Genomic DNA, 110994 nt, shown 5'->3' on the forward strand with positions numbered 1-110994 from the left:
GCCGGTGTTGGTGCTCGACGACGTCTTCGCCGAGCTGGACGCCGGTCGGCGGGAGCGGCTGGCGGAGCTGGTGGGCGGGGCCGGTCAGCTCCTGGTCACCTGCGCCGTCGACGACGACGTGCCGGCGGCCCTGCGCGGGGCCCGGTACGCGGTGGGCGAGGGGACGGTACGCCGTGTCGACTGAACCGGGGCGCGACAGCGCGGGGGACACACCGGCCCGCCGGACCGGTCGAGCGGGTGCCGAGGGCGGCGCACCTGCCGGCGCGGCGGATTCGGGCCGCGTGGCCGGGGGTGGCCGGCGCGGTGCGCGTACTTCCGGGGGAGCCGGCGGCGGCGACCGGGCCGGCGCGGCGCGACCGGCCGAGGGTGGCGCGGACGCCGCGCGGGACGCCACGGCCGGGCCGGTGGGCGACGGACCGGCCGCGGGTGAGGCGTCGGGGCCGCAGCTCGCGCGGGCGGTGCTGGACGCGGCGAGGTCGCGCCGGGAGGCCGCCGCGAAGACCCGCCGCCGCAGCGCCGTCTCCGGTGACGGCGGCGAGCGGCGGCTGCGCGGCTACTCCGGACCCGGCCCGGACCCGCGTGACCCGCAGCCGCTCGGCGTGGTGCTGGAGCGGCTGATGAAGGCGCGCGGCTGGCAGCAGCCGGCCGCCGAGGCGACCGTCTTCGGCGCCTGGGAAAAGGTCGTCGGGTCGGAGATCGCCCAGCACAGCCGCCCGGTCAAGCTGGAGGACGGCGAGCTGACCGTGGAGGCCCGCTCCACGGCGTGGGCCACCCAGCTGCGGCTGCTCGCCGGTTCGCTGCTCAAGCGGATCGCCGGCGAGGTGGGCCACAACGTGGTGCGCAAGCTGCACATCCACGGTCCGGCCGCGCCGAGCTGGTCGCGGGGACCCCGCCGGGTACGCGGCCGCGGCCCCCGCGACACCTACGGCTGACGGTCAGCGAGCGGCGCGTCGGGCCTCCCGTTCGGCCCGCTTGCGCTCCCGCTGCTCGCGGCTCCACTGCTTGCGCCGTTCCAGGTCCTGCTTCCACGCCTCGCGGGCCTGACGCGAGCCGCCCTGTACCGCTCCCGTCGCCTGCGAAGGGCCAGCGAGGTTACGGAACACCCAGTCCATGAGCCGACCCCCCTTGCCCGCCGCGTCACCGATCTGCTCCTCGCCGCTCATCCGCCTGGCCCTTCCGTGACTCACCCAGCCACACTTGGTGTGCAAACGATTGGTACACCAACTGTCGGTAGAATCGCAACGAGCACAAGGAGGCGGGGCGTGGCCGACGAGTTCGAGACAGATCCCCTGGCGTTGGAGCAGCAGGTGTGCTTCGCGCTCTCGGTGGCGGCGCGCGGCGTCGTGGCGGTCTACCGTCCGCTGCTGGAGCCGATGGGGCTGACCCACCCGCAATACCTGGTCATGCTGGCCCTGTGGCAGCACGCACCGCTCTCGGTGCGGGATCTCAGCAGACTGCTCCAACTCGACCCAGGCACCCTGTCACCCCTGCTCAAACGGCTGGAAGCGGCGGGCTACGTGCGGCGCGAGAGGGATGCGTCCGACGAGCGCAGCCTCGCCGTACAGCTCACCCCCGGCGGCTTGGCCCTCCGGGCACAGGCCGAGCGGATTCCGCCGGCGATCGTCGAGCGGCTCGGGCTGCCGCTGGCGGACCTGCGGCACCTGCACGCGGTGCTGACCCGGGTGATTGCCGCCGCGAACCGGGCGACCGGGGTCGACCCCGACGCGCGACCCGCTCAGACGTCGGCGTAGACGGCGAAGCCGCGGTCGGCGCAGCGCCGGTAGAAGGCGGCGAGGACGCCGAGTTCGGCGCAGGTGAAGTCCCACTGCGGCGGGTCGCCGCTCTCGTCGCGCAGCCGGTCGAGCCGGCTGTCCAGCCAGCGCAGCTGCTGCTCGGCCAGCCGGCCGTCGGACAGCAGCGAGCGGAGCACCTCGCTGACCGACTCGAAGGTGACCACCTCGCCGTACTGCCGGTGCTGGGCGACGAACCGCTCCACCCCGCCGGCGATCCAGGAGCAGCCGTCCGGGTCGATCACCGGATCCTCGTCCTCGGCGGCGGCCTCTGTGGCGTAGAGCACATTCTCCAGGCCGAGGATCAAATCCACCAGTTCGGTGTACGCGGTGGCCCGGACCGTGCCGGTCTTGGCGATGTGTTCGGCGAGCGCGGCGGTGGGCGCGGAGATCCTGGGAACGTCCACGATCTCGCCGAAGTCCACGAACTCGGCCGGCGCGACCGGATCGTAGAAGCGGCCGGTCCGCGGCCAGTGCACCGCGACGTTGTCCAGCCCCATCTGGCGTCACCCCTTGTGAGCACGTGTCGGATCGATCGGGTCGATCGTCCCGGTTGTGGACGGTAAAGATCAAGACAAGCACCGCTGGCGCCGCAAAGGTACGGTACGGCCGCGCTGCGCGCGACCCCCGGCCGACCGGCCGGCGCACCCGATTCCCGGGCGACGCCGCCGGGGATCGGACCCTGGCACGTAGGGGGAGTCGCGGACAGCACGGTTCGGGCCGCTACGGACGTCTCAGACGCCGCGCAGAGGGTGCCGAGTGGCGTCTTCGTCGGTTGCGCACAGTAGGATTGGGGGCGAGACGAAGACCCGACGCGGAGCGACGGACAGGGGCCCGGTTGGCCCTTGATCAAAGTCCTGTGTCGGGTCGAGCCGATCGCGATCCGCGGGCAACCGCGGCGACCGGCGCACACGATCCGCGACCTGGCGATCCCCGGAGGCCGGTCCGTGCGCCGACGTCGCGTGCTGTCCGCCGAACCCGCGCTGGCGCGCCCCTGGCGCGGCGGTGCGAGAAAGTGGCCGAGGGTGGCAGCGCAGGACAAGCAGGAGTACGGCGCCGAGTCGATCACCGTCCTCGAGGGGCTCGAGGCGGTCCGCAAGCGGCCCGGTATGTACATCGGGTCGACCGGTGAGCGCGGTCTGCACCACCTCGTGTGGGAGGTCGTGGACAACGCCGTGGACGAGGCGCTCGCCGGCCACTGCGACACCATCGACGTGGTGCTGCTGGCCGACGGCGGCGTCCGGGTCACCGACAACGGCCGTGGCTTCCCGGTCGACCTGCACCCGAAGCTCAAGAAGCCGGGTGTCGAGGTCGCGCTGACGGTGCTGCACGCGGGCGGCAAGTTCGACGGCAAGGCGTACGCGGTCTCCGGCGGTCTGCACGGCGTCGGCGTCTCCGTGGTGAACGCCCTCTCCACGAAGATGGCGGTGGAGATCCACAAGTCCGGCTTCGTCTGGCGGCAGCAGTACACCAACTCCAAGCCGACCCCGCTGGAGAAGGGCGAGACGACAAACACCACCGGCTCGGCGGTCTCCTTCTGGCCCGACCCGGACGTCTTCGAGACCGTCGACTTCGACTTCCAGACCATCTACCGCCGCCTCCAGGAGATGGCCTTCCTCAACCGGGGCCTCACCATCCACCTGCTCGACGAGCGGGTCCCGGAGGGCGAGGAGGGCAAGCTCCGCGAGGTCACCTTCTGCTACAAGGGCGGCATCGCCGACTTCGTCCGGCACCTCAACGCCTCGAAGAACCCGATCCACAAGACGGTGGTCGAGTTCGGCGCCGAGGAGGAGGGCATGTCGGTCGAGATCGCCATGCAGTGGAACGAGTCGTACGGCGAGTCGGTCTACACCTTCGCCAACACGATCAACACGCACGAGGGCGGCACCCACGAGGAGGGCTTCCGGGCCGCGCTGACCAGCGTCGTCAACCGCTACGGCGCGGACAAGAAGCTGCTCAAGGGCGACGAGAAGCTCTCCGGCGAGGACATCCGCGAGGGCCTGGCCGCGATCATCTCGGTCAAGCTGGCCAACCCGCAGTTCGAGGGCCAGACCAAGACCAAGCTGGGCAACACCCCGGTGAAGAGCTTCGTGCAGCGGGTCTGCAACGAGTGGCTGGTCGACTGGTTCGACCGGAACCCGGCCGAGGCGAAGATCATCATCCAGAAGGCGTCCCAGGCGGCCCGGGCCCGGATCGCCGCGCAGCAGGCCCGCAAGCTGGCCCGCCGCAAGTCGCTGCTGGAGTCCGGCTCGATGCCGGGCAAGCTGGCCGACTGCCAGTCCACCGACCCGCGCGAGTCGGAGGTCTTCATCGTCGAGGGCGACTCGGCCGGCGGCTCGGCCAAGCAGGGTCGGGACCCGCGTACCCAGGCCATCCTGCCGATCCGCGGCAAGATCCTGAACGTGGAGAAGGCCCGGATCGACCGGGTGCTGAAGAACAACGAGGTCCAGGCGCTGATCACCGCGCTGGGCACCGGCATCCACGACGACTTCGACATCGAGAAGCTGCGGTACCACAAGATCGTGCTGATGGCCGACGCGGACGTCGACGGCCAGCACATCCAGACGCTGCTGCTGACCCTGCTCTTCCGCTTCATGCGACCGCTGGTCGAACTGGGCCACGTCTACCTGGCCGCCCCGCCGCTGTACAAGATCAAGTGGAACAAGAAGGGCGACGACGCCCAGTACGCGTACTCGGACCGGGAGCGGGACGGGCTGATCGCGCTGCGCCAGCAGAAGAAGCCCAACGCCAAGCCGGACGACATCCAGCGGTTCAAGGGTCTCGGCGAGATGAACTACCCCGAGCTGTGGGAGACCACGATGAACCCGGCCACCCGTACGCTGCGCCAGGTCACGCTCGACGACGCCGCCACCGCCGACGAGCTCTTCAGCGTGCTGATGGGCGAGGACGTCGAGGCGCGCCGCTCGTTCATCCAGCGCAACGCCAAGGACGTGCGCTTCCTCGACATCTGACGGCTCGGACGGGTCGGCCGGTGTCCACCGGTCGGCCCGTCGGTCCACAGAGTTATCCACAGCTTGGCCGGTTTCCACAGCCGTTATCCACAGCACGAAAACGACTCTGAGTCTGATAAGGGTTAACAGTGACCGATACTCCCGAGTCCACCCCGAACGAGCCGGAGACCCCGGAACCCGCCGCGATCGTGGCGCAGCACGACCGGATCGAGCCGGTCGGCCTCGAGGTCGAGATGCAGCGCTCGTACCTCGACTACGCGATGAGCGTCATCGTCGGGCGGGCGCTGCCGGACGTCCGGGACGGGCTCAAGCCGGTCCACCGCAAGATCCTCTACGCCATGTTCGACTCCGGCTACCGGCCGGACCGCGGCTACGTGAAGTGCTCCCGCGTCGTCGGTGACGTGATGGGTCAGTTCCACCCGCACGGCGACTCGGCGATCTACGACGCGCTGGTCCGGATGGCGCAGCCCTGGTCGCTGCGCTACCCGCTGGTCGACGGCAACGGCAACTTCGGCTCCCCGGGCAACGACCCGGCGGCCGCCATGCGGTACACCGAGTGCAAGCTCGACCCGCTGGCGATGGAGATGCTGCGGGACATCGACGAGGACACCGTCGACCTGCAGGACAACTACGACGGCCGGGCCAAGGAGCCCACCATCCTGCCGTCGCGCATCCCCAACCTGCTGATCAACGGGTCCGAGGGCATCGCGGTCGGCATGGCCACCAAGATCCCGCCGCACAACCTGCGCGAGATCGGCGCGGCCGTGCAGTGGTGCCTGGAGCACCCGGAGGCCGACGAGGTGACCACCCTCGAAGCGCTGCTGGAGATCGTCAAGGGCCCCGACTTCCCGACCTACGGCTTGATCGTCGGCCAGTCCGGCATCCAGGACGCGTACCGGACCGGGCGTGGCTCGATCCGGATGCGGGCCGTGGTGGAGGTCGAGGAGGACAAGCGCGGTCGCCCCGCGCTGGTGGTCAGCGAGCTGCCGTACCAGGTCAACCCGGACAACCTCGCCGAGCGGATCGCCGAGCTGATCAAGGAGGGCAAGCTCGCCGGCATCGCCGACATCCGGGACGAGTCCTCCGGGCGTACCGGCATGCGGATCGTGCTCGTGCTCAAGCGCGACGCGGTCGCCAAGGTGGTGCTGAACAACCTCTACAAGCACACCCAGCTCCAGGAGACCTTCGGCGCCAACATGCTGGCGCTGGTCGACGGCGTGCCGCGCACGCTCAACCTGGCCCAGTTCATCCGCTACTACGTCGAGCACCAGATCGAGGTCATCCGCCGGCGGACCGCGTTCCGGCTGCGCAAGGCCGAGGAGCGGGCGCACATCCTGCGCGGTCTGGCCAAGGCGCTCGACGCCCTCGACGAGGTGATCGCCCTGATCCGGCGCTCGCCCACGGTGGACGACGCCCGGCAGGGCCTGATCCGGCTGCTGGAGATCGACGAGATCCAGGCGACCGCGATCCTGGACATGCAGCTGCGCCGCCTGGCCGCCCTGGAGCGGCAGCGGATCCTCGACGACCTGACCAAGCTCGAACTGGAGATCGCCGACCTCAAGGACATCCTCGCCAAGCCGGAGCGGCAGCGGCGGATCGTCTCCGAGGAACTCGGCGAGATCGTCGCGAAGTGGGGCGACGACCGGCGCACGAAGATCATCCCGTTCGACGGCGAGGTCTCGATGGAGGACCTCATCGCCCGCGAGGACGTGGTGGTCACCATCACCCGCACCGGGTACGCCAAGCGCACCAAGGTGGACCTGTACCGCTCCCAGCGGCGCGGCGGCAAGGGCGTCAGCGGCGCGACCCTGCGGCAGGACGACATCGTCAGCCACTTCTTCGTCTGCTCCACGCACGACTGGATCCTGTTCTTCACCAACAAGGGACGGGTCTACCGGGCCAAGGCGTACGAGTTGCCGGAAGCCAGTAGGGTGGCCAAGGGCCAGCACGTGGCCAACCTGCTCGCCTTCCAGCCGGACGAGCAGATCGCGCAGATCATCGAAATCCCGAACTACCAGGTGGCGCCCTACCTGGTCCTTGCCACGAAGAACGGCCTGGTGAAGAAGACCCGTCTCGAGGAGTTCGACTCCAACCGGTCCGGCGGCATCATCGCGATCAACCTGCGCGATGAGGACGAGCTGGTCGGCGCGGCCCTCGTGGCACCCACCGACGACCTGCTGATGGTCTCGAAGAACGCGCAGGCGATCCGGTTCAACGCCACCGACGAGGCGCTGCGTCCGATGGGGCGGGCCACCACGGGCGTCATCGGCATGCGATTCTCCGACGACGACGTCCTCCTCGCCATGGAGGTGGTTCGGGAGGGGTTGGACGTTCTGGTGGCCACGAACGGGGGATACGCGAAGCGCACCCCGATCGAGGAATACCCGGTCCAGGGCCGGGGAGGTAAGGGCGTGCTGACTGCGAAGATCACCGAGCGCCGCGGTGGTCTGGTCGGCGCGGTCGTGATCGACCCGGAGGACGAGCTGTTCGCCATCACCAGCAATGGTGGCGTCATCCGGACTCCGGTGAAGCCTGTACGCCGTACGCGTGACCGGAACACAATGGGGGTCAAGCTGATGGACCTCCCGGACGGCGTGACTATCGTGGCGATTGCTCGCAATGCCGACGAGCCTGACGAACAGGACTAGTTGATGACGGAGACACAGGCGAAGTCGGGGAACAAGGGGACCTCGGCCACCCCGGTCGACGAGGAGGCCGCCAAGAGCGGCACAACCGCGGCCGGCCGCGCTGCCGTGGGTCGGGCGACCGTCCCCGCCGACGCGCCTGCCCCGAAGTTCACCCGGGCCCCGGGCATGGCCCCGCCGCCGGACAAGCCCGGGGACGACGCGGCCGCGAGCGAGAAGACCGAGACATCGGCCGTCGAGGCGCCCACGTCCGCCGCCACGCCGGTGGCGACCTCGGCCAAGTCGAGCACCACCACCCAGCCGATCAAGGCCGGCGCCGCCACGTCGCCGTCCAGCACCGGCACCCAACCGAAGGTGGGGGGCGTCGCCAAGCCGTCGCCGGACGGCGCCCGTCCGGCCGGCACGGCCCGCCCCGCCAACGGGGGCGGCCTGCCGCCGGGGATCGGCAACGCGGCCGCCGTCGGCGCCGCCCGGGTGGGTGACGCGGTACGCGCGGCGCGTACCTCGGTCAGCTCGGCCGCGTCGCGCGGCCCGCGTCGGGCCCGGCTGAACCTCAAGCGGATCGACCCGTGGTCCGTGATGAAGTTCGCCTTCGCCGTCTCGGTGGTGCTCTTCATCGTGGTGGTCGTCGCCACCTCGGTGCTCTACCTCGCCCTGGACGCCATGGGTGTGTTCCAGAGCGTCAACGACAGCCTGACCGACCTGGTCAACGCCGGCGGCCAGAGCGGCGGTGGCTTCCAGATCACCGCGAAGGGCGTGATCCTCAGTTCGGCGCTGATCGGCCTGGTCAACGTCGTCCTGTTCACCGCGCTCGCCACGCTCGGCGCGTTCGTCTACAACGTCTGCGCCGACCTGGTCGGCGGGATCGAGCTGACGCTCGCCGAGCGCGACTGATCTCCGTACGTCCTGCGCCGGGGCACCGCGAAAGCGGTCGCCCCGGCGTTCGGTATCCGGGTACGGTCGAGGTGGCACGAGCGCCACGACGACCCCGATTTGGGGCCGGACGCGGCGATGGGTTAACCTTGCTCGTCGCCACGCGGGGCTATAGCTCAGTCGGTTAGAGCGCAGAGCTGATAACTCTGAGGTCGCTGGTTCGATTCCAGCTAGCCCCACCGCACACCCGTTCCGACGGCAGTCGAGCGCGAAGGGGCGCCCCATGTTCAAGAAGCTTCTGATCCTGGCCGGCGTCGTCGCCGTGGCTGCCGTCGTCGCTCAGAAGGTCAGGGCTTCCAACGACGAGCGGGCTCTCTGGCACGAGGCCACCACCTCGCCCGACCTGCGCTGACCTCCTCGTCACTGCCAGCACCAGGCGGCTCCGACCGCCCTCGGGGCCCTAGCTCAACTGGCAGAGCACTGCCTTTGCAAGGCAGGGGTTAGGGGTTCAAGTCCCCTGGGCTCCACCAGCACTTTCCTCGGTCGATCTCCGTCCCGAGAAACAGCCGAGCGGTCACGCCGTCTCCCTCTCGCTCCGCACGCGATCGGCGGCCGAGGCGGCGTCGGTTGACGATCCGCGACTCCACCGCCGTGCCGATGCTGCCGGTGGAGAACGGGTGCAGATCCGAGCGCTGCCCCGGTGCGTCAGACGCGGGGCAGGGTCCGGCCGTCGGGCAGCGCGCGACCGCTCAACAGTGCCAGCAGCGAGCCGCTGTCGGTGCGAACGGGCCGGCCGCTTCCCCAGCTCCAGTCGGTGTCGGTGGCATCGAGCCGGACGCCGGTCAGGTCGACCCCGAACCAGGTGCCGTTCGCGGCGGTGAGCCGGTCGAGGACGGCGATCACCGACTCTGTCGGTGCGACCGCGGGCCGGTCGAGCGCGATCGTCACGTCCAGGGAGTGGATGACGGCGTGGCTGAGGGCACCGGCTGCGCCGCCGCCCGGCGGCTGCCACGCGTGCAGTGTCGGCGATCGGAGCTGGTCGAGGAGGTTGACGACCGGCAGCGAAGCGTCGCGGGTGGCCACGGTGTCGGAGAGTACGGCGAAGTCGCCGCCGGCCGCCGCCATCTCTGCCCCGAACTGCTCGGGAGTCAGCCGCGCCGGCATCGTCACGTGGGCGATCACGTGGCGCACGAGCCACTTCTCGCACAACGACGGGGCATCCCAGGTCTCGACGGTCGCGGCGGCGAGAAGGTCGGCGAGTCGGTCGTAGGTCGGTGCCACCCAGGACTGCAGGTCGGTCATGGTCGGTCTCCGTACACGAGGTGGGCGAGGTGGTCTTCGAGCTTGTCGAGGGAGGTGAGGAAGCCGGCCCGGGCCGCGGGCAGGCGCATCGCCTCGGGCACGTACCGCTGGTGGATGACGACTTCGGTCGTGTCGTCGCCGAGGTCGTCGAGCGTGCTGGTGGTGTGCATCCCGCTCGCCGGCTCGACCCAGGCGAGGCGCTCGGGCGGGACGACCTCGGTGAAGGTGGCGACCATCCGGTGGCTGCCGTGCTCGCCGGACATCAGGGTCTCGAAGCGGCCGCCGGGGTGGAGTTCGACGATGATGCCGTCGATCGGGGTGGTCATACCGCGCGGGCCCCAGAACTGTGCAAGCTCTGCGGGCTCGGTGAGGCACCGCCACACCAGCTCGCGCGGCGCGCGGAAGATCCGTCGGTGGACGAGTTCGTCGTCATTCACGGGTTCTCCCGCTTCTGCAAGCCGGCGAGGTGTGTCTCCAGCCGGTCCATTCGCTCCGACCACGTGCGCCTGCTCTCCTCGATCCACGAGACTGCGGCATCGAGCGCCGCCGGTTCGAGCCGACAGGGCCGGGTCTGCCGGTGCCGCCCCCGGCTGATCAGGCCGGACTGCTCGAGCACCCGGATGTGCTGCGACACCGCCTGCATGCTCATGGCGTACGGCTCCGCCAGTTCCTTGACCGTCGCCTCGCCCGCGCTCAGCCGGGCCACGATGTCGCGCCGGGTGGGGTCGCTGAGCGCCGTGAACAGGGCATCGAGCCGCCGATCCTCCAGCGTGTTTCCCATGGACATTAATCAAGCACCTGCTTTATCAAGTGTCAACTAGAGGACTGCCCCGGACCAGCGGCCGGTCGACCCGGCGGCGGCTCTGCGCCACGCGGCGACGCCTGCTCGCGCCGGGTGGTCGTTCCGAGTCGCCACCTGGCACGATCGGCGGGAGGCGAGGTGAGCGGGATGAGGCCGCGACGGGTGACTCGAACGTCGGTGGTGTGCGCGGCACTGCTGACCGCCGTGGTCACCGTGTTCCTCTGGGTCGGTGCGGCCGGGGCCTACCGCAAGGCGGTCGACCTGCGCGACCACGGTGCGGTCACGACGGCCGACGTGCTCCAGGTGCAGCGGCTCGGCGACGACAGCTACGTCCGGGTGCGGTTCACGACGGCGGACGGCGCGGTCGTGGAGGCCGACGTACACGACTTCCGGGTCGATCCGGAGCCCGTCGAGGGCGCGACGATGCAGGTGCGGTACGCCCCCGCCGAACCGGTGCGCCACATCCAGGACGCCCGCCTGGGCCCCGACTTCGTGGACGTCTGGGTGCGGGCGCTCGGTGGGCTGGCCCTACTGGCCTTCGGGACCTTCGTGGTGCTCGGCTCGTGGGGGCTGGTCGGCGAGAGGTGGCCCTGAGCACGCCGGGCGCGACGGCAGTCGGGGTGCCCGGGTACGGCGTCGCCGACGGCGAACCGGACGACCGTCCACGGGCCAGCACCGGGGCGGGATCGCCCGGCCGGCGATCGGGGGACGGCGGAGGCAGGTTAGCGTCGGGGCGTGAGCACCGGATCCCCACGCGTCCTGCCCGCCGAGAGCGGCATCGCCGAGGCCGCCGCCGTCCTGCGCGACGGCGGGCTGGTGGCGTTCCCCACCGAGACCGTCTACGGGCTCGGCGCGAACGCGCTCGACGCGCGGGCCGCCGCGCGGATCTTCGAGGCGAAGGCCCGGCCCAGCTTCGACCCGCTGATCACCCACCTGGCCGACGCCGCCGACCTGGAGAAGCTGGTCGGGCCGGTGCCGCCGGCGGTCGCCGCGCTGGCCGAGCGGTTCTGGCCGGGGCCGCTGACGCTGATCGTGGACCGGCCGGCGGAGATCCCGCCGATCGTCACCTCGGGGCTGGACACCATGGCGGTGCGGGTGCCGGACGAGCCGTCCGCGCGGGCGCTGATCCGGGCCGCCGGGGTGCCGGTGGCCGCGCCCAGCGCCAACCGGTTCGGGCAGCTCAGCCCCACCCGGGCCGAGCACGTGGTGAAGGGGCTCGGCGGGGCGGTCGACGTGGTCCTCGACGGTGGGCCCACCCGGTGCGGCATCGAGTCGACCATCGTGGACGCGCGCGGTCCGCAGCCGGTGGTGCTGCGCCTCGGCGCGCTCGCCCTGGAGGAGCTGGTCGAGGCGGTGGGGCCGGTGACCGTACGCCCGGGCAGTTCGGGGCAGCCGGTCGCGCCGGGCACGCTGGCGGCGCACTACGCGCCGCGTACCCCGTTGCGGGTGGTGGCGGGCGCGGAGCCGGCGGCCGGCGACGGTGTCCGGCGCGGCTTCCTGGCCTTCCGGGAGCCGCCGGCCGACGGGTACGCGGCGGTGGAGGTGCTCTCCCCCACCGGGGACGTGACGGAGGCCGCGGCCCGGCTCTTCGACGCCCTGCACCGGCTCGACGCGGCCGGGGTGACCGAGATCCTCGCCGAGGCGACCCCGGAGGAGGGCGTCGGGCGGGCGATCAACGACCGGCTGCGCCGTGCCGCCGCCACCTGGGACGCCGCCGGCTGACGGTCGCGTGCATGGGCCGGCGGCCCGGGGGTACGGACTCAGACAACGACCCCCCGGAAAGTGAGGTGTGATCATGCCGACCGCACGCGACATCATGACCGCCGACGTGACCTGCGTCCGCGAACAGGACGACCTGCGTGCCGCCGCCAAGCGGATGGCCGAACTCGGGGTGGGTGCGCTGCCGATCTGCGGCGACGACAACCGCCTCAAGGGCATGCTGACCGACCGCGACATCGTGGTGAAGGTGCTGGCCCAGGGGAAGGACCCGGCCAACGTGACCGCCGGTGAGCTGGCCCAGGGCGAGGCCGTGACCATCGGCGCGGACGACGACGCCGCCGAGATCCTGCGCACCATGGGCCAGCACCAGGTACGCCGGCTGCCGGTGATCGACGGGCACGAGCTCGTCGGGATCGTGGCGGTGGCCGACGTGGCCCGGTCGCTGCCGGAGCGTCCGGTGGGTGACCTGATCGAGGCCATCTCCGAGCGGTCCTGAGCCCCGTCGTACCGTCGATCGCCGCCCTCCCGGTCCCGTGACCGGAGGGCGGCGATGTCGTGCGGGCGGCCCTGCGCCACCCGGTGTCGGACGCCCGGGCGGCGGGCCGGATCAGGCGGGCGGGGTCAGCGGCACCGTCTCGCCGCGCGCGATGGTGCGTACCGCCCGGACGAAGCCGCGCCGCCGCGCCTCGTCGACGAAGTGCCGCAGCGGTGAGCGGAACACCGGGTAGTCGTCGTAGTGGATCGGCGCGGTCAGTTTCGGCCGGACCAGCTCGACCAGGTCGGCGCCCTGCCGCGCGTCCATGGTGAGCAGGATCCCGGCGATCCGGGTGCCGCCCAGGTGGATCAGCATCGCGTCGACGTCCGGGAAGCGCTGCGGGATCTCGGCGAGCTGCGGACGGTGCAGGGTGTCCCCGGTGACGTAGAGCCGGAACCGGCGGACGCCGTCGTGCTCCAGGTCGACCATCGTGCCCATCACGTCGGGCAGGAGCCGGTCCAGCGCCCCCGGCCCGTGCTGGCCGGGCAGCGCGGTCAACCGCAGCGTGTGGCCCTCGCGGCGCAGCTCGCGGGACTGCCAGGTGGGCAGCCCTTCGGCCGCCCGGAACCCCCAGCGGCGCAGCTTCCGCCCGGCCGCCGGGGTGGTCACGATCGGCAGCTCCCGGTCGAGTTCCCGGCGGGCCACCCGGTCGAAGTGGTCGCCGTGCAGGTGGGACAGGACCACCGCGTCGAGGGCGGGGAGCTGCGCGACGGTCAGCGCCGGGTCCGTGCTCCGCTTCGACCACAACCCTTTGCCCAGGTACGCCCGCTGCCCCCGGTGCAGGAAGTTCGGATCGGTGAGCAGGGTGAACCCACCGATCCGGAGCACCGTCGTGGCGGTGCCGACGAAGGTCACCTCAGCCTGTTCCGTCTCCATCCTCCGTCCGTACCCGCGAGGTGGCCGGCGAATCGGACGGGGCGTCCCGGTGGCCGACCCCCGGCGGTGGGGGCAGGCGGTCGACGAGCCGGGTCAGCGCGCCGTTGGCGAAGGTCGCGCCGAGCGCCGAGCCGGTGGCGATGCCCCAGCCGACCGGGCCGAGCGGGGTGCAACCGAAGAACTGGCTCACCCCGGGGGTCTGCACCACGGCGGCGAGCACGCCGAGCGACACGGCGGTCGAGGCGAGCACCGCCGGGCTGGTCCCGCCGGCCAGCACCGTCTGGCCGAGCTGGGTGCCGACCAGCGACACCAGCGCCACCGTGCCGGCCCGGCGCTCCCGGCAACCGGTGTAGCGGGACAGCGTCCAACCGGCCGTCGCGCCGAGCGTGGTGGCCGCCGCGCGCAGGCCGATCTCCCTGGTCATGGTCCCGCCGAGCGAGGTGTCCGGCCCTTCCCGGAGCAGCCCGTCGGCGTGGTCGCCGCCGGGTGCCCGCACCGCGATGGCCAGCGCCGGCGCCAGGTCGGTGAGCAGGTTGACCAGGAGCAGCTGTCGGCCGTTCAGTGCGGAACGGCCGGTCGACGCGGCGGTCAGCACGCTGAACGCGATCTCGCCCAGGTTGCCGCCGACCAGGATGCTCAGCGCGTGGCGTACCGAGGACCACATCGCCCGCCCCTCGACCAGGGTGGCGATGATGGTCTCCAGCCGGTCGTCGGTGACCACCAGGTCGGCGGCGGCCCGCGCGGCGGGGGTGCCCCGTTGACCGAGGGCGATGCCGACGTCGGCCAGCCGGATCGCCGGCGCGTCGTTGGCGCCGTCCCCGGTCATCGCCACCGTCCGGCCGCACTTCTGCAACGCCTGGATGATCCGGACCTTGTGCGCCGGGGTGCAGCGGGCCACCACGTCGGTGCGGGCCAGCCGGTCGGCCAGCGCGTCGTCGTCGAGCTGCTCCAACTCGGCGGCGGTGACCACGCGCTGTCCCTCGTGGTCGGGACTGATGATGGAGGCGATCGCCTCGGCGGTGGCGGGATGGTCGCCGGTGATCATGATGGTGTGCACGCCGGCCTGCCGGATCCGACGCACCGCGGGGGCGGCGGACTCGCGTACCCCGTCGGCGAGCGCGACGAAGCCGACGAAGACCAGCCCGTGCACCTCCTCGTCGGTCACCTGCTCGGCGTCGACCCGGCACTCGGCGACGGCGAGGATCCGGTGTCCCGCCCCGGCCCGGTCGGCGAGCATGGCGTGCAGCCCGTCCCGGCCCTCGTCGTCGAGCGCCTCGTCCGGCCCGTCCGGCGTACGCCAGGCGGTGCACCGGGGCAGCACCGTCTCCGGCGCCCCCTTCACGCTCAGCAGCAGCCGGTCCCCGGCCCGCCCGATGGTCGCGAGGTAACCCCGGGACGGCTCGAACGGCAGCCCACCGACCGCCTGCCAGCCGTCCGCGCCGGTCTGCTCGGTCACCCCGGCGTCCCGCGCGCCGTACCGGACGGCCCGGTCGGTGTGCTGCGGCAGCTCCTCCGGGTCCTCCGCGTACGGGGTGGCCCGCAACGCGACCGCCAGGATGCGGCGCAGCCCGTCGTCGAGCTGGTCCACCGGGGCGTACCGGTCGTCGTCGCCCACCCCGGCCAGCATCAGCTTGCCCTCGGTGAGGGTGCCGGTCTTGTCGAAGCAGAGCACGTCCACCCGGCCCAGCGCCTCGATGGTGCGCGGGTTGCGGACCAGCGCGCCGTGTTCGGCGAGCCGCCGGGCCGCCGCCAGTTGGGCGGCGCTGACCAGGAACGGCAAGCCTTCCGGCACCGACGCCACGGCCAGGTTCGCGGCGGTCGCCGCCGTCTCCGCCAGCGGTACGCCCCGCAGCAGCCCCGCCCCGGCGACCGCGATCGCCGAGCCCGCCGCCAGCGGCACCGCCGCGTCGGTCAGCCGGCCGAGCCGCGCCTCCACCCCGCTGGCCGGGGGCGCCTGCCGGGCCAGGGCCAGGCTGCGGCCGGACTCGGTGTCCGCGCCGACCGCCACCACCACGGCGGTGCCGTGGCCGGCCGCGACCGTGGTGCCCTCGTAGAGCATCGAGTGCCGGTCGGCGACGGCGGCGGCGACCACCGGCTCGGCGGACTTCGCCACCGGCAGCGACTCCCCGGTCAGCGACGACTCGTCGGTCTCCAGCCCGTCGGCGGTCAGCACCCGGCAGTCGGCGGGCACCGCGTCACCCGGCCCGAGGACGATCACGTCGCCGGGCACCAGCTCCTCGGCGGCGATCACCTGCTCGCCACCGTCCCGGCGTACCTGGGCGGTGACCGCCGAGCGGGACAGCAGTTCGGCCAGGGACCGTTCGGTGCTGCGCTGGTGCACCGCCCCGGCCAGCGCCGACCCGCCCACCACCCCGCCGACCAGGGCGGCGTCGACCAGCGAGCCGAAGGCGGCGGAGAGCACCGCCCCGGCGGCCAGCACCGGGGTGAGCGGGTTGGCCAGCTCGTCGACGAAGGCGCGCAGCAGACCGCCGGTGCCGGGGGTGTTGCGGACGTCGTCGCCCCGCCGCCGGCGCGCCTCGGCGTCGGTCAGCCCCTCCGGGGCGCTGCCGAGCTGGCGCAGCACGGTCTCCACCGGCATCAGGTGCCAGGCGGTGCTGGTCGGCGCGGGGGTGCCGGTCGGGTCGGGCAGCCGGTGCGCCCGCCACACGCCGTGCGCGAAGGCCAGTGCCGCCGCGCCGTTCACCGCGCCGAGGGCACGGGCGGGAAGCTGTTCGGGATCGGCGGTGAACGCGCCGAGCGCGCCGAGGCCGGTGCCGGCCATGGCGATGCGGATGTTCTGCCGGGTCATCCGCCGGGCCGTGCCGACCGCCTCGATCATCAGCGCCGGGATCCGCAGGTCGGTGCCGACCAGCAGATGGGCGCCCCAGGGCGGCAGATCCTCCGGGGCGGCCATGCCGAGGCCGCAGTCGGACGCGGCCAGCGCCGCACGGTCTCCGGACACCAGCATCACCACCGCGCCGTCCCGTTGCAGGGCGCGTACCGAGTCGGCCAGCCGTGCCCCGCCGGGCAGGACGGCGTCGGCGAAGCCGTACCGCTGCGGGTCGTCGTCGGCGACCACCAGCCGCAGGCCGGCCTGCCGGGTGGCGGTGGGCAGCGCGTCGACGCCGGGTGCGGGCTCCGGCTCCACCCGGACCACCGCGGCCAGGATGCCATGGCGGGCGAGGCCGAGGAGCAGACCGCCGCCGTCCCGCAACCGGCGGCTGTCCGGAGTGTCACCGGGGTCGTCGGCGTCGAGGCCGGGCAGCGGCCCGAGCCGCCAACCGTCGGCGGCCCGGGTGCCGTCCGGCTGGTCCGGGTCGAAGAGCGCGAACGCCCGGGCCGCCACCTCGCCGGTGTCCTGATCGGCCAGCGGGGCGAGGTCCGCCAGGACGCCCCGCTGCGAGCCGAGCACCGCGGCGTCCAGCACCACCGTGTCGATCCGGTCGAGTTCCCGCAGCACACTGCGGTCCATCGCGATCACGCCGCGCCGGGCCAGGATCCGGCCGAGCTGCGCGGCGTACCCCTCCCGGCCGCTGCCGGGGGCCTTGGGCAGCGAGGACAGGCCGAGCGCGGCGGCCCGCTTGCGTCCGACGACCGGGAGTGCCGCCGCGGCGGCGGCCGCGCCGGTGCCCAGCGCCGAGGTGACGTACCGCTCGGCCGGGCCGTCCGGCTTGGGGCGGGGCCGTTCGGTCGTGGGCGAGCGCGCGGCGGCCCGCTCCGGGTCCCCGGTCAGCCTCGGCTCGGCCTTGTTCCAGGTGGAGAGCTGGGCCCGGGCCTCGCCCCACTGGACGATCCGCTGCGCGCCGTCCAGGGCGATCCCCGCCCAACCGCCGGTGAGGCCCTGCACGACCGCCTCGGCGAGCGGGAAGATCACGTCGGCGCGCGGGTCGGCGCGCAGCCCCCGGTCGGCGAGGGCGTGCAGCTTCGGGTGCAGGTCGATGGCGGCGAGCAGGCCGGACACCTCGCCGGGGACCGGGGTGAAGGGCAGGATCCGGGTGGCCGCCGAGATGGTCAGGCCCAACGCGTCGGAGACGAGCGCGCCGAGGGTGCGGGGGGTGCGCGGGCCCTCCTCGGGCGGGTGCGGTGGCGGGACGTCCGGGTCCGGCTCGTGCGGGCAGATCCGTTCGGTACGGGCCACCGTGGCGATCAGGTCGCGCAGCTTCGGCCGTGGCTCCTCGACGGCCACCACCACCCGGCCGGACGGGGCGTTCACCCGGGCCCAGGCCACCCCGGGCATCCGTTCCAGCGCCTGCTCGACCTGGTAGGCCAGCCGGTCGCCGCCGTCCTGGCAGACGCCGTGGACCTCGATGTGGTGCCGTCCGTCGCGGGACCACACCCGGCGCTTGGTCAGACCGGCCGCGCGGACCAGTCGGGAGGCGGCCGCGCCGACGGTACGGGACGCGTCGCCGACCAGCGGCGGCATCGGCGGCACCGGCACCGGCGGGAGCACCCGGCCGGCGAGCCGGCCCAGCGTCGTCATCGAGCGGTACGGCCGAGTCGCCGGCCCCGCTCCTCGCCGTCCACGCCGCCGCTCCTGCCGTACGCCATCTCGCCTCCCGCGCTCGTCAGGCGACCTGGCTTCCCGCCTCTACGCCCGTTATGCCGCCGGTACAAGGGAAGTTCCCGCCGCTGGTGGGGCATGGACGCCGGTGGCCGTGGAATCCGGGTGGGCGTCCGGAGGAACCTCAGGGGAGGTCGGCATGAGCACGATCACGCGACACCTCAGCGGCGGGCACGAGACGGTTCGCGCGTACACCCGTCGGGTGGAGATCCCGATGCTGGGCGAGGTGGCGGTGCCGCCACCGGACAAGGTCGCCTACTACGCCGGGTTGGGTGTGCTCGCCGCCCTCCAGGTCATCGAGTGGCCGCTCGCCCTGGTGATCACCGCCGGACATCTCCTGGCCGACCAGCACCTCTCCGGGCTGGCCAAGGGGGTGGGCGAGGCGCTCGAGTCGGCCTGAGCCACCCGGGTGCCCCCGGCCCTCGGTTCCCTGCCCGCAGCTTCCGGGCCCTGGCTCCCAGCCCTCGCCCGCCCCGGCCTTCGACCGGACTGGTGCAGGGCACAGGATGGATCCAGGTGGTCGGGGTCCGCTCGCGCGACCACTCACGGCAGTCAGCCCAGTCCGTTCACTGTCGGTGACTGGTGAGGCGTGGGGGCGGTGGCCGGGTCACCTCGCGGATTGACCTCAACCCGGGTTGAGGTCGCAGGCTGAGTCCATGCTGATCGACCTGCTCCGGTCCCCGGCTGGCCGGGCCACGACGCCCCGGCGCGAGGCGGACGGGACCATGCCGCCCCGCCGACGGCGCGAGGTGGACGGGGCCAAGCCGCCGCGCCACCCGTACCGGCCGGCACGACCGTTGTCGCGCACCCGTACCGGCCGGTGGTGCGCCCCGGCGGTGGGTCGATGACGGCGACGGCCGAGGCGAGCGTCCCGGCCGCCCGCCTGTACGACCCGCGGCTGCGCGCGATGACCGTGGGCGTCGTCGCCCTGGTGTCCCTGCTGGCCTTCGAGGCGCTGGCGGTGGGCACCGCGATGCCGACGGTCGCCCGGGCGCTCGACGGCCTCTCCCTCTACGCGCTCGCCTTCGGCGGCCCGTTCGCCGCCGGGGTGCTCGCCATGGTGCTCTCCGGCATCTGGTGCGACGTCCGGGGGCCGCGCGCACCGATGTGGACGGGCGTCGGGCTGTTCGTGGCCGGGCTGCTGCTGGCCGGCAGCGCCACCGCGATGGGGCAGCTCGTCGTCGGGCGGGCGGTCCAGGGTCTCGGCTCGGGGCTGCTCTCGGTCGCGCTCTACGTCGTGGTGGGCCAGGCGTACCCGGAGGAACTGCGCCGGAAGGTGTTCGCCGCGTTCGCCGCCGCGTGGGTCGTACCGTCACTGGTCGGTCCGGCGGTGGCCGGGCTGATCGTCGAGCACCTGGGCTGGCGGTGGGTCTTCCTCGCCGTGCCGGCGGTGGCGGTGCCGGCGGCGCTGCTGGTCCAGCCCGGCCTGCGGTCGCTGCGTGCGCCGGGGGTTGCCGGGCTGCCCGCCGGGGCACTGGCCCGGATCGGCTGGGCGGCCGGGGCGGGGGTGAGCGCCGCACTGCTGCACCACGGGGGGCAGCAGCGCGGCGCGTCCGCCGTACCGCTGGTGGTGGTCGCGTTGGTCGGCCTGGCCGTCTGCGCGCCCCGGCTGCTGCCGACCGGGTTCCTGCGCGCGGCCCGCGGCCTGCCCACCGTGATCGGGCTGCGCGGGCTCGCCTCGGCGGCGTTCGTCGGGGCCGAGGTGGTGATCCCGCTGATGCTCTCCCGGGAGCGCGGCTTCACACCGACCGCCGCCGGTCTGGTGCTCACCGTCGGCGCGCTGGCCTGGTCGGCGGGCTCCTGGTTGCAGGGGCGGCTGCCCGCGCCGCGCTCGTCGGCGACGTTGCCCCGCGCCGGGCTGGCCTGCATCACCGTCGGCACGGCCACGGTCGCCCTGACGGTGTGGCCGGCGGTGCCGGTGGCGGTCGGGGTGCTCGGCTGGGCAGTGGCCGGCGCCGGGATGGGCCTGCTCTACCCGTCGTTGTCGGTGCTGACCCTGGAGCTGTCCGCCCCCGACGAGCAGGGACGCAACAGCTCGTCGCTGCAGTTGAGCGACTCGCTCTTCGCCGCCACCGTGCTGGCGCTCACCGGCGCGGTGCTCGCCGCCGGCGCCGCCCCCGGGCCGATGGACTACGCGGGGACCCTCGGCGTCGCCGCGGCCTGCGCGCTGCTCGGCCTCGTCCTGGCCCACCGGGTCGTTCGCACCTCCTGACGGGACGACCCGACCCGCCCGTCGACGGCGGGATCGCGGGAACGTGCCTGGCCGGGTGGGGTGGGCGGCCAGGATGGGAAGGCGATGAGCTTCCTGACGATCCTGCCGATGGCGGTGGTCATGGTGGCCGGCACGCAACTCGTGGCGGCGGTCTTCCTGGCCTCCGGCGACCGGCCGCGCTCCGCCTCGCTCGGCTACCTGGCCGGGGCCGCGTTCGTGGTGGTCCCCGGGACCACGGCCGCCTGGCTGGTCACCCGGGGAGTGAAGACCTCCGTCGGTGGCGGTGACGGAGGTGGGCGCAGCCCGGTCGAGACGACCATCGACTGGATCGTGCTGGTGCTGCTGGTCGTCCTCGCGGTGGTGGTGTTCGTCCGGCGGCGACGGGCGGGCCAGCCGGGGTGGATGGGCAAGCTGCGGCACGCCACGGCCGGGTACGCGTTCCGGCTGGCGCTGCTGCTCTTCGTGGCGATGCCCGCCGACGACATCACCATGGTCACCGTCGGGGCGAGCGCCGCGCGGCACGACCTGCCGTGGTGGCACCTGCTCCCGTTCATGCTGCTCACGCTGCTGCTCCTCGCCCTGCCCCTGCTGGCCCTGGTGCTGCTGGGACAGCGTGCCGAGCGGGTGCTGCCCCGGATCCGGGACTGGGCCGACCACCACTCCTGGATCGTCAGCGAGGTGGTCGTCGTCTTCTTCATCCTGGTCACCGTGGCCGACCTGCTGACGTGACGTCACGATCCGGTCGGCCGCCCCGTCGACACGGCGACAGGGAGGAGTCGAGATGAAGGTTCTGGTCACCGGAGCGGGTGGCACGCTGGGGCGGGCGGTGCTGCCCCGGCTGCGCGCCGACGGGTTCGAGGTGCGGGCGACGAGCCGGCGTCCCCGGCACGACCCGGGAGCGGACTGGGCGGTGGTCGACCTGGCCACCGGGGCCGGGCTGGACGAGGCGGTGACCGGCGTGGACGCCGTGCTGCACCTGGCGTCGTCGCCGAACAGCCGGCACACCCACCGGGTGGACGTGCTCGGCACCCGCCGGCTGGCACTCGCCGCCGGCCGGGCCGGCGTCGGCCACCTGGTGTACGTCTCGATCGTCGGCGTCGACCGGGTTCCGCTGCCCTACTACCGGCACAAGTTGGCGGCCGAGCGGGTGGTGAGCGCCGGCCCGGTGCCGTGGACGGTGCTGCGGGCCACCCAGTTCCCGCCGTTCCTGGACTCGCTGCTGCGGGCGTCGAGCCGGCTCGGCCCGGTGATCGGCGACCCGGCGGTGCTCGCCCAGCCCGTCGACCAGCACGAGGTGGCCGGCCGGCTCGCCGAACGGCTCACCGCCGGCCCGTCGCACGGCATCGAGGAGTACGCCGGTCCGCAGGTGCTCCGCTTCGACGAGGCGGTACGCGCCTGGCAGGCGGCGCGCGGCTCGCACCGTCCGCTGCTGCCGATCCGGTTCCCCGGCCGGCTCGGCCGGGCGCTGCGCGACGGCGGCCTCACCACCACCGCCACCCCGACCGGTACGCGCACCTGGGCGGACCACCTCGACCACACGTACGGGCGAATCGGCGCAAGATGAGGCCCGTACTCGTTCACGTTCGCCCTACCGTGACGGCATGTTCACCCTCGTCGCCACCGTGATCCTGTACGTCTTCGGCTTCGTCTTCCTCTACGGCGTGATCCGGCTCGCCGTCCGGCACGGCATGGAGGACCTGGAGGCGCGCCGCCCGCAGGTCCTGCGGACCGCGCAGAGCGCCACCGCCGACGACGCCGCCTTCATGCGGCAGAACGCCTTCCTCGGCGGCAACTGACCGCGTCACCGCCGTCGCCGGGCTGCCGTCCATCGTCCGGCCGCTGTCGGGTCGTCGTCCGCATCGGCCGTCGTCCGCGTCGGGTCGTCGGCGTCCGTCGTCGGCCTGGGTGCCGCCCACGACGTGCGGTGGGCGCGGTCCGACGGGCGGATCGGGGGGACGGGTGCGAGGATCGCACCCGTGATGGGGACGCTGAAGACCGAACCTGCCCGGGCCCGCCTCGACCTGCTGGCACCGCCGGTCGCCGCCGCGTTGGAGCAGTGGCCGGCCGACGCGCCGATCGACGTGGACGACGTGCTGGTCGCCCCGATCGACCCCGGCCTCGCCGACACGGCCGCCTTCTGCGAGGCGTACGAGGTGGGGTTGGAGGTGTCGGCGAACTGTGTGGTGATCGCCGGCAAGCGGGAGGGCGGGATCCGCTACGCCGCCTGCATCGTGCTCGCCACCACCAGGGCCGACGTCAACGGGGTGGTCCGCAGGACGCTGGACGTGCGCAAGGCGAGCTTCGCGCCGATGGACGACGCGGTCGAGCTGACCGGGATGGAGTACGGCGGGATCACCCCGATCGGGCTGCCGGAGTCCTGGCCGATCCTGGTCGACTCCCGGGTGATCGCCGCCCCGCACGTGATCGTCGGATCCGGCGTACGGCACAGCAAGATCGCGATCCCCGGGCCGGCGCTCGGCGCCCTGCCCGGGGCCACGGTGATCGAGGGACTGGCCCGGCCGGTCCAGTGACTCACCGGCGTCGATCTCGTTTCATGTGAAACAGTCCCGACGTCGGTCCTTACCGCCAAGGGTCAGCCCGCCTCGCGGCTACCCGACCCGTCAGGACACCTCGCGGCGGTCGACCTCCCGGAGCGCGGCGAGCAGCGTCTCCGGCTCCTGCGCGCCGGTCACCGCGTACCTGCCGGCCAGCACGAAGGTCGGCACGCTGCTCACGCCGAGCTGGTGGGCGGCGGTCAGGTCGGCGGCCACCTCGCGCCGGCCGAGGTTCGACTCCAGGTGCTCCCGGGTCTCGGTCTCGTCGAGGCCGACGGAGACGGCGAGCGCGACCAGGGCGTCCCGCGAGCCGACGTCCACGCCGTCGGAGAAGTGCGCTCGGTAGAGCGCCTCCACGACCTCCCCGGACCGGCCGCGCTCGGCGGCGAACCGGACCAGGCGGTGCGCCTCGAACGTGTTGACCTGCACCGCGCGGTCGAAGCGCATCTCCAGCCCCACGCCGGCCGCGACCTGCGTCACCTGGGCGGCCATCGCCTCGGCCCGCTCCCGGCCGCCGAACTTGTCGGCCAGCGCGTCGACCAGCGGACGCGGCTCGGTGACCGGCGTCGGGTCGAGCTGGAACGGCCGGTACGTGACGGTCACGTCGCCGTCGTACGACTCCAGCGCCTGCTCCAGCCGGCGCTTGCCGATCCAGCACCAGGGGCAGACCACGTCGGCGTAGATCTCGATCTCCATGATCGAGGTGAACGCCCAGCTCAGGACGCTTGTTCCCGGACCTGGCGCTTGAGTCGGGCGAGGATCGCGGTGCCACCGCGTACGCGCAGCGGGCTGATCGCCTGGGCCAGCCCCATCCGCTGGTAGAGGTCGTCCGGCACGGCCAGCACCTCGTCGGCGCTCGCCCCGGCCAGCCCTTCGGCCAGGATGCCGGCGAAGGCCCGGGTGGTCGGCGCCTCCGGCGGGCAGTCGAAGACCGTGCTGACCGTGCGGTCGGGCTCGACGGTCGCGCGGAGGAAGAAGGCGGTCTGGCACTCGGGGACCTGCTCCAGATCCTCCCGGTCCGTCCCGGCCGGCAGCGGCGGGATGACGTCGGCGTACTCCAGCAGCAGTTCGAGCACCAGGTCCTTCGGCGCGGCGGCGAACTCCTCGACGATCTCGGCCAGCTTGGTCGGCATCTCGGGCATCCCGCCAGGCTACCGCCGCCCGCGCCGTCCGCCGGCCCGGTCCGACGCCGTCCGCCGCCCCGGTCCGACGCCGTCCGCCGCCCCGGTCCGACGCCGCCCGTCGCCCCGGTCCGACGCCGTCCGCCGGCCCGGACCGCCGGCAGAGTCCGCCCCACCGGCCGAAACGCCGCCCCCGGACCGGCGACCCCGCCGGCGCACGCGACGAGTCGGCCCGGCGACCCCACCGAGGAGGGGTACCGGGCCGTCGTCGTGGTGCCCCACCGGATCGGCGGGGGTGGCGCAGGTCTCAGGTGCTCGGCGACGCCTCGCTGATGTCGGCGAGCGCCGAGGTCGGATCGAGCTGCATGGCCAGGTCGCCCAGGGAGACGATGCCGACCAGCTTGCGGTCGCTGTCGCAGACCAGCACCCGCCGGATGTTGCGCTCCCGCATCAGCGAGGCGGCCTCGGCGGCGGTGCAGTGCTGCTCGATCATGACCACCTCACGGGTGATGATCGAGCCGATGGTGGTGGTGCCCGGGTCGCTCCGCTCGGCCACCGCGCGGACGACGATGTCCCGGTCGGTCAGCATGCCGGCGAGGGTGGCGCCGTCGGTGACCACCACGTCGCCGATGTCCGCCTCCTTCATCACCCGGGCCGCCTCGTCCAGGGTCGTCTCCGCCGGCAGGTAGACCACCTGCTTCGTCATCACGTCGCTGACCCGATACATGAGAGCCTCCACAACACCTCGGTCGATCCCGCTGCGGTACCCCGTGGCGCGATCGCTACACCCCGGCGCGGCGTGCCGCGCGTACCTCTGTGACCAGTCGCTCGACCAGCCCGTCGAGCGGCAGTTCCGTGCGCTCGCCGGTGGCCCGGTCGCGCAGTTCGACGTACCCGTCGGCGAGCCGGCGGCCGACCACGACGGCGCGTGGGATGCCGATCAGCTCGGCGTCGGTGAACTTCACCCCGGCGGAGACGTTCACCCGGTCGTCGACCAGCACCCGCAGGCCCGCGTCGGCCAGGCGTCCGCCGAGGTCGAGCGCCGCGTCGAGCTGCGGCCCCTTCCCGGCGGCGACCACGTGTACGTCGCACGGCGCGACCGCCGCCGGCCACACCAGACCCCGCTCGTCGTGGTGCTGCTCGGCGATCGCGGCGACCGCCCGGGAGACCCCGATGCCGTAGCAGCCCATGGTGGGCCGGACCGGCTTGCCCTGCGCGCCGAGCACGTCGAGCGTGAAGGCGTCGGTGAACCGGCGGCCGAGCTGGAAGATGTGCCCGATCTCGATGCCCCGCCGCATGGTCAGCTCGCCGTCGGCACAGGCCGGGCAGGGGTCGCCGGGGCGCACCTCGGCCGCCTCGATCGTGCCGTCCGGGGTGAAGTCCCGGCCGCAGACCACGTTCGTGGCGTGCCGGCCCGGCTCGTTCGCCCCGGTCAGCCACGCGGTGCCGGGGACCACCCGCGGGTCGACCAGGTAGCGCACGCCGAACTTGCCGAGGATCTGCGGGCCGAGGTAGCCGCGGACCAGCTCCGGGTGGGCGTCCCAGTCCTCGAAGATCGCCACGGTGGCCGGGTGCAGCGCCGCCCCGATCCGCTTGAGGTCGACCTCCCGGTCGCCCGGCAGCCCGATCACCAGCAGCTCGGCCGTCTCCGCGCCCGGCCGGCGGACGGTCAGCACCACGTTCTTCAGGGTGTCGGCGGCGGTCCAGTCGTCGCGGCCGGCGAGGCGGCGCGTGGTGGCCAACTCGACCAGGGAGGCGATGGTCGGCGTCTCCGGGGTGTCGTACACCTCGGCGGCGGGCTGCGCGTCCGGGTCGCCGGTGGCCGGCGCGCGGGTGGTCACCGCCTCGGTGTTCGCCGCGTAGTCGCAGGCGGTGCAGGCGACGAAGGTGTCCTCGCCGACCGGCGTGGCGGCCAGGAACTCCTCCGACGCCGAGCCGCCCATCGCCCCGGACATCGCCCGTACCGTCGTGTGGTCCAGCCCCAGCCGGTCGAAGATCCGCCGGTACGCGGCCCGGTGCCGGTCGTACGACGCCTGGAGCCCGGACTCGTCCAGGTCGAACGAGTAGGCGTCCTTCATCAGGAACTCGCGCCCGCGCAGCAGCCCGGCGCGGGGACGGGCCTCGTCGCGGAACTTCGTCTGGATCTGGAACAGCGTCACCGGGAAGTCCCGGTACGACGAGAAGAGGTCCTTGACCAGCAGGGCGGCCATCTCCTCGTGGGTCGGGGCGAGCAGGTGCTCCGCGCCCTTGCGGTCGGCGAGGGTGAAGATGTCGTCGCCGTACTCCGTCCACCGGCCGCTGGTCCGGTACGGCTCCGCCGGCAGCAGCGCCGGGAAGTGCACCTCCTGGTCCCCGATGGCGGTCATCTCCCGCCGGACGATCTCGGTCACCCGGTCCAGCACCAGCTTGCCCAGCGGCAGCCAGGTGTACCCGCCGGGCGCGGCGCGACGGATGTAGCCGGCGCGGACGAGGAGCCGGTGGCTCGGCACCTCCGCGTCCGCCGGGTCCTCCCGCAGGGTCCGCAGCAGCGCAGTCGACGTACGAAGCAACATCCGCGCAGCGTACGACCGGCACGGCCGGGCGGACGACCCGTTTCGGTCGATGCCGGGCCGGATACCGTCGGCCCGGCGGCAACCCCGCAGCCCTCGACTGACGTCTGGAGGGTCGTCGACGACCAACAGCAAAGGAACCGACCCGGTGTGGACCCCCTCCTGACTGAGTTCGACTCGTTCGTCCGTGCCCGCACGCCGGCGCTGCTGCGTTCGGCGTACCTGTTGACCGGGGACCAGCACCTGGCCGAGGACCTGGTGCAGTCGGCGCTGGCCCGTACCCACCGCTCGTGGGGCCGGCTGCACGACACGGGCAACGCCGAGGCGTACACCCGCAGGACCATGTACCACCTCCAGGTCTCCTGGTGGCGACGCCGACGGGTGCGTGAGTCGGTGACCAGCGAACTGCCCGAGCCTCGGCGGGACGGCGCCTCCGACCACGCCAGCCAGACCAGCCTGCGGATCACCCTTCGGGGCGCGCTGGCCCGGCTCTCCGCGAAGCAGCGCGCCGTGCTGGTGCTGCGCTTCTTCGAGGACCGCAGTGAAGCCGAGGCCGCCGAACTGCTCGGCGTCACCGTCGGCACCGTCAAGAGCCAGACCTCCAAGGCGCTGGCCAAGTTGCGCGTCGTCGCACCCGAACTCGCCGAGCTGTACGTCCTGGAGGGAAGCGCCCGATGAACGACCAGCGTCTCCGGCTCGACCTGGCCGATCTGGCCGAGGAGGTCACCCCGGTCGACCTGCGGGACCGCGCCCTGCGGACCTCCCGCCGGCTCGGCATCCGGCGGGCGGTGGCCAGCTCGGCGGCGGTGGTGGTGCTGCTCGGCGCGGCCACCGGCACCGCCGTCGCGATCCGTCCGGACGCCGGCCCGGCTCCGATGCTGCCCGGCGGCACCCCGTGGGCCACCGCCGGCTCCTCCGCGCCGACGCCCCATCCGACCCCTCCCGCCCCGCACCCGGTGCCGATCGGGCGGGTGCTCTACGCCCCCGGGCCGGACAGCCAGTCGTCCACCGCGCTGACGGCGTGGCAACCCGGAGCCGCCCCCGTACCGCTGATCGACCTGCCCGGCGCCGTGTCCGGGGCCGACGTGGCGGTCTCACCCGACGGCGCACGGGTGGCCTGGCTCCAGGACGCCGGTCTCTGGGTCGCCGGGGTCGACGGCACGGGCCGGCGCAAGCTCCGGGACAGGGTGATGACGGACTGCTGGGGCCCGGCCTGGGTGCCCTCGGTCGACGCGCTCAGCGTCGGCGTGCCACCCGCGCCCGGCGACCCGTCCGCCGTCCGTCGTGGCCTGGTCGACCTGCTGACCGGCGAGGTCGCGACCCTTCAGGTGGAGGGTCGCGCCTGCCACCCGGTCTGGTCGGCCGACGGCCGGGTCCTCGTGTACGCGGATGCCGACGGCGCGGTGGTGGTGGCGAGCCCGATCGGGGAACGGCTCCGCCAGGTGCCGGGGCTGGGCGGGAGCGCCGGCTGGAACAGCTACGACGTGGCCAGCCTGTCGCCGGACGGCTCCCGGGTCGCGCTGCTGCGCGTCGGCGCGGGGCAGGACGCCGGGGACCCGGCCCGGGACCTGACCGCGAACGTGGTGCTGGACACCCGGACCGGTGAGGTCGTCGACCTGCCGTTGGACGGCCGGCGGCTGCTCCAGGCCTACTTCCGGTCCGACGGCTCGCTGGTGGCCCGGGTCGAGGCGGCGGAAGCCACCCACCTCGTGCTGGTCGGGACCGACGGGCATCGGATCACCGAGGTCGTCGAGCCGGCGGCGTTGCGGCGGCAGCAGATCCTCGCCGTGGTCGGGTGATCCGAGTCCGGGTCCGCCCGCCGATGTCGGACAGTGGTCGCCGTCGGCGGCAACCTCCCGGCCGTGGAACCCGTCAGGAGGGGTGACAACCATGTCGGATCCCGGAGGCGAAGACCATGACCATCGAGCTGACCGACCGGGCCGCCCGCCCCGCCCCGCCCCGCCGGGGTCGGCACGCGATGACGGGTACGGTCGCGCTGCTGGTGCTCGCCGTCGGTCTGTCCGACCTGTCCGGGGTACGCCGACCCGCCGCCACCCCCACCGCCGGCGTCGGCACGGGTGCCCCGAGCAGCACCGCCCCACCGCCGCCGGCCCCCGCCCCGTCCGTTCCCTCCCCACCCCGGGTGACCACGTCGGCCGTCACCCCGGTCGGTCCACCGGCGGCGCTCGGCCGGCTCTTCTACGTGCCCTCCGAGCAGGTCGCCGGCCGGGAGCGGGTCCGGTTGCGGTCCTGGCGGCCCGGCGAGCGACCGCGCACGCTGACCGAACTGCCGCAGGTCGCCGCGCTCGCCAACGCCAGCGTCTCCCCGGACGGCCGCCGGATCGCCTGGGTGGACCCGGGACGGGCGGCCACCCTCTTCGTCGCGGACGTGGACGGATCGCGCAGGCGCACGCTGGCCCGACACGTGGACGCGTACTGCGTGACCCCGACCTGGGCGCCGGACTCCCGGCGGCTGCTGTTCCGGGAGGCCGACCCGCTCGGCACCCCCGGCCGGTTCGGGGTGCTGGACACCGCCGGCCGTCGTACCCGGGTGACCTGGTGGGACGCCGAGCCGCAGGGCTGCCACGCGCTCTGGTCCGCCGACGGCCGGACGGTCGCCATGAACAGCGCCACCGGGGTGACCCTGTACTCGGCCGACGGCCATCGCCCGCGTCCGGTGCCGCACCTGTCGGGGCCGTCGGTGTGGCGCAGCGCGCACGTCGCCAGCCTCTCCCCGGACGGCTCCCGGATCGCGCTGACCCGGACCCGCCCGCACGAGCAGACGGGCGATGTCGGCCGGCTGCTCACGGCCAACGCGGTGCTCTGGACCCGGGACGGGCGGGAGGTGTCGCTGCCGACCGGCGGCCGCGAGCTGCGGCAGGTGTTCTTCCGGCCGGACGGGTCGGCGGTGGTGCGGGTCCGCGCGGGCGCCGGGCACGCGCTGCTGGTGGTCGGGCGGGACGGCCGGAAGGTCAGCGAGGTGGCGGAGCCGGCGGAACTGCGCGGCATGCAGATCGTGTCGGCCTGACCCGAATTCGTTCGACAGGGCGACCATCGAGGACGATCGTCGGCGGTATGCAGGACAACGTCTGGGACGCCGACACCGCCCGCCGTTACGACACCCCGGGCATCGGCATGTTCGCGCCCGAGGTGGTGGACCCGGCCGTGGACCGCCTCGCCGCGCTGGCGGGTGACGGACGGGCTCTCGAATTCGCCGTCGGGACCGGCCGGGTGGCCGTCCCGCTCGCCGCGCGGGGGGTGCCCGTCACGGGCATCGAGCTGTCCCGTCCGATGGTCGACCAGCTCCGGACGAAGGTGGACGAGGCCACCGTGCCGGTGGTCGTCGGCGACATGGCGACGGCCACGGCGCCGGGGACGTACTCGCTGGTCTACCTCGTCTACAACACGATCTCGAACCTGCTCACCCAGGCGCAGCAGGTGGCCTGCTTCCGTAACGCCGCCCGTCACCTCACCCCGGGCGGCCGGTTCGTGATCGAACTGTGGGTGCCGGAGCTGCGCAAGCTCCCACCGGGCCAGCAGGCCACCGTGTGGCTCTCCGAGTCCGGTTACATCGGCCTCGACACCTACGACGTGCTGCACCAGCACGTCGTCTCCCACCACTTCCACTTCGACGACAGCAATCAGGCCCAGTTGTTCCGCAGCCCGCACCGCTACATCTGGCCGGCTGAGCTGGACCTGATGGGTCAGCTCGCCGGGTTCGAGCTGGAGAGCCGGCACGCGGACTGGGCGGGCGCGGACTTCACCGCCGACTCGCGTTCCCACGTGTCGGTCTACCGCCTCCCCTCCTGACCGACCCCCCCCGTTTGCGGCGAGTTGCGGTGTCACGAGTTCCGGGACCCCGCGACACGCCGCAAACGGGGGATCGGTCGGGCGGCCGAGCAGGCCCGGCCCTGCGACGAGCGGGGGCGTCAGCGGCAGCCGGTCACGATCACCTTGTTGCCCGAGGTGTTCGCACCGTGCACGGTGTTGGCCGCGGTGCTGCGCATCACGGAACAGACGCCGCCCTCGATCCGGATGGTCTTGTTCTTCACTCCGTCCTTGAACACGTAGAGCGGGCCTGCCTTCATGCCCGGGTTGACCTTGCGGGTGAACCCGTCGCCGACGATCCGGATGGTCCGACTGTCCGCCTCGGTGCCGCCCGCCCAGGAGAAGACGCCCTGGTTGTAGTGGTTGGGCGAGTTCGAGATGACGGTCAAACCGTCGAGGGTGGCGGTGCCACGGCCGTAGTCCCCCCAGGCCATCTGGATCGGCGCGCCGTTGCCGTTGTGCAGGATCGTGGTGTCCCGGATGGTCAGGTCACCACCGTAGAGCTTCACCGAGTCGTCCCAGGTGTCGATGAAAGAGTTCTCGATGGTCGAGTCGGCACCGCCGCTGAATCCGTCCGAGTTGTTGTGGTACCCGTCCCGGTCGTCGATGTAGCGCATACCGGTCATCACCACCTGGGCCCTCCTGGCCCACATGTGGTAGAAGCGCGGATTGATCGAGGTGTAGTTGCGCAGCGTCAGCTTGAACGTCGCGTCGGTCGAGACGCCGGCCCGGCTGAAGTCCTTGACGTGCGGGCCGTTGCCGGTGAGCCGGGAGGTCTCCGCGTTCTTCCCGGAGATGGTCAGCGCCGCGGTGCGGTTCTCCGGAATGACGAAGTTGCCCTTCAGGGTCACCCCGGCGTTGATGACGATCTGCGACCAGGAGTTCGGCACGGTGAACTTGTCGATCGTCCGGCTCGCCGTGAACGTCGCGACTCCGTTGCTGACCGACGGGTTGGCCGCGTTGCCGGCGGGTGCCGCAGCCGACACCGACGGGCTCGGCGCCGGCGGCCTCGGCTGGTCACCGCCGGGCTCGGCGGCGACCTGCCGGACGGTGAAGTTCACCGTACGCTCGACCGCACCCGCCGGACCCACGGCGCGTACGGCGAGGGTGTAGGCACCCTCCTTCGCCTGAGCCGCGTCCCAGCCCGGCACGGTCGCGCCGGTGTTGCCCATGAAGTGGTACGGCGCCTGCCGTTCCGTCCAGCGCACCGAGTCCGGACCGGCCAACGCGAACTCCACCCGGTCGACCTGGCCACTGGTCTGCGCCTCGATCCGCACCGTCCCACTCAGCGTCGCGCCCTCGGCGACACCTGTCACTGCGGTGATCGTGGGTGCGTCGGCGGCGGAGGCGGACGGCACGACCGCCCATGCGCCGCCGGCCGCGACGGCCAACACGCCCGCCAACCCCAGCCGGCGTCGCATTCGGGACATGACCCTCATTCGCTGTCTCCCAACTGCCTGCTCCCCGTGACTCTCGCGGGAAGGTTCGCCGGGAGACACTCCACGGTCACCGGTGGGGTTTCACCGTCGTGCGCGATCTCCGGCGGGCTGCGGGACGTCACGACGGCACCGGCGATCACCCCGGGCCGTCAGGCCATCGTCAGAGCCAGTGGCGCTTGGTGCGGGCGACGAACGCTCGCCAGGTCCGGGGGGTGAAGGTGAGGACCGGGCCGGTGGGGTCCTTGCTGTCGCGTACGCCGACGACGCCGGGCAGGTTGTCGGCCACCTCGACACAGTCGCCCTGGGTGCCGCTGCGGGTGGACTTGCGCCAGGTGGCTCCGGTCAGGTCCATGACGTCACCGCCTTCTTCATCAACCCGGTCGACTGCCGGTGGGACAGCGCCTCACTACGCACGCTCTCCCATCTGGACAGCAGGATAGCCACCTCGTCATCGGTGTCGACCACTACGCCGCCGAGCTGGTGTTCGAGATGACCGACCCATCCGCCGTCTCCTGCGCGTGCCAGGGCGAAGGGGCCGACCAGTCCGACGTGCATCGACACGTCGGTCGGGATGATGTGGATGCTGATGTGCGGACATTCGCTGCACTCGATGAGGCGGGTGATCTGTTCGGCCATGAGGCCGTGAAACCCTTCCTCGGCGCGGCGGAGGACGGCTTCCTCGATGACCGCCACGTACACGGGCGGGTTCTCGCCGGTCAGGATCGACTGGCGGTCCATCCGGACTGCGAGCCGCTTCTCGACCTCTTCGTCACTGATGGTGTTGTCGGTGCGGATCACCGCTCGGGCGTAGTTCTCGGTCTGCAGCAGGCCCGGAATCAGCGTGGGCTGATAGCACCGCATCTGCTGTGCCTGGCGCTCGGCTTCCAGCCAGGGCCGGAACCAGCTCGGCTGCCCGTCCCGTTCCGCCAGCTTGAGCAGGGACGTCAGCAACCCGCCCGTCCCCAGCACCTCGTCGGCCCGCTTGAGGAAGAACCGGTCGAGCGGCCGTTGCCCCAGCTCGACGGCCGACACCTGGGAGCCGGAGAAGTGCACCAGCTTCCCGAACTCCTCCTGACTCAGCTCGGCGTGCAGCCGTAGCCGCCGGAGTTGCGCGCGGATCAGCTCCGCGGTCGGCTCACCTTCCACCCGTCCTCCACGATGTCCCCGGCGTCTCCCCGGTGCCGCCACACGGCCGCCACGGCTGGCCCGGTGCCGCCCTGAGCGGTGTCGATGCCTTCCGACAGTAGTGCCGTTCTCAGCAGACTGTCACGCAGCGGCCACGAGTGGTCGCGGTGGGGCCGCCCGCGAATCCCCGGATGCAGGGGCGGCGCCCTTCCCGTCCGAAGGAGGTCGACGATGCGCAATCCGCTCCGGCGTGCGGACGGAGGCCGCGGATGAGCCTGCCGGTGCCCCGCCTCGGCCCGTACCCCGACCGGCCGCGCGCGTACCCGCCGGGGCAGCGACCGCACCTGCCGATCCGGCCGCTGTGGGTGTGCCGGGCCTGCGGGTCGCCGTGGCCGTGCGCCGAGGCGCGGCTGCTGCTGCGGATCGAGTACGACGACGAGCCGGTCGACCTGGCCGTCTACCTGTCCGGGCTGTACCACGAGGCGTGCCACGACCTGTTCCGGCTCAACCCGTACGACGGTCCGACCCCGCGTGAGCTGTTCGAGCGCTTCGTGGCCTGGGGTCCGTACCGGCGGTCGATCGCGGATCGATGACCTCCGCCACGTTCGGCCGCCGGGTGGCAGCGCGCGGCACCCGGCCGGTGACAGACTGGTCGCCGCAGGCAACGACTGAGGGAGGCGGCGTGCGCTGGCGCAGCTTCGTGGCGGTGGGGGACAGCTTCACCGAGGGCATGGACGACGCGTACCCGGACGGCACCTACCGCGGGTGGGCCGATCTGGTCGCGACCCGGCTGGCCGCCGACGCCGGCCCCACCTTCGGGTACGCGAACCTGGCGATCCGGGGTCGCCTCTTCCCGGCCGTGGCGGCCGAGCAGGTGCCCGCCGCGCTGGAGATGAAGCCCGACCTGATCAGCTTCGCGGCCGGCGGCAACGACGTGCTGCGCCGCAACTTCGACCCGGACGCGCTGGTCAGCCGCTTCGACGAGGTGGTCGGTGAGCTGCGCTCCGGCGGCGCGGACGTGATCCTGTTCCGGTTCGCCGACGTGATGGCCCGGCTGCCCGGCCAGCGCCTGGTCGCCCCCCGCATCGAACTGCTCAACCGGGCCGTCGGCGAGACCGCCGAGCGGCACGGCGCGATCCTGGTCGACCTGTACGCCGACGACACCTTCCTCAACCCGATGCTGTGGAGCACCGACCGGCTGCACCTGTCGGCCGCCGGTCACCGGCGGGTCGCCGCGCAGGTGCTGACCGCGCTCGGCGTCGGCTGCGACGAGGAGTGGCTGCTGGTCCCCGAGAACCCGGCCCCTACGCCGTGGCTCGCCGCCCGCGCCGCCGACCTGCGCTGGGCCGGCCGGCACCTCGCCCCGTGGGTCAAGCGGCGGCTGACCGGCCGATCGTCCGGCGACACGGTCACCGCGAAGCGGCCGATGCTCAGCCCGATCGCCGACTGACGTGCGGACCATCCACGCGGCCACCCTGCTCCGGCGCGCTCCCGACGACGAGCCGGTGGCGGGCCTGGCCGTCCTGGTCACCGACGACCGGATCGAGGCGTGCGGTCCGCTGAACGAGCTGACGCAGGCGTACCCGCAGGTGCGGGTGCGGCGGTGGGCCGGCACCCTCGGGCCGGCGCTGCTGCACGACGGGCCGCTGCCGGCCGCGCCCAGCCCGCGCGAGCGGGTGCACGCGCTGTTCCGGGCCGGGGTCGGCGCGGTGCCGGCGGCGGAGGTGGCCGATCCGGAGCTGTACGCCGCCGCCGTTCGCAACCATGTCGCGGTGCTCGACGTGCCGCGCCCGCCGGTGCTGACGCCGGGCGGGCGCGCGGACCTGGCCGTCTTCGCCGGGGACGGCTCCTGTCTGGCCACGGTGGTCGCCGGCCGGCTGGTGCACCGCCGCGCCTGACGTCGCCGGGCCGACACCGGATGCGGCCGGCGGCACCTCGACGGGCGGCCGGAGTGCTCCTCTGTGGCCGGCGGGATCCGCTGCGGTGCCCGATTTCCGATGACCGGCCGCCGGCCGGCGATCCGGCGTACCTTGGGGATCATGCCTGTGCCGAGCGATCCGAATCCCCGCCTCCAGTCGTACGCCGATCCGCAGCGCCTGGTCACCACCGAGTGGCTGGCCGAGCACCTGGGCGACGAGGGCCTCGTCGTGGTGGAGTCCGACGAGGACGTGCTGCTCTACGACACCGGTCACATCCCGGGCGCCGTCAAGGTGGACTGGCACACCGAGCTGAACGACCAGGTCACCCGGGACTACCTCGACGCGGCGAGCTTCGCCGAGCTGTGCGCCGCGAAGGGCATCGGCCGGGACGACACGGTCGTCTTCTACGGCGACAACTTCAACTGGTGGGCCGCGTACGCCCTCTGGGTCTTCTCCCTCTTCGGCCACGCCGACGTGCGGCTGCTCGACGGCGGCCGGCAGAAGTGGGTGGCCGAGGGACGCGAGCTGACCCGGGAGAAGGTGACCCGCCCGCGCGCCGAGTACCCGGTGCCGCAGCGCGACGACGCGCCGATCCGGGCGTACCGGGAGCAGGTGATGGCGCACGTGGCCGCCGGCCGGCCGCTGGTCGACGTGCGCTCACCGGGCGAGTACACCGGCGAGATGCTGCACATGCCGGACTACCCGCAGGAGGGCGCGCTGCGGGGCGGGCACATCCCGGGTGCGGTGAGCAAGCCGTGGAAGTCCGCCGCGAACGACGACGGCACGTTCAAGTCGGCCGACGAGCTGCGCGCCATCTACGCCGACCAGCTCGGGCTGAGCCCGTCGGACGACGTGGTGGCGTACTGCCGGATCGGGGAGCGGTCCAGCCACACCTGGTTCGTGCTCCGGCACCTGCTGGGCTACCCGCAGGTGCGCAACTACGACGGCTCGTGGACCGAGTGGGGCAACCTGGTCCGGGCCCCCGTCGTCAAGGGCGACCAGCCGGGCGGCCTCGCCGCCTGACCCACCCGTCGCACGCGACCCCTCGCCGGGATCGCCGCCCCCACCCCCTTCGAGCCTGCACTTTCAGAGAAAGAGTGGCTATTCCGCGCGGAATAGCCACTCTTTCTCTGAAAGTGCGCGGGCTGAGGGGTGGGGTGGGGTGCGCGGGGGTGGGGGTCAGGGGGTGATGGTGTCTGGGGTGGGGCCGGTGAGGTAGCGCTGGACGGTGGGGGCGACCCAGGCGACCAGTTGCGCCGGGGTCAGCTCGACCACGGGCGGCAGGCCGACGATCCAGCGGGTGAACGCGATGCCGAGGATCTGGCTGGCGACCAGGCCGGCGCGTCGGGCCGCGGCGGCCGGGTCGGGGTCGAGCCGGGCCACCGCCGCGCCGAGCTGGCCGGCGAAGACGGCCCGCATCCGCTCCGCCGCGCCGGGGTTGGTGCTCGCGGTCCGCAGCAGCGCGACCAGCCGGTCGTCGGACTCCCAGCGGTCGACGAAGTGTCGGACCAGCGTCTCGCCGAGCTGGTCCTCGGGCACCTCGTGCAGGTCGGGCAGGCGCAGGTCGAACTCGGCCGCCGCGGCGAACAGCCCCTCCTTGCTGCCGTAGTAGCGCATCACCATCGACGGGTCGATCCGGGCGTCGGCGGCGATGGCCCGGATGGTGGCCCGCTCGTACCCGTCCGCGGCGAAGCGTTCCCGGGCGGCGCGCAGGATCGCGGCGCGGGTGGCGTCGGAACGGCGCGCAGTCATGTGCACGACTGTAGGCCAACAGGTGTTGACACCCGTCGGGGGTCGACCTACGTTTATGCCAACGCATGTTGGCAAACACTTGTTGGCATTGGAGGTGGTCGTCATGATGCCGCAGCGCACCGACGTCCTCGTGGTGGGAGCCGGGCCGACCGGGCTGGCCGCCGCCGTCACCCTCGCCCGGCGCGGTGTCGAGGTGACCGTCGTCGACCGGGCGGCCCGACCCCCGGTCACCTCCCGGGCGGCGGTCGTGCACGCGTACACGCTGGAGGTGCTGGACCGGATCGGCGCCGCCGCGCCGCTGGTCGATCGGGGGATCGCCTCCCCGCGGTTCACCGTGCGCGACCGCGACCGGATGCTGCTCAGCGTCGGCTTCGGCGACCTGCCGAGCCGCCACCCGTACGCGCTGCTGGTCTCCCAGTCGGTCACCGAGGCCGTGCTCACCGACCGGCTCACCGCGCTCGGCGGGCAGGTGCTCCGGCCGTACGAGATGACCGGGCTGGACCACGACGCGGCCGGCGCGGTGGTCCGCTTCGCCGACGGCGCGACGGTCCGGGCCCGCTGGGTGATCGGCGCGGACGGCATGCGCAGCACGGTGCGGGAGTCCGCCGGGATCCGCTTCGGCGGCCCGGACGACCCCGGGGAGTCCTTCGTCCTCGCCGACGTACGGACGCGCAGCGCGCTGCCCCGCGACGAGGTGTCGCTCTTCCTGGCCCGGTCGGGTCCGATGGTCTGGGCGCCGCTGCCCGACGGTGTGGTCCGGCTGGTCGCCTCGGTGGCCGAGGCCCCCCGCGAGCCGGACGCCGGCTACCTCCAGGCCCTGCTCGACGAACGCGGCCCCGCCCGGCGACCGGACCGGCTCACCGACGTGCTCTGGACCTCCCGGTTCCGGATCCACCACCGGATCGCCGAGCGGTACCGGCTCGGACCGGTGCTGCTCGCCGGAGACGCCGCGCACGTGCACAGCCCGGCCGGCGGGCAGGGGATGAACCTCGGCATCCAGGACGCCGTCGTCCTCGGCGACACCCTCGCCGACGTGCTCGCCGGCCGGCCGGACACGCTGCTCGACGAGTACTCCGCCGCCCGCCGCCCGCTCGCCGAGGAGGTGGTCGGCTTCGCCGGCCGGCTGACCCGGCTCGCCACCGTGCCGCCGGCCGGTCGGCCGCTGCGCGACCTGCTGCTGCGGGCCCTCTCCCGGACGCCCTCGGCACGTCGACGGCTCGCGCTGCGCCTCTCCGGGCTGACGAACCGGCCCGGCTAGGCTGCCCCGATGGGGCAGGTGTGGCGGGACTGGGGCGACGTGCTACTCGCCACGCTGGTCGCGGTGCCGGTGACGGTGCTGCTCACCGCGCTGCTGGCCCGCCGCAGGCGGGACGCGCCGACCCGCGAGGAGGCGTGGTGGCGCAGCGCCGCCGAGATCGGCATGGTCGCCGGGACGCTGCCGTGGGTCTGGATGATCCTCACCCCGCGCGACGCTCCCGGCGAGGTCAAGCTGGTCCCGCTGGTCGACATCGTCGACCTGGCCGACGACGGCGCGAGCACCTTCGTGGTCCAGGTCGTCGGCAACCTGCTGGTCTTCGCCGCGCTGGGCTTCCTCGCCCCGGTACGCGCCGCCGCCCTCGCCGGCGTCGGCCGGCTCTTCCTGCTCGGGGCCGCCGGCTCCGTGCTGGTCGAGTCGTTGCAGTACGCGCTCGACCTCGGCCGGGTCACCTCGGTCGACGACGTGCTGCTCAACGCGAGCGGCGCGGCCCTGGCCGGGCTGCTGTCGCGACGCTGGTGGGCGGGACGTCGACCGGCGCCCCAGCCGCCGGTGACAGTCCCCGCCACGAGTCGCGCGGAGACGGTGGCCGACCAGAGCAGCCGGTAGTCGCGGCCGAGACGCGGGGTGGTCATGCCCGCCGACCCTGCCCCCTCGACCCGGTCGAGGGTCGAAACGGGGCGGACGGCGTCGGCCCCCGCCGGTACGGTGAGCGCCGGAATCGGACCGGGGAGATCGCGTGGACCGCACCTTCCAGGTCGACCTGCGTGGCGTGGTCGACCTGCTCAGTCATCATCTCTACGGCAGCCCCCGGGTCTACGTCCGGGAGCTGCTCCAGAACGCCGTCGACGCGATCACCGCCCGGCGCGCGGCCGAACCGGACGCGCCGGCCCGGGTGCTGGTCGAGCCGCCCGAGCTGACCGGCGACGGCACGCTGCGGGTGCACGACACCGGCATCGGCCTCACCGAGGCGCAGGTGCACGAGCTGCTGGCCACCATCGGCCGCAGCTCCAAGCGCGACGAGCTGGGCTTCTCCCGGCACGAGTTCCTCGGCCAGTTCGGCATCGGCCTGCTCTCCTGCTTCCTGGTCGCCGACGAGATCCGGGTGGTCACCCGGCACGGCGACCAGCCCACCGTGCTCTGGACCGGCTGGTCCGACGGCCGGTACGCGGTCGCGCCGGCCCCGCCCGGCCAGGAGCGCGCCGAGCCCGGCACCACGGTGACCCTGGTGCCCCGGCGCGACGCCGACCAGTGGTTCGGCACGCCGACCGTCACCGAGCTGGCCCGCCTCTACGGCAGCCTGCTGCCGGTCGACGTCCGGGTCGGCGACACCCCCACCACCGCCGGCCCGCCGCCCTGGCCGACCCGCCCCGGCGCGCCGCTCGACCGGGCCGCCCTGATCCGGTACGCCCAGCAGACCCTCGGCTTCACCCCGTTCGACGTGGTGCCGCTGGCGGTCCCCGAGGCCGGGCTGACCGGGGTGGCCTACATCCTGCCCACCCCGGTGAACCCGGCGGCCCGCGCCGGCCACCGGGTGCACCTCAAGCGGATGCTGCTCACCGAGCACGCCGACGGCCTGCTGCCGGAGTGGGCGTTCTTCGCCCGCTGCGTGGTGGACGCCACCGAGCTGCGTCCCACCGCCAGCCGCGAGTCGCTCTACGAGGACACCCTGCTCGCCGCCACCCGGGACGCCCTCGGCGACCAGGTGCGCGGGTGGCTGGTCCGGCTCGCCCGGCACGACGCCCACCGGCTCGCCGAGTTCCTCCAGATCCACCACCTCGGGGTCAAGGCGCTGGCCCTGCACGACGACGAGATGCTGCGCCTGGTCGACCAGTGGTGGCCGATGGACACCAACGTCGGCACGCTCACCCTCGCCGAGTTCCGCCGCCGGCACGGCCTGATCCGGTACGCGGCCGGGCTGGACGAGTTCCGCCAGCTCGCCGCCGTCGCCGCCGCGCAGGACCTGGCCGTGGTCAACGGCGGCTACACGTACGACACCGAGCTGATCGAGCGACTGCCCACCGTGGACCGGTCGGTGCTCGTCGAACGGCTGGAGCCGAGCGACCTGACCACCCGCTTCGACAGCCTCGACCCGCAGGTCGAGCTGGCCCTGCGGCCGTTCCTGACCGGGGCGCAGCGGGCCCTGGAACGGCTCGGCTGCGAGGTGGTGGTCCGGGCGTACGACCCGGTGTCGCTGCCCGCGCTCTACCTGGTCAGCCGCTCGGCGGCGTTCAACGACCAGCTCGCCGCGAGCCGTGACAAGGCCGACGAGCTGTGGGGCGGGGTGCTGGACGCGCTGGCCGCCTCCGCGCCCCCGGACCGCCCGCAACTGGTGCTCAACCACCGCAACCCGCTGGTCCGCCGGGTCACCACGCTGACCGACCCGGAGCTGGTCGGCCTCGCCGTCGAGGCGCTGTACGGGCAGGCGCTGCTGCTCGGGCACCACCCCATCCGCGCGGCCGACGCCGCGCTGCTGAACAGTTCCTTCCTCGGCCTTCTCGGCCGGGCCGTACCCGGACGGAGTGAGCCGTGAGCGACGACGACCTGTGGCGCGTGCTGCGCGACATCCACAACATGCCGTACGGCGCGGGGCAGGTCGCCGCGCTGGAACAGCTGCTCCGGCGGGCCGACGCGGGCGACGACCGTAACCTCGCCTTCGCCGCCCGGATGCAGGCCACCACCGCGTACGTCTACGGCGGCGAGCCGGCGAAGTCCTTCGTGACCTTCTCCTGGTGCCTGGCCGAGTTCGACCGTGACCCGCAGCCGTACCACCAGCGCTTCACCCACCAGCTGCTCTGGCATTTCAAGTACATGGTCAACGCCATGCTGAAGTTCCCCGAGCTGCCGCTGGACCGCACCTACGCCGTGCTCGACGACATGGAACGGCGCTACCGCGACAGCGGGCACACCCTCCAGGCCGTCCACAAGCACCGCTACCTGGTCGCCTCGCACGTCGGCGCGCACGACGAGGCCGCCGAGTGGTACCGCAAGTGGCTGACCACGCCGCGGGACGCGCTCTCCGACTGCGCCGGCTGCGACCCCACCACCCAGGTGCAGCACCTCACCGAGGCGGGCCGGGCCGACGAGGCGGTGGCGCTGGCCGAGCCGGTCCTCGCCGGGCGGCTGACCTGCAACGAGCAGCCGCAGGCGATCCTCACCGCGCTGCTGCCGGCGTACCTGGGCACCGGCCGGCGCGACGCCGCGCGGGACGCGCACCGGGAGGCGTACCGCCGGCTGCGGTCCAACCTCTCCGACCTGTGGGACATCGCCGACCACGTCGAGTTCTGCACGGTGACCGGCAACGGGGCACGCGCCCTGGAACTGGTCGAGCGGCACCTGGACTGGCTGGACCGGGCGCCCACCCCGGCCGCCGGGATGCACTTCGCCGCCGCCGCGTCCGCCGCGTTGCGGCAGGCGCCGGGCGGGCTGACCGTGCACCGCCGGGCCTCCGGCGACCGGCCGGCCGGCGAGGTGCCGGTGGGCGCGCTCGCCGACGAGCTGGCCGGCACGGCGACCGCGCTGGCCGCCCGCTTCGACGCGCGCAACGGGACGTCGTACCAGTCCGAGCGGATCGCCCGGCGGCTCGCGGCCCGGCCCGAGGGCGAGCACCTGCCGCTCTCGGCCAGCCTGCGCCGCCGCCCGGCGGACGCCACCACGTCGGCTCCGGCCGGCGGGGTGGCGGCCGAGCCGGTGCGGGTGCCGGCCGACGCGAGCCCCGAGGAGCTGCTCGCCCTCGCCGAGGAGTGCGTGCGGACCCACCGGCTGGACGGGATGCGGGCCGCGCTGCGGGCGTACGACGAGCGGTTCGATGGCACCGAGCAGCCGGCGGCCGTCCTCGCGCACCGGCTGGAGCTGCACGCGGCCGAGGTGTACGAGTCGGCCGACGGCGGCGCCGGGACGGAGGCGGTCGAGGCGAACCGGCGGGCGCTCGCGGCCTGGCGGGAGGTGCCCGACCCGCTGCGCGCGCAGGTGGTGGCCGGGCGGCTCGGTGCGCTGCTCTGCATGTCCGACGAGGACGCCGAGGAGGGCCTGGCGCTGGTCCGCGCGTCGGTCGGGTACCTCGACGAGCACGGCGACCAGCGGGAACGCGCCGCCGCCCACGACCGGCTCGCGCTGGCGTACGTGCACCGGGAGCGCTGGACGGAGGCGCTGGCGGCGGTCGAGCGGGCCGCCGCCGAGGCGGACGTCGACCCCTGGCTGGCGAGCCGGGTGGCAATGCACCGGGTGCACGTGCTCGAACGGCTGGAGCGCGGCGAGGAGGCCCGGAAGGCGGCCGAGGAGGCCCGCCGGCTCGCCCGGGAGGTCGGCGCGAACGACCTGCTGACCTTCGCCTGCCTGGCGTACGCCCGCTGGGTGGACGACCCGGCGGACGCGGTGACCGCCTGCGACGAGGCGCTGCGCGTGGCCCCGGCCGACGCCCGGCTGCCCGTCCGGGTGACCCGGGGGCGGGCGTTGCTCGGCGCCGACCGGGCGTCCGAGGCGGTCGACGACCTCGCCGAGGCGGTGACGCTCTGCGTGGAGCAGGGCGCGGACGGCGACGCCTTCCTGCGCTGGGAACTGGCGAACGCGTACCGGATGGCCGGCCGGCTCGGTGAGGCCGCCGAGGTGGCCGAGGAGGCGGTGATCGGGCTGGACCGGCTCGGCGCGCAGGCCGAGGCCGACCGGTGCCGGCACCTGCTGGCCGGGGTGTACGAAGGGCTGGGCGAGATCGACTCGGCGCTCGGGCTGCTCGACCAGCTCGCCGTCAACCTCGACGGCCCGGACAACCTCCCGCACCGCGGGCAGGTGCTGGAGGAGGCCGGCGGGATCCTCTACCAGGCCGACCGGGACGCGGTCGCCGCGCAGCGGTTCGACGCGGCGGCGGCGGCGTACCGGCTGGCCGAGCTGCCGCTCGACGAGCTGCGGGCGCGGCGTCGGCAGCTGCTCGCCCTCTTCTGGGCCGGTGACCTGCCGGCCGCGTCCGCCCTGATCGACGTGGTCGACCAGGCCGACGCGGCGCTCACCGGCCTGCCGGAGGAGCCGGTGGTGACGTACGAGCGGGCGCTGGCGGCCGAGGCGGTGGCGCGGGTGCTGACCGGTGAGGAGCGGCTGGTCGCCGCGTTGGACCGGCTGGACGGGGTGGCCGGGCGGCTACGGTCGATCGAGGCGTTCGGCGAGGCCGCCCAGGTGGAGCTGCTCACCGGCGAGCTGCTGCTGCGCTCGGACCGTCCGGCGGAGGCGGAACGGCTGCTCCGGGAGGTGCTGGGTGGCCTGCCGTCCGGCAGCCGACCGGCCAGCCAGGCGGCCTGGCTGCTGGCGAAGGCGCTGGACGAGTTGGGCCGCGCCAGCGAGGCGACCGCCCTCCGCGCGGAGCACGGCCTCACCGACTCCTGAACCCGGGGCGGGTGGTGCGGCGCCCGGACGGGCCGACATGTGAGGCAACCGGTGGGTAACCGAGCCTCCACCACGGTGCGGACGCGGTCTAGGCTTGCCCGGTGGCGGTGGAACAGCAGGGGCGGATCGGGGCGAACGGCGTGGCGGGTGCGGGTCGACGGCGGTCCCGCCGGGACGAGATCCTGGAGATCGCGGTCGGCCTCTTCGCCGCGCGCGGCTACCACGGCGTGTCGATGGACGACATCGGCGCCGCGGCCGGGGTGACCGGACCGGCCCTGTACCACCACTTCGCCGGCAAGGAGGCCATGCTGGTCGCCGCGCTGATCCCGGTCAGCGAGGGGCTGCTCGACGGCGGCCGGGACCGGGCCGCCGGCCGCCCCGGCGACCCGCGCGGCGCGCTGGAGTCGCTGATCGACTTCCACGTCGAGTTCGCCCTGGCCAACCCGGCCGTCATCGCGCTGCACCTGCACGAGCTGGACCGGCTCCCCGACGAGCCGCGCCGCCGCATCCGCCGGCTCCAGCGGCTCTACGTCGAGGAGTGGGTGACGGTGCTGACCGCGCTGCACCCGGACCTGCCCGACGGTGAGGCACGGGTGCTCGCCCACGCCGCGTTCGGCCTGATGAACTCGACGCCGTTCCTCGGTGGCGAGGTGGACCGCCGCCGCCGTGCCGAACTGCTCCGCGCCGCCACCCTGGCCGCCCTCATCGCCCCCACCGCCCCCGCCTGATCCACCCCCACCGCCCGGCCCGACGCCGCCGACCGACTTCTTCAGGGGTGCGTCGGAGTGGGTGGGGTGGTGACTCGTGAGTAACGGCGGGTTGTGGTTACCTGGCAGCCGTCCCCACCCCTGGACGTCGGGAGGAAACATGATCGAGTCGCTGCTGGTCGCCAACCGGGGCGAGATCGCCCGCCGGATCATCCGTACCGCCAAGCGGCTCGGCGTCCGTGCGATCGCGGTGCACTCGGAGGCCGACGCCGGCCTGCCGTTCGTCACCGAGGCCGACGAGGCCGTCTGTGTGGGCCCGGCCAACCCGGCGCAGAGCTACCGGAACGTGGAGGCGATCCTCGCCGCCGCCAAGTCCACCGGCGCGCAGGCGATCCACCCCGGCTACGGCTTCCTCTCCGAGAATGCGGACTTCGCCCGTACCGTCGAGGCCAGCGGGCTGATCTGGGTCGGGCCCGGCGCGGACGCGATCTCCGCGATGGGCGACAAGATCAACGCGCGGAACCTGATGGCGGCGGCCGGGGTCCCGGTCGCGCCCGGCACCACCGACCCGGCGGCCGACCTGGCCGCGGCGGTCGCGGCGGCGACCGAGATCGGCTACCCGGTGATGGTCAAGGCCGCGGCCGGTGGCGGCGGCATGGGCATGGCCGTGGCCGCCGACGAGGCCGCGCTGGCCACCGAGTACGACAAGGTGCGCGCCTTCGCCGAGCGGATGTTCGGCGACGGCTCGGTGCTGATCGAGCGGTACTTCCCCCGGGTGCGCCACGTCGAGGTGCAGATCCTCGGCCTGGCCGACGGCCGGGTGGTGGCGCTCGGCGAGCGGGAGTGCTCGGTGCAGCGCCGCAACCAGAAGCTGGTGGAGGAGTCGCCGTCCCCGGCGGTCTCGCCCGAGCTGCGCGAGCGGTTCCTGGCCGCGGCCGTACGCGCCGGCGAGGCGGTCGGCTACCGCAACGCCGGCACCGTGGAGTGCCTGCTCGATCCTGCCACGCAGGAGTTCTTCTTCCTGGAGATGAACACCCGCCTCCAGGTGGAGCACCCGGTGACCGAGTACGTCTACGGCGTCGATCTGGTCGAGGAGCAGCTGCGGGTGGCCGCCGGCCTCGCGCCGACCTTCGACCCGGACGCGCTCGCCCCGCGCGGGCACGCCATCGAGCTGCGGATCAACGCCGAGGACCCGAAGCGCTTCCTGCCCGGACCCGGCGCGATCAAGACCTGGGTGGAGCCGACCGGCGAGGGTGTCCGGGTCGACTCGGGCTACGTCGAGGGCAACACCGTCACCCCGTTCTACGACAGCCTGATGGCCAAGCTCATCGTCAGCGGCAACGACCGGGCCGAGGTGATCGAGCGGGCGAAGGCGGCCGTGGCCGGCTTCGAGATCGCCGGCCCGAAGTGCAACCTCCCCTTCTTCGCCGAGCTGCTGGAGAACGCCGAGTTCCGCTCCGGCGACTACGACACCGGCATCGTCTCCCGCATGCGCTGACCCCTCCCACCCCCTGCCCGCCCCGCCGTCCGTGCGGCCGCGCCGCCCGTGCGGCCGCGCTGTCGATCATGAAGTTGTTGCGCTGCGACACGCCGACACGGCGGGCGACAACTTCATGATCGACGCAGCGGGGAGGGCGGGGGTGGGGTGGTGGGTGCGCGGGGGTGGGGCGGGGTGGGAGGGTGGAGGTACCCAACACGTAACCCCGTCACAGTGAGGTGACCCCTTATGGCGGAACTGCCGGACTTCGTCTCCATCCGGGAGGTCGGACCTCGGGACGGGCTCCAGAACGAGGAGCCGATCCCCACCGACTCCAAGGTGCGACTGCTCGACGCCCTGTCCCGCACCGGCGTACGGCGGATCGAGGCGGTGTCGTTCGTCCACCGGAAGGCGATCCCGCAGATGGCCGACGCCGACGAGGTGTGGCAGCGGGCCACGAAGGCGGACGGGGTGCGGTACTCCGCCCTGGTGCCGAACACCCGGGGGGCGCAGCGCGCGCTGGCCGCCGGCTTCACCGAGATCGAGGTCGTCGTCTCGGCGAGCGACACCCACAACAAGCGCAACGTCAACCGGTCCACGGCCGAGTCGCTGGACGACATCGCCGAGCTGATCGACCTGCTGCACGGCGCGGGAGCCCGGGCCGAGGTGATCGTGGCGACCAGCTTCGGCTGCCCGTACGAGGGGGACGTGGACCCGCAGCGGGTCGCCGGCATCGTCGACCGGGTGGTCCGTGACGGCGCCGACCGGGTGGCGTTCGGCGACACCACCGGCATGGGTACGCCCCGTCGGGTCCGTGAGCTGCTCACCGCCGTACGCGACCGCAACGCGCACGTCCCGGTGCTGCTGCACTTCCACAACACCCGGGGCACCGCGCTGGCGAACCTGCTCACCGCCCTGGAACTCGGCGTGACTGAGTTCGACGCCAGCGTCGGCGGCCTGGGCGGCTGCCCGTACGCGCCCGGAGCCAGCGGCAACCTGGCCACCGAGGAGGCGGTGCACATGCTGCACGACATGGGCATCGACACCGGCATCGACCTGGACGCGCTGATCGAGGCGGCCGAACTGGCCGAGGAGCTGACCGGCAAGCGGCTGCCCTCCGGCGTCCTGCGCGCCGGCCCCCGCACCCGCCTCACACCGCTCCCCACCTGACCACCCCACCCCACCCCACCCACACCACGCCGGGTTGATCGAGAGGTTCGGGTACGAATCGGCGGCGGAGCCGTACCCGAACTTCTCGATCACCGCAGTGGGGTGGCCGGGTGGAGCCGGCGGGGGGGGGGTGGGTGTGTGGGCTCGCCGGAGGAGGCGTCGATGCGCTAGCCTAACGATCGTTCAGGTCAGGCGGGTCCGCTCACGAGGCGGGGCCGGCGCAGGGGGCGAGGGAGTCGGCGTGACGCTCGACGGTGAGGCACTGGAGCAGCTGCGCAAGCGCGCCCGGGCCGGCGGTGCGGACAAGTACCACGCGGCGAACGCCGCCAAGGGCAAGCTCTTCGCCCGGGAGCGGGTCGCGCTCCTGGTGGACGAGGGATCGTTCGTCGAGGACGGCCTCTACGCCAACGCGCTGGCCGAGGGGCTGCCCGCCGACGGGGTGGTCACCGGCACCGCCACCATCGACGGCCGGCAGGTCTGCCTGATGGCGAACGACTCGACGGTCAAGGCCGGCAGTTGGGGCGCGCGTACCGTCGAGAAGATCATCCGGATCATCGAGCGGGCGTACGCGACCGGCGTGCCGATGGTCTACCTGGTCGACTCGGCCGGCGCCCGGATCACCGACCAGGTCGAGCTGTTCCCGGGCCGGCGGGGCGCCGGGAAGATCTTCTGGAACCAGGTCCGCGCCTCCGGCTCGATCCCGCAGGTCTGCGCGCTCTTCGGGCCGAGCGCGGCGGGCGGGGCGTACATCCCGGCGTTCTGCGACGTGGTGGCCATGGTGGACGGCAACGCCAGCATGTACCTCGGCTCGGACCGCATGGTCGAGATGGTGACCGGTGAGAAGACCACGCTGGAGGCGATGGGCGGGGCCAAGGTGCACTGCGCCGAGTCCGGCGTGGGGCACTTCCTCTGCAAGACCGAGGCCGACGCGCTCGACGTGGTGAAGCGGTACCTGTCGTACCTGCCGGCGAACTGGACGCAGCAGCCGCCGGCCGTCGAGCCGGCGCCGGCGTCGGAGAAGGTCGACCTGGCCGCGCTGGTGCCGGCCAGCGAGCGGCAGGCGTTCGACATGCGCCGGTACGTCAAGGGCCTGCTCGACGACGGCAGCTTCTTCGAGATCCAGGCGCTCTGGGCCAAGGAGCTGACCATCGGCTTCGGCCGGCTCAACGGCGAGGTCGTCGGCGTGGTCGGCAACAACTCGATGTTCAAGGGCGGGGTGCTCTTCGTCGACTCGGCCGACAAGGCGACCCGGTTCGTGCAGCTCTGCGACGCGTTCAACGTGCCGCTGCTGTTCCTGAGCGACGTGCCCGGGTTCATGGTCGGCAGCGCGGTGGAGAAGCAGGGCATCATCCGGCACGGCGCCAAGATGATCACCGCGATCTCCGAGGCGACCGTACCGAAGATCTGCGTGGTGGTCCGCAAGGCGTACGGCGCGGGCCTCTACGCGATGGCCGGCCCCGGGTTCGAGCCGGACGCCACGATCGCGCTGCCCACCGCCAAGATCGCGGTGATGGGCGCGGAGGCCGCGGTCAACGCCGTCTACGCCAACAAGATCGCCGCGATCTCCGACGAGGCCGAGCGGGCCGCCTTCGTCGCCGCGAAGCGCGAGGAGTACGAGCGGGACATCGACATCGTCCGGCTCGCCAGCGAGCTGGTGGTCGACGCGATCGTCGAGCCGCACGAGTTGCGCGCCGAGCTGGTCCGCCGGTTCGCCGCCGCTCGTACGAAGGAGCGGCACTTCTCCCGGCGTCGGCACGGCGTCACCCCGGTCTGACCCGCACCGGCGGCCCGGCCACCGTGCCGGCGCCGCCGGTCGCCCTGACCGCGCAGACCGCCGTTCGTTCCGCAACACCCGACACGCAACACCCGATCGGCAAGGCCCGGACCGCACCGGCCAGCACGACCCGTCCCGGCGTCACGAGCGCCCGGCGGCCCGTCCACACAGGAGGATGAGATGGACTTCCGGCTCAGCGAGGAACAAGAGGCGCTGCGGTCCAGCGTGCGGGAGTTCGCCCGCGAGGTGATCGCGCCGGTGATCGGGGAGCACTACGAGAAGCACACCTTCCCGTACGAGATCATCCGGCAGATGGGCAAGATGGGCCTGTTCGGCCTGCCCTTCGGCGAGGAGCACGGCGGCATGGGCGGCGACTACTTCGCGCTCTGCCTGGCCCTGGAGGAGCTGGCCCGGGTCGACTCCAGCGTGGCGATCACCCTGGAGGCGGCGGTCTCGCTCGGCGCCATGCCGATCTACCGGTTCGGCACTCCGGAGCAGCAGGCGCAGTGGCTGCCGAAGCTGCTCAGCGGCGAGGCCCTGGCGGCCTTCGGGCTGACCGAGCCGGGCACCGGCTCCGACGCCGGTGGCACCCAGACCCGGGCGGTGCTGGACGAGGCGACGAACGAGTGGGTGATCAACGGGTCGAAGGCGTTCATCACCAACTCGGGCACCGACATCACCGCGCTGGTCACCGTCACCGCGGTCACCGGCACCCGGCCGGACGGCGCCAAGGAGCTGTCCACCATCATCGTGCCGTCGGGGACGCCGGGCTTCACCGTCGCGCCGGGCTACTCCAAGGTCGGCTGGACCGCCTCGGACACCCACGAGCTGACCTTCGACGACTGCCGGGTGCCGGCGGCCAACCTGCTCGGCGAGCGGGGCCGGGGCTTCGCCCAGTTCCTGCGCATCCTCGACGAGGGCCGGATCGCCATCGCCGCGCTCGCCGTCGGCCTGGCCCAGGGCTGCGTCGACGAGTCGATCAAGTACGCGAAGGAGCGCCACGCGTTCGGCCAGCCGATCGGCAACTACCAGGCGATCCAGTTCAAGATCGCCGACATGGAGATGAAGGCGCACACCGCCCGGCTCGCGTACTACGACGCCGCCGCCCGGATGCTGGCCGGCGAGCCGTTCAAGCGGCAGGCCGCGATCGCCAAGCTGCACGCCAGCACCGTGGCCGTCGACAACGCCCGCGAGGCCACCCAGATCCACGGCGGCTACGGCTTCATGAACGAGTACCCGGTGGCGCGCTTCTGGCGGGACTCCAAGATCCTGGAGATCGGCGAGGGCACCTCCGAGGTGCAGCGGATGATCATCGCCCGCGACCTGGGCGTCTGAGGCGTCGACCGATCCCCGCCGCCCCGACCGGGTGGCGGGGATCTGTCGTATTCCGGGGCGTCGGCGATACGACGTACCGGTGTCGGCCGTCGTATCCCCTCCGTACCCTTCCTGCCCATGACTCCGGCTCATGATCACCAGTTGGGTCCGGGTGGTCGTACCCCCCTCGGGGAGCTGTTGCGGGGGCACCGGACGGCCGCCGGCCTGACCCAGGCCGAGCTGGCCCAGCGGGCCGGGATCGGCGTGCGGACGGTCCGTGACCTGGAACGCGGCCGGGCCAGCCGGCCGCAGCGCAGCACCGTCGAACTGCTCGCCGACGCGCTCGGCCTCGCCGACGGTCCCCGGGCCGCCTTCCTCTCCGCCGCCCGGGGCCGGACCGCGGACCGGGCCGCCGAGGGCGGGGTCCCCGCGCTCACCGCCGCCACCCCGGCCACCTCCCCGGGTACGCCGTTCGCGCTGCCGCCCCCGGTCGAGCTGATCGGCCGGGAGCAGGACCGGGCCGACCTCGCCGCGCTGCTCACCGACGAGGCGGGGCCGCCGGTGGTGAGCCTGGTCGGGCTCGCCGGGGTCGGCAAGACCGCGCTGGCCCTGGCGGTGGCGCACGAGGTCGTCGACGCGCACCCGGGCGGGGTGGCCGGGGTGCTGGTCGGCGAGGGCTCCGACCCGGCCGACGTGCTCGCCGCGATCGGTGCGGTCCTCGGCGCGTCCCGCCTGCCCGACCTCGCGGTACGGCTGCGGGGCCGGCCGGCGCTGATCCTGGTGGACGCGGTGGAACGGGCGCCGGATCCGGTCGCCGAGGCGCTGCGGCGGCTCACCGACGCGGTGCCCACCCTGCGGGTGCTGGTGACCGGCCGGCACCCGGTGGGCGTACCGGGGGAACTGGTCCGGCCGGTCGCCCCGCTGGACGTCCCCCCGCCGGACGTGGTCGACGCCGCCGAGCTGGCCCGCTACCCGGCGGCGGCGCTCTTCACGGCCCGGCTCGCCCGGGTCCGGCGGGAGCCGCCCGATCGGCGGGAGCTGCCCGCGCTGGCCGCGCTCGTGCGCCGCCTCGGCGGGCTGCCGTTGGCCATCGAGCTGATGGCGGCCCGGGGCCGGATCCTGGACCTCGGCGAACTGCTCGACCGGTACGGCGACCGCGTCCTCGACCTGGCCACCGCCGACCTGGGCCGGCGCGGGTGGGAGCCGGCCGGCTCCGCCGTCCGGGCCGCCGTGGCGGTGACCCTGCGGGAGGCCGTGGCGACCAGCTACCGCCTGCTCGCCCGCCCCGAGCGCGCGGCGCTGCGCCGGCTCTCGGTCTTCGCCAACCGGTGGTCGGTGGAACTGGCCGAGGAACTGCTCGCCGACGGGGGTGGAGCCGTCACCGACCCCGTGCCGCTGTTGGACCGGCTGGTGGAGTTGGGCCTGCTCAGCGTCCGGGGCACCGGGCCGTTCCGGTTCCGGTTGCTCGACGCGGTACGCGACTTCGCCGGTGAGCGGGCCGCCGGCCGTGGCGAGCTGACCGCGATCCGCCGCCGGCACGCGGTGGTGGTGACCCGGCTGGTGGTGCGTACCGCGCCGGAGCTGGTCGGCCCGGAGCTGTCCCACGCGGTACGCCAGTTGGACGAGGTGACCAGCGACATCAGCGCCGCCCTGGCGCACGCGGCCACCGACGATCCGCTCACCGCGCTGCGGCTGGCGGCGTCGCTGACCCGCTGGTGGCGGCTGCGCGGGCGGGACGTCACCGGCAGGCAGTGGCTGCGGCGGCTGCTGGCGGATCCGCGTACCGCCGACGCCGACCCGGTGCTGCGGGCGTGGGCGCTGCTCGGGGTGGCCCGGCTCGCCGCCGAGCACGGCGCCGGGGCGCAGGAACTGCCGGCGGCCCGGGCGGCGCTCGATGCGTTCACCGCGCATGCCGACGTCACCGGTGAGCTGGAGGCGCGGACCGTGCTCTGCGCCCTGCTCATCGCCACCGGCGGGTACGACGAGGCGCGTGACCAGGCGCGGGCGGTGCTCGCCCTGGCCACCCGGCACGGCCGGGTACGCGACATGGCGGTCGCCCAGAACAACCTCACCTGGCACGAGATCCGCCTCGGCGACCTGGGTGGCGCCCGACGCCGGCTCGCCAGGGTGGACCGGCTGGCCGCACAGTGCGGTGAGCGGCGGCTGCGTCTGCTGGCCCGGGCCAACCTCGCCGAGGTGGCCCGCCACCAGGGCCGGTACGCCGAGGCGGTGGAGCTGGGCCGGCGGGTGGCGGCGGCGCTGGCCGAGCTCGGCGATCCGGGGCACCGCCGCCGGGTGCTCGGCACGGTGGGGCTGGCGCTGGCCCGGGACGGCCGGGCGGACGAGGCCGCCGAGGTCCTGGCCGAGCTGCGCGCGGACGCGGACCGGGCCGACGACGCGCTGCCCGGGCCGGGACGCCCGGGGCGTCCGGCGGCGTCGGGTCTCTCAGCGTCGCCGGCTGTGGCCGGCCTGTCGTCGGGCGCCCTGTCCGGGGCCGGCCCGTCGGTCGCCCCGCCCGGGTTCGGCCTGTCGTCGGTCGCTCCGACCGTGGGCGGGCCGTCCGGGGCGGTCCGGCCGGAGGAGGGGATCTGCGCCCTCATCGAGGGGACGGTGGCGCTGCGTCGGGGTGACCGGGAGTTGGCGGCGGAGTGGTTCGGCGTGGCGGTGGACGCCGGCGCCGGTGGTCAGGACCGGCGGGACGTGGTCGAGGCGCTGGTGGGCCTGGCGGCGAGCACCGGCGATCCGGCCGTCCGGGACCGGCTGGACCGGGCCTGCCGGGAGAGCGGCATCCGGCTCCTGCCGTACGAGGTGGCGCTGCTCCGCGACGCCGACGAGGGCAGCTGAGCCGGCGGCCTCGGCCGGAGGGCGGGGGAGGCGCGAGCGAAGAAGCCCCCTGACACCCCTCGCTGCATCGCTCGCGCCCTGCACCCCCCGGTGCTCCCCCGCGCGGGTCGAACGTTAGCCAGCCGAGGCGTCCGCTTTGCGCGTCTTCCCGGGGTTGTCCTGACCGGCTGCCGTAGTTCTGCCGGTGGTTCTGCCGGTGGCTCCGGCGACTGGGCAGGAAGGGGGTCGGGGCGAGCGAGGGGGCGGGCCGGGGGGGCGAGCGAGGGGATCAGGCGAGGGGCGAGGGCGGTTCGTTGGCCGGGGCGGTGTCGGTGCTGCCGGCGGTCGCGCCCGGATGGACGGCGTCGCGTACCCGGCGCAGGCCGTCGAGCATGGCCGAGAGGGCCTGCGGTTCGAGCTGGCCGGTGAACCACTGCTCGATGATCCGCAGGTGGCCCGGGAGGGTCTCGTCCAGCCGGCGCAGCCCGGACGGGGTGACCACCGCGTACGAGCTGCGCCGGTCGGACGGGCAGGCGCGCCGGCAGAGCAGTCCGTCGCGCTCCATCCGGTCGACGACCCGGGTGACGCCGCTGGTGGAGAGGGAGGTCTGGGCGGCGAGGTCGGTCATCCGCAGTTGGTTGCCGGGAGAGCGGGCGAGGCGCATCAGCACCTCGAACTCGACGGCTGAGAGGCCGTGCTCCTCGTACTGCGCGGCGAACCGCGCCGACAGCCCGGCGTGCGCCTCGACGAGCAGGCCGACGGCGGTGATCCGGGGGTCGTCGAACACGTTCTTTTCCACCTGGTCATCCTAACAGTGGTTGACACGGGGAATATTGCTATGGCTATAGTTGCTCAGTCAGTCGTTGGGCTACTAAACATTCTCCTGGAGGGCAGCTTCATGACCAGCACCGAGTCGGTTACCCGCGACTGGGACGGCCTTACCATCCCCACCGCCGGCACCTACCTGCTGGACGTCGCGCACAAGCGGGTCGGCTTCGTGGCGCGGCACATGATGGTCAGCAAGGTGCGCGGCGAGTTCGCCGACGCCTCCGCCACCATCACCGTCGCCGAGGACCCGATGCAGTCCTCGGTCACCGCCACCATCCAGGCGGCCAGCATCGACACCAAGCAGGCGGACCGGGACGCCCACCTGCGCAGCCCCGAGTTCCTCGACGTCGAGACCTTCCCGACGCTGGAGTACCGGAGCACCGCCGTGAAGTCCCGCGACGGCAACGAGTTCGTCCTGCTCGGTGACCTGACCATCAAGGGCGTCACCCGCCAGGTCGAGCTGGAGGTCGAGTTCGAGGGCGTCGGCCGTACCCCGTTCGGCACGGACGTGTTCGGCTTCACCGCCACCACCGAGATCGACCGGGAGGACTTCGGTCTGACCTGGAACGTGGCCCTGGAGACCGGCGGCGTCCTGGTCGGCAAGAAGGTCAAGATCGAGATCGAGGGCGAGGCCGTCCGCCAGGCCTGAACCACCTTGACGCGAAAGGCCCCCGCCCCCTCCCCGGGGCGGGGGCCTTCGCCACATCCGGGTGCGAATCGTCACGTGATGGTGGCAACCTGTACCGGTGCCGACGCGGGCAGATGGGTAGAGAGGCCCGGAGCGCCGCCGACCCATGGCTCTGGCCCTGGCGAGATGTCGCTCTTACCGTGGTTGTTCACAACGCGCGACGGAACGACACCGTTCCGCGCGCCTCGCGCCTGGAGGGCACATGGGTAGAGACGTCGAGCAGGGCGCCTTCTCCCGGGAGGACCGGGTCCGCTACCGGCAGAAGGTCCGGCGCTGCCTGGACGTCTTCGCGTTGATGCTGGACGACTTCGGCTTCGACGCGGACCGACCGATGACCGGCCTGGAGATCGAACTCAACCTGATGGACCCGGCGGCCGAGCCGGCGATGCGCAACGAGGAGATCCTGGCCGCCATCGCCGACCCGCTGTTCCAGACCGAGCTGGGCCAGTTCAACCTGGAGCTGAACGCCAAGCCCCGGCTGATCGAGGGCGCCGGCTTCGCCGACTACGAGCAGGACCTGCGCAGCAGCCTGACCCGGGCCGACGAGCGGGCGGCCAGGTCCGACGCGCGGATCGTCCTGGTCGGCATCCTGCCCACCCTCACCGAGCGGCACCTGGTGGCGGACAACCTCTCCACCAACGAGCGCTACCGGGTGCTCAACGACCAGATCGTCGGTGCCCGGGGCGAGGACATCGAACTCGACATCCGGGGCGTGGAGCGGCTCCAGACCCACACCGACTCGATCGCCCCGGAGGCCGCCTGCACCAGCCTCCAGTTCCACCTCCAGGTCGCGCCGGACAGCTTCGCCGACTACTGGAACGCCTCCCAGGCCATCGCGGGCGTCCAGGTCGCGGTCGGCGCCAACTCCCCCTTCCTGTACGGGCGGCAGCTCTGGGCGGAGACCCGGATCGCGCTGTTCCAGCAGGCCACCGACACCCGTCCGGACGAGCTGAAGGCCCAGGGCGTACGACCCCGGGTGTGGTTCGGCGAGCGGTGGATCACCTCGATCTTCGACCTGTTCGAGGAGAACGTCCGCTACTTCCCGCCGCTGCTGCCGATCTGCGAGGACGAGGACCCGGTCGAGGTGCTGCACGCCGGTGGCGTACCGCAGCTCGCCGAGCTGCGACTGCACAACGGCACCGTCTACCGCTGGAACCGCCCGGTCTACGACATCATGGACGGTCGTCCCCACCTCCGGGTGGAGAACCGGGTGCTGCCCGCCGGCCCGACCGTGGTCGACATGCTGGCCAACGCCGCCTTCTACTTCGGGCTCGCCCGCGGGCTGGCCGAGGCGGACCGGCCGATCTGGAGCCAGCTCACCTTCAGCTCCGCCGAGGAGAACTTCCACGCCGCCGCGCGCCGGGGCATGGACGCCGTCCTGCACTGGCCCCGCCTCGGCGACGTACCGGTGACCAAGCTGGTCCTGGACACCCTGCTGCCGACGGCCGCGACCGGCCTGGACCGGTTCGGCGTCGCCCCGGCCGAGCGGGACCGACTGCTCGGCATCATCGAGCAACGCTGCCGTACCGGCCGCAACGGCGCGGTCTGGCAGACCGAGGCGGTCTGGGCGGCCGAGCGGCGGCACGGCCTGGACCGGGACGCCGCGCTGCACCACATGGCCGGCCGCTACGCGCAGCTCCAGCGCAGCAACGAGCCGGTGCACACCTGGCCGGTCGACTGATCCGACGCCCGACCCCGGCCGCCGGCTCAGCGGGTGCGGCGGCCGGGCCGGGGCTTCGGGCCGGTGGCGGGGCCCGCGTCGTCCGAGTGTCCGCCGGTGGACGTGCCGCCGGTCGACGGCTCGGCGACGGAGAGGTCGCCCGTCGACGACTCCACCGGTGTCGAGTCGACTCCGGTCGAGCCCGCTCCGGTGGCGGTGGCTCCGGTCGCGCCGGCTACGGTCGAGCCGGCGCTGGTCGCGTCGGTGCCGGTCGAGTCGGGCGAGGCGGTGCGGCCCCGCCGGGCCGAGACGCCGCGCGACCGGGCGCCGGTGGCCGGGCCGGTCGTCGTGGCATCGGCGGGCCTGGTCGCCCGGCCGGACTCCGTCCCGGCCTCGGCGAGCATCGGGTCCGCCGCCGGGCCCGCCGTGGTGGTGGCCGTCTTCGGCGTACGGCCGGCGCGCCGGGCGCCGGTGAGCGCGAGGGCCGGGTCGGCGGGGGCGGGCTCGTCGACGATCGTGGGTTCGCCGGTGCGCTGCCGGGGCACGGTCACCTGCGGCCCGGCGGCGGCGCGTCGGTCGGCGCGCTGGGCGAGCGCCGCCACCAGCACCGAGCCGGCCGCGCCGATCACCACCGCGTACGGGGCGAAGAGCTGGGCCGACACCTGCGCCGGGGTGATCGAGGCGAGCCGGGGTACGGCGAGCAGGTAGGCCACCGCGACCAGCAGCGGTCCGGCCGCCCCGGAGACGGCCGCGCCGAGGCGACGTTCCGCCACCCGGGCGGTACGCCGTGCGGCCAGCGCGCCGATCACCAGCGCCGAGCCGGCGGTGAGCAGGACCCCCGGCCAGTACACGTAGTCGCGCAGCCAGAAGCCGGGCCGGTCGCCGCTGATCTGCCAGATGCCGAGCTGGGCGGTGGCCAGGCCGCGTCCGGCCAGCACGCCGTCCACCACCGAGACCACGGCGAGCAGCCAGAGCCAGCCGACCGTGGCGATCACGTTGCTCGCGGCGGCCCGGGACGCGAGCGCCCAGAGGGCGGCCAGCAGCCCGAGCAGGACCCCGGCGGCGGCGTACCCGGCGGCGACGGTCTGCGGAGCGAAGATGTCCGGCACGGTGGCCGCCCGGGCCGGCACGGCGACCAGCAGCACGGTCAGCGCCGAGCCCAGCGCCCCGCCGACCGCCAGCGCCACCCGGCGCAGCGTGCCGCCCGGTGGCGCGTCGGCGTCGGCGCCCCGGTCGTCGAGTCGCTGCGCGACCACGGCGCCCAGCACGCCGGAGACGGCCGCTATCCAGGTCGCCCACGCGAGGCTGGCGAACCACGCCGCCTCGGTGCGCCCGGCCTCGGCCGGCGCCCAGTCGATGATGCCCAGCCCGTAGGCGAAGCCCAGTTGTGCCGCGCCCACGCCGGCAGCCACGCCGACCGCAGTGGCGACCGATGCTCCCCAGCCCCGTCTGGCCATGCGGGGCAGCGTAGCGTTCCCTGGTCGGCCCGGCGAGTCGTGGCGGGGCCCGTTCGACGTGCGGTGACGGGTTGGCGGCACCGGGTACGGTCGCCGGTGACGAGGCGGGAGCGCGATGAGCGACGGACACACCCTTGCGGACGGCGCGGAGAACCGGCGACCGGGCCGGGCGTCCCTGGTGCTCGGCGGCGCGTTGGCGTTCGTCCTGCTGGCCTCGGTCGGGGCGACCGTCGGGTGGCTGTTGGCCGATCCGACGTCGTCCGGGACCACGCCACCGGCCGCCTCCTCGGTCACCGTCTCCCCGTCACGTTCGACCGTGCCGGCCCCGGCGCCGCCCACCACCACCCGGCCGTCCGCCCCACGGACCACCTCGCCGGCCCCGTCGCGGACCTCGTCCGGCCTGACGGTTCCCGCGCTCGTCGGCACCGACTTCGAGAAGGCCCGGGACGAGTTGCGGGACCGGAAGCTGAGTTGGCGGCTGGTCTTCGGCACCGGGTCGGGACGGGACGTGGTGCGGACCGATCCGGCTCCGGGCACCCCGGTCACCCGGGGCACCACCGTGCAGGTGTACGTCGCCGGACCGGCCCCGCAGGTCGAGGTCCCGGACCTGGTCGACGACGACTGCGCCGACGTCGCCGAGGAACTCGGTGAGCGGGGCCTCTACCCGCGCTACCCGACCGGCCGGGCCGGCACGGTGACCGCCCAGGTCCCGGCGGCCGGCGCCACCGCCCGGTGGAACGACCAGGTCGCCGTCTCCTGCGGCGCGGAGCAGGGCTGACCGGGGTCTCTCGCTGCGGCGGAGCCCACCGACCCGGATCCCGGCACGGGCGGGTCGCGGTGCTGATCCCGGTGGCGGGTGACCGCGCCCGTTACCGTGGACGGGCGAGGGCCACGACGCCTGCCCGGTGGGAGAGGACGTGCGATGAGCGACGACCGCCAGGAGCCCGCCGACGACGCGACGCGCCCGCTGCCCCCGCCCGAGGACCGTGCCGCCGCCGCGCCACCACCGCCGGACGCGACCGCCCGGCACGAGCCGTTGGACGCGACGGCCCGGCACGAGCCGTTGGACGCGACCGCGTCCCAGGAGCCGATCGACCGGACCCGGCCGCTGCCTCCCACGGGCGGCGGGGCCTCGACGGAGCCCGCCCCGGCCGTCTGGTCCGGGCGGGCGGGAGTGCCGCCACCGCGTCCGGCCGACCACCGGGAACCGGCCGAGTGGTACGGCGAGGAACAGCGCCCGGGTCACTGGTGGATGCCGATCCTGCTCGGGATCCTGGCGCTGCTCCTGCTCGGCGCCCTCGGCGCGGGCATCTGGCTGGCCCTGCGGGCGGCGGACGAGCGGGACGAGGACCCCACCCCGCCTCCGCTGCCGACCAGCGCTCCGGCGACCACGGCCGCCCCGACGAGCACCGCGCCCAGCACCGAGCCGCCCAGCACGCCACCGACCACGGCAGCGGCCCGGGTGCCGATGCCACCCCTGGAGGGGCAGTCCCGGGCGACCGCGGAACGGATCCTGGACCGGATCGGCCTGTCGTACCGGGTGGAGACCCGGGAGTCCGAGGAGCAGGCACCGGGCACCGTGATCGAGACCGACCCGGAAGCCGGTGAGCCGGTCCGCCCCGGTGAGGACGAGGTGACGCTGGTGGTGGCGACGGCTCCGTCACCCTCCCCTTCGGCCACCGGGTCCGACGAGCCGAGCCCGGAGCCGAGCCCGACGCCCTGAGTCGAGAGCCCGCGGCAGCGGGGCGGGCCGGGAGGTGGGCGGCCGGCCCGGGTCACCACATCCGGCGTCTGGTCCCCACCAGGCCCAGCCCGGCCAGCGAGATCGCCAGCCCGAGCAGTCCCGACCAGAAGAGCGACTGGCTGAGCGCCTGCCGCTGGTCGGTCGACGACCGGCCGGCCGGTGCGTCGGCGAGCGCCCCCTCGCCGCCGCCGGCACCCGGGCCGGTGCCGGTCGTCGAGTCGGTGCCGGCGTCCGGGCCACCCGCGGCGTCCGGCTCCGTCGCGGCGTCGGCCGGCGGACCCCAGTCGTCCGGATCACCGGGGTCGCCCGTGTTCCCGCCGCCGGACGGGGCCTCGACGACGGTGATCTCGGGAGCCGGCACCGGCTCCGCCAGCCGGGTCGCCGACTCGGCCGGGTACCGCACCAGCACGACGAGCGTGAGGGCGGCGCCGACCAGCGCCATCAGCCCGAAGGCGTAACCGGTACGGGACCTGTGGTGCCGCCGCGCGGCGGGCATAGGAAGCATGGCCATCCCAGGTTCAGGGTCCGGGACGCGCGGGGTGGAGACGTTCGCCGGGGTGGGCGTACCGAGTCTATGGCGACGGCACGCCCTCCGACCGGGTAATGGCGCAGCTCAGCCCACCGGAACGGGCGTCCGGTTGAGCGGCCGCCGGGGCCGTACGGTGTGCGGGCGCGGCGCGGGAGCGGCCTGGAGCGTCCGGAGGCCGGCCTGCTGGACGAAGATCGACCGCCGGTTGACCGCGTCCCCCGATGCGTTCAACTCGTAACCGTCGAGCCAGAGCCAACCGTCGTAGGTGGGCCAGTCGAGTACCCGGATGACCCGGAACGTGATGGGCCTGAGGAACTGGACACTCGCCGCGCGAGTCACGTGCAGTACGTCACCAGAGCGGGGAAGCACATGGGCTCCTGTGAAGATATGGCCGGCGGTGCCGACCGGAGGTGATCGGGGGAAGTGTGCGATCCCGTGGGCGGGTCGTGCCCCGTGGACCGGTGGATCGTCGGTGCTGGTCGGGCCGTACCCGCTGGTGGCGGACCGCCACCCGACCATCACCCGGCTGCTCCCGGGTACCGCTCCCGCCGCCGCAGCCGTCCGGCGTGCAGCGGCGGGGTCCTCACCCCGGGGCAGGTCTCGTCGTCGCAGCAGGCGCGGGACGCCCGACCGTCGCCCGGCCGCCGGTGGGTTCGCCACGGCGGGGAAGCATCCGGAGACGGTGAGTGATCCGAGCCATACGGACAGACTGCATCAGCGTCGTGCGACATGCAAGTTGCACGTCGACTTTTGCCGATACGTGAGTACGACACGTGAACGAGGCGCTTGAAGACGCCGACCCCGGAGCGGCACACTGGACGCCGGTTTCGCCCGTCGCGGCCGGTCGACGACCGGCACCACCCCTGCCGCGAACGATCGCCCGCCATCCGGTCGCGCCCTCGGCGGGTGTGGACGCAGGCGCGAGCGACCGGAGGTAACCGGGTGAGCGCGAGGCAAGGCCGTCGCCGTCCAGCGACCCGAGGGGTGACGCGGTGAGCGAACGGCGCAGCCCCACCATCCGGCGTCGCCGGCTGGGGGCGGAACTCCGCCGCCAGCGGGAGGCCGCCGGGATCACCATCGAGGTGGTCGCCGAGCAGTTGGAGTGCTCCGCCTCGAAGATCTCCCGGATCGAGACCGGTCACACCTCGGCCACCCCGCGCGACGTCCGGGACATGCTGCGGATCTACGGCGTGGTCGGCACCGAGAGCGACGAGCTGGTGCAGATCGCGCGGGAGGCCCGGCAGAAGGGGTGGTGGCACCCGTACAGCACGGTGCTGGTCGGGGCGTACGTCGGGCTGGAGGCGGCGGCCAGTTCGATCCGGGCGTACGAGCAGCAGGTGGTGCCGGGACTGCTGGAGACGGAGGAGTACGCCAGTGCCATGATCCGGGCGGCCCGCCCGGACTTCACCGTAGACCAGGTGCAACAACGGGTGCGTGTCCGTCTGGGGCGTCAGTCGTTGTTGACCCAGGACGATCCGGTCGATTTGTGGGTGGTGCTCGACGAGGCGGTGCTGAGCCGGCCGGTGGGCGGCGACGAGGTGATGCGTGGCCAGCTCAAGCGGTTGGTGGAGGTGGCCGAACTGCCGAACGTGACGTTGCAGGTCCTGCCCTTCGAGGTGGGCGCGCACGCCGGCATGGACGGCACGTTCACCATTCTCAGCTTCCCCGAACCGAGTGATCCCGATGTCGTGTACGCGGAGAACGCCACGGGTGGGCTCTTCCTGGAGAAGAGCGACGAACTGCAGAAGTACAGCTTCATCTTCGATCACATTCGAGCAGCGGCCATTCGCCCGGAGGAATCCATAGCTCACATCGCGAAACTGGTAGAGGAGCCGCTGTGGAAATGGCGACCAAGGAGTACCCCGTGGACCTGACGCGGGCGGCGTGGTTCAAGAGCTCGAAGAGCGGGCCGAACTGCGACAACTGCGTCGAGGTGGCGTACGTGACGGGGGCGGTCGGGGTTCGGGACTCGAAGGACAAGGCGGGCCCGGCCCTGATCTTCGCTCCGGGCGACTGGCACGCCTTCGTCGGCGGCGCGCGGAGTGGTGCGTTCACGCGGCACTGAGCAACGCAACGTGGCGTTGAGGACGGGTCGGCCGGGATCTCCCGGCCGGCCCGTCGCCACATCCGCCCCGTCTCGTTGAACCCTCGGTACGGCGCTGGTAGACGACCCGCCGCACGGATCGACGACCGAGCGAGGCAGGCGAGACGGATGACGACGATCGGTTCAGACAATCTCACGAACGGCCCGGGCAAGGCGGAACGGTTCGGCGGCAAGTACCGGGGCGCCCGCCGGGACACCGTGCTGACGGAGGTCGTGTCCACCGACACCGAGGTCGGCGGGCGGGACGCCGGCACGGCCGCCCAGGAGCACCCCACCCCGCTGTCGTTGCCCTCGCTCGACCCGAACCCGCTCACCGAGCCGTCGTTCCCGCCCGCCGGCTGGCCGGTCGGGCCGACCGACTCACTGGTCGACCACCCGCTGCTGCGCGGCCTGCTGCTGGAGTTGCCGCCGAAGGGGAGCGTGCCGCCCCCGGGCTGGCTGGACCGGTGGTTCGAGGCGACCCGCGCGATCCTCGAACTGCTATACGTGCAGGGGCCCGGCCGCTCCCGCTGACACCGCCGGGACCGGGACCGCCGGCACCGGGACCATCGACGCGGCGGGCGCCGGCAGCGCCCGCTCGGCGAGCCGGCTGTGCCGCAGCGCGTGGCGTACCCCGATCGCGATGACCACCAGCCCGCCGACCGTGACGGCCGGGCCGGCGCCGGCGGCGAGATCGAGTCCGGCTGCCGCGAGCACGGGCGGCAGCGTGGCCAGGGCGGCCACCTGCACCGGCAGGCCGATCAGCGGGTGCGCCGCGGCGGCCCGCAGGCCGTGCGGCGCCGGGGTACCGGGCGCGGTGGCGAACGTGCGCGCGCCGGCCCGGAGCCGGCGTGCCCGGCGTACCGTGCAGGCCGCCACGACGAGCGCCGGGGCTGCCGCCAGCGTCAGGCCGGCCGCCGCCCGGTCGACCGGCGTGCCTCCGGCGCTGGCCAGGCCGGCCGCCAGCACCGCAGCCGTCAGGCCGAGGCCGGTCAGGGTGAGGGCGAGCAACCATCCGGTACGCCGACGCAGGGCGCGGGCGCGGTCCAGCCGGGGCAGTCCGTCCGCCACGATGCCGGCGGCCAGCCAGAGCACGGCGATCGGGACCAGGGCGGCGAGCTCACTCTCCATGTCGGACAGCCTTGCCCGATTTCGACGTCGACGAATCCAGGATCGCCCCCGGTCCGCCCCCCATCGCCGCCCGTAGGGGTCCATCCTTCCGGTGTTATGGGTAACTCGGCATGTTTGTCGGCCCGTTGTCCCGGTCCTACTCTTGATCGATCGGTGGCCGTCGATCTGCCCGTCGTGGGTGGGTGGACGTCGACCATCGGGTCGAGGGAGGTAGAGGATGGCACTTGCACGCAGGTCCCTACTCGTCGGACTGGCCACGCTGGCCATGGTCGCGACCGCCACGCCGGCGATGGCGGCCGAGCCCGTCGGGACGATCCGTGCCGCGGGCGGCCCCACCGCCGTGGCGGACAGCTACATCGTCGTGTTCAAGGACAGCGCCGTCGCCCGCGCCCGGGTCGGCGACGACGCGCAGCGGCTGGTCGGCCGGCACGGCGGCTCGGTCGCCCGCACGTACGGCGCCGCGCTGCGCGGCTTCGAGGCCCGGGTGGACGCACGGGCCGCCGCCCGGATCGCCGCCGACCCCGCGGTGGCGTACGTGGAGCAGAACCACACCGTCTCGATCGCCGGCACCCAGACGAACCCGCCGTCCTGGGGCCTGGACCGGATCGACCAGCGCAACCTGCCGCTGGACAACTCCTACACGTACCCGAACACGGCGAGCAACGTGCACGCCTACATCATCGACACCGGCATCCGGTTCAGCCACAGCGACTTCGGCGGACGGGCCGTCTCCGGCTACGACGCGGTCGACGGCGGCTCCGCCGACGACTGCAACGGCCACGGCACGCACGTCGCCGGCACCGTCGGCGGCACCGCGTACGGGGTGGCCAAGGGCGTCCGGCTCGTCGGCGTCCGGGTGCTGAACTGCCAGGGCAGCGGCACGAACGCCGGTGTCATCGGCGGCGTCGACTGGGTGACCCAGAACGCCGTCAAGCCGGCCGTGGCGAACATGAGCCTCGGTGGCGGCGCCAACAGCACGCTCGACACCGCCGTGCGCAACTCCATCAACTCCGGCATCACCTACGGCCTGGCGGCCGGGAACGACTCCGGCGGCAACGCCTGCAACACCTCGCCCGCCCGCACCGCCGAGGGCATCACGGTCGGCTCGACCACCAACACCGACGCCCGGTCGTCGTTCTCCAACATCGGCACCTGCCTGGACATCTTCGCCCCCGGCTCGTCGATCACCTCGGCCTGGTACAACAGCGACACCGCGACCAACACCATCAGCGGCACCTCGATGGCGACCCCGCACGTGGTCGGCGCGGCGGCCCTGGTCGCCTCGGCGAACCCGTCGTGGACGGCGCAGCAGGTGCGTGACTACCTGGTCAACAACGCCACCAGCAACGCGGTCGGCAACCCCGGCACCGGCTCGCCGAACAAGCTGCTGTACGTGGTGAACGGCAGCACCCCGCCCCCCACCAACGACTTCTCCGTGTCGGTGTCGCCGACCTCCGGCTCCACCGCGCCGGGCGGCTCGGTCACCGCGACCGTGGCGACCGCCACCACCAACGGCTCGGCCCAGTCGGTGAGCCTCTCCGCCAGCGGGCTGCCCACCGGGGCGACCGCCTCGTTCAACCCGGCCACGGTCACCTCGGGTGGCTCGTCGACGCTGACCATCGCCACCTCGGCGAGCACGCCGTCCGGCACGTACGCGGTCACCGTCACGGGCACCGCGGCCTCCGGCTCGAAGACGGCGACGTACTCGCTGACGGTGACCGGTGGCGGTGGCGGCGGCTGCTCGGGCACCAACGGCACCGACGTGGCGATCCCGGACACCGGCGCCACGGTGAGCAGCGCGATCACGATCGCGAACTGCAACCGGAACGCCTCGGCCAGCTCCACGGTCGCGGTGAACGTCGTGCACACCTACCGCGGTGACCTGGTGGTCGACCTGGTCGCCCCGGACGGCTCGGCGTACCGGCTGAAGAACAGCAGCTTCTGGGACGGCACCGACAACATCAACACCACCTACACCGTCAACCTGTCGGGTGAGGCGGCGAACGGCACCTGGCGACTCCAGGTGCGCGACGTCTACTCCGGCGACACCGGCTACATCAACACCTGGACGCTGACCCTCTGAGGCCCGCGTGACGGCCGAGGCCCTTCCCACCGGTGGTGGGAAGGGCCTCGTGCGCGTCGGGTCAGACGGCGAAGGTCGGCGGGCGCTCGGTCGCCGGGGCGGGCGGCCGGGCCTTCCACAGGCCGGTCTTCTGGCCGGTGAGCCGGGCCAGGTAGGCGGGGTTGAGGATGACGTACCGGCGCCAGAGTCGCTTCGGCTCCAGGCCGAGCCGCCAGAACCACTCCAGCCCGGCCCGCTGCATCCACGGCGGCGGCTGCTTGAGCAGGCCGGCGTGGTAGTCGAAGGCCGCGCCGACCGCCATCAGCGGCATGTCCAGCAGCGGCCGCATGGCGTACGTGAAGACCTCCTGGCGCGGGCAGCCGAGCCCGACCAGCACGAGCCGCGCCCCGCTGGCCTTGATCCGGTCGGCGATCTCGACGTCCTCGCCCGGTCGGACCTCGCGGAACTTGGACGGCTCCACCCCGGCGATCTTGAGGGCCGGGAACATCCGCTCCAGCGCCGGGATCAGCTTCGCCAGGGTCTCCTCGGTCGAGCCGTAGAGGTAGACCGGCAGCCCCTCGTCGGCGAAGCGGCGCAGCACGTGCAGGGTGAGCGTCGGGCCGTAGACCCGGTCCGACAGGCCGGCGTGGTGCAGCAGGTTGAGCGCCCAGCGGACCGGCTGGCCGTCCGGGGTGACCACGTCGAAGGAGTTCAGCCGGGCGTTGTGCGCCGGGTCGAGGACTCCGGTCATCACGCCGTGCACGGCCAGCGCGGTCAGCGCCAGCGGCCGCCGCTCCCGGGCCGCGGCCACCACCTGCTCGGTCGCCGAGGCGTAGTCGGTGGCGTCGACCAGGACGCCGAGGACGTTGCGCTTGCCCGTGGCGGTCATGCTCCCGGCACCCACTTGTCGACGTTGGCCTCGTGGATCTCCCGCATGATCATCGGGACGTCGTAGACCTGCTTCCAGTCCGGGTAGTCGGCCTGGAACGCCTCGTTCGAGCCGACCCACCACTTGTGGTCGCCGACCCGGTTCGCCTCGACGTACTCGGAGATCATCTCCTGGCCGGTGATCTGCTCGGCCAGGGTGATCGCCTCCCGCATGGAGGTGTTGGAGTGCCGGCCGCCGCCCAGGTTGTAGACCGCCGCCGAGCGCGGGTTGCGGAAGAACGCCTCGAACGCCGAGACCACGTCCGAGCTGTGGATCGCATCCCGGACCTGCTTGCCCTGCCAGCCGTAGATCTTGTACGTCCGACGCTCCATGTTGGCGCGCATCACGTACCCGAGGAAGCCGTGCAGCTCGGTGGCGGAGTGCGCCGGGCCGGTCAGCGTGCCGCCCCGGAAGCAGGCGGTGCGCATGTCGAAGTAGCGGCCGTACTCCTGCACCATCACGTCGGCGGCGACCTTGGAGGCGCCGAAGATCGAGTGCAGGGACGAGTCGATCGACATGTCCTCCCGGATGCCCTGCTCGTACGGGTGGCCCGGCTCGATCTCCCAGCGGGTCTCCAGCTCCACGTAGGGGAGGCTGTTCGGCCGGTCGCCGTAGACCTTGTTGGTCGAGCAGTGGATCACCGGCGCCTCGATGCAGTGCTCCCGCACGTTCTGCAGCACGTTGAGGGTGCCGCCGGCGTTGACGTCGAAGTCGGTGAACGGGTCCCGGACCGCCCAGTCGTGCGACGGCTGCGCGGCGGTGTGGATCACCACGGCGATGTCCCGGCCGTACCGGGCGAAGAGCTTCGCCAGCGCGTCCCGGTCGCGGATGTCGATGCTGTGGTGCGAGTACGCCGACCCCAGCTCGTCGGTCAGCCGCCGGACGTTCCACGCGGTCGACGCCTCGGCGCCGAAGAACTCCTGCCGCATGTCGTTGTCGATGCCGACCACGTCCAGGCCGAGACCGGCGAAGTGCCGGACCGCCTCGGAGCCGATCAGACCGCCCGACCCGGTCACGAACGCGACACTCACACGCCACTCCTGGTCAATAGGAGGCTGGGAACCATCGGAGCATAGCGTGACGTCCGGCACGCCCCCGACACGGAGCGAGGGCCCCGCAGCTGCTGCGAGGCCCTCGTCGATCTGGTGGGGATGGGGGGAGTTGAACCCCCACGTCCTTTCGGACACACGGACCTGAACCGTGCGCGTCTGCCATTCCGCCACATCCCCGTGGCTTCGACCTCGAACACTCTAGCCTGTGCCGGCGCCCGCTGTCGCCAGCGATCCGGGACGACCTGAGTGTCCTCCGTCATGCCCCGACCGGCTACGCTCCGTTCAGCGGTCACCGTCGCGGCGGACGAAACAGTAGCACGCCCGGAGCGCCCCCGGAGAACGGGCCGCCACCAGGCCGCCGAGCGGCGCGCGAGCTGCATGCGCCCCGGCCGGATACCATCATGTCCTCGGGACCCGAGGAGGAGCCGGTGAGCGTGCTGCAACGCTTCGAGAAGCGTCTGGAAGGCCTGGTCGAAGGGGCCTTCGCCAAGGTCTTCAAAGGGGTGGTCCACCCCGTGGAGATCCTCAACGCCATGCAGCGGGAGGCCGAGGCGCACAAGGCCATCCTGGCCGGTGGCCGCACGTTGGTGCCCAACCGCTACGTGATCGATCTCTCGCCCTACGACCACAGTCGGCTGGCGCCGTACGCTGCCGCGCTGGCCCAGGAACTGGCCCAGTCGCAGGCGGAGTTCATCGGCGAGCAGGCGTGGACGGTCTACGGCGACGTGATCGTCGAGATCGAACGCGGCGAGGGGCTGGACACCGGCATGTTCCGGGTCACCGCCGAGGTCTACACCGGTGGCGAGGTCGCCCCGGTCTCCGCGCCCGGCGGCTACGACGCCGGCCCGCCGGCCTACCCGGCGTACGACCAGGGTGGCGGCTACGGCCCGCCGCCCGGGCACGGCGGTGGGCGCAACGTCCGGCTGGTCTCCGGCGACGGCCGTACCTACCCGCTCCAGATGGGCTCGACCGTGATCGGCCGCGGCGACCAGGCCAACCTGCGCCTGCCCGACGTCGGCATCTCGCGGCGACACGCCCGGCTGGACTTCGACGGCGGCCAGGTCGTACTGACCGACCTCGGGTCGACCAACGGCACGATGGTCAACGGCCAGCGCGTCTCCGCGGTCGCCCTCAACCCCGGCGACATGATCCAGCTCGGCACCACCACCCTGACCTTCCGCGTGGACGGCTGATCCGCCTTGCCGGAGCTCGTGATCACCGTCGCCCGGTTCGGGTTCCTCATCCTGCTGTGGATCTTCGTGTTCACGGTGGTCGGCGTGATCCGCCGCGACCTCTTCGCAGGAGCCCGGTCGGGCCGGCTGGTGGCCGCGCCACGCGGGGTCGGCGCGTCGACCCAGCAGGCGGGGAAGCCGGCGAAGGTGAAGCGGGGCAGGGCCGCGCACCAGCTGGTGGTCACCGCCGGCCAGCTCGCCGGCACCCGGATCACCCTCGGCGAAGCGCAGATCACCATCGGTCGGGCCGAGGACTCCACCCTCGTGATCACCGACGACTACGCCTCGGCGCGGCACGCCCGGCTCGTGCCGCGCGACGGGCAGTGGTTCGTCGAGGACCTCGGTTCGACTAACGGCACGTACCTGGATCGCGCTAAGGTCTCCGGACCGACCCCCGTCCCCCTCGGCGTGCCGATCCGTATCGGCCGCACTTCCCTCGAATTACGGCCATGACTCTGACCCTGCGCTACGCGGCACACAGCGACCGCGGTCTGATCCGAGACGGAAACCAGGATTCCGTCTACGCCGGACCGCGGCTCCTCGCCGTCGCCGACGGCATGGGCGGCATGGCCGCCGGTGACGTCGCCAGCAACATCGTCATCGGTGCCATGGCACCGCTCGACGAGGACGTCCCCGGGGACGCTCTCGTCGACGCGCTGCGCTCCGCCGTGGGCACCGCCAACCAGCAGCTCCGCGACACCGTGGACGCCAACCCGCAGCTGGAGGGGATGGGCACCACGCTCACCGCGACCCTCTTCTCGGGCAGCAAGCTCGGCATGGTCCACATCGGTGACTCGCGGGCCTACCTCCTGCGCAACGGCGAGTTCGCGCAGATCACCAAGGACGACACCTACGTCCAGATGCTCGTCGACGAGGGACGGATCAGCGCGGAGGAGGCGAGCAGCCACCCCCAGCGCTCGCTGCTCACCCGCGCCCTCGACGGCCGGGACATCGACCCCGAGTACAGCGTCCGGCAGGTGCTCCCCGGCGACCGGTACCTGATCTGCTCCGACGGCCTCTCCGGCGTGGTCAGCGCAGACACCATCGCCGACACGATGCGCGAGTACACCGACCCGCAGCAGTGCGTCGAGCGCCTGGTGCAGCTCGCGCTGCGCGGCGGCGGGCCGGACAACATCACCGTGATCATCGCGGACGCGACCGACCAGGACATCGTCGAGGCCAGCCCGATCGTGGGCGGCGCCGCCTCGCGCGACCGCGGCATGGCCACCTCCGCCGACGTCTCCACCCCGGCGGCCCGGGCCTCGGCGCTCTCGGCCCCGCGCCCGGCGGCGCCCGAGGAGGACCCCGCCGCCGGCCGGGACGACGAGCCGGAGCGGCCCCGCCGCCGGCCGCTGCGCACCGTGGCGATGCTGGTGGCGCTACTGGTCATCCTCGGTGGCGGCCTCTTCGCCGGGTGGAGCTACACCCAGCGGCAGTACTACGTCGGGGCGACCGAACAGGGGCAGCTCGCGGTCTTCCGCGGGGTCCCCGGCCAGGTCGCCGGGCTCGACCTCTCCCAGGTGCACTCGACCAGCCCGGCCAAGCTCGACGACCTCACCCTCGCCGCGCAGGAGCAGGTCAAGCAGGGCATCCAGGCCAAGAGCGAGTCGGACGCGCTGCGCCGGCTGTCCGAGCTGACCAGCGACGACCCGGCCAACCCGAACCTCAAGCCGATCTGCCCGCCGAGCCCGACCGTGGCGGCCACCGCCTCCCCGGTCGCGCCGACCGGCAGCCCGACGGTGGCAGCCACCCCGGCGGGCACCCGCGCCCCGCTGGTCACCGCCGCCCCGGCGCCCACCACCACGCCCGACGCCTCGGCCTCCGACGCGGTCCCGCCGGTCGTGGACCCGGCGGGCTGCCGGTCGCCCGAGTGACCGCCGGCTGAGAGTCCGAGGACCGATCCGTGACCGCAGCCGCCACACCGGCAGCCTCGCCCGCCACGACGGGCGAGCAGCCCGGCGTGCGCCTGGCGCGGTCCCGGCGCAACGCCGAGCTGTCCCTGCTCCTGCTCGCCATGGTGCTGGTGGCGGCGTACGGGGCGATCGTCGAGGCGAACATGCTCGACACGGTCACCCCGGACTTCTGGATGCCGGCCGCCGCGCTGACGCTGGTCTTCGTCGGCATGCACCTGGTGATCCGCTGGCTGGCGCCCTTCGCCGACCCGGCGCTGCTGCCCGCGGTGGCGCTGCTCAACGGCCTCGGGGTGGGCTTCCTGCGCCGGCTCGACCTGGGCAAGGCCGCCCCGGCCGACCGGGAGACGCTGGCCATCTTCGCCGGTACGGGTGGCCGCCAGCTCGCCTGGACGCTCGCCTCGGTGGTGCTCGCCGCCGGGCTGCTCGCCCTGATGCGCGACCACCGCGCGATCTCCCGGTACGCGTACACCCTGGGCCTGGCCGGCATCGTGCTGGTGATGATCCCGGCGGTGCTGCCCGGGCGGTTCTCCGAGATCAACGGCGCGAAGCTCTGGATCCGGGTCGGCGGCTTCAGCATCCAGCCCGGTGAGTTCGCCAAGCTGGCACTGCTGGTCTTCTTCGCGTACTACCTGGTCCGCAAGCGCGAGGTGCTCTCGCTGGCCAGTCGTCGGATCCTCGGCATCGACTTCCCGCGCGGCCGCGACCTCGGCCCGGTGGTCGTGGTCTGGCTGATCAGCCTCCTGGTCCTGGTCTTCGAGAAGGACCTGGGCACCTCGCTGCTCTACTTCGGCATGTTCGTGGTGACGCTCTACATCGCCACCGAGCGGGTCAGTTGGCTGCTGATCGGTCTGGTGCTCTTCTTCGGCGGCGCGTACCTCGCGTACGTGCTGGGCGGGACGATCGGCGGGCCGTTCGCGAACTTCTACACCCGGGCGGAGATCTGGCTGGACCCGTTCGCCGAGCCGTACGACCGGGGTTACCAGCTGGTGCAGGGGCTGCTCGGCCTCGGCAGCGGCGGGCTCTTCGGGACCGGGCCGGGCGCCGGTGAGCCGCTGGAGATCCCGGAGGTGCAGAACGACTTCATCTTCGCCGGCATCGGCGAGGAGATCGGCCTGTTCGGCCTCACCGCGCTGCTCGTGGTCTACCTGCTCGTCGTCGAGCGGGGCCTGCGGGCCGGGCTCGCCGTCCGCGACTCGTTCGGCAAGCTGCTCGCCGGCGGCCTGGCCTTCACCCTCGGGCTCCAGGTCTTCGTGATCATCGGCGGGATCAGCAAGCTCATCCCGCTGACCGGCCAGACCACGCCGTTCCTCTCCGCCGGTGGCTCGTCGCTGATGGCCAACTGGCTGCTCGTCGCGGTGCTGCTGCGGGTCTCCGACGCCGCCCGCCGGCCGGTGACCCAGGGTGGCGGCCCGGCGGCCCGGCCGAGCGGTGGCCCGCCCGAGCAGTTGCACGGTGCCCCCACGGAGGTGATCCGCCCGTGAACGCACCCCTGCGCCGCGTCGGCGTCGTCGTCATGGTCCTGTTCGGCCTGCTCTTCGCCAACCTGAACTGGATCCAGTTCCACAAGGCGGACGAGTACCGCAACAGCGACTACAACGGCCGGGTCCAGGTGGCCGAGTACAAGCGCAAGCGCGGCAACATCGAGGCCGGCGGCACCGCGCTCGCCACCAGCAAGGAGACCAGCGGCAAGCTGAACTACCTGCGCACCTACCCCGGTGGGGCGAAGTACGCGCACGTGCTCGGCTACAAGCCGGTCAATCTCGCCGACACCGGCATCGAGCGGGTCGAGAACGACTTCCTTGCCGGCACCAGCGACGCGCTCTTCGCCAACCGGGTCAAGGACATGTTCACCGGGGACGAGTCGGGTGGCGGCAACGTGCTGCTCACCGTCTCCAAGCGCGCCCAGGACACCGCGTACGAGCAGCTGCGCAACAACGAGAACGGGGTGAAGAAGGGCGCGGCGATCGCCATCGACCCGCGTACCGGGGCGGTGCAGGCGCTCGTCTCGATGCCCAGCTTCGACCCGAACCCGCTGGCCAGCCACGACACCAACGCGGCCACGGCGGCGTACAACGAGCTGGAACAGCGCGCCGACGGCCCGTTGAAGAACCGGGCGCTGTCGGAGGTCCTGCCGCCCGGCTCCACCTTCAAGATCGTGGTGGCGGCGGCGGCCCTGGAGAACGGGGTCGGCAAGGAGACCCAGATCCCGGCCGGGGCGAGCTGGACCCCGCCGACCTCGGGCACCCCGATCAAGAACGCCGCCCCGTCGATCTGCCCGGAGTCGCAGGTCACCCTGATGAACGCGGTCACCGAGTCGTGCAACACCGGCTTCGCCCAGCTCGGCGTGAAGCTCGGCGCGGACACGGTGAAGGAGAAGGCCCGCCAGTTCGGCTTCGAGCAGGACGACCTCACCGTCGGCCAGCTCGGCGAGGACGGCCTGACCGTGGCGCCCAGCCGGACCGGCGCGATGGAGGCCCCGGGCGGCGCGACCGACCCGGCCGCGCTGGCCCAGTCCTCGATCGGGCAGCGGGACGTCAAGATGACCCCGCTGCAGGGCGCGATGATCGCCGGGGCGGTCGCCAACGAGGGCAGGCAGATGCGGCCGTACCTGGTGAAGCAGCTGCTCGGCCCGGACCGCACCACCAGCTACTACAACGCCGACCCGCGCGAGCTGCGCCGGCCGGTCGACCAGCAGGTCGCCGCCCACCTGCGGGACATGATGGTCAGCGTGGTGCGCAACGGCACCGGCCGCAACGCCCAGTTCAGCGGCTACACCGTCGGCGGCAAGACCGGCACCGCGCAGTCCGGCCCGGACACCCCCGACCACGGCTGGTTCATCGGCTTCGCCCTCGACAAGGACGGCAAGGCGGTCTCCGCCGTCTGCGTGGTGCTGGAGGAGGCGGGCAGCGGCGGCAGCGCCGAGGCGGCCCGGATCGGTGGCCAGATCATGCAGGCGGCCGCCGCCGACTCCGGGAGCCGCTGATGCTCTCTCCCGGCGTCCAGCTCGGCAACCGCTACCGCCTCGACGAGCGGATCGCCAGCGGTGGCATGGGCGACGTCTGGCGCGGCACCGACCAGGTGCTCGGCCGTACGGTGGCGGTGAAGAGCCTGCTCCCGGCGCTGCTGGACGAGCCCGGCTTCGCCGAGCGGTTCCGCGGCGAGGCGCGGACCATGGCCACCATCAACCACCCCGGCGTGGTCGACGTCTACGACTTCGGCAGCGACCAGCACATCGCCTTCCTGGTGATGGAGTACGTCGAGGGCGACGCCCTCTCGTCGACGCTGAGCCGGGTCGGGCGGCTCACCCCGGCCCGGACCATGGCGCTCGTCGCGCAGGCCGCCGACGCGCTGCACGCCGCCCACGAGAAGGGCATCGTGCACCGGGACGTCAAGCCGGGCAACCTGCTCGTGCGGCCGAACGGGACGCTGGTGCTGACCGACTTCGGCATCGCCCGCTCCGACCTCGTCGGCCAGCTCACCGCCGCCGGCTCGGTGCTCGGCACCGCCTCGTACATCTCCCCGGAGCAGGCCAGCGGGGCGGTCGCCACGCCCGCCTCCGACGTGTACGCCCTCGGCGTGGTCGCGTACCAGTGCCTGGCCGGCCGCCGCCCGTTCGAGGGGGACAACCCCCTGGAGATCGCCATGAAGCACGTCCGGGAGACGCCCCGGCCGCTGCCCGGCGACATCCCGCCGCAGGTGAAGGCGATCGTCGAGCGGGCGCTGGCGAAGGATCCGAACCATCGATGGCCGAGCGCCGCCGCGCTGGCCTCGATCGCCCGGCAGACCAAGGCCCACCTCTCCCAGCAGGCGCGTACCGGTGGACACGCCGGCCCGGTGTCGGCGGTGCCGGCCTCGCCCGCCGGTCCGGCCGCGCGGGCGCAGGTCTCCGCGGCGCCGGCCTCGCCGGCCGCCCCGGTGGCTCGGGCCCAGGTCCCGGCCACCTCCCGGCAGCCGCCGCCGCAGTCCCGCCCGGCGGCGGCCGGCCAGGCCCGTCCGCCGGTCACCGCACGTCAGCCGCAGCCGCCCGTGGTGGCGCAGCGGCCGCCCGTCCCGGCCGTGCCGCAGGCCCGGCCGCCGATGGGTCCCCGGGGCGCCGCGGCGGTGCCGTCGGCCCCCATCCGCTCCGACCGTCCCGTCGGGTACGCCCGGCAGCCGGTCCCGACCCCCGTTCCGGCGCGTCGTTCCAGGTCAGGCGCGGTGACGGTCGCCATCCTGCTGGCCGTACTGGTTCTGGTCTGCTCCGGCGTGATTTCCTACAAGGCGCGGAGGGGCGACTTCGGCGCGCCCGTTCCGCCGAATGTGACGGCCGGCGCGCTGAGCGCCGACGGACGCGACGATCCGGCCGGAACGTCGTACCGTCGGACGGAGTGGCTCCGACCGGGTGGCGGCGAGACGACGACGAGCGAAGGACGACGAACGCGATGACAGCCCAGGCCCGCCTGCTCGGTGGCAGGTACCAGGTCGGCGAGCTGCTCGGCTACGGCGGCATGGCGGAGGTGCACCGCGGACGTGACCTCCGGCTGGGCCGGGACGTCGCGATCAAGATGCTCCGCGCCGACCTGGCCCGGGACGCCACCTTCCAGATGCGGTTCCGCCGTGAGGCGCAGAACGCCGCGTCGCTGAACCACCCGGCGATCGTCGCCGTCTACGACACGGGCGAGGAGACCGCGCCGACCGGCGAGACGCTCCCGTTCATCGTGATGGAGTTCGTGAACGGGCGGACGCTGAAGGAGGTCCTCGGCGTCGAGGGGCGGCTCCAGCCGCGCCGGGCGCTGGAGATCTGCGCCGACATGTGCGCGGCGCTGGAGTTCAGCCACCGGCACGGGATCATCCACCGGGACATCAAGCCCGGCAACGTGATGCTCACCCAGACCGGCCAGGTCAAGGTGATGGACTTCGGCATCGCTCGGGCGCTGGCCAGCGGCGCCACCACGATGACCCAGACCAGCGCCGTCATCGGCACCGCGCAGTACCTCTCCCCGGAGCAGGCGCGCGGTGAGGCCGTGGACGCCCGCTCCGACGTGTACGCCGGCGGCTGCGTGCTCTTCGAGCTGCTCTGCGGGCACCCGCCGTTCGTCGGGGACAGCCCGGTCAGCGTCGCCTACCAGCACGTCCGGGAGGCCCCGCCGACGCCGAGCGACATCAACCCGGACGTCACCCCGGCGATCGACGCGATCGTGCTCAAGGCGCTGTCCAAGAACCCGCTGAACCGCTACCAGAGCGCCGGCGAGATGCGCGCCGACCTGCTCCGGGCCGCCGCCGGCCGGCCGGTGCTGGCCACCCCGGTCATGCCGCAGGACGAGACGGCGCAGATGGGTCCGGCCGTCGCGGCCGGGTACCCGACCCAGGTGGTCGGCGCGCCCGCCACCCGGCAGATCCCGGCCCGGGTCGGAGACCCGCAGCGACGCAAGAGTTCGTCCTGGGTGATCGCCGCGTTCGCGGCGCTCGGCGTGCTCGCGGTGATCGCCCTGGTGGCGGCACTGCTGATGCAGCCGGACGACCCGGAGACGGTCCAGGTCCCGAACCTCGCGGGCCAGGACCAGGCGGCCGCGTTCGCGGAGATCCAGAAGGCCGGCCTGGTGCCGGTGGCGGGCGACCAGGTCTTCAACGCCACCTGCAAGAAGGGCACGGTCGCCGACCAGAGCCCGCCCGCCGGCAGCAGCCTGGAACCGAACCGGCAGGTGACCGTCAACATCTGCGGCGGCCCCGCCACCAAGGCCGTCCCGTCCGGCCTGGTCGGCGGCACCTACGAGAGCGTCAAGCAGACACTCGAGGGCCAGGGTTTCCGGGTGAAGCGCGAGACGGCGAACAGCGAGCAGGGCAAGGACATCGTCATCAAGGTGGACCCGCAGTCCGGTACGAAGGTCGCCGAGGGCGCGGAGATCACGGTGACCGTCTCGCTCGGCAACATCCGCGAGGTCCCCCGGGTCATCGGCCTGCCGCAGGACCAGGCCGAGGAGGAGCTGGAGGACGCCGGCTACCGGGTGCGGGTGATCGACGGCGACGAGGTGCCGGCCTCCGAGGTGGGCAAGGTGACCGGGCAGAACCCCGAGCCGGGCAGTCAGCTCGCCAAGGGCAAGACGGTCACCATCGAGATCGGCATCGCCGCGCCGACCGAGCAGCCGAGCGCGCCGGCGACCGGCACCCCGACGGCCACCCCGACGACGCCGGGCGGCGGTGGGGGCCTGCCGTTCCCGACGCCCCCGGACCGACTCAACGAGGACTGAGCCGGCTACGGCACTGACGGCAGAGGCCCGGTCCGCCTGGACCGGGCCTCTGCCGTCGGAAGACGGGGGTCAGGCGTCGGCGAAGGCGGCCCGCCGCCGCGCGTCCACCTCGGCGGCCAGCTCGGGAGCCCGCTCCAGCGCCTCGGTGTGGCCGCACGCGGCCAGCCAGTTCGCCAGCATCAGGTGGCCGCCCTCGGTGAGCACCGACTCCGGGTGGAACTGGACGCCCTCGATCGGCAGCGTGCGGTGCCGCATCGCCATCACCACACCGGACGCGGTCCAGCCGGTGACCTCCAGCTCCTCCGGCAGCGTCTCGGGAAGCACGGCGAGCGAGTGGTAGCGGGTCGCGGTGAACGGGTCGGGCAGGCCGGCCAGCACCCCGACGTCGTGGTGGCGCACCTCGGAGGTCTTGCCGTGCAGCAGTTCGGGGGCGCGGGCCACGGTGGCGCCGAACGCCTCGCCGATGGCCTGGTGGCCCAGGCAGACGCCGAAGATGGGCAGCTCACCGGCGTACCGCCGGATCACGTCGAGGCAGATGCCGGCGCGGTCGGGGCTGCCCGGCCCGGGCGAGAGCAGGACGCCCGCCGCGCCGAACCGGCCGACCTCGGCGACGTCGATCTCGTCGTTGCGGCGTACCTCGCAGTCGACGCCGAGCTGGCCGAGGTACTGCACGAGGTTGAACACGAACGAGTCGTAGTTGTCGATGACCAGGACACGCATGGGGCTCACTCGTCCGGAGAGGGGGGCGGGGTGTTGTTCTGTTCGGTGTCGTACGGCAGGTCGTGCTCGTCGCCGGCGGGCTCGCCCCCGGCCGGGCCGGGTACGCCGCCGTCGTCGCCGGGCACGCCCTGGTCCTCCTGGGTGACCTGCACGTCGTCGAAGGGGGTGACCAGGGGCTCGGCCCAGGGGAAGACCACGTACCAGAGCAGGGCGACGGCGGCGGCGGCGATCAGCACCGAGCCGGTGAGCTTGCCGGCCAGGCCGAAGGGCAGCTTGCGCCAGATCCACGCGTACACGGTCAGCCTCCCAGCGCCCGGGGTCGACCCTCGGACTTGGGCATGGTCTCCGCCAGTTCGGCGTGGACGATCAGCCGCTGGTAGTTGTCGAACTTCGGGTTGCAGGTGGTCAGGGTGAGCAGCTTCCTGCCCTTCTCGCCGGCCTTGAGCGGGAGCGGCTGCGGCGACACCACCTCGACCTGGTCCGGCCGGACGATGTGGCTCTTGACGACCTTGTAGACGTACCAGGTGTCCTTGGTCTCGGCCACGATCTCGTCGCCGTCGTTCAGCTCGTCCAGCCGCCAGAAGGTGGCCCGGTTGCGGTGCCCGGCGACGGAGAAGTTGCCGACCTGGCCGGGCATGGCGCTCTTCGGGTAGTGACCGGGGGCGTACCGGATGTCCTTCTGGCTGACGCCCTCCACCACGATCCAGTTCTTGTCGAGCCTGGGGATGTAGAGCCCGGCGATCGGCCTGCCCTGCACCGGCGGCTTCGGCTTGGCGGTGGGGCCGCCGCTCGGCCCGGCGCTGGGCGCGACGGTCGGGTCGCCGCTCGGCCCCCATTCCTGGGCGAGTTGGCTGCTCAGATCCCCCTGGTGGGCGTCGACGATGGCCGACTTGCCCCAGATCTCGTACCCGGCGAAGAGGAGCACCACCAGGCCGAAGGTGATCAGGAGTTCACCGCTGACCCGGACGCCGGTGCGCAGCCGGGAGGTGAAGGAGGGGCGGGTCAGCTCGGAGTAGACGCTCTTGTAGCCCTCGCCGGTCTGCTCCGGGCGCAACTGCACCACCCGCTCGCCGCGGCGGGGCTGCGGCGGCTCCGTGGCGGGGGCCTGGTCGGCCGCGCGGACGTGCTCGGGGACCGGGGGGACCGCGCCCATCAGCGCCGTCGAGTCCAGCGGCGGCCGGGCGGTGACCGCCGGGATGACCGCGGTGGCCGCCGGGTCGGCGGCCCGCTCCGGTCCGCCGTCGCGGACGGTCGCGTCCGACCGTCCTGGCCCGCGCGGGCCGATCTCGTTCGCCGGTACGCCGGGCTGTCCGGTGGTGCCGCCGGTCGTCGACTGCCGGGCGGTGCGCCCCTCGACGGGGGACTGTGCGGCGGCAGCCGCGTCGGGCCGGGTGGCGGGGCGCTCCGGGGCCCGGTGGGCGACGGTGGGGAGGAACGCGGTCGGCGCCTCCGTGGGAGCCGGTGGGCGTACCCCTGCCGGCGGCTGCGGCCCGACGGGGCGGGCCGGTCCGGACGGCGCTCCGGTGGGCCGCTGCGGGTCGACGGGTGGCGGCCGGTGGGCCACGGGCGGTGCGGTCGGCGGGTCGACCCGCCGGTCCTCACCGCTGCCGGGCCAGGCGGGCGGGGCCGGCTGGACCCGGCCGCCGGTGGGGAGCGTCGGGGCGTCGATCGGCGGGCGGGCCGGCGGGGGGCCGTCGACGGGCGGGGGCGGGCCGGGACGGGCGGGCTCGACCGGCCGGGTCACCGGCCGGTTGGCGGGGCCGGCGGGCGGCGCGGTGTGTGCCGGGGGTCGGTTGGTCGAGGAGCGCGGCGGCAGGACCGGGTCGGGCCACGGATCGGGACGCGCGGGTGCCTGCGGCGTGGAGCGGTCGACCGTGGGGATGAAGGCGGTCGGGTCGTCGCTCCGGTCGCGGTGGCGCGGGTCCCGTCCGTCCGAGGTCATCGCGGTACCGTCGCCGACCGCAGCGCGGTCGAGTCCTCGAAGGCGGGCACGCTGACGGTCGACACCTGCTCGGAGTACCCGAGCTGGTAGTGCTCGACCGCCTGCTTGAACAACCGGACTCCCTCGGAACCGGCGAGGGCCTGCTGGAGCGCGGCCGGATCGCCGATTGCTACGATCTTGAACGGTGGGGAGTACACCCGGCCGTGCAGCAGCAGGGTGTTACCCACGCAGCGTACCGCGCTGGTGGTGAGCACGCGGACGTTCATGATTGACATGGCCTCCGCGCCGCCGGCCCAGAGCGCGTTCACGACCGCCTGGACGTCCCCCTGGTGGACGACCAGGTCGTCGTTGGTGGCACCTTTCGGCAGCGTCCCGTCGCTGCGCCGGGCCGCGTCGTCCAGCTCGACGGTCACCCCGGGGCCGGTGAGGGCGGTGAAGCCGGCGGACAGCTCGCTGGCCCGGGCCCGGTCCCGCTCCGCGGAGATCGGTCCGTCGGTGTCGGCCAGCGCGGCGGTCTGGCTCTCGACCTCGGCGCGCAGCCGGGCGGCGCGCAGCTCGCTGGCCGCGACGCGCTCGCGGCGGTCCTCGATGAGCTGGGTCAGCTCGGGACGGCGGTCCTCCCGCAGGGCGGTGCCGCCGGCGGTGGTGGCGGTGGTGGTGAAGAGCAGCCCGGCCGCGGCGGCGATCAGCGGCACACCGATCGACCAGCCGGGTCGACGCTGCCGTGGACGCCGTGGCAGGAGCGCGGCGACGGCGCGTCGCATGGCCTTCTGCCAGGACGCCGCGCCGGATGTGTACTCCACCGAGCGTTCCTTCCGCCTCGTCTGGTTCGCCCCGTCGCGGCGCGGGCCGGCGGGCCCGTCCCGGGGCGGTTCCCCATTTTTCGGTCACTGCGCGCACCGGTCTGACCCCATTCGTGGATCAGACGGCCCGTCCGGACTACGCTAGCTGTCGACATTATTGGCCATGGACCGTCGCCCCCGCGCCCGGTTGTCAGGCCGGACGAGGTCGTCACCCCCTCTGGAGAGCGTCGTGCCCAAGTCTCAGGTCCGTAAGAAGAAGGTGTACACCCCGCCGACGGACGTGCGTCCGACGGCGACGGCGGCGACGCGCAAGCCTAGCCCGGTGTGGCTGCCGGTCACGGCGGTCACGCTGATCGTGGCCGGCATCGGCTGGCTGGTCGTCTACTACCTCTCCGAGCAGGAGTACCCGGTCGCCTCCTGGGGCTACTGGAACCTGGCGGTCGGCTTCGGCGCGATGGTCGCCTCGCTGATCGTCCTCTCCCGCTGGCGCTGAGCGCGGGCCGCCCCGGTGGCGGCGGGCGACACGATCCAGGTCACTGTCGCGGAGCCCTGCCCGGCGCTTCGGCGCCGGGCACCCTAAGGTGTGCGCAGGGCGGCGTGGCCTGGTGCGAGAAGACTCACGTTACTGCTGGGTAACCTTGCGCGTAGGCTGCACTGCATGACCGAGCGGAGCGAGGTCATCGACCGGTCCGGTCGAGGGTGCGGCAGCGGCGTCACGCCGGGCGCGCCCTGATCCGGTCCCCGGTCGCCGAGCCGCTCGACAGGCAGCAGACCCCGGGAGGCCAACTCGATGGGCAGCGTCCAGATCGTCACCACGATCCTCGCGGCCGCCATCACCGCCGTGGCGGTGTGGCTGGCGGCGCGTGCGGTCATGAAGATGGTGGCAGTCATCCGGCTGGGTCAACCGGCGCCCGAGCGGTTCGGCGACAAGGGCGCCCGGACGACCACGATGCTGGTGGAGACCGCCGGCCACACCCGCATGCTCAAGTGGAGCGTGGTGGGTGCCGCGCACTGGTTCGTGATGGTCGCGTTCGTCGTGCTGTCGCTGCTGGTGCTCGAGGCGTACTTCGAGGTGGCCAGCACCACCGGCGGGCTGCCGGTGATCGGGCACTGGGTGGTCTTCGGCCTGGTCACCGAGATCATCGGGGTGCTCGGCGCGGTCGGCATCCTGGTGCTGATGGCGATCCGGCTGCGCAACCGGCCCACCCGCCCGGGCGGCAAGTCCCGGTTCACCGGCTCCACCATGTGGCAGGGCTACTTCGTCGAGTGGGTCGTCCTGCTCGTCCTGATCTTCGGCTTCCTGATCCGGGGCTTCAAGGTCGCCACCGACCACTTCGAGTACCCGCTCTGGGCCACCCCGGTCAGCCACGCGATCGGCAGCGCCCTGCCGAACTGGGAGGCCGGCGTCAGCGTCGCCGCCCTCATCAAGATCGTCATCTCGATGACCTGGCTGATCGTCATCTCGCTGAACGTCACGATGGGCGTCGCCTGGCACCGCTTCCTGGCGTTCCCCAACATCTTCTTCAAGCGGGACCCGCAGAAGCCGGCCGGCTCCGGCCTCGGCGCGCTGCGCCCGATGACGAGCAACGGCAAGCCCCTCGACTTCGAGGAGGCCGACCCGGAGAAGGACCAGTTCGGCGTCGCCCAGGTCGAGCAGTTCACCTGGAAGGGCCTGCTGGACTTCAGCACCTGCACCGAGTGCGGTCGCTGCCAGTCGCAGTGCCCGGCCTGGAACACCGGCAAGCCGCTGTCGCCGAAGCTGCTGGTGCTGAGCCTGCGCGACCACGCGTACGCCAAGGCGCCGTACCTGCTGGCCGGGGGCGGCAAGGACCTGACCGGTGAGGAGAAGGCCACCGAGGCCCAGCTCGCCCACATGGACGTGCTGGCCCTCGCCGAGGCCGACAAGCCGCTGATCGGCACCGCCGAGGAGGGCGGCGTCATCGACCCGGACGTGCTCTGGTCCTGCACCACCTGCGGCGCCTGCGTCGAGCAGTGCCCGGTCGACATCGAGCATGTCGACCACATCGTCGACATGCGCCGCTACCAGGTGCTGATCGAGTCGAGCTTCCCGTCCGAGGCCGGCGTCATGCTGCGCAACCTGGAGAACAAGGGCAACCCGTGGGGCGCCCCGCAGAACACCCGGGAGGACTGGACCAAGGGCCTGGACTTCGAGGTGCCCCGGGTCGGCGAGGTCGAGGACTTCGAGTACCTGTTCTGGGTCGGCTGCGCCGGCGCGTTCGAGGACCGGGCCAAGAAGACCACCCGGGCGGTCGCCACGCTGCTCAACGAGGCCGGCGTGAAGTTCGCCATCCTCGGTGAGGGCGAGACCTGCTCCGGTGACCCGGCCCGCCGGATCGGCAACGAGTTCGTCTTCCAGATGCTCGCCCAGCAGAACGTCGAGACCCTCAACGAAGCGTTCGAGGGCCGGGAGAAGGCCAAGCGCAAGATCGTGGCCACCTGCCCGCACTGCTTCAACACCCTGGGCAACGAGTACGGGCAGCTCGGCGGCGAGTTCGAGGTCGTCCACCACACCCAGCTCCTGGCCCACCTCGTCGCCACCGGCAAGCTGACCCCGGTGCAGCCGGTCGACGGCGGCGTGACGTACCACGACCCCTGCTACCTGGGCCGGCACAACCGGGTCTTCGCCGCTCCCCGTGAGGTGCTCGGGGACGCGATCAAGGGCGAGATCACCGAGATGCCGCGCAACAGCGAGCGCTCCTTCTGCTGCGGCGCCGGCGGCGCCCGGATGTGGATGGAGGAGAAGATCGGCAAGCGGATCAACGTGGACCGGGTCGAGGAGGCCATGGCCACCGGGGCCAGGACGGTCGCCGTCGGCTGCCCGTTCTGCTCGACGATGCTCAACGACGGGGTCAACGGCAAGGGCGCGGGCGAGCAGGTCGAGGTCGTCGACGTGGCGAGCGTGCTGCTGCGCTCCGTCAAGCCGGACGCCGCGCCGGGCGCGCCGGAGACCGAGCCGGTCGCCGGCTGAGGTCGTAGCACCGCGGACCACGACGGCGGCGGCACCGACGAGGTGCCGCCGCCGTCGCCGTGTTCAGGAGACGCTGGTGGTGATGACGACGGCGGTGGCCGCCGTGGTGGCCGTCAGGACGGCGGCCTGGGTCTGCGCGATCGCCTCCCTGGTCGCCGCGGACGCCCAGTCGCCCGCGGCGAGCTGCGCCGCGCGGGCCTTCCACCGCTCCTTCGGCAGCTCCCGGAAGAGTTTCCGGTCGAGCCCGACGGCCCCGGTGAGACCGATCAGCGCGGCCGTGCGGGGGTCGACCGGCCCGTCCGACGACACCGCCTCGACCATCCGGCGCCGGGCGTCCGTCTCGGCCGCCGGCTCCGCGCCGGTCGGCGACGGATAGCGGGTACGCGGGAAGACCAGCAGCACGCGGTCGGACTCGCGGCGCAGCACCCCCGCGTCGACCAGGCCGGTCAGCACCCGGTCGGGCAGCCCCTTGGCCAGCCGGCCGATCCAGTCCCCCGGCTTGCGCCGCTCGTCGGCGGCGAGGGTGGCCAGCGTGTCGTCCAGCAGCGGGTGGCCCACAGGGGTGGGGTCGACCACCACCAGCCGGCCGTCGACCACCTCGACCCGGTGGGCGAGGGCCAGTTCGAGCAGGACCGCCCCGGCGAGCCCGTGGTCCAGGTGCGGCCGGCCGAGCCGGTTCGTCCCGGCGTCGTCGTGGGCGAGCAGGACCAGTTCGTCGGCGAGGGTCAGCGCGGCCATGCCCGCCACGGTAGTCCGCCGGGGCCATCGACCGGGCGGCTCGTGCCCGGGGCGGGCCCGTGGAACAATCACGCCCATCGACGGCCTGCTGGTTACCACGCTGCTGCCCCTGGTCGGCTTCGTCCTGCTGACCGCGGGCAACGCGTTCTTCGTCGCGGCCGAGTTCGCCCTGGTGACCGTCGACCGGGCGGAGATCGACCGGCGGGCCGGCGCCGGGGACGGCGCGGCCGTCACGGTACGCCGGGCGCTGCGCGAGCTGTCCTTCCAGCTCTCCGGTGCGCAGCTCGGCATCACCCTGACCGCGCTGCTCACCGGCTACCTCGCCGAGCCGGCGCTGGCCCGGCTCTTCACCCCGCTGCTGCGCCCGGTGGGCGGCGCCGAGCGGTTCGGCCCGCTGCTCGCGCTGGCCCTGGCCACCCTGATCTCGATGCTCTTCGGCGAACTGGTGCCGAAGAACCTGGCGCTGGCCCGGCCGATGCCCGCCGCGCTGGCCACCGCCGGGCCGATGCGCGCCTTCTCCCGCACCTTCGGCTGGCTGATCGACGGGCTGAACAACTCGGCGAACCGGCTGGTCCGCCGACTCGGCATCGAACCGCAGGAGGAGCTGGCCAGCGCCCGCTCCCCGGAGGAGCTGGGGCTGCTGGCCGCCATCTCGGCCCGGGCCGGCGCGCTGCCGCCGGACACCGCGATGCTGCTGCGCCGGACCATCCGCTTCGGCGACAAGCGGGCCGCCGAGGCGATGACGCCCCGGGTCGACGTGGTCGCGTTGCGGGCCACCGCCACCGTGGCGGAGCTGCTCGACCTCTCCCGGGCCACCGGGCGCACCCGGTTCCCCGTCTACGAGGAGACGCTGGACCTGGTCACCGGGGTGGCCGGGGTGCCGGACGCGCTCGGCGTGCCGTTGGCCCGCCGCGCGTCGACCACGGTCGCGGCGGTCGCCCGGGAGCCGGTGTACGTCCCGGAGAGCCTGGACCTCGACGGCGTGCTCGCCGCGCTGAAGGACGCCGGCGCCGACCTCGCCATCGTGGTCGACGAGTACGGCGGCACCGACGGTGTGGTGACCGTCGAGGACCTGGTCGAGGAGCTGGTCGGGGAGATCGCCGACGAGTTCGACCCGGCCGCCGTGGACGAGGCGCACGCGGCGGAGCTGACCGTGCCGGGTGGTGAGCGTACGGTCCTGGTCGACGGGGTGCTCCGCTTCGACGAGCTGGTCGAGCAGACCGGCTTCCGGCTGCCCGAGGGCCCGTACGAGACGCTCGCCGGGTTCCTGATGGCCCGGCTGGGCCACATCCCGCTGCCCGGGGAGACGGTCGAGGACTCCGGCTACGAGTTCACCGTGGTGGAGGTGGAGCGGCACCGGATCGAGCAGGTGCGGGTGCTGCGCCCCGAGGAGCCGGGCGGCGATGACTGAACTGCTGGTCGCCGCGGCGCTGCTGCTCGGCAACGCGTTCTTCGTGGGCACCGAGTTCGCACTCATCGCGTCCCGCCGTACGGTGGTCGAACCGCTCGCCGCGACCTCCCGGCGGGCCCGGTGGGCGCTGTCGGCGATGAACCAGATCCCGCTGATGATCGCCGGGGCGCAGCTCGGCATCACGGTCTGCTCGCTGGGGTTGGGCGCGATCGCCGAGCCGGCCCTGGCCCATCTGCTGGAACCGCTGTTCCACGCGGCGGGGCTGCCGGACGGGGTCGTCCACCCGGTCTCCTTCCTGATCGCCCTGGCCGTCGTGGTGTTCCTGCACACCGTCGTCGGCGAGATGGTGCCGAAGAACATCACCCTGGCCGGGCCGGAGCCGTCCGCGCTCTGGCTGGGGCCGGCCATGCTGGCCTTCTGCGTGGCCACCAAGCCGCTGCTGCTGGCGATGAAGTGGTCGGCCCGTCAGGTGCTGCGGCTGTGGGGGGTCGAGGCGACCGAGGCGGTGAAGACGGTGTTCACCGCCGAGGAACTGGCCGGGCTGGTGGCGCAGGCGCGTACCGAGGGGTTGCTGGACGCCGAGGAGCACGCCCGGATCACCGGGGCGCTGGCCCTGCACGACCGGACCGCCGCGGACGCCCTGCAACCCTGGTCGACGGTGACCACGGTGGCCGAGGACGTCTCGCCGGCCTCGCTGGAGGTGCTGGCCACCCGGACGGGTCGCTCGCGTTTCCCGGTGGTGCAGCGCGCCACCCGGCGAGTGCTCGGATTCGTGCACGTCAAGGACGTCCTCGGGTACGCCGGCGCGTCCCGTAGGGCACCCGTTCCCGCCGAGGTCTACCGGCCGCTGGCCGTGGTGCCGCCGGACCGTACGCTGGCCGACCTGCTGCTGGCGATGCGCCGCGAGCGACGGCACATGGTGCTGGTGAGCGACGGCCGCCGACCGCTCGGTGTGGTGACATTGGACGATGTATTGACAGCCATCGTTGGAAAATGAGTGCACACCCTTTGTGTGCAACTGGTCGCCGTGCAGTGAAAAGCGGAAAGGCCACCTTGATATCGCTGCCGGGCTTCCCTAATGTTGCACCGGCCGCTGTGGGTCGTCTGCCTCCGTCTTCCCCTCTGCGAGGCGCCCGGCGGTCGGTTGCAAAGGAGTCGGTGCCGGTGGCAACCATGCCCCTCCATCGTCACGCCCAGGGCCAGCCGCCCGCTCGTCCGGCCGCTCTGCGCCGGGCCGCCCGCCGCCTGATCACCCTCGTCGCCGCCGTGGTCGTCGGCGCCGGGATGCTCGCCGTGCCGGCGCACGCCGCGCCGACGCCGGAGGAGATCGAAGCGGCCATCGACAAGCAGTGGGAGCAGCTCGAACCGACCATCGAGCAGTACAACAAGGTCCGGGCGCAGCTCAAGAAGGACCGCAAGAAGGCCGAGGAGCTGCAGAAGAAGATCGAGCCGCTCGCGCTGCAGACCGAGCTGGCCCTCAGCCGGGTCGGCGCCATGGCCTCCCGTTACTACATGACGGGCCCCTCGCAGGACATCGGCGCGCTGCTGGTCAGCGCCAAGCCGGACACCCTGACCGAGCAGCTGACCTACCTGGACCGGCTCGCCGCGCAGGAGCGCAAGGACCTGCAGGTCGTCATCGACGCCAAGCAGAAGCTCGACGGCGAGAAGGAGAAGCTCGACGCGCTGATCGCCGCGGAGGTCAAGCAGGAGAAGGAGCTGGCCGCCAAGAAGACGCAGATCAACGCGGAGATCAAGCGGCTGCAGGCGTCGATGCCGAAGACCACGGTGAAGGTGGCCGGCTGCCCGACCATCAACGGCGTGGTCAGCTCCGCCGCGCAGACCGCGATCCGGGTGGCCTGCCAGCAGGTCGGTGACCCGTACGTCTGGGGGGCCGACGGTCCGGACTCGTTCGACTGCTCCGGCCTGACCCAGTACGCCTACAAGGCCGCCGGCATCTCGCTGACCCACCACACCGGCGACCAGTGGAACGAGGGGCGGGCGATCCCGCGCTCCGAGGCGCGCCCGGGTGACCTGGTCTTCTTCTTCAGCGACCTGCACCACATGGGTCTCTACCTGGGCAACGACAAGATGGTGCACGCCCCACGGACCGGTAAGCCGGTCCAGGTGTCCAGCATCAACTACATGCCGGTCGCCGGTTTCCGCCGACCGTACTGACCCTCCGTACCCCCGCCGAACCCCCGGTCGTCGACCGGGGGTTCCGCGTATCCGCCCCGGCGTGTCCGGTCACGGATGGTTGCGGTCCGGTCACGCGCGTCCCTACGCTGAGGAACCGTCGGCCGCCGACAGCTCCGTCCCACCAGGGCGGCGACGGCCGGCACCGCCGAGTCGCCTCCGGGCGAGCCGGGGACCCAGGTACGCCGGGGTGAATCCGCAGCCACTGCGGTAGGGCGCTCCCTTCCCGCCCGAACCCGTCAGCTAACCCGGTAGGCGGTCGCGGAAGAAGGAGTACGGAGCCCGGTGGCACACCATGCCCCGCGGCCACCGGCACACCGGTCGATCCAGGTCGTCGGCGGTGCCGCTGCGCCGCGCCCACGCTGGTCCCGCTTCACCACCGTCCTCGCCGCCCTCACCGGCGCCGCCGTCGTGCTGACCGGTGGCGTCACGGCGGCCCACGCCGAGCCCACGGTCGCCGAGATCGAACGGCAGATCGACCGGGACTGGAACCGACTCGAACCCCTCATCGAGCAGCACAACGCGGTCCGGCAGGACCTCGCCGCCAAGCGCCGCCGGGCCGAGGCGCTGAGCCGACGGATCGGCCCGCTGCAACTCCAGGTCGACCTGGCGATGAACCAGGTCTCCGGGCTCGCCGCCGAGGCGTACAAGGGGCAGAGCATCTCCGTCGTCAACGCCCTGCTCGGCAGCCGGTCCCCCGGCGAGCTGGTCGGCCAGCTCGAACTGCTCGACCGCTTCGCCAGCCGACAGCAACGCGGGGTGCAGGCCGTCAAGGACCTGCGCGACGAACTCGCCGCGAAGAAGGCCCCGCTGGACGAGATGGTGGCCCAGCTCAGCCGTACCGAGGCGCAGCTCGCCGCCCGGAAGAAGCAGATCGACGCCGAGATCGACCGGTTGCAACGGCTGCGGCTCAAGCTCCACGACGGCGGGGGCGGCGGCCCACTGCGTCCCGCGCCCTGCCCGGCGGCCTACCCGGGCGGCCCGGCCGGCGCGGCGGTCCGGTTCGCCTGCGCCCAGATCGGCAAGCCGTACGTCTGGGGCGCGGAGGGCCCCGGCGCGTACGACTGCTCGGGGCTGATGCTCGCCGCCTGGGCGGAGGGCGGCGTACGGCTGCCGCACAACGCCCGCCAGCAACGCCGGGTGACGACCCGGATCGACCGGGCCGACCTGCGCCCCGGGGACCTGGTGTTCTACTACCCGGACCTGCACCACGTCGGCATGTACGTCGGCGGCGGCTGGGTGGTGCACGCCTCCCGCGCCGGGGTGCCGGTGAAGATGAAGCGGGTCGACGACGGGCCGGTCAACAGCTACGGCCGGCCGCGCTGACGCCGATCGTCGGCCCGGCCGTGCCTAGCGGGTCGGCCAGGTGCGCCAGTGCTGCCAGGAGCGGCTCGGGGTCGGCCCGCGCTGCCCCTGGTAGCGCGACCCGTAGACGGCCGAGCCGTACGGGTGCTCGGCCGGGGACGACAGCCGGAAGATGCAGAGCTGGCCGATCTTCATGCCCGGCCAGAGGGTGATCGGCAGGTTCGCCACGTTCGACAGTTCCAGCGTGACGTGGCCGGAGAAGCCCGGGTCGATGAAGCCGGCGGTCGAGTGGGTGAGCAGACCCAGCCGGCCCAGGCTGGACTTGCCCTCCAGCCGGCCCGCGAGTTGCTCGCCCAGCGAGATCACCTCGAGCGTGGACGCGAGCACGAACTCGCCCGGGTGCAGCACGAACGGCTCACCCTCCGGCACCTCGACCATCGAGGTCAGGTCGTCCTGCTGCATCGCCGGGTCGATGTGCGTGTACAGGTGGTTGTTGAAAACCCGGAACAGCCTGTCGAGGCGCACGTCGATGCTGGACGGTTGCACCAGCGTGGGCTCGAACGGCTCCAGCGCGAGCGTGCCCGCCTTGATCTCGGAGACCAGGTCGCGGTCGGAGAGCAGCATCGGCACACCATATCGAGCGGGTCGGGTGACCTGCGTGTCGGACTACGTGTTCGTACACGTGTTCGATAGGATGTCGGTATGGCTTCCTGGTCCGAATTCGCCGCCGACGAGCCCCGCCTCGCCGACGGGATCCGCCTTCTCCTGCAGCAGTACGGGCCGGGCTTCGGCTACCTGGCCACCGTCCGCGCCGACGGCGGCCCCCGGGTGCACCCGGTCTGCCCCGTGATCACCGACGAGGGGCTGTTCTGCTTCGTCGTCGACTCGCCGAAACGGCGCGACCTCGAACGCGACGGGCGCTACGCCCTGCACTCCTTCCCGGCGGAGGAGAGCGACGACGAGGCGTACGTCGCCGGCCGGGCGCACCCGGTCGCCGATCCGGCCCAGGTGGCCCGGATCGCCCGCCTCGGCCGCGCCGCGCCGCAGGTGGACTGGCGGCTCTTCGAGTTCAGTGTGGACGTGGCGATGCTGACCCGCCGTGGCCCGGGTGGGTTCGTCCAGCCCGGCGACGGCCCGGGGCGCTCCGCCGTGCAGGTCTGGCTCGATCCCCGGTCGGCCCACCGCGGCTCGGACGCCGCGGGCGTACCGGATCAGCGGCCGGCCCGGCGCGGACGGCACGGCTTCGACACCCGCCGCACCGCCGCCTGACCCGGAAACGGCCGGTGCCGGCCCCGCCGTGAGGCGGAGCCGGCACCGGGTGTCGAGGCGGTGATCAGGCCGCGCGGTAGGCGTTCCACGCGGTCAGCATGCGGCTCGCCTGCCCAGCGGTGAACTGGTACATGCACGAGTCGTAGGTGTAGTCCATGAAGTTGGTGATCGGGTCCAGGCCGGCGGTCGTGCAGGTGTCCCGGCCGGTCGGGCACTGGTAGGCCGGCGACGCCTCGGCCGGGGTGTCGGTGACGCTGTCACCCGAGCCGGAGCAGCCACCCTGGAAGGTGTGGTAGAGGTTCAGCCAGTGGCCGACCTCGTGGGTGCCGGTGTCGCCCTGGTTGTAGTTGGCGGCGGTGCCGTTCGGCAGCGACTCGCTCAGCACGACCACGCCGTCCATGCTGTCGAGCTTGCGCTTCGGGAAGGTCGCCCAGCCGAGCAGGCCGTCGCTCAGCTCACCCAGGTACATGTTGAGGGTGTTCTTGCCGCCCTCGCGGAGCTGGCTCTTCATCTGCCGCTCGGCGGAGGAGCCCTGGACGATCGGGTACCAGGACGGGTTCGTCACCCGGTTGATCTTCTGGAGCTGGAAGCTGAACGCGGTGGCCGCGCCACCGGTGGCGCCGCTGTAGGACTGGTTGAGCACGTTGATCTGCGACGTGATCATCGAGTCCGGGATGTTGCCGCCGGTTCGGGTGCCGTCCTCCTGGATGACGTGCACGACGACCGGGATCGTCACGCTGGCCAGCGGGGCGGCGGCCTGGGCGCCGGCGCGGAACTTCGCCCGCTCGCGCAGCGCGGCGGCCAGGTCGACCTCGCGCTCGCGGACCTGGGCGGCGGTCAGCTCGTTGGGCTCGTGGTCGGCGATCGCGCCCTTCTTGATCCGGGCGTCCACGTGGACGTCGGCCGGCTCGTCACAGTGCACGTCGGCGCCGGGGGCGGCGGAGAAGGCGGAAGCAGCGGGGACGACGCCCACGGCAGCGGTGCTGAGCAGCAGCGCGAGGGTCGTCGACGCGACACCGGCGGCGCGCCGGGTCAGCAGGTTGGGACGGAGTCCCATGGGCCCACCTCTTTCTCGCGGTGCGACAGGGGGTGTGTCGCACCGTGGTCGAAAACGTGGGGGTGACGTTACAACCGATCGACAGATTTGAGAACGGCTGTATGTTACCGCCGAGCAACTTTTGGACTGTCGTCTATACGTCGGGTGGCGGGATGATCACCGTGGGGCGGGGTCGGACGCGCCGGGGGTACCTGGGTGCACGGAGGTGGTGACCTCAGGTACAGTGGTGCCGCCTGCGGGTGTAGTTCAATGGCAGAACATCAGCTTCCCAAGCTGACAGTGCGGGTTCGATTCCCGTCACCCGCTCCAGCGTGAGGCCCCAGCTCAGGACAGGTTTCCTGGCTGGGGCCTCAGTCGTTGCCACCGCATCTTGCGCTGGCCGTGCCCGCTACCTGCCCGATCCCTGCGCTGCCTGATCCGGGAACTGAGCGCGTCAGCGACGTGCTCGTCGGTGGAAGCGGGGGTCGAGACAACCTTTCACGGCACCGGCACGTGGAAGGGGTGTGACAGTCCAATCCACGCCACGGCCGACGGATGCCTCGTACGTGGCGTTCGTTGAGGTTGCCTGGCAGCGACACATGCGGCTGGCCCTGCTGCTGACCGGCGACCGATGGCGGGCCGAGGAGTTGCTCCAGGACAGCCTGGTCAAGATGTACCAGCGGTGGCGCAAGCTGTCGCAGCTCGATGACCCGCACGCCTATCTCCACCGCTGCCTGGTCAACAACCACACCTCCATCTGGCGGCGGCTGCGCAGAGAACGCCTCGTGGCCGACGTTCCCGACCGTGCCGCATCAGGCGGCGGCGTGGACCACGACGCCATCGCCCTACGCAGGGCGCTGTTGTCGCTGCCGCCCAGGCAGCGGGCAGTCGTGGTGCTTCGCCATTACGAAGACCTGCCGGAGCGCGAGGTGGCCAAGGTGCTGGGCTGCTCGATCGGCACGGTCAAGAGTCAGCACGCTCGGGCCATGGAGAAACTCCGGCACCTCGTGGATCAACCCTCCCGCACAGGAAGCAGGTGAAATCGGTATGAACAGCCTCGATGAGCGACTCGCCAACGGGTTGCACAGCCTTGTCGACGGGGAGCCTGACTCCACGCCGCCAGTGGGACTGCTGCTGGAGCGTGGCCGCCGGGCGCGCCGCCGCCGGGCCGGCGTCGTCAGCGGGACCCTCGCCGTGCTGGCGCTCGGCGCGATCGGCACCGTCAGCCTCGTGCAGCCGGCGACGGTGGCCCGTCCCGGTGGCGTGGCTGAGTCGGCGCCCGGGATCGCGGCTCCGCGGATGAAGTTGGCTTCGGCCGTCGCGGCCAGCGAGAACATCAGTTACCGGCTACGGCTGACCACGGCCACCCAGTGGGGACCCGGTCAGACGTACGAGGGGGCGTTCGACCCGAAGACCGCCACCGGGTACGTCCGTGCGCCGCAGGAGGACTCGGTGATGACCGAGCTGCTGATCAACGGCACCAGGTACATCGGCGGGGAACCGCCGCTCGGCGCGCTGCCGCCCGACAAGGGCCCGGAACACGAGAAGTACGGGCGCTACGGACAGTACCCGGGCAAGTACGACCGCCTGTCGCTCTACGGTGACCCGGACACGGTCCTGGATGCTGCGGCACCCGACCCGGCGGCGCTGTTCAAGGCACTCAAGACGGCGAACGCGACCGTTCGCGAGAACCCGGACGGCACGCTGCACTTCGCGTACGCCATGCAACACAAGGATGGGTCAACCACTACGTCGGGTGACATCACGCGTGATGCCGACGGCCGGATCGCGAAGGTGACGCTCAACGGCACGTGGCAGTCGACGGCGAAGGGCCGGCTCGACACCGGCACCTCCACCGCGACGCTCGAACTGTTCGACTACGGCGTCGAGGTGAAGGTGAAACCCCCGACCGACGTCGTCCCGGCCGAGTAGAGGTCCTTGCGGGACAGGGCGCCACGTGTGTCGCGCCCTGTCCCGCCGGATCCGCCCGATACGAGATGATCCATGGCCGCCGAGGCGCGCCGCGTCATGTCGATGGGCGTGCGGAGGTCTTGAGGGCTCGCGACGGCGATGAGTCTCGTTACGGTGTCCAGTCTGTACTCCCGTGCACCCGATCTCCCGGCCATCGGGGAGAGCGTCACGACCGCTACGTACAGGAGGCAAGCGTGAAACTTCTACTCACGTCCGCGGGCGTCATGAACCCGAGCATCCGCGCTGCGCTGGTCGACCTGCTGGGCAAGCCGATCGCCGACTCCAGTGCCCTCTGCATCCCTACGGCCGCCCACGCCATGGGCGGGCCAGCCTCGGCCTGGCGCTTCATCACCGGGCAGACGCCGCTACCCATGTGCGACCTGGGCTGGAAGTCGCTGGGCGTCCTCGAGCTGACAGCGCTGCCCAGCATCGGCGAGGAGCGGTGGGTCCCCTGGGTCCGGGAGGCCGACGTCATGCTCGTGGCCGGCGGCGATGCGACGTACCTGTGCCACTGGATGCGGCAGTCCGGGCTGGCGGATCTCCTGCCGTCGCTGCGGGACACCGTCTGGGTGGGGTTGAGTGCCGGGAGCATGGTGCTGACCCCCCGGATCGGTGCGGACTTCGTCGAGTGGCAGTCCGCGCCCGACGACCGCACACTGGGGGTCGTCGACTTCTCGATCTTCACGCACCTGGGTCTCGAGCCGGACAACACCATGGCTGGTGCCGAGAAGTGGGCGGCCGAGATCGCGGGTCCGGCGTACGCGATCGACGACCAGACGGCCATCAAGGTGACCGACGGCACCGTCGAGGTCGTATCCGAGGGGCACTGGAGGCTGTTCCCCGCGTAGCCGCGGCCACCAGCGATCGGCGTGGCGAAGCGCCGGACGACACTCCCTGCCAGGGCCTTCGACGTTCCCGGGCCACGATGCGGGGCCGGGTGACTAACTCGGCCAGCCGACAGCGTCGAGGAACTCCTCCACCGCCACCACGACTCGACCGAGCACCGCGATCGACTCGGTGAGCGGGCCCGGCACGTACATGCCGTGGTCCGCGCCTTCCACCTCCAGCACATGGGGCGACAACCGGCGGGCGACGTCACCGTCCCACAGCTTGTCGGCGGTGCCCCCCACGAGCAGGAACGGCGCGGTCGCACGGCCCAACGCATCGACCACCCACGGCAGGGTGAGCAGGGGCGTGAGCCACACGGCGGGCAACGACCTCTCGGCGGCGATCGCTGCCGCGTTCGTGCCGAGCGACTTGCCGATCAGCAGCGGACGACCGCCGATGGTGTCGATCAGCGGGGTGACCTCACCGCGAACCCAGCTCTCGATCTCGGGCTGATCAAGCTTCGGGAACTCCTGGGACCACGAGTACCGATGTACTGCTGCGCCCCGCTGATCCGCCACATCGCCGGCATACATCAGCAGGGGAGCGCCCGGTCCGAACCAGGCGCCGGGAATCACGACAGCGTCCGCCATGCGGACGACCTTACGACGTCGAGGCGGCACGGGTGGTTGCGTCGGTGACCGGGGACGGTCCCGCCCGGCCCGCGGAGTTCGGCCGGTGCCCGTCCGGCGGGTGGCCGGACGGGCACCGCGCCGGGTCAGCGGTGGCTGTAGGTGCCCACGATCGCTCCGCGTACCGAGGTGTCGTGGCTGTGGTGCGCCGACGCGAACGTGGCGTCACCGTCGAAGCGGACGTGGTACCGGTACTGGCCGCTCGTCGGCGGCGTGTCGGTGAAGGTGAAGGAGCCGTCGGCGGCGAGGCGTACCGGCGGCAGGTCCGTCGAGGTGGTGCCGCTGCGGGTGGTGACGTCCCGCCACACCACGAGCGACCCGGCCGGGGTGGGGACGGCGCCGGCGGTGCTCAGTACGCCGCTGAGCTGGATCGGCCTGCCGGCGCTGGTGGTCGCCGGCCCGGTCAGGGTCAGCGTGGTCGCGTGGCGGGTCACCTCCACCGTGGTCGTGACCTTGCTCCAGCGGAAGGTGGGGCTGCCGTCCCAGAGCGCGCCGTAGGTGACGGCGCCGCCGACGGGCGGGGTGTCGGTGACGCGGAAGGTGCCGTCAGCGGCGGTCGTCACGCCGGGCAGGAGGGCGGTGGTGCCGTCGGGCAGCGTACGAGTGATCTCCAGCGGCTGCGCGCCCGGCGTCGAGCCGTCGGCGAAGGCGAGCCGGCCGGTCAGCGCGAACGGTTCGAGCGCGGTCGCCCCGGCCGCCGCCGTCAGGGTCAGGGTGGACGCGGGCAGGGTCGCCCCCTCCACCCGCCACAGGTAGTACCGGTTGCGCTGCCGGTCCTCCTGCAGGGCGAACAGGTCGTCCCCCAGGACGGAGAGGCTGCCGGTCCGCAGCGAGGCGTTGTTGGTGACGTTGGTCTGGTAGGTCCGCTGCGCCGTGGCGGCGTCGTACACCGTGGCGTACGGGCTGTACATCGAGCCGTAGAAGGCCCCGGCGACGTGTGCGCCGTCGGCGCTGAGGGCGACCGCGCCCGGGCTGCCCGGGTACTCCGCCCCGGTGCCGTAGGTGCGCACCTTGGCCAGGGTCGTGGTGTCCCACGCGTCGAAGCCCGAGGTGGCGAAGACGGAGATCGCCGTCGCGCCGTCGGGGGTGACGGTGAGGTCGGTCAGGTTGGACAGGCCGTGCTGGGATCCGCTGACGGTGCCGCGGAGCGTCGCCGGGGTGGTGCGCACGTCGTACACCCGCAGGCTGCCCGGGTTGATCCCGGCCTCGCCGGCCACCACGGTGTCGCCGCCGGCGGCGACCATGGGCGCGCCGTACATGCGGGTCGCGACCTGGACCGGAGCGGGCGCCGGCACGGACAGGTCGAGACCGAGCACCCCGCCGTCGAAGCTGCCCTTGACGCCGTAGCCGACCCAGAGCCGGTCGCCGGCCAGGGACAGGTTCTCCGGCGACGGGTACCCGGCCAGGTCGATCCGCCGGGTGACGGCGCGGGTGGCCGTGTCGATCTCGGCCACCTCGCCGGAGCCGGTCAGCGCCGCGTAGAGCCGAGCGCCGTCGGGCGTGACGGCCAGGCCGGTCGGGTTGGCCAGGCCGGTGATGACGCCGGTGATCGTGCCGCGGCCGTCGGCGATCACGATCCGGTCGTTCGCGGAGACGAAGACCCTGCCGCCGGCGGCGGCGGTGTCGGCGAGGCCGGTGACACCCTCGATCAGGGTCGTGGTGTCCCTCGCGGCGGCCGGTGTGCTGGTGGCGAGGAGGCCGGCCCCCGCGACCAGCGTCGACGCCAGAACTGAACCGATCACTGTGCGAAACCGCACGTGCGGTCTCCCTTCGGTTGTCTACCCCCGTGAGGCCACGGCAGTTCGACGACCCATGGGTGGGACGTCGACGCCGGGCGGACGGCGACAAGATCGTCGCCTCTCCTGGTGAGGCGACCATCAGACCGGAGCCGTTACACAGTGGATCGCGGTACCGGCGAGCAGCCGCGCGCGGCGTCCTGCGCACCGGCCCCGGCCGGGACGGGCGTCCCGGCCGGGGCCTCGGTCGACGTCATCGCCGGGCCACTCCCGCCCGCCGACGGTGCGAACGATCGTCAGCACTGCCCGCAGCACGACTGCGCGGACGCGACGCCCGGGCGGTTCCACTGCGCCGTCGGGCGGCCGTCGACCCGCCACGGGTGCCCGCTCACCTTCGGCCAGCCCTCGGGCGCGTCCTCCCAGGGCTCCTGCCGGCCGTACACGGTGAGGTCGAGGGCGTGGTAGCTGGTCATCAACGCCTCCGTACCCCGCCCGGTGGTCCAGTACGTCTCGTAGACCTGGTCGCCGTCGCGCAGGTAGCAGGCGATCAGCCCGAAGCCGCGCCCGTCCACCAGCGCCGGGTCGGAGTCCCTCGCCGAGTACCAGGGGAACGGATAGCCCATGAACTCGGCGAACGGGGCGCTCTCCTCGTAGGAGCCCTGGCAGAACACGGCGTAGGTGACGTCCCGGGCGTGCAGGTAGTCGAGCATCTGCATGTGGCAGGTCGCGAAGGTGCACCCCTCGCACTGGTCCTCGTACGGCTTGCCGTCGTGCCACATGTGGAAGTAGGCCATCAGCATCCGGCGGCCCTCGAACACGTCCACCAGCGGGGTCTCCCCACCCGGCCCGCGCACCGTCACCGGTGGCATCAGCGTCATCGGCAGTTGCCGGCGCGCGGCGGCGATCGCGTCCCCCTCGCGGGTGTGCGCCTTCTCCCGGGCCAGCAGTTCGTCGCGCTCACGCAGCCAGGTCTTCCGGTCGACGACCGGGGGCATGGCGGCGCTGCGGGCTGGGGTGACCGTCAAGGCTCTCTCCTTCGTGGAGTCGGAGTGCGTCACAGGTATGGACGAGCGGACCGGCCTATCGTCATCGGTCGGTCCCCTCGGCGCCCGTCACGTGCCGCCCGTCGACCCGGCCGCGACTCGGGAGCGACCGCCCGGTCACCCCGCCGGGCGGGACATGATCCAGGTGGGCACCGGTCGGGGCAGGGCGCGGACCACCTCCCACCCGGCCCGGCGGTACATCTCGACGTTGCCGGGGTTGCTGGTCTCCAGCACCGCCGGCAGGCCGTCCTCGGCGGCCCGGCACAGGCCGGCCCGCATGACGGCGTGCCCCCAGCGTCGACCCGTGCTGTCCGGGTGGGTGCCCAGCACGCCGAGATACCAGTACGGGCCGGTCGGCAGCGCGTCGTGCACCGCCTCGTCGTACGCGTGGACGCGGGCCAGCGCGTCGGCGGGGAGACGGGCGGCGAGCGGGTCGTCCGCCACCCCGCCCCCGGCCGCCGGTGGCTCCCAGATCGCGACCGACGCGCCACGGCCGATCGTCCAGATCGACCCCTTGTGCACCCGCTTGTCGAAGAGGTGTCCGAAGAAGACGGCGGCGTACCGCGGGTAGGTCGCGTCGTCCGGGAACAGGTACCGCAGGACGGGATCCGCCGGGAAGGCGGCGACCAGCGAGCCGACGGTCCGGTCCCGGTCCGCCGGGGTGGCGATGGTGATCTCAGGCGCTGTCACGTCGTCCGACGCTACCCACCGGCGACGGGGCACCGGCCAGGAATTTTCCCGGCCGGTGCCCCGTCCGGGTCAACCGGGTGCGGTCGCGCCGGTCACCCGGTGCTCGACCGAATCGTCGAGCACGCCACGGACTGCGTTCCCGCCCGGCTACGGAGCGGACACGCGCTGCCGGTGGCCCGGAGGCTGCCCGACCCGGTGAGCACCGCGCCCGCACCGTCGGCCGGCGTGACGCTCAGCGCCCACCCGTAGATGCCGTCGGCCACCAGGGCGCCGGAGCCGTCCCGACCGTTCCACGTCGGGGCCACCACGCCGCGCGCCACACCCCCGGAGAGGGTACGGACCGTGGCGCCGGTCGCCTGGTTCCGGATCACCAGCGTCCAGGAGGCGGCCGGCTTGTTCAGCCACCACTTCGGGGTCCACTGCCCGGCCCCGCCCTTGACGTACGCGGTGGCGACCGTGGCGTCGAGCTGCACGAGGGGCGAGACCGGCACACCGCTCGGGACGAGGTGGATGCCGTTGTCGGGGGCGAGATGGGCGATGACACCCGTGTACGGGTCGAGGTCCCACAGGGCCGCCACCCGGGAATCTCCGACGGTGCGGGTCACCGGCGTGCCGCTGCGGACGTCGGTCACCGTCAGCTGTCCGTCCCGCGTGAACACGACGAAACCGTCACCGAGCTTCGCCTCGGCCGGGACGGTGGCGTCGAAGGTGACGGACTTCCGGGTGACCACGTCGAAGACGCCCTGGGTTCCGGCCAGGCCGCAGACCCACCGCAGCCAGCGCCCGACGGCCTGGACGTTCTCCAGCAGGCACCCGCGACCGAACCACACCTGGGTGCCCCGCTCGCCCGTCAGCACGTCCACGGGGGTCACGGCGTCGTTGCCGTCCGCCAGCCACGCGGTGGTGCCCCACATCGCCTGCACGTGGTCCGTCGTCGTGAACACGGGCTTGCCGGTGTCGAGGTCGACGATCCGGGTCTGCGAGACGGTGCCGTCGGACGACCTCAGCGAGGCGAAGCGTCCGCTCACGGCCTGCACCGTGCTGTCCGCCTGAGCGGCGTCGATCCGGGTGCCCGGCAGAGCCTGCGTCGGTGCCAGCACGTGCGGTGGCAGGTCGATGCCCGCCACGCCGATTCCGTCCCCCACGACCGTCCGACCGTCACCGGTGTCCTCGAACCGCAGGCAGTACTCGTTGCTGCAGGGGTCGGGGAGGGCGCCACGGGCCAGGCGCGGGCCGACGGTGAGGGAGCCGGCCACGCCGATGTCCCGGGTCCACAGCCGGTGGCGCTCGTCCAGGGGGTCGTACTCCAGGGTGTGCAGCCGCCCCTGGGTGTAGCTCAGCGCTCGTACCGTCTGGATCTTCTGCGGGTACGCGTCGACGATCCTGCGCACCGTCGGCGCACCACCATCGCCGCCCTCGACGATCCACACCCCCCACTGCTCCCAGCCGGGACCGGGGCCACCCTGCACCAGGAGGCCGCCGTGCGGGGTCGGGACGCCGAACGTCGCCGACCTGGCCAGGAGGGTCCCGGCCGGAGAGCCGTCGAGGGTGACGGCCTCGACCCGCCAGACCGGTTTGCCGTAGTTGAGCTTGCCCAGTGAGGCGTCGTACCGGGACACGACGAGCCGGTCACCGGTCATGCCCAGCACCTGCGCGTCGCCGGTCAGCGGCACCTTGCGGGGGGTGGCGGACAGGTCGTCGCGGGAGTGGACGAAGACCGTGCCGTCCTGCCACCACAGCAGGTGGGTGGGGGTGACCACGATGTGGCCCGGGCTTGTCTCCACGCGGTACGGCAGCGGACTGAACCGGCCCTGGTCGACGTCGAGCCAGCCGGTGTGGCCCGTGGCGCCGATCCGGTACTGCACGACCTGCCCGTGCGCGTCGCCCAGCGCGGCGTTGGCTGTGAAGGTTCCGGCGATGCCGTCGGGCACTCCCTCCACCGCGCGCTGCACGACCGAACCATCGTCCCGGACCTCGAGCAGACGCCACGTGTAACTCGCGTCGGACGAGCCGTCCATCCTCGTCACGATCGTCGATCCGAGCGTGCTGACGTAGCTGTGGCCGCCGGGAAGTGTCACCTTCTGCGACCGGCCGGTCGACATGTTCCGCAGGGTGACGTTGCCCGGGTGGTCGTAGACGGCGACCACGTCCGAGCCCGCGCCGAACTGCGGAATGAAGGGTACGAGGGGCTCGGGCGCTCCGGTCGACGTGTCGTCGCCGTCGTAGCTGGTCCACAGGAGACCGTGCCCCGGCTCCGAGCGGAGGAGGCCGGACGGGCCGGCGCTCAGCAGGGCCGTCTGCGGGCGCAGGGCGATGGCCGCCGGGACGACGGCCTCACCCGTGAGCGTCCGGTGCTGCGTGATGTCGGTCGTCGCCGGTCCCTGACCGATGACGAGCGTGGTGGAGACGGTGGCGGCGATGGCGGCGCTGACGAATGCACCAGAGGCCACGCGCGTCCTCCTCGGGATCAGAAGGCGGAGAGTACGGAGGGTCGTCGCCACACGACGCGGTCGCGTGTCCCGGTCGGCGGAGCGGCCACCTGCGGGCACTCGCGCGTCCGGACGAGTGGCCGGAGCTTAGCAGTCCACGCCGCCCAAGATCAGCTCGTCCGGTCCCGCGTCCTCGCTGTTCGGCGGGAGTGCCGACGGGCGCCGCCCTTGGTAGCGTCCGCCCGTGTCGATGTTCCGTGCCCCGCAGGTGATGCTCTTCAGCGCGGACGTGTCCCGGGCCGCCGCCTTCTACACCCGGCTCGGCTTCACCGAGACGTTCCGGGTGCCGGCCGAGGGCGAGCCGATCCACGTCGATCTCGCCCTGGACGGTTACCGGATCGGCATCGCCTCGGTCACCTCCAGCCGGGACGACCACGGCCTGGACCCGGTGCCCGAGGGGCAGCGGGCCGCCGTGGTCCTCTGGACCGACGACACCGCCGCCGCCTGGGATCGGCTCACCGCCGACGGGGCGCCCGCCCTGTCCGCGCCGCGGGTGTGGCTGGATCGTCTCCTGATCGCCTGGACCGCCGACCCGGACGGCAATCCGGTCCAGATCGTCCAGCGCCGCTGAGCCGGGCCGGCTAGGGGGCGTCCTGCGGGTACCAGCGCAGCTCCACCACGTTGCCGTCCGGGTCGCGGACGTAGACCGAGGTGGCCGAGCCCCGCGCGCCGAACCGGCCCACCGGTCCCTCCACCACGTCGAGGTCGCCGGTGGCGATCACCTCCGCCCAGTCGAGTGGGGCCACCACCAGACAGAAGTGGTCGACGTTCGACTCGCCCCGCTCGCCGCGTACCAGGTCGACGATGGTGTGCGGGTCGATCCGCACCGAGGGGAAGGGCACCCGGCCGGCCCGCCACTCGTCGACGCGTACCGGGGTGAGGCCGAGCGGGCCGCAGTAGAAGGCCAGCGACCGCTCGACGTCGGCGACGGTGAGCACGAGGTGGTCGAAGCCGGTGACGCGCAGGGTGCTCACGCCGCCTCCCGTCCGGCGCCCGCGTACGCCTGGCGCAGCCAGTCGCCGAAGAGCACCGGGTCGACCTCGTCGGGGGTACGCAGCTTCACCGAGGCCATCGACCGTGCCCCGGGCGTCAGCCGCCCGGACGGGTCGTCCACCTCCTGCCCCTGCCACAGCCCGAAGGTCAGGTACGACGGGTACGCCTTCACCAGGCAGACCGGGTCCCGGCCGGGGCGGTCGCCCCGTCCCCAGACCGGGTGGCCGTGCCACATCGCGCCGGTCGCCCCGGGCAGCGCGTCCTCGATGACGGGGCGCAGCCGCGCGCCGATCTCCCGCAGTGGTTCGTCCAGCCCGTCGAGATAGTCGGTGACGGTGGTCATCGGTGTCCCTCCAACCGAAGTGATCAGTACGCCCTCCAGCCTGGTCGCGGCGGGGATCCGGACCAAGCCACGATCGGACTACGATCGTTGAGCCGGATTCAACGACGGGAGCCCTGGGTGCTGGAGCGGCACGAGGTCGAGACCTTCCTGACCCTCGCCGAGGAGTTGCACTTCGGGCGGACCGCCGAGCGGCTCGGGGTCACCACCGGGCGGATCAGCCACGTGGTCAAGAAGCTGGAACGGCGGATCGGCGCGCCGCTGTTCGAGCGGACCAGCCGGGTCGTCCGCCTCACCCCGATCGGCCGCCGGCTCGCCGACGACCTGCGGCCGCTGGTCGCCGGCATGGAGGACGCGGTACGGCGGGCCGTCGAGGCGGGGCGCGGCGTCACCGGCGAGCTGCGGGTGGCGTTCCTCGGCGAGTGGACGGCGCCGGTGCTGCTGCGCGCGGTCGCCCTGTTCCGCGAGCGGCACCCCGACTGCGAGGTGCACGTGCACGAGGCGCAGCTCGCCACCACCCGGTCCAGCCTGGAGGACGGCTCGATCGACGTGCTCCTCGCGTCGTACCCGTTCGACGGGATGGCGAACGGCCCGGCGCTGCTGTCGGAGGCCCGGATGCTGGCGGTGCCGGCGGGGCATCCGCTGGCCGGGCGGGAGTCGGTCTCCCTGGAGGTGCTGGCCGACCACCCGGTGGTGCAGTACCCGGCGGTGACCTCGGCGGCGTTCAAGCGCGACCGCACACCCGAGCGGACGCCGTCCGGCCGGCCGGTGCCGAAGGGCCCGTCGGGCGCCACCTTCTCGGAGATGCTCTCCCTGGTGGCGATGGGGCGGGGCGTGCTGCCGGTGGGTGAGCACACCCGCCGCTACTACCCGCGCCCCGACGTGGCGTACGTGCCGATCCACGACGCGCCGCCGATCCGACGCGGCCCGGTCTGGCGGGAGACCAACACCACCGAGCGGGTACGCGAGTTCGTCCGTGCCGCCGCCGATGTCGCCCGCTCCTGACCGGCTGCGCGAATGCGGGCGGCGGCGGAGCCGGACGGGCCGCCGTTCTTCCTCACCGCCACGCCGACCGTCGGCCCGCCCGAGCAGCGCCACGTCGACGTGCGTCTCTGGTACCTGATCGAGGGCCGGCGCGGTCAGCCGCTCACCCCCGACCCGGGGGAGTTCCGGGCGGCCCGGTGGTGGACGCCGACCGAGGTGGCCGCGGCGGACCCGGGCACCCTCGACCCGCACCTGCCCCGGGCGCTGGCCAAGCTCGCTGCCGGATGACCCGCTGCTGGCTGACCCGCTGCCGGCTGACCGGCCGGCCGAGGGCCGTACGCTGGCGATCATGCGGATTGGCATCGTGATCCTGCCCGACCAGCGCTGGTCGCAGTCGCAGCGGCGGTGGCGGCAGGTGGAGGAGTGGGGCTTCGACCACGCCTGGACGTACGACCACCTGGGCTGGCGCGATCTGGTCGACGGCCCATGGTTCGACTCCATGGCCACGCTGACCGCCGCCGCGACGGTGACCTCGCGGATCCGGCTCGGCACGCTTGTCGCCTCGCCGAACTTCCGGCACCCGGCGGCCTTCGCCCGGCAGGTCACCGCCCTGGACGACATCTCCGCCGGCCGGGTCCTGCTCGGGCTCGGGGCCGGCGGCATCGGCTTCGACTCCGCCGTGCTCGGCGGCGAGACCCTGCCGCCCCGGCAGCGGGTGGACCGGTTCGCCGAGTTCACCGAGCTGCTCGACCTGATCCTGCGCCAGGACGGCGCCACCTGGCGGGGTGAGTGGTTCAGCGCGGTGGACGCCCGCAACAACCCCGGCTGCGTCCAGCAGCCCCGGGTGCCGTTCGTGATGGCGGCGAACGGCCCGCGCTCGATGCGCCTGGTCGCCCGCTTCGGTCAGGGCTGGGTCACCACCGGCACCGGCGAGGAGGACCTGGCGGGCTGGTGGGACGGGGTCGCGGCGGTGTGCGCCCGGCTCGACGACACCCTGGCGGCGGCCGGCCGGGACCCGGCCACCCTGGACCGGTACCTGTCGCTGGACTCGGCGCCGGTCTTCTCCCTGAGCAGCGCCGACTTCTTCGCCGAGCAGGTCGCCCGGGCGGCGGCCCTCGGCTTCACCGACGTCGTCACGCACTGGCCCCGTGCCAGCAGCTGGTACGCCGGCGACGAGGCGGTGCTGGTCGACGTGGCGACGCGGCTGCTGCCGGAGCTGCGCTCCGCCTGAGCGGGGCGCGGAGCGCACCTCAGGTGCCGAGGTCTCCGGTGGTGATGCCGCCGTCGCCGGCGGAGACCAGCCGGAAGCGGAGGCAGACGATCTCGCTGTCGTCGGTGACCGGGGTGCCGACCCGCGCCCAGTAGGCGGCGTGCCCCTCCCGCCACTCGGCGATCGAGCGGTCGCCCTCCCCCTCGGCGCGGGCGAACTCCCAGCTGACGTCGGCGAGGCGCACGGTCTCGACAGCGGTGACCTCGACGACCCCGACCAGCCGGTCGTCGTCGTCGACCAGGGCCAGCCGCTCGCCGACGTGCTCCAGCTCCTCGCCCTCCTCGGCGTACTCGGTGACCAGGCCGGCGGTGGCGGTCTTCACCCCGGCCAGCACCAGCGTGTTGAGCCTGGCGCGCAGCTCACCCGGGGTGCCGAGGTCGAGCGTGCGGAGTCCACCGATCCGAGGCCACATCCTGCCGAGGTTACCCACCGGGCGATGTCCGGTCGGCGGAATCCCGCCCACCCGCCTACCGTGGGCGGCGGCGGAAGGAGACGGCCATGGCGGACCGGCGTGCGGTCCTCATCCCCGGCCGGGGCTACGACACCCGGTACCCGCTCTTCGCGTACCTCGGGGAGGCGCTGCGGCGGACGGGCTTCGACGTCCACGAGATCAGCTGGCAGGTGCCCGAGCGGTTCGCGCCGGACGCCGACGGCCCCGACGCTGCCGTGGAGTGGGTCGACGACCAGGTGCGGCCGACCCTGGACGCGCCGACCGACCTGCTGGTCGGCAAGTCGCTCGGCTCGCTGGCCACGGCGCTCGCCGCCGACCGGAGACTGCCCGCGGTCTGGCTCACCCCGCTGCTGCACGGGCCCGAGGTGGTCGCGGCGCTGGGTCGGGCGGAAGCACCGTTCCTGCTGGTGGGAGGCACGGCCGACCCCTCCTGGGACGGTGTGGTGGCCCGCCGGCTCACCCCGCACGTGCTGGAGATCCCGGACGCCGACCACCGGCTGATGGTGCCCGGTCCGCTGGCCCGCTCGGCCGAAATGCTCGGTCAGGTCTGCACCGCCGTGGAGGAGTTCGTTCAGCGCAGCTGACCGGCGTCGAGCAGCCCGCGTACGCCCAGCTCGCGGGCCACCTCGGCCGGACAGTCGGCGACCACGGCGGCGACGCCGAGCCAGCTCGCGCCGCGCGCCGCGCAGATCTCGCGGACGGCCTGCGCCTGCGCGCCGGTGGCCACCCAGTCGTCCACCATGAGCACCCGGTCGTCGGGCCCGAGCAGGTGCTCCCGCACCGCCAGGTCGACCCGCCGGCCCCGGAAGTCCGGCGGGCTCTGCGCCCAGGTCAGCGGGCCGGTCGGCAGCCGTCCGTCGCCCGGTTTGTGGGCCGCGACGAAGCCCACTCCGAGGGCGGTGGCGGCGAGCGGCCCGAGCATCAGTCCGGTCACCGCCGGCGCGACCACCACGGTAGGCCGGGCCTCGCGGAACGGCGCGACCAGGGCCGGCCCCAGCGCGGCCAGTACCTGCGGATCCCGCCACCAGCCGGAGGCGTCGCTGACCAGGTGGCTGCTGCCCGGACCCGGGTCGACCCAGCGGAAGAGTGCGGTCAGGCGTCCACGAAGCTCACCGGGCATCCACCCATCCTGGCTGCCGAATGCCAGCGGTGGAACTATGGCCTGTCCGGCGGGGGTGGGCCTCGCATGATCGGATACACGTATCCCTGCAATTCCGGCGATACCACCATGATCACGTTGACTTCGGAAGTGCTTCTCTCGTTACGGTCCGACCCGGTTTGTTCAGTTGACGAAAGGACCGGTCCGGTGGCTGGCAGGCACTCCCGTACCCGCATGTTCTCCTCGCCGGCCGGCATCGCGGCCACCGCCGCCGTGGGTGTCGCGCTCGTCGTCGGGGGCACCGTGGGGGCCGTCCGGCTGACCTCCGGCGAGACCCCGGCCCCCGCCGTCGCGGACGCCGTGCCGAGCGCCGCCAGCCCCAGTGCGACCAGCGCCTCGCCGAGCCCGACCGCGAGCGCCTCCCCGACCGCCGGCCCGAGCGTGACCGCGAGCCCGAAGGCGACCCGGTCCCAGGCCGCCTCCCGGAGCAAGCCCCGCAGCGCCGCGCCGAAGCCGAGCGCGACGACGAAGAAGGCCGCCCCGAAGAGCACCGTGGTCGAGACCGGCACCTGCGGCGCCTCCTTCTACGCCGAGGGGCAGATGACGGCCAACGGCGAGACCTTCGACCCGAGCGCGCTCACCGCCGCGCACAAGACGCTGCCGTTCGACACCAGGGTCCGGGTCACCAACCCGGCCACCGGCGAGTCGGTGACCGTGCGGATCAACGACCGCGGCCCGTTCATCGAGGGACGCTGCATCGACCTGTCCCGGGCGGCCTTCGCGGCGATCGCCCCGCTCGACCTCGGCGAGGTGACCGTGAAGTACGAGGTGCTCGGCTGACGGCGATCGGCTCGTCGTGGCCGTCCGGCCGGTCGGAACACCCTCGGACGAGGGGCCAGGTTCATTCACCGGTTCACGTCCATCAGGCATGCTGTCTGTCGTACGCACGCATGCCTTCCAGTCGGGCCGCGGCCCGCTGAGCCCCGGGTCCCGCGCCGGTGTCGGCGCGGCCCTCGCGCTGCTCGCGATCGTCTCCGCCGTGGAGGTGGCCGACGGTCGGAAGGTGCACTACGCCGCGCTGATGATGGCCGCGCCGGTACTGGCCGCCGTGTTCGCCTCGTGGCGGACGGTGCTCGGGGTGGCCCTGGTCGCGCTGCTGCTCGGCGGCGGCTTCGCGCTGGTCGAGCCGGGCGCGTCGATGACCACCGGGGTCGGTCTCGCCGGGATCGCCCTGTCCGGGGTGGTGGCGGCGGCCGTGGCGGCGGTACGCCAACGCCAGGCCGAGGAGATCGCCGAGCTGTCCAAGCTGGCGTCGGTGGCCCAGCAGGCCGTGCTGCGTCCGCTGGGCCCTCAGGTGGGCACCCTCGCGGTGGCCGCGCGCTACATCTCGTCGACGGCGACCGCCGAGATCGGCGGCGACCTGTACGAGGCGATCGACACCCCCTACGGCGTCCGCATGATCATCGGTGACGTCCGGGGCAAGGGGCTGGACGCGGTCCGCCTGGCGAGCATCGTGCTGGGCTCGTACCGGCACGTCGCGTACGAGCGGGCGGACCTGCGCGCGGTGGTCGCCGACCTGGACCGGGCGGTGGCCCGCAACGTCGGCGACGAGGACTTCGTCACCGCGGCCGTGGTGGAGGAGCGGGGCGGCACGCTGACCATCGTCAACTGCGGCCATCCGTCGCCGCTGCTGCTGCGCCGGGGCGCGGTGATCCCGCTGGAGCCGCCCGCGCCGGCCCCGCCGCTCGGCTTCATGCCCGTGGTGCGGCCCCGGGTGGAGCGGCTGGAGCCCGGCGACCGGCTGCTGCTGTTCACCGACGGGCTCGGCGAGGCGCGCCGGGACGGCGAGTTCTTCCCGACCGCCGACCGGGCCTGGCGGCTGCTCGGCCACGGCACCGTCGGTGACGGTCTGGCCTCGCTGGAGACCGCACTCGTGGAGTGGGTGCACGGCCGGCTGGACGACGACATCGCCCTGGTGCTGATGGAGTACACCGGCCCGCGCAGCGGCGCGAGCGTGCCGGTGCCCAGCTGGGAGGTGGGTGCGGCGGAGACCTGAGCCGCCGCCGACGCCCCGGGCGCGTACCTGAACGGGAAGTGTGTAATCGCTGTCACTTCCGCGATCGGCTTGTCGTTGGCTACCGGCGAGTAATACAGTCGGGGTTACTGATCGGTAACACCTGTCCGGAAGCGGGGCCAGCGAGCATGACCCACTACAAGAGCAACCTTCGGGACCTCGAGTTCAACCTGTTCGAGGTCTTCGGGGCGGACCGGTCGTTCGGCCAGGCCCCGTACACGGACCTGGACGTCGACACCGCCCGTAGCTTCCTCTCCGAGGTCGACCGCCTGGCCCGCGAGGACCTCGCGGCCAGCTACACGGACAGCGACCGCAACCCGCCGGTGTTCGACCCGGCCACGCACACCGCGCCGCTGCCGGAGTCGTTCAAGAAGTCGTACCAGGCGTTCATGGACTCCGAGTTCTGGCGGCTGGACCTGCCCGAGGTGCTCGGCGGCACGAACGCCCCGCGCGCCCTGTGGTGGTCGCTCGCCGAGATGGTCCTCGGCGCCAACGCCCCCGTCTGGATGTACGCCTCCGGCCCCTCCTTCGCGCACGTGCTGCACGTCGAGGGCAACGAGGAGCAGAAGAAGTGGGCCAAGCTCTTCATCGACAAGCAGTGGGGCTCCACCATGGTGCTCACCGAGCCGGACGCCGGCTCGGACGTGGGCGCCGGTCGTACCCGGGCGATCCCCCAGCCGGACGGCTCCTGGCACATCGAGGGCGTCAAGCGCTTCATCACCTCCGGTGAGCACGACCTGAGCGACAACATCGTCCACTACGTGCTGGCCCGCCCGGTCGGCGTCGAGGGCGTCGGCGGCCCGGGCACCAAGGGCCTCTCCCTCTTCGTCGTGCCGAAGTTCCACTTCGACGGCGAGACCGGCGAGCTGGGCGAGCGCAACGGCGTCTACGCCACCAACGTCGAGCACAAGATGGGCCTGAAGGTCTCCAACACCTGCGAGGTGACCTTCGGCGAGCACGGCGTGCCGGCCAAGGGCTGGCTGCTGGGCGACAAGCACGACGGCATCCGCCAGATGTTCATGATCATCGAGTACGCCCGGATGATGGTCGGCACCAAGGCGATCGCCACCCTCTCCACCGGCTACCTGAACGCCCTGGAGTACGCCAAGAACCGCGTCCAGGGCGCCGACCTGATCCAGCAGGCCGACAAGACCGCCCCCCGGGTCACCATCACCCACCACCCGGACGTGCGCCGCTCGCTGATGCTCCAGAAGTCGTACGCCGAGGGCCTGCGCGCGCTGGTCTGCTACACCGCGAGCTGGCAGGACAAGGTCGCCATCGCCGAGGCGGCCGGTGACGAGAAGGCCATCAAGCTGGCCAAGCGGGTCAACGACCTGCTCCTGCCGCTGGTCAAGGGCGTCGGCTCGGAGCGGGCGTACGAGCTGCTGGGCCACGAGTCGCTGCAGACCTTCGGCGGCTCCGGCTTCCTCCAGGACTACCCGCTGGAGCAGTACGTCCGGGACGCCAAGATCGACACCCTGTACGAGGGCACCACCGCGATCCAGAGCCTCGACCTGATCTTCCGGAAGATCGTCCGGGACAACGGCAAGGCCCTGATGGCGGTCGCCGGCGAGATCCAGGAGTTCATCGCCACCGAGGGCGGCAACGGCCAGCTCAAGGAGGAGCGGCAGGCGCTGGGCAAGGCGCTCGCCGAGATCCAGAACATGATCGGTGTGCTGACCGGCTGGCTGGGCGAGGCCCAGGGCGGCGAGGTCCGCAGCCTGTACAAGGTGGGCCTGAGCAGCCGTCGCTTCCTGCTGGCCGTCGGCGACCTGGTGGTCGGCTGGCTGCTGCAGAGGCAGGCCGACGTGGCGCTGAAGGCGCTGGCCGGCGAGGTCTCCGCGGCGGACAAGGCGTTCTACACCGGCAAGGTGGCCGCTGCGAAGTTCTTCGCCCGCGAGGTGCTGCCCCGCATCGGCGCCGACCGGCGCATCATCGAGGGCACCGACCTGGACCTGATGGACCTCCCGGAGGAGGCCTTCTGATCCCGCTCCGACCCTGACGACGGCCGGCGAGCTGACGCTCGCCGGCCGTCGCCGTTCCCGGCCCCGCTCAGCCCCGCTCGAACCCCCGTTTGCGGCGTGTCGCGCCATTCAGACGCCGGTACACCGCAACACGCCGCAAACCGGGGCGGTCACCGGGCCGGCGGGCTGGCCGGGCCGGGTGGCCAGGTTGGGTCGGGTGGGGCGGGGTAGGTGCGTCGTTGGGCGGGTAACCGTCGCGGACCACGTCAGGGCACGCCCAGAGGCCACCGCACGGGGGAGTGCAGCGCACATGGGCATTGGCAGCGCCATCTTTCTCATCGCGCTCGGCGCGATCATGACCTTCGCCATCCGGGCCAACGTCTGGTGGATCGACCTGCGTGCGGTCGGCTGGGTGTTCATCCTGGCCGGGCTGGCCGTCCTGCTCACCACGCTCTGGTTCTGGCAGGACCGGCGCAAGCGGGCCCGCACGCTCATCGTGGAGGAGAACCGGCTCTCCCACCCGACCGCGATGATGCCCCCGCCGCCCGACCCGCCCCCACCCACCGCCCCGCCCTCCTGACCGGCTCCGCCCGGCCACGCGAACCAGGATCAATCGGGCGGGGCGTCCGGGGAGACCGCCGCCGGCTGACCCCGGCGTGGCTCAACCCCGGGCGGTGTGGCGGCGGGTGATGACGGTGGCGCCGGGGGCCAGCTCGGACCAGGTGACGGGCGTGCGGTGGACCGCCAGGTCGGTGGTGCGCAACCCGTCCGGGTCGGCCCGTTCCGGGTCGAGCAGCGCCGAGAGCAGCGAGATACCGGGATTGTGAGCGACCAGCAGCACCGTGCCGGCCGCCGGGTCGACCGCCCGGATCAGGTCGAGCAGGTCGCTCGGGTGCGCCTCGTACGCCGTCGCCTCGTACCGTACGACCGGAGACGTCCCTGCCGGCCCACCCTCCGGCGGGGACCCGGTCATGCCCAGCGCCACGTCGTGCCAGGTCTGCCGGGTCCGCCGGGCCGCCGAGCAGAGCACCACGTCCGGCAGCAGGCCGTGCCGGGCCAGCCAGGCCCCGGCGGCGGCCGCGTCGGCGTGTCCGCGTGCGGTCAGCCGGCGGTCGACGTCCGGGCCGGTGCCCGGCGGTTCGGCCTTGGCGTGCCGGAGGAGCACGAGTGTCCGCTCTCCGGCCCGGGTGTCCGTCATGGCCCCAGCTTGCCTGATTGACGCGGACAGTGCCGGGGTAAGTCGATGGATGCCGCTCGCTCGTCGATGGCCGCGGCGGGTAGGAAACGCCAGGGACAGCCAAGGAGGCGACGTCATGGGCATCGGGGCCGGAATCTTCCTCATCGCGGTGGGCGCGATCTTCGCGTTCGCCATCGACGCCAACCTCGGTTGGCTCAACGTCAACGTGGTCGGCTGGGTGCTGATGCTGGTCGGCGTCGTCTCGCTGCTGCTCACCCTCCACTTCTGGAACACCCGCCGCCGTACCGTCGTGGCCACCCCCGTCCGCACGGACCGGGTGGTCGCCGACCGGGTCGTGCCGGTCCAGGACGACCGGGTGGTGCGCGAGGAGTACCGCGAGGTCCGGCGACCGGGCTACCCGGCCTGACCGCAGCCGACTCCGGGGGTCCCGCAACGGCGCGGGGCCCCCGGCGTGTGTCCGGCGCCGGCCGGCGGGCCGTCAGGCGAAGAGCGCGAAGTAGATCGCGATGTGGTGGCAGATCGCGGCGACCAGGGTGCAGGCGTGGAAGAACTCGTGGTGGCCGAAGACGGTGGGCCACGGGTTCGGCCGGCGCAGCGCGTAGAAGATCGCGCCGACGCTGTAGATCGCCCCGCCGACCGCGAGCAGGACCAGGGCGGTGACCCCGCCCTCGCGCAGGATCTGCGGCAGCATGGCCACCGACACCCAGCCGAGCGCCAGGTAGAGCGGGGCGGAGACCCAGCGCGGCGCGTGCGGCCAGACCAGCTTC

General features: G+C 73.1%; 109 protein-coding genes, 4 tRNA genes and 1 riboswitch (2 of these 114 only partly in view). Of the genes, 72 read left to right on the plus strand and 41 right to left on the minus strand.

Annotated features, from left to right (window positions below; genetic code table 11):
- On the plus strand, positions 1-184 hold the 3' portion of the coding sequence (gene recF, locus GA0070614_RS15930; protein WP_088976702.1) for a DNA replication/repair protein RecF. It extends 950 nt beyond the left edge of the window; only the last 184 of its 1134 coding nucleotides appear in the window; the start codon falls outside the window, past its left edge; it ends in the stop codon at positions 182-184.
- A 97-nt stretch (positions 185-281) separates the two neighbouring features.
- Positions 282-932, plus strand: a complete 651-nt coding sequence (locus tag GA0070614_RS15935) for a DUF721 domain-containing protein (protein WP_088976703.1) — start codon at positions 282-284, stop codon at positions 930-932.
- Positions 933-935: 3 nt separating this feature from the next.
- On the opposite strand, the gene GA0070614_RS15940 is transcribed toward GA0070614_RS15935, so the two are convergent.
- Complete coding sequence (locus tag GA0070614_RS15940; protein ID WP_331715077.1) at positions 936-1187, minus strand: hypothetical protein; 252 nt, start codon at positions 1185-1187, stop codon at positions 936-938.
- Positions 1188-1262: 75 nt separating this feature from the next.
- Here GA0070614_RS15940 and GA0070614_RS15945 point away from each other — a divergent pair, with 75 nt between their 5' ends.
- Positions 1263-1751, plus strand: a complete 489-nt coding sequence (locus GA0070614_RS15945) for a MarR family winged helix-turn-helix transcriptional regulator (RefSeq protein WP_088976705.1) — start codon at positions 1263-1265, stop codon at positions 1749-1751.
- Here the strand turns inward: GA0070614_RS15945 and GA0070614_RS15950 are convergent.
- Positions 1736-2290 (minus strand): hypothetical protein, encoded by a 555-nt coding sequence (locus GA0070614_RS15950; protein ID WP_088976706.1) that lies wholly within the window; start codon positions 2288-2290, stop codon positions 1736-1738. The two genes, GA0070614_RS15945 and GA0070614_RS15950, sit on opposite strands and share 16 nt — an antisense overlap.
- 525 nt (positions 2291-2815) lie before the next feature.
- On the opposite strand from GA0070614_RS15950, the gene gyrB reads away from it, so the two are divergent.
- The 6 genes from gyrB to GA0070614_RS15975 all read left to right on the plus strand — a co-directional run bounded on the left by gyrB (position 2816) and on the right by GA0070614_RS15975 (position 8810).
- Positions 2816-4762: a DNA topoisomerase (ATP-hydrolyzing) subunit B gene (gyrB, locus tag GA0070614_RS15955; RefSeq protein WP_088976707.1), complete on the plus strand. Its 1947-nt coding sequence runs from the start codon at positions 2816-2818 to the stop codon at positions 4760-4762.
- 128 nt (positions 4763-4890) lie between these two features.
- On the plus strand, positions 4891-7410 hold the full coding sequence (gyrA, locus tag GA0070614_RS15960; RefSeq protein ID WP_088976708.1) for a DNA gyrase subunit A: 2520 nt from the start codon (positions 4891-4893) through the stop codon (positions 7408-7410).
- 3 nt (positions 7411-7413) lie between these two features.
- Positions 7414-8301: a DUF3566 domain-containing protein gene (locus tag GA0070614_RS15965; protein WP_088976709.1), complete on the plus strand. Its 888-nt coding sequence runs from the start codon at positions 7414-7416 to the stop codon at positions 8299-8301.
- A 144-nt stretch (positions 8302-8445) separates the two neighbouring features.
- Positions 8446-8519: transfer RNA gene (locus GA0070614_RS15970), tRNA-Ile, on the plus strand.
- A 44-nt stretch (positions 8520-8563) separates the two neighbouring features.
- Positions 8564-8692 (plus strand): DLW-39 family protein, encoded by a 129-nt coding sequence (locus tag GA0070614_RS31160; protein ID WP_231933300.1) that lies wholly within the window; start codon positions 8564-8566, stop codon positions 8690-8692.
- A gap of 42 nt (positions 8693-8734) precedes the next feature.
- Positions 8735-8810, plus strand: a tRNA-Ala gene (locus GA0070614_RS15975).
- Between the two features lie 175 nt (positions 8811-8985).
- Here GA0070614_RS15975 and GA0070614_RS15980 read toward each other — a convergent pair.
- From GA0070614_RS15980 to GA0070614_RS15990, 3 genes are read right to left on the minus strand one after another with little or no spacing between them, the layout of a single operon-like run.
- Positions 8986-9582, minus strand: coding sequence for a maleylpyruvate isomerase family mycothiol-dependent enzyme (locus GA0070614_RS15980; protein ID WP_088976710.1), 597 nt, complete (start codon positions 9580-9582; stop codon positions 8986-8988).
- Positions 9579-10019: an SRPBCC family protein gene (locus tag GA0070614_RS15985; protein WP_157745013.1), complete on the minus strand. Its 441-nt coding sequence runs from the start codon at positions 10017-10019 to the stop codon at positions 9579-9581. The genes GA0070614_RS15980 and GA0070614_RS15985 overlap by 4 nt, the downstream gene beginning before the upstream one ends.
- Complete coding sequence (locus GA0070614_RS15990; protein WP_088979459.1) at positions 10016-10363, minus strand: ArsR/SmtB family transcription factor; 348 nt, start codon at positions 10361-10363, stop codon at positions 10016-10018. Before GA0070614_RS15990 ends, GA0070614_RS15985 begins: the two co-directional genes overlap by 4 nt.
- A gap of 183 nt (positions 10364-10546) precedes the next feature.
- Here GA0070614_RS15990 and GA0070614_RS15995 point away from each other — a divergent pair, with 183 nt between their 5' ends.
- The 3 genes from GA0070614_RS15995 (at position 10547) to GA0070614_RS16005 (ending at position 12599) form a co-directional block, all read left to right on the plus strand.
- Positions 10547-10978, plus strand: a complete 432-nt coding sequence (locus GA0070614_RS15995; protein ID WP_157745014.1) for a DUF3592 domain-containing protein — start codon at positions 10547-10549, stop codon at positions 10976-10978.
- A gap of 165 nt (positions 10979-11143) precedes the next feature.
- The gene (locus GA0070614_RS16000) at positions 11144-12106 is read left to right on the plus strand and encodes an L-threonylcarbamoyladenylate synthase (RefSeq protein ID WP_088979460.1); all 963 of its coding nucleotides are present in this window, start codon (positions 11144-11146) and stop codon (positions 12104-12106) included.
- Between the two features lie 73 nt (positions 12107-12179).
- Positions 12180-12599, plus strand: a complete 420-nt coding sequence (locus GA0070614_RS16005) for a CBS domain-containing protein (RefSeq protein WP_088979461.1) — start codon at positions 12180-12182, stop codon at positions 12597-12599.
- Positions 12600-12710: 111 nt separating this feature from the next.
- Here GA0070614_RS16005 and GA0070614_RS16010 read toward each other — a convergent pair whose 3' ends face one another.
- Together GA0070614_RS16010 and GA0070614_RS16015 are read right to left on the minus strand one after the other, a co-directional pair.
- Entirely contained in the window at positions 12711-13514 is an 804-nt protein-coding gene (locus GA0070614_RS16010) for an MBL fold metallo-hydrolase (RefSeq protein ID WP_088976713.1), read from the minus strand.
- Positions 13495-17994, minus strand: a complete 4500-nt coding sequence (locus GA0070614_RS16015) for an HAD-IC family P-type ATPase (RefSeq protein WP_088976714.1) — start codon at positions 17992-17994, stop codon at positions 13495-13497. The genes GA0070614_RS16010 and GA0070614_RS16015 overlap by 20 nt, the downstream gene beginning before the upstream one ends.
- A gap of 220 nt (positions 17995-18214) precedes the next feature.
- On the opposite strand from GA0070614_RS16015, the gene GA0070614_RS16020 reads away from it, so the two are divergent.
- The 6 genes from GA0070614_RS16020 to GA0070614_RS16050 all read left to right on the plus strand — a co-directional run bounded on the left by GA0070614_RS16020 (position 18215) and on the right by GA0070614_RS16050 (position 22818).
- Positions 18215-18475 (plus strand): hypothetical protein, encoded by a 261-nt coding sequence (locus GA0070614_RS16020; RefSeq protein WP_088976715.1) that lies wholly within the window; start codon positions 18215-18217, stop codon positions 18473-18475.
- Between the two features lie 444 nt (positions 18476-18919).
- The gene (locus GA0070614_RS16030; RefSeq protein ID WP_088979462.1) at positions 18920-20287 is read left to right on the plus strand and encodes an MFS transporter; all 1368 of its coding nucleotides are present in this window, start codon (positions 18920-18922) and stop codon (positions 20285-20287) included.
- Between the two features lie 84 nt (positions 20288-20371).
- Positions 20372-21016 carry a GAP family protein gene (locus GA0070614_RS16035; RefSeq protein WP_088976717.1) on the plus strand — a complete coding sequence of 215 codons (645 nt, stop codon included), beginning with the start codon at positions 20372-20374 and terminating at the stop codon, positions 21014-21016.
- A 52-nt stretch (positions 21017-21068) separates the two neighbouring features.
- The gene (locus GA0070614_RS16040; RefSeq protein ID WP_088976718.1) at positions 21069-21851 is read left to right on the plus strand and encodes an SDR family oxidoreductase; all 783 of its coding nucleotides are present in this window, start codon (positions 21069-21071) and stop codon (positions 21849-21851) included.
- Positions 21852-21888: 37 nt separating this feature from the next.
- The gene (locus GA0070614_RS16045) at positions 21889-22083 is read left to right on the plus strand and encodes a hypothetical protein (protein ID WP_088976719.1); all 195 of its coding nucleotides are present in this window, start codon (positions 21889-21891) and stop codon (positions 22081-22083) included.
- Between the two features lie 183 nt (positions 22084-22266).
- Positions 22267-22818 (plus strand): YbaK/EbsC family protein, encoded by a 552-nt coding sequence (locus GA0070614_RS16050; RefSeq protein WP_088976720.1) that lies wholly within the window; start codon positions 22267-22269, stop codon positions 22816-22818.
- Between the two features lie 90 nt (positions 22819-22908).
- On the opposite strand, the gene GA0070614_RS16055 is transcribed toward GA0070614_RS16050, so the two are convergent.
- The 4 genes from GA0070614_RS16055 to GA0070614_RS16070 all read right to left on the minus strand — a co-directional run bounded on the left by GA0070614_RS16055 (position 22909) and on the right by GA0070614_RS16070 (position 26515).
- Positions 22909-23538 (minus strand): DsbA family oxidoreductase, encoded by a 630-nt coding sequence (locus GA0070614_RS16055; protein ID WP_088976721.1) that lies wholly within the window; start codon positions 23536-23538, stop codon positions 22909-22911.
- A 20-nt stretch (positions 23539-23558) separates the two neighbouring features.
- Positions 23559-23984, minus strand: coding sequence for a SufE family protein (locus GA0070614_RS16060; protein WP_088976722.1), 426 nt, complete (start codon positions 23982-23984; stop codon positions 23559-23561).
- 286 nt (positions 23985-24270) lie between these two features.
- Entirely contained in the window at positions 24271-24690 is a 420-nt protein-coding gene (locus GA0070614_RS16065) for a CBS domain-containing protein (protein ID WP_088976723.1), read from the minus strand.
- Positions 24691-24745: 55 nt separating this feature from the next.
- Positions 24746-26515, minus strand: a complete 1770-nt coding sequence (locus GA0070614_RS16070; protein ID WP_088976724.1) for a proline--tRNA ligase — start codon at positions 26513-26515, stop codon at positions 24746-24748.
- A 147-nt stretch (positions 26516-26662) separates the two neighbouring features.
- Between GA0070614_RS16070 and GA0070614_RS16075 the strand changes: the two genes are divergently transcribed.
- The 4 genes from GA0070614_RS16075 (at position 26663) to GA0070614_RS16090 (ending at position 30322) form a co-directional block, all read left to right on the plus strand.
- Positions 26663-27190, plus strand: coding sequence for a SigE family RNA polymerase sigma factor (locus GA0070614_RS16075; RefSeq protein ID WP_088976725.1), 528 nt, complete (start codon positions 26663-26665; stop codon positions 27188-27190).
- A complete protein-coding gene (locus tag GA0070614_RS16080) occupies positions 27187-28311 on the plus strand; it encodes a TolB-like translocation protein (protein WP_088976726.1) in 1125 nt (374 codons plus the stop codon). Before GA0070614_RS16075 ends, GA0070614_RS16080 begins: the two co-directional genes overlap by 4 nt.
- A 116-nt stretch (positions 28312-28427) precedes the next feature.
- Positions 28428-29540 carry a TolB-like translocation protein gene (locus tag GA0070614_RS16085; protein ID WP_088976727.1) on the plus strand — a complete coding sequence of 371 codons (1113 nt, stop codon included), beginning with the start codon at positions 28428-28430 and terminating at the stop codon, positions 29538-29540.
- A 47-nt stretch (positions 29541-29587) separates the two neighbouring features.
- Positions 29588-30322 (plus strand): class I SAM-dependent DNA methyltransferase, encoded by a 735-nt coding sequence (locus GA0070614_RS16090; protein ID WP_088976728.1) that lies wholly within the window; start codon positions 29588-29590, stop codon positions 30320-30322.
- 119 nt (positions 30323-30441) lie between these two features.
- Here the strand turns inward: GA0070614_RS16090 and GA0070614_RS16095 are convergent, their stop codons facing one another.
- The 3 genes from GA0070614_RS16095 to GA0070614_RS16105 all read right to left on the minus strand — a co-directional run bounded on the left by GA0070614_RS16095 (position 30442) and on the right by GA0070614_RS16105 (position 32925).
- Positions 30442-31656 carry a hypothetical protein gene (locus GA0070614_RS16095; protein ID WP_157745015.1) on the minus strand — a complete coding sequence of 405 codons (1215 nt, stop codon included), beginning with the start codon at positions 31654-31656 and terminating at the stop codon, positions 30442-30444.
- A gap of 283 nt (positions 31657-31939) precedes the next feature.
- Positions 31940-32131, minus strand: a complete 192-nt coding sequence (locus tag GA0070614_RS16100; protein WP_088976730.1) for a DUF397 domain-containing protein — start codon at positions 32129-32131, stop codon at positions 31940-31942.
- The gene (locus tag GA0070614_RS16105; RefSeq protein ID WP_088976731.1) at positions 32122-32925 is read right to left on the minus strand and encodes a helix-turn-helix domain-containing protein; all 804 of its coding nucleotides are present in this window, start codon (positions 32923-32925) and stop codon (positions 32122-32124) included. Before GA0070614_RS16105 ends, GA0070614_RS16100 begins: the two co-directional genes overlap by 10 nt.
- Positions 32926-33173: 248 nt before the next feature.
- Here GA0070614_RS16105 and GA0070614_RS16110 point away from each other — a divergent pair, with 248 nt between their 5' ends.
- The 4 genes from GA0070614_RS16110 (at position 33174) to GA0070614_RS16125 (ending at position 35846) form a co-directional block, all read left to right on the plus strand.
- The gene (locus GA0070614_RS16110; RefSeq protein ID WP_088976732.1) at positions 33174-33497 is read left to right on the plus strand and encodes a hypothetical protein; all 324 of its coding nucleotides are present in this window, start codon (positions 33174-33176) and stop codon (positions 33495-33497) included.
- An 89-nt stretch (positions 33498-33586) separates the two neighbouring features.
- Positions 33587-34354, plus strand: a complete 768-nt coding sequence (locus GA0070614_RS16115; protein WP_088976733.1) for an SGNH/GDSL hydrolase family protein — start codon at positions 33587-33589, stop codon at positions 34352-34354.
- Between the two features lies 1 nt (position 34355).
- Positions 34356-34802 carry an imidazolonepropionase-like domain-containing protein gene (locus GA0070614_RS16120; protein WP_088976734.1) on the plus strand — a complete coding sequence of 149 codons (447 nt, stop codon included), beginning with the start codon at positions 34356-34358 and terminating at the stop codon, positions 34800-34802.
- Positions 34803-34943: 141 nt separating this feature from the next.
- Positions 34944-35846 (plus strand): sulfurtransferase, encoded by a 903-nt coding sequence (locus tag GA0070614_RS16125; RefSeq protein WP_088979463.1) that lies wholly within the window; start codon positions 34944-34946, stop codon positions 35844-35846.
- A 156-nt stretch (positions 35847-36002) separates the two neighbouring features.
- Here GA0070614_RS16125 and GA0070614_RS16130 read toward each other — a convergent pair whose 3' ends face one another.
- Positions 36003-36575 (minus strand): TetR/AcrR family transcriptional regulator, encoded by a 573-nt coding sequence (locus GA0070614_RS16130; RefSeq protein WP_088976735.1) that lies wholly within the window; start codon positions 36573-36575, stop codon positions 36003-36005.
- A 103-nt stretch (positions 36576-36678) separates the two neighbouring features.
- Between GA0070614_RS16130 and GA0070614_RS16135 the strand changes: the two genes are divergently transcribed.
- The 10 genes from GA0070614_RS16135 to GA0070614_RS16180 all read left to right on the plus strand — a co-directional run bounded on the left by GA0070614_RS16135 (position 36679) and on the right by GA0070614_RS16180 (position 52489).
- On the plus strand, positions 36679-37833 hold the full coding sequence (locus tag GA0070614_RS16135) for an FAD-dependent oxidoreductase (protein WP_088979464.1): 1155 nt from the start codon (positions 36679-36681) through the stop codon (positions 37831-37833).
- Between the two features lie 9 nt (positions 37834-37842).
- Positions 37843-38439 carry a VanZ family protein gene (locus GA0070614_RS16140; RefSeq protein ID WP_088976736.1) on the plus strand — a complete coding sequence of 199 codons (597 nt, stop codon included), beginning with the start codon at positions 37843-37845 and terminating at the stop codon, positions 38437-38439.
- Positions 38440-38569: 130 nt separating this feature from the next.
- Positions 38570-40363: an HSP90 family protein gene (locus tag GA0070614_RS16145; protein WP_088976737.1), complete on the plus strand. Its 1794-nt coding sequence runs from the start codon at positions 38570-38572 to the stop codon at positions 40361-40363.
- Positions 40360-43203 carry a hypothetical protein gene (locus GA0070614_RS16150; protein WP_088976738.1) on the plus strand — a complete coding sequence of 948 codons (2844 nt, stop codon included), beginning with the start codon at positions 40360-40362 and terminating at the stop codon, positions 43201-43203. The genes GA0070614_RS16145 and GA0070614_RS16150 overlap by 4 nt, the downstream gene beginning before the upstream one ends.
- Before the next feature lie 101 nt (positions 43204-43304).
- Positions 43305-43931, plus strand: coding sequence for a TetR/AcrR family transcriptional regulator (locus tag GA0070614_RS16155; RefSeq protein ID WP_088976739.1), 627 nt, complete (start codon positions 43305-43307; stop codon positions 43929-43931).
- 139 nt (positions 43932-44070) lie between these two features.
- Entirely contained in the window at positions 44071-45408 is a 1338-nt protein-coding gene (locus GA0070614_RS16160) for an acetyl-CoA carboxylase biotin carboxylase subunit (RefSeq protein WP_088976740.1), read from the plus strand.
- A gap of 237 nt (positions 45409-45645) precedes the next feature.
- The gene (locus GA0070614_RS16165) at positions 45646-46557 is read left to right on the plus strand and encodes a hydroxymethylglutaryl-CoA lyase (protein ID WP_172892600.1); all 912 of its coding nucleotides are present in this window, start codon (positions 45646-45648) and stop codon (positions 46555-46557) included.
- A gap of 241 nt (positions 46558-46798) precedes the next feature.
- Positions 46799-48331: an acyl-CoA carboxylase subunit beta gene (locus GA0070614_RS16170; protein WP_088976742.1), complete on the plus strand. Its 1533-nt coding sequence runs from the start codon at positions 46799-46801 to the stop codon at positions 48329-48331.
- Positions 48332-48511: 180 nt separating this feature from the next.
- Positions 48512-49666, plus strand: coding sequence for an acyl-CoA dehydrogenase family protein (locus tag GA0070614_RS16175; RefSeq protein WP_088976743.1), 1155 nt, complete (start codon positions 48512-48514; stop codon positions 49664-49666).
- A 117-nt stretch (positions 49667-49783) separates the two neighbouring features.
- Positions 49784-52489 carry an ATP-binding protein gene (locus GA0070614_RS16180; RefSeq protein ID WP_088976744.1) on the plus strand — a complete coding sequence of 902 codons (2706 nt, stop codon included), beginning with the start codon at positions 49784-49786 and terminating at the stop codon, positions 52487-52489.
- Between the two features lie 268 nt (positions 52490-52757).
- Here GA0070614_RS16180 and GA0070614_RS16185 read toward each other — a convergent pair whose 3' ends face one another.
- Positions 52758-53267: a MarR family winged helix-turn-helix transcriptional regulator gene (locus GA0070614_RS16185; RefSeq protein ID WP_088976745.1), complete on the minus strand. Its 510-nt coding sequence runs from the start codon at positions 53265-53267 to the stop codon at positions 52758-52760.
- 99 nt (positions 53268-53366) lie between these two features.
- Between GA0070614_RS16185 and GA0070614_RS16190 the strand changes: the two genes are divergently transcribed.
- Both GA0070614_RS16190 and GA0070614_RS16195 read left to right on the plus strand, forming a co-directional pair.
- Positions 53367-53945 (plus strand): YceI family protein, encoded by a 579-nt coding sequence (locus GA0070614_RS16190; RefSeq protein WP_088976746.1) that lies wholly within the window; start codon positions 53367-53369, stop codon positions 53943-53945.
- A 241-nt stretch (positions 53946-54186) separates the two neighbouring features.
- Positions 54187-55665: a glutamate--cysteine ligase family protein gene (locus GA0070614_RS16195; RefSeq protein WP_088976747.1), complete on the plus strand. Its 1479-nt coding sequence runs from the start codon at positions 54187-54189 to the stop codon at positions 55663-55665.
- A 26-nt stretch (positions 55666-55691) separates the two neighbouring features.
- Here the strand turns inward: GA0070614_RS16195 and GA0070614_RS16200 are convergent, their stop codons facing one another.
- Positions 55692-57101, minus strand: a complete 1410-nt coding sequence (locus tag GA0070614_RS16200; protein WP_231933301.1) for a hypothetical protein — start codon at positions 57099-57101, stop codon at positions 55692-55694.
- Between the two features lie 115 nt (positions 57102-57216).
- Here GA0070614_RS16200 and GA0070614_RS16205 point away from each other — a divergent pair, with 115 nt between their 5' ends.
- Entirely contained in the window at positions 57217-57879 is a 663-nt protein-coding gene (locus tag GA0070614_RS16205; protein ID WP_088976748.1) for a PASTA domain-containing protein, read from the plus strand.
- 144 nt (positions 57880-58023) lie between these two features.
- Positions 58024-58824 (plus strand): PASTA domain-containing protein, encoded by an 801-nt coding sequence (locus GA0070614_RS16210; protein ID WP_088976749.1) that lies wholly within the window; start codon positions 58024-58026, stop codon positions 58822-58824.
- A 52-nt stretch (positions 58825-58876) separates the two neighbouring features.
- On the opposite strand, the gene GA0070614_RS16215 is transcribed toward GA0070614_RS16210, so the two are convergent.
- Positions 58877-59356: a hypothetical protein gene (locus GA0070614_RS16215; RefSeq protein WP_088976750.1), complete on the minus strand. Its 480-nt coding sequence runs from the start codon at positions 59354-59356 to the stop codon at positions 58877-58879.
- A gap of 102 nt (positions 59357-59458) precedes the next feature.
- A complete protein-coding gene (locus GA0070614_RS16220) occupies positions 59459-59743 on the minus strand; it encodes a hypothetical protein (protein WP_088976751.1) in 285 nt (94 codons plus the stop codon).
- 623 nt (positions 59744-60366) lie between these two features.
- On the opposite strand from GA0070614_RS16220, the gene GA0070614_RS16225 reads away from it, so the two are divergent.
- From GA0070614_RS16225 to GA0070614_RS16235, 3 genes are all read left to right on the plus strand, one after another.
- On the plus strand, positions 60367-61248 hold the full coding sequence (locus tag GA0070614_RS16225) for a helix-turn-helix domain-containing protein (RefSeq protein ID WP_088976752.1): 882 nt from the start codon (positions 60367-60369) through the stop codon (positions 61246-61248).
- On the plus strand, positions 61218-61439 hold the full coding sequence (locus GA0070614_RS16230; RefSeq protein ID WP_088976753.1) for a DUF397 domain-containing protein: 222 nt from the start codon (positions 61218-61220) through the stop codon (positions 61437-61439). Before GA0070614_RS16225 ends, GA0070614_RS16230 begins: the two co-directional genes overlap by 31 nt.
- Positions 61440-61586: 147 nt before the next feature.
- Positions 61587-61991 (plus strand): hypothetical protein, encoded by a 405-nt coding sequence (locus tag GA0070614_RS16235; protein ID WP_088976754.1) that lies wholly within the window; start codon positions 61587-61589, stop codon positions 61989-61991.
- On the opposite strand, the gene GA0070614_RS16240 is transcribed toward GA0070614_RS16235, so the two are convergent.
- On the minus strand, positions 61959-62588 hold the full coding sequence (locus tag GA0070614_RS16240; RefSeq protein WP_231933302.1) for a hypothetical protein: 630 nt from the start codon (positions 62586-62588) through the stop codon (positions 61959-61961). The two genes, GA0070614_RS16235 and GA0070614_RS16240, sit on opposite strands and share 33 nt — an antisense overlap.
- A 217-nt stretch (positions 62589-62805) precedes the next feature.
- Between GA0070614_RS16240 and GA0070614_RS16245 the strand changes: the two genes are divergently transcribed.
- On the plus strand, positions 62806-64671 hold the full coding sequence (locus GA0070614_RS16245) for a S8 family peptidase (protein WP_088976755.1): 1866 nt from the start codon (positions 62806-62808) through the stop codon (positions 64669-64671).
- Between the two features lie 61 nt (positions 64672-64732).
- Here the strand turns inward: GA0070614_RS16245 and GA0070614_RS16250 are convergent, their stop codons facing one another.
- The 3 genes from GA0070614_RS16250 to GA0070614_RS16260 form a co-directional block, all read right to left on the minus strand.
- A complete protein-coding gene (locus GA0070614_RS16250; RefSeq protein WP_088976756.1) occupies positions 64733-65539 on the minus strand; it encodes a WecB/TagA/CpsF family glycosyltransferase in 807 nt (268 codons plus the stop codon).
- Entirely contained in the window at positions 65536-66609 is a 1074-nt protein-coding gene (locus GA0070614_RS16255) for an NAD-dependent epimerase/dehydratase family protein (protein WP_088976757.1), read from the minus strand. The genes GA0070614_RS16250 and GA0070614_RS16255 overlap by 4 nt, the downstream gene beginning before the upstream one ends.
- A gap of 112 nt (positions 66610-66721) precedes the next feature.
- Positions 66722-66807, minus strand: a tRNA-Leu gene (locus GA0070614_RS16260).
- A gap of 224 nt (positions 66808-67031) precedes the next feature.
- On the opposite strand from GA0070614_RS16260, the gene GA0070614_RS16265 reads away from it, so the two are divergent.
- The 7 genes from GA0070614_RS16265 to pknB are packed head-to-tail and all read left to right on the plus strand — an operon-like array spanning position 67032 to position 76002.
- The gene (locus GA0070614_RS16265) at positions 67032-67823 is read left to right on the plus strand and encodes an FhaA domain-containing protein (protein ID WP_088976758.1); all 792 of its coding nucleotides are present in this window, start codon (positions 67032-67034) and stop codon (positions 67821-67823) included.
- A 6-nt stretch (positions 67824-67829) separates the two neighbouring features.
- Complete coding sequence (locus GA0070614_RS16270) at positions 67830-68315, plus strand: FHA domain-containing protein FhaB/FipA (RefSeq protein ID WP_088976759.1); 486 nt, start codon at positions 67830-67832, stop codon at positions 68313-68315.
- The gene (locus tag GA0070614_RS16275; RefSeq protein ID WP_088976760.1) at positions 68312-69736 is read left to right on the plus strand and encodes a protein phosphatase 2C domain-containing protein; all 1425 of its coding nucleotides are present in this window, start codon (positions 68312-68314) and stop codon (positions 69734-69736) included. Before GA0070614_RS16270 ends, GA0070614_RS16275 begins: the two co-directional genes overlap by 4 nt.
- Positions 69737-69765: 29 nt before the next feature.
- The gene (locus GA0070614_RS16280; protein ID WP_088976761.1) at positions 69766-71256 is read left to right on the plus strand and encodes an FtsW/RodA/SpoVE family cell cycle protein; all 1491 of its coding nucleotides are present in this window, start codon (positions 69766-69768) and stop codon (positions 71254-71256) included.
- Positions 71253-72758 carry a peptidoglycan D,D-transpeptidase FtsI family protein gene (locus GA0070614_RS16285; RefSeq protein WP_088976762.1) on the plus strand — a complete coding sequence of 502 codons (1506 nt, stop codon included), beginning with the start codon at positions 71253-71255 and terminating at the stop codon, positions 72756-72758. The genes GA0070614_RS16280 and GA0070614_RS16285 overlap by 4 nt, the downstream gene beginning before the upstream one ends.
- A complete protein-coding gene (locus tag GA0070614_RS16290) occupies positions 72758-74200 on the plus strand; it encodes a serine/threonine-protein kinase (protein ID WP_088976763.1) in 1443 nt (480 codons plus the stop codon). The genes GA0070614_RS16285 and GA0070614_RS16290 overlap by 1 nt, the downstream gene beginning before the upstream one ends.
- The gene (pknB, locus tag GA0070614_RS16295; protein WP_088976764.1) at positions 74197-76002 is read left to right on the plus strand and encodes a Stk1 family PASTA domain-containing Ser/Thr kinase; all 1806 of its coding nucleotides are present in this window, start codon (positions 74197-74199) and stop codon (positions 76000-76002) included. The genes GA0070614_RS16290 and pknB overlap by 4 nt, the downstream gene beginning before the upstream one ends.
- Before the next feature lie 69 nt (positions 76003-76071).
- Here the strand turns inward: pknB and GA0070614_RS16300 are convergent, their stop codons facing one another.
- Genes GA0070614_RS16300 through GA0070614_RS16315 form a run of 4 tightly spaced genes read right to left on the minus strand, consistent with a single transcriptional unit; the run spans position 76072 to position 79467 of the window.
- Entirely contained in the window at positions 76072-76722 is a 651-nt protein-coding gene (locus tag GA0070614_RS16300) for an aminodeoxychorismate/anthranilate synthase component II (RefSeq protein ID WP_088976765.1), read from the minus strand.
- 5 nt (positions 76723-76727) lie between these two features.
- Complete coding sequence (locus GA0070614_RS16305; RefSeq protein ID WP_088976766.1) at positions 76728-77018, minus strand: hypothetical protein; 291 nt, start codon at positions 77016-77018, stop codon at positions 76728-76730.
- 2 nt (positions 77019-77020) lie between these two features.
- Positions 77021-78664 (minus strand): class E sortase, encoded by a 1644-nt coding sequence (locus GA0070614_RS16310; protein ID WP_088976767.1) that lies wholly within the window; start codon positions 78662-78664, stop codon positions 77021-77023.
- Positions 78661-79467 carry a DUF881 domain-containing protein gene (locus GA0070614_RS16315; RefSeq protein WP_088976768.1) on the minus strand — a complete coding sequence of 269 codons (807 nt, stop codon included), beginning with the start codon at positions 79465-79467 and terminating at the stop codon, positions 78661-78663. The genes GA0070614_RS16310 and GA0070614_RS16315 overlap by 4 nt, the downstream gene beginning before the upstream one ends.
- A 229-nt stretch (positions 79468-79696) precedes the next feature.
- On the opposite strand from GA0070614_RS16315, the gene GA0070614_RS16320 reads away from it, so the two are divergent.
- Both GA0070614_RS16320 and GA0070614_RS16325 read left to right on the plus strand, forming a co-directional pair.
- Positions 79697-79960: a cell division protein CrgA gene (locus tag GA0070614_RS16320; protein ID WP_088976769.1), complete on the plus strand. Its 264-nt coding sequence runs from the start codon at positions 79697-79699 to the stop codon at positions 79958-79960.
- A 297-nt stretch (positions 79961-80257) separates the two neighbouring features.
- Positions 80258-82456, plus strand: a complete 2199-nt coding sequence (locus GA0070614_RS16325) for a (Fe-S)-binding protein (RefSeq protein WP_088976770.1) — start codon at positions 80258-80260, stop codon at positions 82454-82456.
- Positions 82457-82519: 63 nt separating this feature from the next.
- Here GA0070614_RS16325 and GA0070614_RS16330 read toward each other — a convergent pair whose 3' ends face one another.
- Positions 82520-83194: a GOLPH3/VPS74 family protein gene (locus GA0070614_RS16330; protein ID WP_088976771.1), complete on the minus strand. Its 675-nt coding sequence runs from the start codon at positions 83192-83194 to the stop codon at positions 82520-82522.
- A 103-nt stretch (positions 83195-83297) separates the two neighbouring features.
- On the opposite strand from GA0070614_RS16330, the gene GA0070614_RS16335 reads away from it, so the two are divergent.
- From GA0070614_RS16335 to GA0070614_RS16350, 4 genes are all read left to right on the plus strand, one after another.
- Positions 83298-84605, plus strand: a complete 1308-nt coding sequence (locus tag GA0070614_RS16335; protein ID WP_088979465.1) for a hemolysin family protein — start codon at positions 83298-83300, stop codon at positions 84603-84605.
- Complete coding sequence (locus GA0070614_RS16340) at positions 84598-85602, plus strand: hemolysin family protein (protein ID WP_088976772.1); 1005 nt, start codon at positions 84598-84600, stop codon at positions 85600-85602. Before GA0070614_RS16335 ends, GA0070614_RS16340 begins: the two co-directional genes overlap by 8 nt.
- A gap of 161 nt (positions 85603-85763) precedes the next feature.
- Positions 85764-86780: a C40 family peptidase gene (locus GA0070614_RS16345; protein WP_408630693.1), complete on the plus strand. Its 1017-nt coding sequence runs from the start codon at positions 85764-85766 to the stop codon at positions 86778-86780.
- Positions 86781-86934: 154 nt separating this feature from the next.
- Positions 86935-87071: riboswitch (cyclic di-AMP (ydaO/yuaA leader) on the plus strand.
- A 12-nt stretch (positions 87072-87083) separates the two neighbouring features.
- The gene (locus GA0070614_RS16350; protein ID WP_088976774.1) at positions 87084-88124 is read left to right on the plus strand and encodes a C40 family peptidase; all 1041 of its coding nucleotides are present in this window, start codon (positions 87084-87086) and stop codon (positions 88122-88124) included.
- A gap of 24 nt (positions 88125-88148) precedes the next feature.
- On the opposite strand, the gene dcd is transcribed toward GA0070614_RS16350, so the two are convergent.
- A complete protein-coding gene (dcd, locus tag GA0070614_RS16355) occupies positions 88149-88727 on the minus strand; it encodes a dCTP deaminase (protein WP_088979466.1) in 579 nt (192 codons plus the stop codon).
- 78 nt (positions 88728-88805) lie between these two features.
- Between dcd and GA0070614_RS16360 the strand changes: the two genes are divergently transcribed.
- On the plus strand, positions 88806-89372 hold the full coding sequence (locus GA0070614_RS16360; protein WP_088976775.1) for a pyridoxamine 5'-phosphate oxidase family protein: 567 nt from the start codon (positions 88806-88808) through the stop codon (positions 89370-89372).
- Between the two features lie 64 nt (positions 89373-89436).
- Here GA0070614_RS16360 and GA0070614_RS16365 read toward each other — a convergent pair whose 3' ends face one another.
- Complete coding sequence (locus GA0070614_RS16365) at positions 89437-90429, minus strand: zinc metalloprotease (protein ID WP_088976776.1); 993 nt, start codon at positions 90427-90429, stop codon at positions 89437-89439.
- Positions 90430-90664: 235 nt separating this feature from the next.
- On the opposite strand from GA0070614_RS16365, the gene GA0070614_RS16370 reads away from it, so the two are divergent.
- From GA0070614_RS16370 to GA0070614_RS16385, 4 genes are all read left to right on the plus strand, one after another.
- Positions 90665-90738: transfer RNA gene (locus GA0070614_RS16370), tRNA-Gly, on the plus strand.
- A gap of 236 nt (positions 90739-90974) precedes the next feature.
- Complete coding sequence (locus tag GA0070614_RS16375; protein WP_231933303.1) at positions 90975-91448, plus strand: SigE family RNA polymerase sigma factor; 474 nt, start codon at positions 90975-90977, stop codon at positions 91446-91448.
- A gap of 7 nt (positions 91449-91455) precedes the next feature.
- Positions 91456-92340, plus strand: coding sequence for a hypothetical protein (locus tag GA0070614_RS16380; protein WP_157745016.1), 885 nt, complete (start codon positions 91456-91458; stop codon positions 92338-92340).
- 233 nt (positions 92341-92573) lie between these two features.
- The gene (locus GA0070614_RS16385; protein ID WP_088976778.1) at positions 92574-93227 is read left to right on the plus strand and encodes a Type 1 glutamine amidotransferase-like domain-containing protein; all 654 of its coding nucleotides are present in this window, start codon (positions 92574-92576) and stop codon (positions 93225-93227) included.
- A gap of 93 nt (positions 93228-93320) precedes the next feature.
- Here GA0070614_RS16385 and GA0070614_RS16390 read toward each other — a convergent pair whose 3' ends face one another.
- The 5 genes from GA0070614_RS16390 to GA0070614_RS16410 all read right to left on the minus strand — a co-directional run bounded on the left by GA0070614_RS16390 (position 93321) and on the right by GA0070614_RS16410 (position 99815).
- On the minus strand, positions 93321-93857 hold the full coding sequence (locus tag GA0070614_RS16390) for an alpha/beta fold hydrolase (RefSeq protein ID WP_088976779.1): 537 nt from the start codon (positions 93855-93857) through the stop codon (positions 93321-93323).
- A 125-nt stretch (positions 93858-93982) separates the two neighbouring features.
- On the minus strand, positions 93983-95638 hold the full coding sequence (locus GA0070614_RS16395) for a hypothetical protein (RefSeq protein ID WP_088976780.1): 1656 nt from the start codon (positions 95636-95638) through the stop codon (positions 93983-93985).
- 290 nt (positions 95639-95928) lie between these two features.
- Positions 95929-96657 carry a DUF899 family protein gene (locus tag GA0070614_RS16400; protein ID WP_088976781.1) on the minus strand — a complete coding sequence of 243 codons (729 nt, stop codon included), beginning with the start codon at positions 96655-96657 and terminating at the stop codon, positions 95929-95931.
- Positions 96658-96792: 135 nt separating this feature from the next.
- Positions 96793-97365: a GNAT family N-acetyltransferase gene (locus GA0070614_RS16405; protein WP_088976782.1), complete on the minus strand. Its 573-nt coding sequence runs from the start codon at positions 97363-97365 to the stop codon at positions 96793-96795.
- Between the two features lie 92 nt (positions 97366-97457).
- Positions 97458-99815: a FlgD immunoglobulin-like domain containing protein gene (locus GA0070614_RS16410; protein ID WP_088976783.1), complete on the minus strand. Its 2358-nt coding sequence runs from the start codon at positions 99813-99815 to the stop codon at positions 97458-97460.
- A 229-nt stretch (positions 99816-100044) separates the two neighbouring features.
- Here GA0070614_RS16410 and GA0070614_RS16415 point away from each other — a divergent pair, with 229 nt between their 5' ends.
- Entirely contained in the window at positions 100045-100425 is a 381-nt protein-coding gene (locus tag GA0070614_RS16415) for a VOC family protein (protein WP_231933702.1), read from the plus strand.
- Between the two features lie 10 nt (positions 100426-100435).
- Here the strand turns inward: GA0070614_RS16415 and GA0070614_RS16420 are convergent, their stop codons facing one another.
- Positions 100436-100828 carry a VOC family protein gene (locus GA0070614_RS16420; RefSeq protein ID WP_088976785.1) on the minus strand — a complete coding sequence of 131 codons (393 nt, stop codon included), beginning with the start codon at positions 100826-100828 and terminating at the stop codon, positions 100436-100438.
- A complete protein-coding gene (locus tag GA0070614_RS16425; RefSeq protein ID WP_088976786.1) occupies positions 100825-101190 on the minus strand; it encodes a DUF1801 domain-containing protein in 366 nt (121 codons plus the stop codon). Before GA0070614_RS16425 ends, GA0070614_RS16420 begins: the two co-directional genes overlap by 4 nt.
- Before the next feature lie 117 nt (positions 101191-101307).
- On the opposite strand from GA0070614_RS16425, the gene GA0070614_RS16430 reads away from it, so the two are divergent.
- From GA0070614_RS16430 to GA0070614_RS16440, 3 genes are all read left to right on the plus strand, one after another.
- A complete protein-coding gene (locus tag GA0070614_RS16430; RefSeq protein WP_088976787.1) occupies positions 101308-102192 on the plus strand; it encodes a LysR family transcriptional regulator in 885 nt (294 codons plus the stop codon).
- Positions 102193-102204: 12 nt separating this feature from the next.
- Positions 102205-102459, plus strand: a complete 255-nt coding sequence (locus tag GA0070614_RS16435; protein WP_088976788.1) for an NUDIX hydrolase — start codon at positions 102205-102207, stop codon at positions 102457-102459.
- Between the two features lie 61 nt (positions 102460-102520).
- Complete coding sequence (locus GA0070614_RS16440; RefSeq protein ID WP_088976789.1) at positions 102521-103402, plus strand: LLM class flavin-dependent oxidoreductase; 882 nt, start codon at positions 102521-102523, stop codon at positions 103400-103402.
- 19 nt (positions 103403-103421) lie between these two features.
- On the opposite strand, the gene GA0070614_RS16445 is transcribed toward GA0070614_RS16440, so the two are convergent.
- Complete coding sequence (locus GA0070614_RS16445) at positions 103422-103853, minus strand: ASCH domain-containing protein (protein ID WP_088976790.1); 432 nt, start codon at positions 103851-103853, stop codon at positions 103422-103424.
- Between the two features lie 86 nt (positions 103854-103939).
- Between GA0070614_RS16445 and GA0070614_RS16450 the strand changes: the two genes are divergently transcribed.
- Positions 103940-104476, plus strand: a complete 537-nt coding sequence (locus tag GA0070614_RS16450; protein ID WP_088976791.1) for an alpha/beta fold hydrolase — start codon at positions 103940-103942, stop codon at positions 104474-104476.
- Here the strand turns inward: GA0070614_RS16450 and GA0070614_RS16455 are convergent.
- Positions 104464-105012, minus strand: a complete 549-nt coding sequence (locus tag GA0070614_RS16455; RefSeq protein ID WP_088976792.1) for a phosphoribosyltransferase — start codon at positions 105010-105012, stop codon at positions 104464-104466. The two genes, GA0070614_RS16450 and GA0070614_RS16455, sit on opposite strands and share 13 nt — an antisense overlap.
- Positions 105013-105198: 186 nt before the next feature.
- Between GA0070614_RS16455 and GA0070614_RS16460 the strand changes: the two genes are divergently transcribed.
- From GA0070614_RS16460 to GA0070614_RS16475, 4 genes are all read left to right on the plus strand, one after another.
- Complete coding sequence (locus GA0070614_RS16460) at positions 105199-105831, plus strand: septal ring lytic transglycosylase RlpA family protein (RefSeq protein WP_172892448.1); 633 nt, start codon at positions 105199-105201, stop codon at positions 105829-105831.
- An 88-nt stretch (positions 105832-105919) separates the two neighbouring features.
- Complete coding sequence (locus GA0070614_RS16465; protein WP_088976794.1) at positions 105920-107047, plus strand: PP2C family protein-serine/threonine phosphatase; 1128 nt, start codon at positions 105920-105922, stop codon at positions 107045-107047.
- 146 nt (positions 107048-107193) lie between these two features.
- Entirely contained in the window at positions 107194-109050 is a 1857-nt protein-coding gene (locus GA0070614_RS16470) for an acyl-CoA dehydrogenase (RefSeq protein WP_088976795.1), read from the plus strand.
- Positions 109051-109339: 289 nt separating this feature from the next.
- Entirely contained in the window at positions 109340-109609 is a 270-nt protein-coding gene (locus GA0070614_RS16475) for a DUF6458 family protein (RefSeq protein ID WP_088969138.1), read from the plus strand.
- Positions 109610-109690: 81 nt separating this feature from the next.
- Here the strand turns inward: GA0070614_RS16475 and GA0070614_RS16480 are convergent, their stop codons facing one another.
- The gene (locus GA0070614_RS16480; RefSeq protein WP_088976796.1) at positions 109691-110227 is read right to left on the minus strand and encodes a SixA phosphatase family protein; all 537 of its coding nucleotides are present in this window, start codon (positions 110225-110227) and stop codon (positions 109691-109693) included.
- 115 nt (positions 110228-110342) lie between these two features.
- On the opposite strand from GA0070614_RS16480, the gene GA0070614_RS16485 reads away from it, so the two are divergent.
- Positions 110343-110633 carry a DUF6458 family protein gene (locus GA0070614_RS16485; protein WP_088976797.1) on the plus strand — a complete coding sequence of 97 codons (291 nt, stop codon included), beginning with the start codon at positions 110343-110345 and terminating at the stop codon, positions 110631-110633.
- 72 nt (positions 110634-110705) lie between these two features.
- Here the strand turns inward: GA0070614_RS16485 and trhA are convergent, their stop codons facing one another.
- A protein-coding gene (gene trhA, locus GA0070614_RS16490) for a PAQR family membrane homeostasis protein TrhA (RefSeq protein ID WP_088976798.1) crosses the window boundary here: on the minus strand, positions 110706-110994 show its end. The gene runs 389 nt beyond the window's last position; the window shows 289 of its 678 coding nt (coding positions 390-678); its start codon lies beyond the right edge, outside the window; the stop codon is at positions 110706-110708.

Source organism: Micromonospora coxensis, from assembly GCF_900090295.1.
GTDB lineage: Bacteria > Actinomycetota > Actinomycetes > Mycobacteriales > Micromonosporaceae > Micromonospora > Micromonospora coxensis.

Bases quoted from the DNA above. Each gene is read 5' to 3' on its own strand.
- GA0070614_RS16415 (WP_231933702.1), top strand. From the start codon at position 100,045: ATGTTCCGTGCCCCGCAGGTGATGCTCTTCAGCGCGGACGTGTCCCGG.
- GA0070614_RS16240 (WP_231933302.1), bottom strand. From the start codon at position 62,588: ATGGAGAGTGAGCTCGCCGCCCTGGTCCCGATCGCCGTGCTCTGGCTG.
- GA0070614_RS16485 (WP_088976797.1), top strand. From the start codon at position 110,343: ATGGGCATCGGGGCCGGAATCTTCCTCATCGCGGTGGGCGCGATCTTC.
- dcd (WP_088979466.1), bottom strand. From the start codon at position 88,727: ATGCTGCTCTCCGACCGCGACCTGGTCTCCGAGATCAAGGCGGGCACG.
- GA0070614_RS16210 (WP_088976749.1), top strand. From the start codon at position 58,024: ATGAGCGACGACCGCCAGGAGCCCGCCGACGACGCGACGCGCCCGCTG.
- GA0070614_RS16380 (WP_157745016.1), top strand. From the start codon at position 91,456: ATGAACAGCCTCGATGAGCGACTCGCCAACGGGTTGCACAGCCTTGTC.
- GA0070614_RS16300 (WP_088976765.1), bottom strand. From the start codon at position 76,722: ATGCGTGTCCTGGTCATCGACAACTACGACTCGTTCGTGTTCAACCTC.
- GA0070614_RS16475 (WP_088969138.1), top strand. From the start codon at position 109,340: ATGGGCATTGGCAGCGCCATCTTTCTCATCGCGCTCGGCGCGATCATG.
- GA0070614_RS16090 (WP_088976728.1), top strand. From the start codon at position 29,588: ATGCAGGACAACGTCTGGGACGCCGACACCGCCCGCCGTTACGACACC.
- GA0070614_RS15990 (WP_088979459.1), bottom strand. From the start codon at position 10,363: ATGGGAAACACGCTGGAGGATCGGCGGCTCGATGCCCTGTTCACGGCG.
- GA0070614_RS16265 (WP_088976758.1), top strand. From the start codon at position 67,032: ATGTCCTCGGGACCCGAGGAGGAGCCGGTGAGCGTGCTGCAACGCTTC.
- GA0070614_RS16055 (WP_088976721.1), bottom strand. From the start codon at position 23,538: ATGGAGATCGAGATCTACGCCGACGTGGTCTGCCCCTGGTGCTGGATC.
- GA0070614_RS16190 (WP_088976746.1), top strand. From the start codon at position 53,367: ATGACCAGCACCGAGTCGGTTACCCGCGACTGGGACGGCCTTACCATC.
- GA0070614_RS16050 (WP_088976720.1), top strand. From the start codon at position 22,267: ATGGGGACGCTGAAGACCGAACCTGCCCGGGCCCGCCTCGACCTGCTG.
- GA0070614_RS16015 (WP_088976714.1), bottom strand. From the start codon at position 17,994: ATGACGACGCTGGGCCGGCTCGCCGGCCGGGTGCTCCCGCCGGTGCCG.
- GA0070614_RS16085 (WP_088976727.1), top strand. From the start codon at position 28,428: ATGACCATCGAGCTGACCGACCGGGCCGCCCGCCCCGCCCCGCCCCGC.
- GA0070614_RS16045 (WP_088976719.1), top strand. From the start codon at position 21,889: ATGTTCACCCTCGTCGCCACCGTGATCCTGTACGTCTTCGGCTTCGTC.
- GA0070614_RS16040 (WP_088976718.1), top strand. From the start codon at position 21,069: ATGAAGGTTCTGGTCACCGGAGCGGGTGGCACGCTGGGGCGGGCGGTG.
- GA0070614_RS16100 (WP_088976730.1), bottom strand. From the start codon at position 32,131: ATGGACCTGACCGGAGCCACCTGGCGCAAGTCCACCCGCAGCGGCACC.
- GA0070614_RS16200 (WP_231933301.1), bottom strand. From the start codon at position 57,101: ATGGCCAGACGGGGCTGGGGAGCATCGGTCGCCACTGCGGTCGGCGTG.
- GA0070614_RS16390 (WP_088976779.1), bottom strand. From the start codon at position 93,857: ATGGCGGACGCTGTCGTGATTCCCGGCGCCTGGTTCGGACCGGGCGCT.
- GA0070614_RS16435 (WP_088976788.1), top strand. From the start codon at position 102,205: ATGCGGGCGGCGGCGGAGCCGGACGGGCCGCCGTTCTTCCTCACCGCC.
- GA0070614_RS16035 (WP_088976717.1), top strand. From the start codon at position 20,372: ATGAGCTTCCTGACGATCCTGCCGATGGCGGTGGTCATGGTGGCCGGC.
- GA0070614_RS16290 (WP_088976763.1), top strand. From the start codon at position 72,758: ATGCTCTCTCCCGGCGTCCAGCTCGGCAACCGCTACCGCCTCGACGAG.
- GA0070614_RS16205 (WP_088976748.1), top strand. From the start codon at position 57,217: ATGAGCGACGGACACACCCTTGCGGACGGCGCGGAGAACCGGCGACCG.
- GA0070614_RS15980 (WP_088976710.1), bottom strand. From the start codon at position 9,582: ATGACCGACCTGCAGTCCTGGGTGGCACCGACCTACGACCGACTCGCC.
- GA0070614_RS16230 (WP_088976753.1), top strand. From the start codon at position 61,218: ATGGCGACCAAGGAGTACCCCGTGGACCTGACGCGGGCGGCGTGGTTC.
- GA0070614_RS16135 (WP_088979464.1), top strand. From the start codon at position 36,679: ATGATGCCGCAGCGCACCGACGTCCTCGTGGTGGGAGCCGGGCCGACC.
- GA0070614_RS16080 (WP_088976726.1), top strand. From the start codon at position 27,187: ATGAACGACCAGCGTCTCCGGCTCGACCTGGCCGATCTGGCCGAGGAG.
- GA0070614_RS16310 (WP_088976767.1), bottom strand. From the start codon at position 78,664: ATGACCTCGGACGGACGGGACCCGCGCCACCGCGACCGGAGCGACGAC.
- GA0070614_RS16070 (WP_088976724.1), bottom strand. From the start codon at position 26,515: ATGTTGCTTCGTACGTCGACTGCGCTGCTGCGGACCCTGCGGGAGGAC.
- GA0070614_RS16340 (WP_088976772.1), top strand. From the start codon at position 84,598: ATGACTGAACTGCTGGTCGCCGCGGCGCTGCTGCTCGGCAACGCGTTC.
- GA0070614_RS16365 (WP_088976776.1), bottom strand. From the start codon at position 90,429: ATGGGACTCCGTCCCAACCTGCTGACCCGGCGCGCCGCCGGTGTCGCG.
- GA0070614_RS15965 (WP_088976709.1), top strand. From the start codon at position 7,414: ATGACGGAGACACAGGCGAAGTCGGGGAACAAGGGGACCTCGGCCACC.
- GA0070614_RS16245 (WP_088976755.1), top strand. From the start codon at position 62,806: ATGGCACTTGCACGCAGGTCCCTACTCGTCGGACTGGCCACGCTGGCC.
- GA0070614_RS16425 (WP_088976786.1), bottom strand. From the start codon at position 101,190: ATGACCACCGTCACCGACTATCTCGACGGGCTGGACGAACCACTGCGG.
- GA0070614_RS16360 (WP_088976775.1), top strand. From the start codon at position 88,806: ATGGCTTCCTGGTCCGAATTCGCCGCCGACGAGCCCCGCCTCGCCGAC.
- GA0070614_RS16250 (WP_088976756.1), bottom strand. From the start codon at position 65,539: ATGACCGCCACGGGCAAGCGCAACGTCCTCGGCGTCCTGGTCGACGCC.
- GA0070614_RS16005 (WP_088979461.1), top strand. From the start codon at position 12,180: ATGCCGACCGCACGCGACATCATGACCGCCGACGTGACCTGCGTCCGC.
- GA0070614_RS16235 (WP_088976754.1), top strand. From the start codon at position 61,587: ATGACGACGATCGGTTCAGACAATCTCACGAACGGCCCGGGCAAGGCG.
- GA0070614_RS16130 (WP_088976735.1), bottom strand. From the start codon at position 36,575: ATGACTGCGCGCCGTTCCGACGCCACCCGCGCCGCGATCCTGCGCGCC.
- GA0070614_RS16325 (WP_088976770.1), top strand. From the start codon at position 80,258: ATGGGCAGCGTCCAGATCGTCACCACGATCCTCGCGGCCGCCATCACC.
- GA0070614_RS16125 (WP_088979463.1), top strand. From the start codon at position 34,944: ATGCCTGTGCCGAGCGATCCGAATCCCCGCCTCCAGTCGTACGCCGAT.
- GA0070614_RS16140 (WP_088976736.1), top strand. From the start codon at position 37,843: ATGGGGCAGGTGTGGCGGGACTGGGGCGACGTGCTACTCGCCACGCTG.
- GA0070614_RS16445 (WP_088976790.1), bottom strand. From the start codon at position 103,853: ATGTGGCCTCGGATCGGTGGACTCCGCACGCTCGACCTCGGCACCCCG.
- pknB (WP_088976764.1), top strand. From the start codon at position 74,197: ATGACAGCCCAGGCCCGCCTGCTCGGTGGCAGGTACCAGGTCGGCGAG.
- GA0070614_RS16065 (WP_088976723.1), bottom strand. From the start codon at position 24,690: ATGTATCGGGTCAGCGACGTGATGACGAAGCAGGTGGTCTACCTGCCG.
- GA0070614_RS16020 (WP_088976715.1), top strand. From the start codon at position 18,215: ATGAGCACGATCACGCGACACCTCAGCGGCGGGCACGAGACGGTTCGC.
- GA0070614_RS16470 (WP_088976795.1), top strand. From the start codon at position 107,194: ATGACCCACTACAAGAGCAACCTTCGGGACCTCGAGTTCAACCTGTTC.
- GA0070614_RS16110 (WP_088976732.1), top strand. From the start codon at position 33,174: ATGAGCCTGCCGGTGCCCCGCCTCGGCCCGTACCCCGACCGGCCGCGC.
- GA0070614_RS16195 (WP_088976747.1), top strand. From the start codon at position 54,187: ATGGGTAGAGACGTCGAGCAGGGCGCCTTCTCCCGGGAGGACCGGGTC.
- GA0070614_RS16275 (WP_088976760.1), top strand. From the start codon at position 68,312: ATGACTCTGACCCTGCGCTACGCGGCACACAGCGACCGCGGTCTGATC.
- GA0070614_RS16175 (WP_088976743.1), top strand. From the start codon at position 48,512: ATGGACTTCCGGCTCAGCGAGGAACAAGAGGCGCTGCGGTCCAGCGTG.
- GA0070614_RS16060 (WP_088976722.1), bottom strand. From the start codon at position 23,984: ATGCCCGAGATGCCGACCAAGCTGGCCGAGATCGTCGAGGAGTTCGCC.
- GA0070614_RS16450 (WP_088976791.1), top strand. From the start codon at position 103,940: ATGGCGGACCGGCGTGCGGTCCTCATCCCCGGCCGGGGCTACGACACC.
- GA0070614_RS31160 (WP_231933300.1), top strand. From the start codon at position 8,564: ATGTTCAAGAAGCTTCTGATCCTGGCCGGCGTCGTCGCCGTGGCTGCC.
- GA0070614_RS16215 (WP_088976750.1), bottom strand. From the start codon at position 59,356: ATGGCCATGCTTCCTATGCCCGCCGCGCGGCGGCACCACAGGTCCCGT.
- GA0070614_RS16440 (WP_088976789.1), top strand. From the start codon at position 102,521: ATGCGGATTGGCATCGTGATCCTGCCCGACCAGCGCTGGTCGCAGTCG.
- GA0070614_RS16160 (WP_088976740.1), top strand. From the start codon at position 44,071: ATGATCGAGTCGCTGCTGGTCGCCAACCGGGGCGAGATCGCCCGCCGG.
- GA0070614_RS16455 (WP_088976792.1), bottom strand. From the start codon at position 105,012: ATGCCCGGTGAGCTTCGTGGACGCCTGACCGCACTCTTCCGCTGGGTC.
- GA0070614_RS16480 (WP_088976796.1), bottom strand. From the start codon at position 110,227: ATGACGGACACCCGGGCCGGAGAGCGGACACTCGTGCTCCTCCGGCAC.
- GA0070614_RS16330 (WP_088976771.1), bottom strand. From the start codon at position 83,194: ATGGCCGCGCTGACCCTCGCCGACGAACTGGTCCTGCTCGCCCACGAC.
- GA0070614_RS16010 (WP_088976713.1), bottom strand. From the start codon at position 13,514: ATGGAGACGGAACAGGCTGAGGTGACCTTCGTCGGCACCGCCACGACG.
- GA0070614_RS15950 (WP_088976706.1), bottom strand. From the start codon at position 2,290: ATGGGGCTGGACAACGTCGCGGTGCACTGGCCGCGGACCGGCCGCTTC.
- GA0070614_RS16030 (WP_088979462.1), top strand. From the start codon at position 18,920: ATGACGGCGACGGCCGAGGCGAGCGTCCCGGCCGCCCGCCTGTACGAC.
- GA0070614_RS16465 (WP_088976794.1), top strand. From the start codon at position 105,920: ATGCTGTCTGTCGTACGCACGCATGCCTTCCAGTCGGGCCGCGGCCCG.
- GA0070614_RS16180 (WP_088976744.1), top strand. From the start codon at position 49,784: ATGACTCCGGCTCATGATCACCAGTTGGGTCCGGGTGGTCGTACCCCC.